Below are 112777 nucleotides of genomic sequence, written 5' to 3' on the forward strand. Positions count from 1 at the left end.
CCATGCCATCTCTGCATCAAACCAGATCGACAGCGAACCGCGCTGTTTTAGGGCTAGGTTGTAGTCTGACCAGTTCCTGGTCTTGTAAGTCGTCGGTATCCACCTGCTCATGAACCCCAACTATCACGCTGGATTCATACAGTGAATCCCATCAACCGATTTGTGCAACAAAGCCGTTTCACTATATTAACTCATAAAAATACCGTTTGACGAAATGTAGCCCAGAACTCCTAATAAGCCCACAAGAGCACCAATCGAGCTTCTGCTGCGCAAAGCACCAAGCTCGGCATTGGGCCGCTCTGGCGACTTTGCATAGCAAACTTTCATTGCTCCAAAGGATTGGGGAGGTGCCAACTGTCCCTCCTTACTCGCAGATCTTCGTCGGTCTGCGGGTGATTGAATGGTGATTTGATTGCGGCTGATGGGGCTGTGATCACATCGCACCCAATATCGAAACTGTGATCTGACCTCAAAACCCCAAATCCGGGAACAGAAATAACCCATCGCAACACTATCATTCCCCGCGGTATAGCGTATGGGACGTGGGGCCTTTAGGAGAATGAATGATGAGTGCCTCACAGAGTATACTTGAATTGGTTGCGGCGGCGCAGGCCACGGCAAAGACGTCTGAAGATTGCATTTCAGAAATCACGAAGCTAATGGGTGGGCAGGCTGGCTCTGACGCTCAAGTTGAAGAGCTTCGCGCTGCGACGGTGGCACTGGAACTGGCCGCAATTGATATCTTCTCCCTTTTCGAAGCCCGGATGCAGCACCATTTCAGGCGCGGCCCGTTCTCGCGCAAATTAAAGGCATTGCTGGTAGAGGCCGGCCAGGCTGATCTCGCCGATCGGGTCCACCAATCATATCTTGCGATCAATGTGTTGAAGCATGGAACCGGCGCGAGTTATCGGGAGATGCTCCAGCTTCCAAAGCCGCTTTTTGTTGTGAAACCATCCAAAGTTATCGCCGACGATGACACGCAGGCACCATCAGCACTGGTTGATGTTACTGCGCCGGGCTTTTTTGATGGGCTGACGACGACGATTCTTGACGCGTATCACTTCCTTGAAAACAGACAGATTTCTTAGCTTTTAACCAGCGCACAATAGCCCTGTTTTCCAATAAAAAAGGGAGGCGCTGTTTAGCACCTCCCTGCATCGTAATTCACGCTAAAGCTTACAGAATCTTGATGTCAGCCGCCTTGATATCAGCCAAAAACTGCGCCAAGCCTTTGTCGGTCAGCGGGTGGTTGATCAGCGATTTGATCACGCCGGGAGGGGCCGTGATCACGTCAGCACCCAGACGGGCAGAATCCAGCACGTGGTTCACAGTTCGGATCGAGGCGGCCAGGATTTCTGTCTCAAACCCAAAGTTGTCATAGATGGTGCGGATGTCTTCGATCAGCTCCATGCCGTCCAGGTTGATGTCATCCAGACGACCGATGAACGGCGAGATGAAGGTGGCGCCAGCTTTGGCTGCCAGCAGCGCCTGGTTGGCCGAGAAGCACAGGGTGACGTTGACCATGTGACCGTCGTCGGTCAGGGTTTTACAGGCTTTCAGGCCATCCCATGTCAGTGGCACCTTCACAGCGATGTTTTCAGCGATCTCTACCAGTTTGCGGCCTTCGGCGATCATGGTCTCGGCGTCTACGGCAGTCACCTCAGCCGATACAGGACCGTCGACCAGATCACAGATTTCCTTGGTGACTTCGATGATGTCACGGCCGGATTTCTTGATCAGCGAGGGGTTGGTGGTCACACCGTCAACCATGCCCAGATCGTTCAGCTCGGCAATGGCATCGATTTCGGCGGTATCTACGAAAAACTTCATTTGAAGGATCCTTTGGATGGGTTGGCCTTTGTTTGCGCTAGCCTTTAACGCAATAGCGAGGCATTAAAAACCCCTGAGGATGAAAGGCAGTGGCGTGAGTGAACAGGAGTTTTTCCACGAAGGCGAGCGGGTCGGGGTTTTGACCGCGCAACCGCTTGATCGGGTTCTGGATTACCGCGCCCCCGAGGGTGGTTGTTTTCTTGGTGCCTATGTCGAGGTGCCGCTGGGCCCGCGCAAGGTTCTGGGCGTTGTCTGGGGGCCGGGGCAGGGTGACTTTGATTCGGCCAAGCTGCGCGCGGTGAACCGGGTATTGGATGTCGCGCCGATGCGGCAAGAGATGCGCCAGTTCCTAAGCCGGGCGGCGGATTACACCCTGACACCGATGTCGATGATGCTACGTCTGGCCACCCGCGCGCCGGGATTGTCTGATCCGGTGTCGATGCGCAAGGTGCTGCGACGTGGCACTGGCGAACCAGACCGCATGACCGATGCCCGCACCCGCGTTCTGTCTGCGATCGAGGAATACGGCGGGCTGGCCTTTACGCCCAAAGAATTGTCGGACCTTGCCGGGGTGACGCCCTCGGTTGTCAAGGGGCTAGTGAAACAGGGCGCCCTGCGCGAGGAAGAAGCGCCGCGTGATCTGCCCTATCCGCATCTGGACCCGGAACTGCCGGGTAAGACCCTGACGGATGATCAGGCTGCTGCGGCGACTGCCTTGGACGAGGCTGTGCAAAGCGGAGCCTATGGAACTACCCTGCTAAAAGGGGTTACCGGGTCGGGCAAGACAGAGGTTTACCTAGAGGCGGTAGCCGCCTGCCTGCGCGCCGGGCGGCAGGCGCTGGTACTACTGCCTGAAATTGCGCTGACGGCGGAGTTCTTGAAACGGGTTGAGGTACGATTTGGCGCCACTCCAGCCGAATGGCATTCGGGTGTGACCATGACCGAACGTCGCCGGGTTTGGCGGATGGTGGGGCAGGGCAATGCGCAACTGGTGATCGGCGCGCGCTCATCCTTGTTTCTGCCGTTTCAGAACCTTGGCCTGATCATCGTCGATGAAGAACACGATACCTCGTACAAACAGGAAGAGGGCGTGCTGTACAATGCCCGCGACATGACAGTGCTGCGCGCCGCTATGTGTTCGGCGCAGGTGGTGCTGGCCTCGGCCACGCCAAGTTTGGAAAGCTGGACCAATGCTGAGGCAGGCAAATACAAACGTCTGGACCTGACGGCGCGCTTTGGTGCTGCTGTGCTGCCTGAGATGAAGGCGATTGACATGCGGGTCGAGAAACTGCCTGCCTCGACCTGGATATCACCCACTCTGCGCCGCGCCATGGAAAAACGGATCGAGAATGGCGAGCAATCACTGTTGTTCCTAAACCGACGCGGCTTTGCTCCGGTGACGATCTGCCGGGCCTGCGGTGAGCAGGTGGCCTGTGATCACTGTGATGCGCGCATGGTAGAACACCGCTTCCAGAACCGGCTAATGTGCCACCAGTGTGGCGAAACCAAACCACTGCCGACGGTTTGTCCGTCCTGTGAGGTTGAGGGCAAGATGGCGCCGGTTGGCCCCGGTATTGAACGTCTGGGAGAGGAAGCCGCGACTCTGTTCCCCGATGCGCGCATTGCGGTGCTCAGTTCGGATCTGTTCGGATCCGCCCGCGCTCTGAAAGAGCGGATTGAGCAGATCGCGGCGGGCGAGGCCGACATCATTCTGGGCACCCAACTGGTGGCCAAGGGGCACAACTTTCCACTGTTGACTCTGGTCGGCGTGATCGATGCCGATCTGGGCCTGCAAGGGTCTGACCTACGTGCGGCAGAACGCACGTTCCAGCTGATGCGACAGGTAGCCGGTCGCGCTGGGCGGGCCGAGAAGCCGGGCGAGGCGCTGTTGCAGAGTTTCCAGCCGGAACACCCGGTTATTCGCGCCATTCTGTCAGGGGACGAGGAAGGGTTCTGGAAGGCCGAAGCGGCTGAACGGCAAGCTGCCGGTGTGCCGCCCTATGGACGTATGGCGGGGATAATCTTGTCCGGGCCAGACCTGCCGGCGGTGTTTGATTTGGGCAACGCCTTGGCCCGCAATGATGGTCCGCTCCGTGCGATTGGGGCGCAGGTCTATGGCCCAGCCCCAGCGCCGATTGCGCGGATCCGCGGCCGCCACCGTGTGCGCCTGCTGGTCAAGGCAGCCAAGGGTGTTCCCTTGCAAGATGCCATCGCCCGTTGGATCGCGCCCTGTCGATTGAAGGGTGATCTAAGATTGAATGTGGATATCGACCCGCAGAACTTTTTCTAACGAGTTTTCTTGTGACCGTTGGAATTTGAGTATTTCTAGCAAAAAGAAGCAAAGGTGGATGAGATGCTGCCAATGTTTCTTTTTGCCGAAAATACTCATATGTGCGGCCTAACAAGGTCGACCAACGTATCAATCAGAGCGTTGCGCAGGCAGCGCGCGGTCAGTTTATTTGAGGTTTCCACTTTCGTGTAAGAATGCCGGTCAATCGCGATTACTGCTGGGACTGACACCCCCGGCACTTGGAACAGGGTCCCGATACGATAGGGGCGCGCAGAGACAACGTTTAGCACGCGGGGTTTGATCCCCGTCCGCATCCGCTTTGGCGGTACCGCCTCTCATTACTCATATTGGTTCTTGTAACCGACAGACATCACCAACTGCACGATCACAACCCAGCAAGGCAGCGTCTTGGTGGTGCATCTGTAAGCGCGGCGACTCTGCGTAGATGCAGGGCTGATGTGCATGGGCGTCTTTGCTCTACCCACCTGAGTGTTTCAGGCGTATGAGCGGGGTATGTTCAAACAATTCCCTCTCTCCGCCTCATCTGATCTGCCGCTTTGGCGCCGTCCGGTGACCTTGTTGTTCCTGATGTCAGCTGCCATGCCGATCGCGTTTTTCTCGTGGTACGCCTTGCTGAATAACTTTGTCATCGAGGTGGCCGGGTTTGATGGCTCGGACATCGGGTTGCTGCATACCGTGCGTGAAATCCCCGGATTTATGGCGATTGGCGTGATCGCCATCATCCTGTTTGTCCGTGAACAAGTGCTGGGTATGGTGTCACTGGTGCTGCTGGGTGTTGCGACAGCCTTTACGGCCTGGTTTCCCAGCCTGAATGGCATTTTGATGCTGACCTTTCTCAGTTCACTTGGGTTTCACTACTACGAGACGGTGAACCAGTCGCTGCAGTTGCAATGGCTGCCGAAAGACAAGGCACCGCAGGTGCTGGGTTGGTTGTTGGGCATGGGATCGGCTACTACGTTGCTGGTCTTTGTGTTGATCATGTTGATGTGGGAGACCCTGAATCTCAGCTACAATATTGTGTTCATGGTGGGCGGGTTCACCACTGTCGGATTGGCGTTGTTTGCTCTGCTTGCCTATCCGCAGTTTGAATCCCCGCATCCGCAAAACAAGACCATGGTGCTGCGCAAACGGTATTGGCTGTACTATGCGCTGCAGTTCATGGCTGGCGCGCGGCGGCAGATTTTCATGGTCTTTGCGGGTTTCATGATGGTCGAACGGTTTGGCTTTGACGTGCACGAGCTGACAGGGCTGTATCTGGTCAACCTGGTGGTCAAAATGCTGGTCGCGCCATTCCTGGGCAAAGCAGTGGGCCACTTTGGTGAACGTCGCACCCTGATCTGGGAATATGTCGGCCTGACACTGGTGTTTATGGCTTATGGTGGCATCTACTGGTTTGGGTGGGGGGTGCTGTTTGCCTCGGTTCTATACGTGGTGGATAATATTCTGTTTGGTCTGGCTCTGGCGTTGAAAACCTATTTCCAAAAGATCGCGGACCCGGCTGATATCGCGCCAACAGCGGCGGTTGCCTTTACCATCAACCACATCGCAGCGGTATTCCTGCCAGTGTTGCTGGGGCTGTTGTGGCTGGTGTCGCCTGCTGCGGTGTTTGGTCTGGCCTCGCTGATGGCGCTGACTTCCCTGGGCTTGTCACTGCTGATCCCGCGCCATCCTGAGCCGGGGAATGAGACAGTGTTCAGCAAATACCGGATGCCTGCTCCGGCGGAGTAAGGAAATCAGAGAGGGCTGCGTATGCGGCCCTTTCTCTTGACCTATCGGCCCAGCCAGCCTAGGCGCATCTGATCAGTTTCAGGAGATCGTGATGCCCACCTTTACCGCCCTTACCACCCTATCCGGAAAAGCTGCCGCCGAGGCGCTGGGCGAAGCCATGGAAAACCTGGTGCCGGAACCCACTGGTGTTGGCATTCTGGACCTCGAGGACGACTCGGGTCTGTGGGAGGTTGGTGGCTATTTCACCGAGGCCCCGGACGAGGCTGGATTGGCGCTACTGGCAGCGATGCATGGGTCAAAACCATTTGCCGTGTCTGAACTGCCTGATACCGATTGGGTGGCGCATGTCCGGCGCGAATTGGCCCCGGTCGAGGCGGGACGGTTCTTTGTCTACGGCAGTCACGACGCTGACAAACTCCCTGCGGATAAAATCCCGTTGCTGATCGAGGCGGCAATGGCCTTTGGCACTGGCCACCACGGCACCACTTTGGGCTGCCTGAAGGCGCTTGATCATCTGATCGGTGAAGGCTTCGAAGCAGGCAAAGTCGCTGACATCGGTTGTGGTACGGCCGTACTGGCCATGGCGGCTGCACGCGTCTGGGATGGTACCATTCTGGCCAGTGACATCGACCAGGTGGCGGTGGACGTGGCCGAGGCCAATCTGGCCGCCAATGGTATGGCTGGCCGGGTTGGTTGTGTCGAAGCTGCAGGCTTTGATCATGACGATCTGCAAGCCACGGCGCCTTATGATCTGATTTTCGCCAATATCCTGAAAGGCCCACTGGTGGCGCTGGCGCCTGAGATGGCCGAGAATCTGCGTCCTGGTGGTTATGCTATTTTGTCGGGCATTCTAAACGAACAAGCCGAAAATGTGGCAGAAGTTTATGCACGAAATGGCATCAATCAAGTGCGTCGGGATGAGATTGGTGACTGGACCACTCTGTTGCTCCAGAAATAGGGTGGAATATGGCGGGCTTTTGACACAATTTGAGGGTCCGCCTTAGATTTGCCACATTTCTGACGCAAGCTGCCTTATCCGCTGGTGGGGGCCAGTTCGGGGTCTGTCATGAGTGAAGAACACCAACAGTTTTTGTCACGTGTAAGTCGGCTTGAGAACAAGCACGAGGCTATGCACAATGGGTATTCGGCCCGGATACGGTCCGATGGTTTGATTGTTGTCGGACCTAAGCGAAAGATTGAATCGCGTATTTCTCCGCGATCGGTTGTTCTGTTCCTTGCAGCGTTCATTCTATTCAAGGGGTTCCTGATCGCTTCAATTGGGTTGGACGGCTATCAGGGCAGGCTGTCAAAGCTACAGGCTGGATCTGTTTTTGAGCAGGGTGGAGCGTGGATCATGTTTGTTGATCCGTTGTCACTGTGGACAGCTACTCAAATCGGTCCCATTCTTCGTTGACCAGCGCTACCCCGTCTGTGTGCTTGAGGGTACTACAGGTGGGGCCGTTAGCGCCCGAAGGTCCAGGTGGGCCTTAACATAGGCAATGTCGGATTTATAAAAGACATCATCTGATACCACAAAACCCAGCTTTTCATAAAACCCGCAGGCGCTTTGCCGGGCGTCGCACCACAGCTGGTGCAGCCCGTCACGTTTCATGGCCTGCGCGCCATGCAGTACCAATTTTGATCCGATCCCTGCTGTTCTGTAGTCCGGGGCGACAGCCAGTTTGCGCAGCCGGACCTTGGGCGCGGCTGGATAGAACGACCCGACACCAATCAGTGTTTCTTTGACGAAGGCCCCGACATGCAAGGCTGCATCGTCACCCGGCACCATGACGTGTTCTATCGGTTTGTCAGGCCACAGCATGGCTTGGCGAAAGCCGAGTGTTTCATGGGCAGGCAATAAGCTGAAAGTGACGGACATGCAGGACTTCCCAGAAAGATCTCTGCGGCAGCTATCATACACCTGACAGACCTGACAGTGCGACGGCTGGCCATGTTGGGGAAGACATGATCCGAAAACAAAAAACGCCGCAGCGCTGGTGGCGTGCGGCGTTTTGATGTCTGCCCCGAGGGAGGAGGCGAAGCAGATGGGTTTTATCGTAGTGTTCTGCCAGTGGCGATGACTTCGATGTCACCGCGGCACAGGCCGATATCTGTCAGCTCGCGGTCGCTGAGCGCAGACAGGGAGTTGCGTGTCACGCGTGCGTTGTTCCAGCGGGAAAACGAGGTCGCAATTGTAGAAGCAGTTGCGCCGATACGGCCGGTCAGGCCAGTTGCGCCATAGGTGGTGCTGGTGGTGTCGAAAGCAGCCATATCTTTTCCTTTGATTGGAGTTGCTGAAGGTCGTTTGATCAGATGAACGGCATTTAGGGATGCGAACTGCTCTGAGCAAGGTGGGAAAACGCAACTGTCATATGCGCGGATTGCATAGCTAATCGCTATATAAACAAGGGTGATGAGTGGCCTGCGACAGGTTGTCCAAAAATGTCGTTTTCACCCCCGAGGAGGGTCGTTTCTGGCCCTTGGTTTCACCGTTTTGGTAACGTTGCATTAACGGAAAGGGTTTGGACATGTTCGCGGTTTGTGCTAATTGGACGAAAGAAATTTCAATTGATGGGCAAGGGCCGGGCGAAACATGCGGATTTTGGGAATTGATCCGGGGTTGCGGAACCTTGGATGGGGCGTGATCGAATCACATGGTTCAAAGCTGAGCCACGTTGCCAATGGGGTTTGCCATTCGGACGGAGACGATCTGGGCGAGCGTCTGCTGTCGCTGCACAATCAAGTGACCGAGGTGATCGAGGCCCATGCACCGGATCAAGCGGCGATTGAACAGACCTTTGTCAACAAAGATGGTGCCGGGACACTAAAGCTGGGACAGGCGCGCGGGGTTGCCCTGTTGACGCTGGCCAAGGCTGGATTGCCGGTGGGGGAGTATGCGCCAAACCGAGTGAAAAAGACGGTTGTAGGTGTGGGGCACGCGGACAAGACACAGGTGATGCACATGGTGAAACTACAGTTGCCCGGCTGTAACCCCGAAAACGCCGATGCGGCAGATGCGCTGGCTATTGCGATCTGTCATGCGTTCTATCGCGGCACTGCCGACCGGCAACTGCGCGAGGTGCGGGCATGATTGGAAAACTGACCGGGCGGCTGGACTACCGCGCCGAGGATCATGTGCTGATTGATGTGCGCGGCGTTGGCTATATCGTCTATTGTTCCAGCCGCACCATGATGGCGCTGCCCGGCGTGGGCGAGGCTATCTCACTCTATACCTCGATGCTGGTGCGTGAAGACCTGTTGCAACTGTTTGGTTTTACCACGCTGGTTGAAAAGGAATGGCACCACCTGCTGACCTCAGTTCAGGGGGTTGGGGCCAAGGCATCGCTGGCGATCCTGGGCACTTTGGGTCCTGATGCGGTTGGCCGTGCAATTGCTTTGGGTGACTGGGCGAGTGTTAAAGCGGCAAAGGGTGTTGGTCCCAAGATCGCACAGCGTATTGTGCTGGACCTGAAGGACAAGGCACCAGGGGTGATGGCGATGGGCGGCACTATTTCCGAGGCCATGGACGGGCCTGATTTGGAAGTGGTTGAGAGTGTGGAAGCCGCACCCAAGCCCAAGTCTAAAAAGAAATCTTCTAAACCCAATACGGATGCCGCAGCGCAGGCAGGGGCTTTGTCGGCGTTGTCCAATCTCGGCTACAGCCCCAGTGATGCGGCCGCTGCCGTAGCTGAGGCCGCCGGGAAAGAGGCTGGTCTGGGTGAGGCGGGTTTGATCAGAGCGGCGCTGAAGCTGTTGGCGCCAAAGGGGTAGCGGATATGGCTTATCGTGACTGTTCTTGTCTAGCCCGGTGGAACACCGGGCAGCGCCCAACCGCCCCCATGGGCGGGCGCTTTGCTTCCGCCCGCGGTCTGGCTCTGCCCTCAGCGACTTGTAGCAGCCTCCATCGAAAAACTGTGCGAATGCCGCCAAAAGCTGGACACCAAAATGATTGACGCCGACCCAAACCTGCGCCCCGAGCCGCAGCCCGAGGATAACGACCGCGCCTTGCGGCCACAGGGTTTGGGCGAATTTATCGGTCAGGCCGAGGCCCGCGCCAACCTGCGGGTGTTTATCCAGTCGGCCCGCCAACGGGACGAGGCGATGGATCACACGCTGTTCCATGGGCCTCCGGGATTGGGGAAAACCACCTTGGCGCAGATCATCGCACGTGAGTTAGGGGTGAATTTCCGCATGACCAGTGGGCCGGTGCTGGCCAAGGCCGGTGATCTGGCGGCGATCCTGACCAACCTTGAAGCACGCGATGTGTTGTTCATCGACGAAATCCACCGACTAAACCCAGTGGTCGAGGAAATCCTTTATCCGGCGATGGAGGATTTTGAGCTGGACTTGGTGATCGGTGAGGGGCCAGCTGCGCGCACCGTGCGGATTGAATTGCAGCCTTTTACTCTGGTGGGGGCGACCACCCGAATGGGGCTGTTGACTACCCCACTGCGGGACCGGTTTGGCATCCCCACACGATTGCAGTTTTATACCGTGGACGAGCTGCACGAGATCGTCAGCTGCAACGCGCGTAAATTGGGGGTGCCCGCCGACGAACAGGGCGCGCGGGAAATTGCTCGTCGTGCGCGGGGTACGCCGCGGATTGCCGGGCGTCTGCTGCGCCGCGTGGTGGACTTTGCTGTGGTCGAAGGCGACGGAAAAATCACCCGCGAATTGGCCGATAATTCGCTTACCCGGCTGGGAGTGGACCACCTAGGTTTGGACGGGGCTGACCGGCGGTATCTAAAGCTGATTGCCGAGAATTATGGTGGTGGGCCAGTTGGGATTGAAACCATGTCGGCGGCCTTGTCAGAAAGCCGTGATTCACTGGAAGATGTGATCGAACCTTATTTATTGCAGCAGGGGCTGATCCAACGGACGCCGCGCGGAAGGATGCTGGCGCAAAAGGCCTGGACCCATTTGGGGCTGGATGCCCCCAGAACTGCGGATGATTTGTTTGGTTGAAGCTGCGGGAGCCTCCGGTGGGAGTATTTTAGGCAACGAGAAACTACGGGTCTTGTTTGTGTCGGTATCGCGCGGCATAGAGCGCAAAGCTTGGAATGAGGATGCTTAGATGACTCCGGAACAGATTGAACAGCTTTTCACGCGCAATGACGGGTCATATGCCTTTGCCCGCTGGGGGCGGCCAATTGTGCCGATTGTTTTTGGGGTCGAAGATGAAACGCTGAAGGTAGTCAAAGGCGCGGTTGAGGCGGTGGCGACACTGGCAGGTGCCCAGATGGATGAGCTGGATGGTGAATTGGGCGCCAACCTGATGTTCTTTTTCTTCCGCGACTGGGATGAGCTGTTGGCGGTTCCCGATCTGGGGCGGTTGATCCCGGACCTAGAGCCATTGGTGGCGCGGCTGAAGGCGGCAGACGCCAGTCAGTATCGCGCGTTCCGCTTTGATGATCAGGCGGCCATTCAGGCGGCATTTGTATTTTTGCGGATGACTGGTGAAATGGCAGAGGTTCCGGCTGAGACATTGGCGCTAGCGCAATCGGTGCAGGTGATATTGATGTGGGGCGATCGGGCCTTTGCTGAAACGTCTCCGTTGGCTGTGTTGCCTGAAACTGGTGCGACCATTCTGCGGCCTGAAATTGCAGGGGTGATCGCTGCGGCCTATGATCGGATGATGCCGCCGTCAGCGGAGGATAAATCCCATGCCTTGCGCTTGTTTGCGCGGTTGCAGGGGTAGGGGCTGGACAAAATGCGCCCGAGGACTTTTCTTGGGCCGGTCAGCCAGCTGGAGTCACGCATGCATAAATTTCCGATCCGGGTCTATTATGAAGACACTGACATGGGCGGGGTTGTCTATTACGCCAATTACCTGCGGTTCATCGAACGGGCGCGCAGTGACTGGGTGCGCAAGCTGGGCAATGACCAGAATGCCATGCGCGATGATGGCTTGATCTGGGTGGTACAGCGGGTCGAGGCGGATTACCGAACCCCGGCGCGGTTTGATGATGAGTTGATGGTTGAGACTGAGGTAGCCAAGGTCAGCCCGGCGCGGCTGGTTATGGAGCAGCGGGTGATGCGCGGAGAAGTTGAGATTTTCCAGGCGAAAGTTACCGTTGCCTGTGTCACGGCCGAAGGTAAACCGCAGCGGCTTCCGGCAGAGATCCGCGCATTATCGTAAGAATTTGGCCTCTAACGCCTGTTTGATTGGATTTTCTCACAGGTCTAGGCTAAATTCCGTCCGGATAAGGTCAGAAAACTGGCCACAAATATAGCGAGCAGGCTAATGGAAGCAGAAACTCTGGCGATGGCGCAGGAGATTGATTTCTCCATGTGGGGACTTTTCGCGCGGGCAACTCTCACTGTAAAACTGGTGATGTTGATGCTTGTGGGGGCCTCGATATGGTCGTGGGCGATCATCATTCAAAAACATATCACCTATAAACTGGCGCGCGGTGGCGCGGATGAGTTTGATCAGGCGTTCTGGTCGGGTGAGCCATTGGATGGTCTGTTTGAACAGATTGGTCCACAACCCGAGGGTGCGTCGCAGAAGATATTTGCTGCCGGTATGACCGAATGGCGTCGCAGTCATCGCACCGATGGTGGCTTGATTGCTGGCGCGCAGGCGCGGATTGACCGGTCGATGGATGTGGCGATCGCCAAGGAAACCGAGAGCCTGCAAAAGGGCTTGCCAGTACTGGCGACAGTCGGCTCAACTGCCCCGTTTATTGGCCTGTTCGGGACTGTCTGGGGCATTATGACGGCCTTTATCGAAATTGCAGAACAGCAGAACAGTAACTTGGCTGTGGTTGCTCCGGGCATTGCCGAGGCGCTGATGGCGACGGGTCTAGGCCTGTTAGCTGCGATTCCGGCGGTGGTGTTTTATAACAAATTAAGTGCCGACAGCGATCGCATTATCGGTGGCTATGAGGCTTTTGCTGACGAGTTCGCCACGATCCTTAGCCGCCAGCTGGACTCCTGAGCGATGGGCGCCGCGGTACAGCAATCCTCGGACGGTGGACGCCGCCGGGGCCGTCGTCGGGGCCGTTCGCGCCCTATGGCCGAAATCAACGTGACGCCGTTTGTCGATGTAATGCTGGTGCTGTTGATCATCTTTATGGTGGCGGCACCACTGATGACGGTTGGGGTTCCGGTGGAACTACCCAAGACCGCGGCCAGCGCCTTGCCCGGTGATCAGGAAGAGCCGCTGTCGGTGACGCTGACACTTGATGGCGAGGTGCAGATCATGACCACCTCAGTTCCCCGCGAAGAACTGGTGCCCAAATTGCGGGCGATTGCAGCTGAACGGACATCTGACCGAGTATTTCTGCGCGCAGATGGCGGGCTCCCTTATGAGCAGGTGATGAAGGTCATGGGCGCGCTGAATGCTGGTGGGTTCTCGAACGTTGGGCTCGTCACTGACATTGGTGGGCCCGAACTGGACGATCCGGCCTCGGCCGGGCAATAGCGGAGCGGCAGGTTGCAGGTCGGAACCAAAATATCTCTGGCGGCCCATGCCGGGCTGATGGGATGGGTGGTGTTTGGTGCCTGGTTCCCGTCAGAGCCGTTGCCGTTTCAGGTGCAAGAGGTCACGATGATCAGCTCGGCTGAGTTCGCATTGCTTAGTCAGCAGCACCAAGCGCCTGAGATCGCAGAAGAACCAGCTGCTTTGCCTGTTCCGGAGGAGGAGCCACCAGCGCCAGCGGTGGAGCCGCAAGTGGATCCAGAACCCGAAATCGTAGAGCCGGAGCCGATTGAGCCCCCTGCGCCTGATCCTGAAGTTACAGAGCGGCCAGAGCCGGAGCCTGCGCCGCTGCCGGTTCCGCCTGCGCCCGAAGCGCCGACACTTCCCGACCTAACACCCGACTTACCGCAGGTGGTTGAACCACAGGTAGCGCAGCCTGCTGACAGGGTTGCCCCGACGCCGATCGCGCCGCCTGCGCCGGACACAACTATCGACGAAGTTGTCCAGCCTGAAATCGCGCCGGATGAAGGCGCTGAGACAGAGCAGGAAGTGCAAGAAGCAACGGCGCCGGAAGCCGCCAGTGACCGCATCGTGACCGAGGCCGAAGAGCAGGATGATCCTGTCACTGCGGCGCCAACCCAATCGTTGCGGCCCAAAACACGACCCAGACGGCCGACGCCTCCGGTGGAGACCGCAACACCTATTGAGCCAGTTGAACAACCCGTCGAGGAAACCAATGATGCAGTTGCGGATGCGGTGGCCGAGGCGATTGCTGGTGGCGCGGATGTAATCGCGCCGGAACCTTCGGGGCCGCCACTCACCTCTGGCGAAAAGGACGCTCTGCGCGTCTCGGTGTCGAACTGCTGGAATGTCGGCTCACTGTCGACCGAGGCTTTGGGCACTACAGTTGTCGTGGGGGTTTCGCTAAGCCAAGACGGTAAACCGGATGCCGGGACAATCAGAATGCTGTCCAGTACTGGTGGATCGAGCACAGCGGCGAAACAAGCATTTGAGGCTGCGCGGCGGGCTATCATTCGCTGCGGGGCAAAGGGGTTCCAACTTCCCCCTGAAAAATATGGCCAATGGCGTGATATTGAAATGACATTCAATCCAGAAAGGATGCGGATCAAATGAGGACTTTTTTGACAGGCGTTCTGTTGGCGGCAGCTTTGTTGGCCCCGGCGACTGCTGTGGTGGCACAAAACGGTCCGCTGCGGATTGAAATTACCGACGGTGTAATCGAACCGCTTCCCTATGCAGTGCCCAGTTTCATTGCCGATACAGCGTCCGCCAGCGAGTTGTCGACGCAGATCGCGCGGGTGATTGCTTCGGATCTGAGTGGCACAGGGTTGTTCCGCGAGATCCCTGCCTCGGCGCATATCTCTAAGGTCACTGATTTTGATGCGCAGGTGCAGTATGCGGATTGGAAAGCCGTCAACGCACAGGCGCTGATTACCGGGGCTGTCAGCGTTAATGGCAACCGGTTGACGGTGCGGTTCCGTGGCTATGATGTGTTTGCTGATAAAGAGCTGGATGGCGGCGGGTTGCAGTTTACCGGCACCACCGACGGTTGGCGGCGCATGGCCCATAAAGTGGCGGATACCATCTACAGCCGGATCACCGGCGAAGGCGGGTATTTCGATAGCCGGGTGGTTTATGTCTCTGAAAATGGTCCCAAGAATGACCGCCGCAAGCGATTGGCGATTATGGATTACGACGGCGCCAATGTGCAGTTTCTGACCAATAGTGCGTCGATTGTTCTGGCGCCACGGTTCTCGCCCACTGGCGATCGTGTGCTCTACACCAGTTACGAGAGCGGCTTTCCGCAGATCCATGTGATGGACATTGGCAAGGTCCAGCGCCGGGTGTTGTCTACTGATGATGGCATCATGAGCTTTGCACCTAGGTTCTCGCCAGATGGGCGCACGGTTGTGTTTTCCCAGTCGCAGGGTGGTAACACCGATCTTTTCACCATGGATATCAACAGCGGCAAGCTGACCCGGCTGACCAGTGCGCCGTCGATTGAAACTGCGCCGTCGTTTTCACCGGATGGCAGCCAGATTGTGTTTGAAAGCGATCGTTCAGGCAGTCAGCAGTTATATGTGATGGCTGTAACCGGTGGCGAAGCACGACGGATCAGTCATGGCAAAGGGCGTTATGGAACGCCAGTTTGGTCACCGCGTGGGGATCTGCTGGCGTTCACCAAGCAAAACAAGGGTCGGTTCCACATTGGTGTGATGCGCACCGATGGCAGCGAAGAACGGCTGCTGACGGCTTCGTTCCTGGATGAGGGGCCGACCTGGTCGCCAAATGGCCGGGTCATCATGTTCACCCGTGAAACCCAAGGTGCCAATGGTCGGTCCTTACTGTACTCGGTGGACATCTCTGGCCGTAACCTAAAACCGGTGCGGACCCCGGATGGTGGGTCGGATCCGGCCTGGTCGCCATTGCAGAATTAAGAAGAAAATCATCCCCATAGCGCGGCCAAATGGCCTGTGATAGGGTTAACGAAACATAAGACAATTGCATGAGGTTGATATCATGAGCGGTTTGACAAAAGTAATCTTGATCACTTCGGCGCTAGGCCTCGCGGCTTGCGATAATGTGACCGGCGGAAACTCTGGCGGGACCTCGTTGAACGGTGGTGGCGCGGGCAGTGTGGCTGACGAAACCAGCCCGGCCTATTTCAATCAAGAAATCGGTGACCGGGTGTTATTTGTGGTCGATCAGTCCAGCCTGACCACCCAAGCGCAGGGCATTTTGCTGGCTCAATCGAATTGGCTGCTGGCCAACACCGATTACACGGTCACCATCGAAGGCCACGCGGACGAGCAGGGCACGCGAGAGTATAACCTTGCCCTTGGCGCACGCCGGGCCAACTCCGCACAGGAGTATTTGGTGTCACGTGGCATAGCCAGCAACCGTATCAAAGTGGTGAGCTATGGCAAAGAACGCCCGCTTGAGATCTGTTCGGACGAGAGCTGCTATTCGCAAAACCGCCGCGCTGTGACCATTCTGACTGGCGGGTTGACGGGGTAAATGATGCGTCTTTATGCTCTTGCCGTGATCGCGGCTGTTACTTTTGTTCCTGCGGGTCTACGGGCGCAGGATCAGCAAACACTGGCTGACATCCGTCAGGAACTAACGGTTCTGCATGTAGAAATACAGCGGTTGAAGCGCGAGCTGTCGACCACTGGCGCGCCGGGTACAAGTCTGGGCGGTAATTCCGTCTTGGACCGGGTCGGTGCAATTGAGAACGCCTTGCAGGGGCTGACGGCCAAAACCGAGGGGCTGGAGCACCGGATCGACCGGATCGTTGCCGATGGCACCAATCGGATCGGTGATCTGGAATTCCGTCTGGTCGAACTCGAAGGTGGCGATATCAGCGCTCTGGGTGAGACCACGACGCTGGGCGGCGAGACTGAAACTGCGCTGCCGGTTGGCCTGCCTCCGGTAGATACCTCTGATGAGCTGGCTGTTGGCGAGTTGGCTGATTTTGACGCTGCCAAGCAGGCCCTGGGCGAGGGTAACTATCAAGACGCGGCAGCCAAATTTGCCAGTTTTGATGTGGCTTATCCCGGTAGTCCTCTGGCTGCCGAGGCGCACTATAATCGCGGTAAAGCATTGAATGGCATGGGCGACACCCGCGAGGCGGCACGTGCCTATCTGGCGTCTTTCACCGGTAACTCGACTGGGACAATCGCACCCGAAGCCTTGTTTGAACTGGGCGCTGCTTTGGGCCGTCTGGGGCAATCCAGTCAGGCCTGTGTGACACTGGCCGAAGTCAAAGCACGCTTTCCCGGGACAGCGGCGGTTCTAGCGGCGGAACAGGAAATGGCATCACTTAGCTGTTCCTGATCGGTACACAATGAATATTCTGTCAGAGGTTCAAGGCCATTTCCGCGGGGCGTTGCCGTCCCGTGTTGGGGTGGCCCTGTCTGGTGGTGGCGATTCGGTTGCATTGCTGCATGTGCTGGCAACGTGGTTTCAGAGTCGCGGTGTAGATGTTCTGGCCGCAACGGTAGATCACGGTTTGCGCGATGGTTCAGCGCAAGAGGCGCAGCAGATTGCTGAAATGGCGGCTGGGCTAGGCGTCGATCACGAAATTTTGCGCTGGGATGATTGGGACGGCAAGGGCAACCTGCAGGATCAGGCCCGCAGGGCAAGATACCAGCTGCTAGGCGAGTGGGCTAAGCGGCGACAGATACCGATTGTGGCGCTGGGGCACACGGCGGATGATCAGGCAGAAACTGTGTTGATGCGACTGGCGCGGTCTGCCGGAGTTGATGGGCTGGCGGCGATGCCGGTGCGTCGTGATCTGAATGGCATCACATTGCTGCGACCGCTGTTAAAAGTGACCCGAGCGCAGTTGCGCAGCTACCTGACCGAAAACAACCTGACTTGGGTCGAGGATCCGTCCAATCAGGACCGGCGCTTTGAACGGGTGCGTCTGCGTCAGGCGATGCAGGATCTGGAACCGCTGGGTTTGACCATCGAAACCCTGTCCACGGTAGCCGAGAATATGGCGCGGGCGAAGGAAGCCCTTGATCATTCAGTGTTATCATCGGCTCGTGAGCTGGCAACGACGGTCCATGGTGCGGTAGTTTTTGATGAGGCTATGCTCCGGGTGCAGCCAGATGAGGTTATTCATCGCCTGATTTTGGGCGCTCTGCGCTGGGTTTCAGGGGCAGGGTACCCGCTGCGGCGACAAATTATGCGAGAAGCTTTGGACACTGTACGCACCGGTGGCGGATTGACGCTGGGTGGCTGTCGGATTCTGTCGCGTCGGGGGCAGGTTTGGATTTGCCGCGAATATAACGCGGTTCGCGATGACGTGGCGCAGCCGGATGGTCTGTGGGACAATCGCTGGCGGCTAGAGGGCGGGGCTGATCAAGACCTTGAAGTTCGTCCCTTAGGCAAGAATGGCCTGTCGTTTTGCCCGGATTGGCGCGATTCTGGTTGCCCGAGGGAAGTGCTAGAGGCTACACCCTCATTGTGGCGCGGGCAGGACCTGATTGCCGCTCCGATGGCTGAAATGGCCAATGGATGGACCATAAAAGCGGTTATTTCGGACGAAGAGTTCTATGCTGGGCTTTTATCGCATTGAACCTGACCGAATGATCCTTATTTTAGGGTCAAAGCAGGTGTGCCGACTGGCACGCTTCGATAACTAGGAGAGCTGCCTTGGGCAACGCACGTAATATCGCCTTCTGGGTCATTCTGTTTCTGCTGGTCTTGGCGCTGTTCAATATGTTCAGTGGCTCAGGCAGTTCGATGCAGAGCCAGGAAAGAACCTTTTCTGATTTTGTGACCGCAGTTGAGGGCGGCGGGGTGACCAATGCCACCCTTGATGGCGAACAAATTCGGTTTACCGCGTCTGATGGCAACACTTACGTGACCATCAAGCCCTCGGATGCTGAAGTTACAAAGCTTCTGATCGAGAACAACATTCCTGTGCGGGCTGAAAAGCAGGCCCAGTCCGGGTTCCAGGCGTTTCTTCTGACGCTGCTGCCGTTCCTGTTGCTGATCGGTGTCTGGGTTTATTTCATGAACCGGATGCAGGGTGGCGGCAAAGGTGGCGCGATGGGCTTTGGTAAGTCCAAGGCCAAGATGCTGACCGAAAAGCACGGTCGGGTAACGTTTGACGACGTTGCTGGTATCGACGAAGCTAAGGAAGAGCTGGAAGAGATCGTAGAATTCCTGCGTAACCCTCAGAAATTCAGCCGTCTGGGCGGCAAGATCCCCAAGGGTGCGCTGCTGGTGGGCCCTCCGGGTACTGGTAAAACACTGCTGGCGCGGGCGATTGCTGGCGAAGCGGGCGTTCCGTTCTTTACCATTTCGGGTTCCGATTTTGTTGAGATGTTCGTTGGTGTGGGCGCATCCCGTGTGCGCGACATGTTCGAACAGGCGAAAAAGAATGCGCCTTGTATTGTGTTCATCGATGAAATCGACGCTGTAGGCCGCCACCGTGGTGCCGGTTATGGCGGTGGTAACGACGAACGCGAGCAGACGTTGAACCAGCTGCTGGTTGAAATGGACGGTTTTGAAGCCAATGAAGGTGTGATCATCTTGGCGGCGACCAACCGTAAAGACGTGCTGGACCCAGCCCTGCTGCGTCCGGGCCGTTTTGACCGGAACGTGACTGTTGGTAACCCTGACATCAAAGGCCGTGAGAAAATCTTGGGCGTGCATGCGCGCAAGACTCCGCTGGGCCCCGACGTGGATCTGCGCATCATTGCGCGGGGTACACCGGGTTTCTCTGGTGCGGATCTGGCTAACCTTGTGAACGAAGCTGCCCTGATGGCTGCCCGTATTGGCCGTCGTTTTGTGACTATGGATGACTTTGAAAGTGCCAAAGACAAGGTCATGATGGGTGCCGAGCGTCGTTCCATGGTGATGACCCAGGAACAAAAGGAAATGACCGCCTACCACGAGGCTGGCCACGCGGTTGTGGGGATTTCCCTGCCGAAATGTGACCCGGTTTATAAGGCGACAATCATTCCGCGCGGTGGTGCACTGGGCATGGTGATGAGCCTGCCAGAGTTCGACCGGTTGAACATGTTCAAGGAAGAATGCCACCAGCGACTGGCGATGGCGATGGCCGGTAAGGCTGCTGAAATCATCAAGTATGGTGAGAGCGAAGTGTCCAATGGTCCGGCTGGTGATATCCAGCAGGCATCCGGACTGGCACGGGCTATGGTGATGCAATGGGGCATGTCCGATCTGGTCGGCAACATTGACTACCAAGAGGCTGCGGCCGGGTATCAGAACAATGGCGGTGCCGGCGGGTTCTCTGTTTCGGCGGCGACCAAAGAGCTGATCGAAGGTGAGGTCAAACGCCTGATCGACGAGGGTTATGAGCGCGCGCGCAAGATCCTGACTGACAACGCTGAAGGTTTTGAACGTCTGGCGCAAGGCTTGCTAGAGTATGAGACCCTCACCGGTGATGAGATCAAGCGGGTGATGAACGGTGATGCGCCGCATGAGGATGACGACGAGGATGATGCCGATCAGGGCAATGCCTCGGTCACTGCTATTCCCAAGGCCAAGCCTAAGAAGTCTCCACCCGAAGGGGACATGGAACCAGAACCGTCGGCCTGATAGGTTGCAGAGATTGGCCCGGAACCTTGATAGGTTCCGGGCCTTTTTCTTGGGCGGTGGTCGTGGTGGCGTGGGATATGGCTATTTTGGGCAAAAAGAAGCGGTGGGTTTGTGTTCGTTGCCATGAGCGGAAGAATGTGATGGGGGCTAGTGATGACATGTATCACTAAAATGAATGCGGCTAATCCCATGGCTTTGTGCAAGAGTGGCGCTTCTTGAGGAGCGAGCCCAATTTGGGCGGTGACGACATAGCGGTTAGACGGAGTAAAGCATTCAATGCCGACCATGATTGAAACACAGTATACTGGTGAAATTACTTGGCTTGGGCATGTGCCTGCGGGTGAGGGGCTGCGGGCCAATGCTGTAGAGCAGCTGGAGCTTGGGTTTGATGGCGACTCAGGTGCGCGGCATGCGGGGGCAAATCGTGCGTCCTGTGTGCGGGTGAAGAATCTGTATCCGCAGGGCACTGAAATTCGCAATGTTCGGCAGTTGACGATCCTGTCTGAAGAAGAGCTGGCACTGATTGCCGCTGACATGGGGATGGAGTGGGTCTACCCAGAGCATCTGGGGGTTTCGATTGTGGTGCGTGGCATTCCGGATTTCACATTTGTACCGCCGTCGTCGCGTTTGCAGGGGCCTGATGGCACTACCGTGGTTGTTGATACAGAGAACCGTCCCTGCATTTTCCCGGCCAAGGAAATTGAAAAAGATCACGCCGGATTTGGGCCGAAGTTCAAACCTGCGGCCAAGAACCGGCGGGGAATCACTGCCTGGGTGGAGCGGCCGGGCGGTTTGGCTGTTGGCGATGCCTTGCGACTTTTTATTCCAGATCAGCGTCCCTGGGCGCCATAAAAATACTGTCAGTCTGGATGCATCTTTGAATCCGCAGCCCAGAGTTGCTGGTACGCCGTTTCGCGTCCTGAAAATGTCGGAAATCATGCGATACAAGGACGCAGGGAGGGCTATGGCTTGACGCATGCCGGCAATTGTATGCCGCAAAAAGTTCAACATCTAAGATCAGGGACCAGGGCTATGAGCTATAAAAGCGATATTGAGATTGCACGGGAAGCGCAGAAGCGTTCGATCCAAGAGATTGGTGAGAAGCTGGGCATTCCGCGTGATGATCTACTGCCCTACGGCCACGACAAGGCAAAGGTCAGCCAGTCGTTCATCAACTCGGTTCAGGATCGTGAAGACGGCAAGCTGATTCTTGTGACCGCGATTAACCCAACGCCAGCTGGTGAAGGCAAGACCACCACGACCGTTGGTCTGGGTGATGGTCTGAACCGCATTGGCAAGAACGCCATGGTTTGTATCCGCGAAGCGTCGCTGGGTCCGAACTTTGGCATGAAGGGTGGCGCTGCTGGGGGTGGCTATGCGCAGGTTGTTCCAATGGAGGACATGAACCTGCACTTTACCGGTGACTTCCACGCCATCACATCTGCCCACTCGCTGCTGTCGGCGATGATCGACAACCATATCTATTGGGGCAACGATCTGGAAATCGACACCCGTCGTGTTGTCTGGCGTCGTGTGGTTGACATGAACGACCGTGCGCTGCGTCAGATCACAGCAAGCTTGGGTGGCGTTGCAAACGGCTTCCCACGTGAAACCGGGTTTGACATTACTGTTGCCTCCGAAGTGATGGCGATCCTGTGTCTGGCCAAAGATCTGAAGGATCTGGAAAAGCGTCTGGGTGACATCATTGTTGCCTATCGTCGTGACCGGTCTCCGGTGTTCTGCCGTGATATCGAAGCAGATGGCGCGATGACCGTTCTGCTGAAAGATGCGATGCAGCCGAACCTGGTGCAGACGCTGGAAAACAACCCGGCATTCGTCCACGGTGGCCCATTCGCCAACATCGCACACGGTTGTAACTCGGTTATCGCAACCACAACCGCGCTGAAGATGACAGACTATGTTGTCACCGAGGCTGGGTTTGGTGCTGATCTGGGTGCCGAGAAGTTCATGAACATCAAGTGCCGTAAGGCCGATCTGGCGCCATCGGTGGTGGTTTTGGTTGCGACAGTGCGCGCGATGAAGATGAACGGTGGTGTGGCCAAGGCGGATCTGGGAACAGAGAATGTCGAGGCCGTGCAGTCGGGCTGTGCCAACCTGGGTCGTCACATCGAGAACCTTAAGGGCTTTGGTGTGCCGGTTGTTGTTGCTATCAACCACTTTGTAACTGACACCGATGCCGAAGTGCAGGCGATCAAGGACTTTGTGGTCGAGCAGGGATCAGAAGCAATCCTGTCGCGTCACTGGGAGCTGGGCTCCGAAGGATCTGCTGATCTGGCAACCCGTGTGGCCGAGATTGCAGATGCGGATGTGGCCAACTTTGCGCCGATCTATCCTGATGACATGCCATTGTTTGAGAAGATGGAAACCGTCGCCAAGCGTATCTACCGCGCGGATGAGGTTTTGGCTGATGCCAAGATCCGCAAGCAACTGCACGAGTGGGAAGCGCAGGGCTATGGCAATCTGCCGATCTGTATGGCCAAAACGCAGTATTCGTTCTCGACCGATCCAACTCTGCGCGGTGCGCCGGTAGGTCACTCGGTTCCGGTTCGTGAAGTACGCCTGTCGGCAGGGGCTGGTTTCATCGTTGTAGTCTGCGGCGATATCATGACCATGCCGGGTCTACCACGCAATCCGGCAGCCAAGAGCATCTGCCTGAATGACGCAGGTGAGATTGAAGGCTTGTTCTAAGCTGAAAAATACGCTTTCTGCGGCCCGGGGACCCCCCGGGCCGCAGGAGTATTGAGATGACTGAATTGAGACCTCCGTCTGATTGCGAAGACATGCCGATGCTTCGGCAACAAATTGACGCATTGGATGCGGATCTTGTGCAGCTACTGGCCACCCGAGCGGGATATATCGATCGGGCTATTGCGCTAAAACAAGGTAACAATTGGCCGGCGCGGATACCTGAGAGGGTGGAAGAGGTTGTCACTAAGGTGTGCGAGAAAGCCAAAGCAGAGGGGCTGGACCCCGAGCTGGCCGAGACACTGTGGCGGCAGCTGATTGACTGGTCTATCGCGCGGGAAGCGCAGGTCATACGGGAAACTTGAGCGGGCTTGGTATTAAGCTCGGGGGAAAGGAATAGAATTATGGCAGCAAGTATAATCGACGGTAAGGCCTTTGCCGCAACAGTGCGTGACAAGGTGGCCAGCCACGTTGCCCGTTTGAAAGAAGAACACAATATCACGCCAGGTTTGGCTGTAGTGCTGGTGGGTGAAGATCCCGCGTCCGAGGTTTACGTGGCCGCCAAGCACAAGAACACTGTGGCAGCTGGTATGGCCTCTTTTGAGCACAAGCTGCCTGCTGATGTGTCCGAAGAGGAGCTGTTCGCGCTGATCGACCAGCTGAATGCGGATCCCAAGGTGCATGGCATCCTTTGCCAGTTCCCAGTGCCGGACCATTTGAACGAACGCCGCGTGGTAGCCCGCATTGACCCATCCAAGGACGTGGACGGGTTGAGCGTAGTGAACGCAGGCCTTCTGGCTAGCGGAGAGAAAGGCCTTGTGTCTTGCACTCCGTTGGGGTGCCTGATGCTGCTGCGCAATCAGTTGGGCAACATGTCGGGCAAGAATGCTGTGGTGATTGGGCGTTCGAACCTGTTTGGTAAGCCGATGGCCCAACTGTTGCTGCAGGAAAGCTGCACCGTGACCATCGCCCATTCGCGTACGCAGGACTTGGAGGCGGTCTGCCGCCGTGCCGATATTCTGGTTGCGGCTGTTGGTCGCGCCGAAATGGTCAAAGGCGACTGGGTAAAGCCTGGCGCAACGGTCATCGATGTAGGCATCACGCGCATTCCGCATCCAGAAAAGCCCGGTAAGTCTAAGCTGCTGGGGGACGTTGACTTTGCCGAAGCTGCCGAGGTTGCGAGCGCCATTACGCCTGTACCGGGTGGCGTTGGCCCAATGACTATTGCCTGCCTGCTGGCCAATACTGTCACAGCCTGTTGCCGTGCCAATGGTCTGGCTGAGCCGGAAGGGCTGACCGCCTGATCTGTTGCCCGTTGCGGCGTTGGATTTGAGTATTTAGAGCAAAAAGAAGCAGGGGCGGCTCGCAAGAGCCGCCTTTGTTGCGTTTGGGATCAGATTTGGACCGGGGCCATGGTGCCCTGTAGTATAGCTATCAGTTTTTCCTGACCGTCGGTGATGGCGTGGACCTCGGCGGTGACAACAACCAGACGGCGGCCGGGTTTGATGACTTTGCCGGTGGCGCGTAGGTAATCGCCCTGACCTGGTGACAGCAGGTTGATCTTGATCTCGGCTGTCATCACCTCTTGGTCACTGGGCAGTTTGGTGAGCGCAGCATAACCAGCTGCGGTATCGCCTATGGCAAAAGTCAGGGCCGCATGGGCAACGCCGTGTTGCTGGCGGCTGCTTAGCAGGATGGGGGCAGTGATGATGACCTCACCATCGCCGATGTGGGTGAGCTCGGCACCCATAGTGTGCATCATGTTCTGGCGGGCAAAGCTGGCGCGGATGCGGCTGTCGATATCTGTCATTTGTGGTTCCCTGTCGTGTTGCCAGGACCATAGAGAACGCGTTTGGTATTGGGGGAATGACGTTGCGGCTAGCGTGGCATTGGAATGGCCAGGGGGCGGGGGCCTGTCAGGATGGCGATGGCCTTGGGGGCCATCAGGGTGGATAGGGCCGGGTCGCTGCTGCGCAACCCGCCGGTGTAGGTGCCATAGGCGGGTAGGATCAGGCGGTGTTGGTCTAGCAGAAAGGCAGGGCGGGTGGCGCCGCGCAGTTTTGCCTTGGGGTGATAGTGGCCAGAAACTTCGCCGGATGTGTCGGGTTCGGCAATATGGCGGAAGGTCAGCGGGGCGAGGGGGAAGCTGTCGTGCAGTTCACCGGGTAGGTTTGCGGGGGCCGGATCGTGGTTGCCGGTGATCCAGATCCAACGGCACCTGCTGGCGAGGTCGGCTATTTTGTCTTTCTCGGCCTCAGGCAAAGCGCGCGCGGCGCTGTCATCGTCGAAACTGTCGCCCAGACAGATCACGGTGTTGGCTTGGGTTTGGTTCAGGTCAGCCTCAAGTCGGGCCAGCGTTTCCTGGGTCTCATAGGGGGGCAGGGTAGTGCCGCCGCGACGGGCGTGACGTTCGGACTTGCCCAGATGCAGGTCCGAGACACAGAGCAGGTTCTGGTCAGGCCAGTAGAGCGCGCCGGAACCTAGAGCCGTGAGCTGGGCGCCGGAGAGGGGGAAGTCATATCCAGTCATTCGCAAGACGTTGCTGATCTGAAGCGGACTAGCAAGGGCTATTGCGGCAGATTGGCGAGACCGGATTTCTGCATCAGTTCCGCAGCCTCTTTTTCTAATAGTTTTTCCAGCCCCGCGCCCTTGATCGGGACCTTGCCCATTTCGAGCAGTAGCGGTGCGGCTAAGGGAGTTATGCGGGGAAGGTGCAGCAGGTCGATGTTGCCTTGGATGCGGGTGATCATGTCCTCGATCCGGCCAAAGTCGACCAGTCCTCGCAGGGCCTCGGTTCGGGTGATTTGCAGCATCAGGTGGTCGGGGTCGTATTTGCGCAGGGTGTCATACAGGATGTCGGAGGAAAACGTCGCCTGCCGCCCATTTTTGCGGGCTGAGGGCGTGTTGCGTTCGATGAGCCCGGCGATGGTGGCGCAGCCGCGAAAGCTGCGCTTCATCACGGCGTTTTCGCCTAGCCAGCCGTCTAGCCCATCGCGCAGGGCGGCGATGTCGAACAGCGGCTCGGGGTCGGTTAGGGTTTCCAGGCCCCAGATCATGGTAGCGTAGTCGGTGGCGACAAAGCCGAGAGGATCCAGTCCCATTTCCTCCATCCGTTTGGTCAGCAGCAGGCCAAGCGTTTGTTGTGCGTTGCGCCCGGCAAAGCCGTAGATACACAGGTGCGGGTGATCCTGATGGGGAAAGCTTTCGATCAGCAGGCGGTTGGGCTGCGGCAGTTTTGAGACTTCGCGTTGTAGCATCAGCCAGTCGGCGGTGTGGTTTGGCAGGTTGGGCCAGCTGTCCTGTTGTAGCAGGGTTAGAATGCGGCTGCTGAGCTGGGTAGAGGTGGCGAATTTGGTACCGCTGAAGGTGGCGATCTTGGGCATTTTGCCGCTGCGGCGCTTCACCTCGACCGTCATGTCACGCAGGCCCTCGTATCGGACGGTCTGGCCGCCAATCAAGAACGTGTCGCCGGGGGTGAGCGTGGCGGCAAAGGCTTCCTCGATCTCGCCCAAAGGTTTGCCGCCGCGGCTGCGTTTTAGGCGAACCTTGAGCGTATCGGTGTCCTGAATAGTGCCAAGATTCATACGGATACGTTGGGTGGCACGCGGGTCGCGCAACTGCCAGCGCCCGTCAGGACGTTGTAGCAGGCGTTGCCATTTGTCGTATGCTTTCAGCGCATAGCCACCTGTGGCGCAGAACTCGAGACAGGCGTCAAACTCAGCGCGGGGCAGGGTGGCAAAGGCTCCGGCTGATGTCATTTCGGCGAACAGATCATCGGCGTGAAACGGGCCTGCGCAGGCGGCAATCAGGATATGCTGGCACAAGACATCGCGCGGGCCTGATCCGCGGGCTTCGCCGTCTAGATCGCCCTCGCGCACAGCCTCTAGCGCGGCGCGGCATTCGACCACTTCGAACCGGTTGGCTGGGACTAGTAATGCCTTGGATGGGGTGTTGTAGCTGTGGTTGGCGCGGCCGATGCGTTGCACCAGACGTTTGACATTCTTGGGCGCGCCGATCTGGATCACCAGATCCACGTCGCCCCAATCAAGCCCCAGATCCAATGACCCTGTGCAGACAATCGCCCGTAGATCACCACGGACCATTGCTGCCTCAACCCGGTCGCGTTGTTCGCGGCCCAATGATCCGTGGTGGATGCCGATGGGTAGGGCATCTTCATTGGCAAGCCACAGATTGTGAAAGAAAATCTCGGCCTGGGCTCGGGTGTTGTGAAAGATCAGCGTGGTGTTGTGGGCTTTGATCTGCTGCATCACAGCGGGGATGGAATAGGCGGCTCCACCGCCAGCCCAGGGTGGGGCCTCGGTTGTTTCCAGCATCTGGATGTCGGGCGTCGGGCCGGGGTCGGCCTGCAGGATTTCGCAAGAGTCGGGATGGCGGGCAAGAAACTGCGCGATGGCCTGTGGGTCATCCACTGTGGCTGACAATCCAACACGACGCAGATTGGGGCAAAGCGTTTGTAGGCGGGCCAATGCCAGCATCAGCTGATCACCGCGTTTGCTTTCGGCTAGGGCGTGGATTTCATCCACCACCACTCGCTGCAACCCGGCAAAGGTGCGGGCGGCGTCGTCATAGCTGGTCAGCAGCGCGAGGCTTTCGGGGGTGGTCAGCAGGATATGGGGCGGGTCGGCGCGCTGGCGTTTCTTGCGCGATTGCGGCGTGTCGCCGGTGCGATCATCAATGCGCATCGGCAGGTCCATTTCATCCACCGGGGTGCGCAGGTTCCGTTTGATATCAGCGGCTAGGGCCTTGAGGGGGGAGATATAGAGGGTGTGGAGGCCTTGGTGCTGGCCATCCGCCAGTTCAGCCAATGTGGGCAGGAACCCAGCCATAGTCTTGCCGCCACCCGTTGGGGCGATGAGCAGGGTTGCAGGATCATCCGCGCGGTCCAGCATCATTTTCTGGTGCGGGTGGATTGTCCAGTTTCGGCTGGTGAACCAATTCGTGATAGCCACGTTGAGAACAGTCATGTTCCCTGTTTAGTCCAATCTGCTAACCGTGCCAATTAGCAAATCCTATGCTCTCCATTTCCCGCAACTGCGCTGCCGACGGCAGCGCCACGCCCAACAGGAGGAGACTTGTTCGCAGAACAAATTGACGACGGGCGGGAGAACTCCGCCTATTTCACGATCACTTCGTCCTTGACGAACATGTTGGCCCAGGCGCGGTCGATCAGGTCGGGGGACATCTGGTAAGGGATGCCTTCGAATTCGCAGATGGCGATCATCTGGTCGATCAGGAATACCGGCTGATAGTTGGCGTAGATGTTGTCGATGGTCGGGTATTTGTGCTTCAGCAGGTGCACCAGAGTGGCCTCGTCCAGTGCCATGCCTTTTTTGCGCGCTACCAGCGCGAAGATCTTCAGGAAGTTTTCCTGGCTTGGGCCGTCGATCTTGATCTTAAAGAAGATCCGGCGCAGGGCGGCGGTATCGAAGATCTCGTTCGGGTGGAAGTTGGTAGAGAAGATCACGAGGGTGTCAAAAGGCACCTCGAATTTTTCACCTGATTGCAGGGCGAGGATATCTTTGCTTTCCTCTAGCGGTACAATCCAGCGGTTGATCAGGGACTGCGGTGATTCAGCCTGACGACCAAGGTCATCGACGATGAAAATGCCGCCGGTGGATTTCAGCTGTAGCGGTGCCTGATAGGTGCGCGCGGTGGGGTTATAGACCAAGTCCAGCATGTCCAGCGACAGCTCACCGCCGGTGACAACGGTTGGGCGTTGGCAGCAGACATAGCGGCTGTCAAAGCGACGGGCGCGGCGCAGAGAGTTGGGATCGTCGCCTGTTTGTTCGATCGCAGTGTGCACAATCGGGTCATAGACGGTGATCACCTGACCGGCATATTCGATCGCGAAGGGCACATAGACCTGATCGCCAAGGGCATCGCGAATACCGTTTGAGATTGAGGACTTACCATTGCCCGGAGGGCCGTACATCAGGATAGAGCGACCGGCGCTGACCGCTGGCCCAAGGTGGTCGAGCAGACTGGGCGGCAACACCAGATGGCCCATTGCATTGGTCAACTGGTCACGGGTGACCTGAATATTCCGGATCGACTGGCGTTTCACCTGTTCACGGTAAACATCCAGCGGGACAGGCATGGCGCCGAAGTATTCGGATTGTGCTAGCGCATCCAGTGCGCGGGCCTTGCCGGCGTCGGTCAGCTGATACCCCATCTCATTGCCGCTGTTGGCGTTCAGGGTGCCGGTGGCTTCTAGCAGTTTTTGTTCGCGGGCGATGTCGACCAGTTCCTGCGTGACAGACATCGGCAGGCAGATAGCCTCTGCGATGTCGCTGACCATGTCGACGTTCTTGCGAAAGATAGTCTTGAGCAGGATATCCCGCATCATCACCGGTGGTAGCAGCATCTGTTCCAGCCCCTTGGGGGCAGGGGGGGCCATCACGTTCGAGGTTTGCATATTCATGGGTAAAGGGCCTGTTGCTGGACGCTGCATCGGTGCACACCCATCCAAGATAGACGGGCGCGGTTTCAGAACAGTTTATTCAGCAGTGTGGCAATAGCGGGGCAAAGCTGTAGCAATTCGGCGGTTGTTGCGCCTGTACAGGTCGGATGCCCCGAAAAAGGTTGGTTAGCTACTGGGTCCAAGGGTGGCGCCAAGGATCAGGTAGATTGCCAGTGTTCCGCCTAAGCACAGGCCCATAGGGAATTTTTTTCCTACATTCCAACTTTGCCATTCCGGAGCCAGCTTGCGAAGAGGGGTGTGTTTGGCAATACGGTGGGTGGCAAAACCAGCCAAAAGGTTCGCGGCAAAAATCAGCATAATTAGCCGTAAATCGCCAAAGGCAACCAGCGGCGCAGCGGCCCCGGCAAACTTGGCATCGCCGGCGCCGACCAATCCGCCGCTATAGAACAGGAAGCCCAGGCCGATGCCGATAGGCAGGTGTAGCAATTGCCAGCCGTAGTCTGTCCAAGACATCAGGAACGGGCCGACAACAATGAATATCACCGCTGTCAGATCCACGGCCCAGTTGGGAATTCGCATTCCGCGCAGGTCGGTCAGCATGATCGCATAGCAAATAGGCAGCACAAATGGCAGAAACCAAAATGCTACATGAGCCGGAATGACCGGAAGTGCCAACATGAGTTAGGCGCCTTCTAATGCGCGCAGGCTGCGTACCGCTTCTTCGAAGTGTTGCGGATGAGTGCTGATGGCTTCGCGTAGCAGACCTTCGCCTGTGGCAACGTCGCCTTGCTTGATCGCTGCCAAAGCCATGGTGTGTAGCAGTTGAGAGCGTTCGACCTGACCCATCGGGATCACTGGCAGGCTGTAGTTGCGCTGAGCGCCACGGGCCAGAACCAAGTTGTTCTTGGCTGTGAACAGTGCCTGATCCTGACGGATGGCTTCGCCAAAGAGGCGTTCGGCCTCGGCGTAGTCACCGCGGGTCAGTTTTGAGTAGCCCCAGTTGTTCATCACGCCAGCAGGGCGGGTGGTCAGCGATACAGCGATTTCGTAAAAGCTGTCCGCCCGTTTCCAATCCTTGTTGGCATCCGCGACCATGGCTTCTAGCCGGTAGCGTTTGAATGTCTCGTGGGTTGGGGGAACCTTGTCCAAGGCTGTCCGGGCTGCTTCCCAATCGCCATTGCGGATCAGGGCATCGGCCAGGTCGACCATGTCGTCATTGGTCGCGCCCTCCATTGAGGTCACTTTCTTCCAAGTCGTGGCGGCCTCGACATTGCGTTTGGCGCGAACCAGAGATTTCGCCATTCCCCGTTGCAGGTCAATGCGATCAGCGTTGCCCTGTAATGTGCGAGCGAAATAGTCCACTGCCTCGTTCGGGTCGGCGGCGGTTAGCATCACATCGTTGAGGTCTGTTTCATCCACCACATTGACGTCCTGAAAGGCGCGTTCAACGGTGGAGGCGTCTTTATCTTCACAGGCTGACAGGAACATTCCCCCGGCCAGACATGCGGATACAAGAAATATTTGGCGCATTTTTGCGTCCTTTACTGCTCTGCCCTAATCATGGTGTCTGGCGGATCAGGATGTTCCCACGGCCACGCTGCACCAATTCGTATTCTTGGTTTTGTCCAGTAGTAATAGCAGAATTCTCCAAATTTGCGAGTGCCAAGCGCAAATTCTCACGGATTGGGGCACTTTCGCCATTATCCAGGGCATATGCACGCCGTAAAACCTGCTCTGCCTCGGCATATTTGCCCTGTTCCATCAGTAAAACGCCAAGATTGTTCATACCTTCGGGCCAGTCCGGCTCTTTTTCTATGGCGCGACGTAACAGGGGTTCGGCCTGACCCAGACGCCCGAGACTAAGATTTGCTGTGCCTAGGCTGGATAGAACCTCGCCGGTCATGCCGTGTTCCAATGCCGCGCGGGTAAAAGCCTCAAGCGCCAGCTCATATTCCTGGGCTTCCATCAACCGGTGTCCAACCTCTAGCCCGTCTTCGGCTTCGGCGCGGTGATCTATACCGGGAGCCCAGGGATTGGTGGGATCAAGTGGTTCCTCAGACGCGCAAGACGCCACCACTGCGCAAACAGTGATGGCGATCAAGGTCTTGTGAAACAGTGCGGGCATGGCCCCACCCGTTGGTTTCATATTTAATTGCCTGAGTTGCCCAAAGTTGAGATGTTCTTCATCGACGGGCCGACCAGAATGATCAGCAGCGGCGGAAGCGTCAGGCCCATTGTGGCAAGGGTCATTTTGGTTGGCAACTTGTTTGCGGCCTCTTCGGCGCGCATTACGCGTTTATCTCGCATTTCGGCCGCATAAACCCGCAGCGCATCGGCGATAGAGGTACCAAAAGTGGCCGATTGGATCATCACAGTCACAAACGAGGACAGATCCTGGACGTCACAACGTGTGGCCATGTCTTTTAGTACTTTTTCCTTATCCTTACCGGCCTTCATTTCATAGGCAACGATATCGAATTCATCGGCCAGTTCAGGATAAGAGGCGTGCAGTTCTTTGGCGACGCGGACGATGGCCTGATCGAGCGACTGTCCGGCCTCGACGCAGACCAGCATAAGGTCAAGCGCGTCAGGGAAACCGGCGGTGATGGCATCTTTGCGCTCGGCAATGCGGCGGGTGATCCAGTACTTGGGAACCATATAGCCAGCCGCGCCGGGACCGATGATGCGGATCATCTGCTGTTGGCCGTCATAGTCCGCATCTGCCTTTAGGATGTAGACAAAGACTAGCCCCAAGATGAGACCAACGATGCCGAGGGCAAACTGGGAAAAGTGGAAGAACCGAACCGAGTCCTTGGACTGATAGCCAGCTTGGCGCAGTTTCAGTTCCATCGCCGAGAGTTCATCGGCGTTCTGTGGCTCTAGGAAACTGGCGAACTTCTTGAGCTGTTCGTTCCGGCTGCCCTGACGTAAACGTTCTTTTTGCGGTTTTTCCTTGGTTTCAGGATTGTCGTTTTTCTTTAGCTTAGCCAACGGATCTTCGCGTTGGTTCAACAAAAGAGGGATCGTCAGCAGGATCATAAATATACCCAGCAGACCAATCACCAGCAGAGGACCAAAGTCGCCTAGGTGTTCAGTAATAAAGGCATTGATGTTCGTCAGGAATTCCATGTCGAGTTGCCTTTATACTTTGATATTAGTCAGCGCGCGCATGACGAATAGGTTTGCGGTCAACAATACTCCGACAATGAAACAGCACGGAATAAAGTATGGGTGGTCCAGAACCTCGTCATAGAAGTGCGGATCTTTTGCCAGCGTTCCCATCAAGGCCAGCAGCGGGAAGGCAGATAGAAACTTGCCGGACCATTGTGCCTCGGCGGTGATTGCCTTGACCCGACGAAACAGGCGGAAGCGAGCCCGGATCACCTTGGCCAAGCCGGCCAGAACTTCGGCAAGGTTACCACCTGACTGCGCCTGAATGGTAACTGCAACAGCCAGGAACCGCATATCCTGCATGTCCAGCCGTTCGGCCATTTCCTTAAGCGATTCACCGATGTCACGGCCATATGCGCTTTCGTCTGCGATCATGCCGAATTCAGTGCCCAAGGGATCACTTACTTCTTTGGCAACCATCTGAACTGCTGCCATAAACGGGTGGCCGACCCGCAGACTGCGCACGATCAATTCAACAGCATCGGGTAGCTGTTCCTCGATCAATGTCATGCGTTTCTTGGCCTTGTTGTTGACCCACAGGAATACCGCAGAGACGCCAATAATGACGGATGCCAAGATGCGCAGTGGCAGTTGGGTATCCGTACCTATGGTCAGGCCGACAAAGGCAAGGGCCGCAAGGCCACCCATGATCATGACCAATTGCCGAGGTGAAAAGGCGATAGCTGCTTTTTGTGCTTTGTCGGCGAGCAATGAATACAGTGGAATGGACTGCGTCTTCATATGCTGCTGCATTTCCTTGCGCAGCTGTTCCAGCACCTGCTCTCGGTTTCCGCCTTTGTCCAGCATTTCCAGGCGACGGTTGACGCGGCTGTTCAGGCTGATGGACTTGCCAAAGGCCACCAGATACAGGCCTTCGACCAGCACCAAGACGCCAACAAAAATCAGGCCATAGATAATTGGTTCTGCGCTAAGTTCCATTAGTGCGACTCCATCGTAGTGGGTTCATAAACCGAGGCGGGCAGGTCGTAGCCCCACATGCGGAAGCGTTCCGAATAGTGGCTGCGGACGCCTGTGGCGGTAAAATGGCCGATGATCTTGTTTTCAGGTGTTAGGCCAACGCGTTGGTAGCGGAAAATTTCCTGCATCGAGATTACATCGCCTTCCATACCGGTGATTTCGGTGATCGAGGTCATGCGGCGAGAACCATCCTGAAGGCGCGAGGCCTGAACGATTAGGTTCACCGCAGAAGAAATCTGGCTGCGCACCGCCTTGAGCGGCATTTCGATACCAGCCATGGCGATCATGTTTTCTAGACGGCTGACCCCATCACGGGCCGAGTTGGCGTGGATCGTGGTCATGGAACCGTCGTGGCCAGTGTTCATGGCCTGCAACATGTCGATAACTTCTTCGCCGCGCGTTTCGCCGACGATGATACGGTCGGGGCGCATACGCAGGGCGTTTTTCAGACAGTCGCGGGGGGAGACTTCACCTTTGCCTTCGACGTTTGGCGGACGGCTTTCCATCCGGCCAACATGGGTCTGTTGCAGCTGAAGTTCGGCGGTATCCTCGATGGTCAGGATTCGTTCGGCGTTGTCGATGAAACTGGACAGTGCGTTCAGCGTCGTCGTTTTACCGGAACCGGTACCGCCGGATACGATTACATTCAGTCGGGTCGCAACAGCCGCTTGCAGATATGCAGCCATTTCTTCGTTGAAAGCCCCGAAATTTACCAGGTCATCGATGCCCAGTTTGTCTTTTTTAAACTTTCGGATCGAAACAAGTGAACCGTCTACCGCAATTGGGGGAACCATGGCGTTGAAACGAGAGCCATCAGCCAGTCGCGCATCGACATAGGGGTTGGATTCATCAACACGGCGACCAACAGCCGAGACGATTTTATCGATGATCCTGAGGAGGTGTTTTTCATCCTTAAACGTCACATCGCTGAGCTGCAGCTTACCTGCGCGTTCAACAAAGACCTGCTGTGGACCGTTGACCAGAATGTCGTTGACGGTTTCATCCTGAAGCAGGGTTTCCAGTGGGCCCAGACCGGTGACTTCGTCGTACAGTTCTTTGGTTAGCGTCTGGCGGTCTTCGCGGTTAAGAACGATGCCTTTTTCTTCCAAAATCTCACTAGAGATCGTGTTGATTTCTGAGCGAAGTTCTTTTTCGTTGGCGTTTTCCAATGCCGCGAGGTTCAGCTGTTCCAGCAATTCACGGTGCAGCTGGATCTTGATCTCGCCAAGCCGTTCCTTGCGCTTGCGTTCTTTGTCCTGGGGGGCTGCCTTGGCAGGCGCATTAGGCATGGGGCGACGCAGGGATGCATTTTGATTATCGGCTGGCGTAGGGGCAGCTACCTGAGCTGGCTTTGCCTCTTTTACTTTGGCAACCTGGGCAACCGGTTTTGCACCCGCCGTCTTTTTATATTTGGAAAACATCTAATACCCCCAAGGTACGATTTAATCAGGCTGCGGCAACGTCTTGCTGGCCCAGTTCGTGAAGTGACAGTGCCAGCTTGGCAATTTCTTTGCGGAGCGGGTTTTTGGCGGAAGAGATTGCCAGCGGAAGGCCGTGATCACAGCATTGGGTCACAGGTTTGCCACCGTCAGGCAGTTGCAGGTCAATTGAGATGCCGAGTGATTCAGCCATCCGCTTAACGCGGCTTTTTCCGCTTAGATCGGTGAATTTCGGTGCCCGGTTCAGAGTGAAACGCAGTTTCTCGAATGGCAGGTCTTCGGATTGCAACGCGCGCTTCATACGCAGGGCGTTTTGGGCCGAGCGCATGTCGAGCTCGATCAGTGCAAAGTAGACATGGGCCATGTTGAGTACGGTTTCTGACCACTGTACCAGAGTTCGTGGCAGGTCGATGACCACAAAGTCAAAGTGACTGCGCGCCATAGCGATAATTTTCTCGATATCTTCGGCTGAGAAGAATTCTAGCGGGACCATTTCGGACGGGGCCGTCAGAACCTGCAGCTTGTCCTGAAAGGACAAAAGCGCCTGACCGAACATCTCTGCATCCAATTCGTCAATTTGGCCCAGCATCTCCATGACGATTTCGCGGCGCGGCAGATCCAGATAGGTGGCGACCGCCCCATGCTGCACATCGAAGTCTAGCAGGCAGACGGTAGGTTTTTCATGTTCGCTCAGTTCGGCAAGTTCCCATGCCAGATTGACGGCAAGCGTTGTCGAGCCTGATCCGCCGGCAAGACCCTGGCACACGATCACGGCACCTTCGCGGGCACTGTCGGTTTGCAGCTGATGCGGATTTGTTCTTGCAGGTGCTGGCTCGGGATCGGGCGTGGTGACACGTTCGATTGCGGCTTTTAATTCCTGTTCCGGAAGCGGGTAGGGGACAAACTCGTCAGCACCTTGGCGTAGAAGTTGGTGTAGTGACGCTGGTGTCACGTCCTCGGCAATCAGAATCACTTTGATATCGCGGGACTTGGCCTGGGTAATGATTTCACCCATCAGGACCAGATTGTCCTCATCGGCGCCATCAATGGCCAGAGCGACGAACTCCAGTGCTTCTGCTTCGGGTTGGTTGAAAAACGCTAACGCCTCGGCAAAACCAAGGTCACCCCAGCTTTCGCCCATTGTGGCTTCCATGTCTTCGATCAATAGATCGAAGTTCTGCACGTCGCGACTGACGGTACAGGCGACAATTGCATTTGTTTCTGGTTGCGGCGTTACACTGCTCATTGCCATTATCCTCATTGCGGGTAACGGCAGGTTTCACCTGTCCGCTCCTACGTGCGACTCACTTGGCACACGTCACCTCTTGAGGATAAAGATCGTTCGTAAATTTGGCGATAATTGGGCCAAAAAGCCCCATTAGTTGGGAAAAACTAAACAGTAGATCTTATGCCAGCTATTCTGCCGTAGCCAGAGACTGTGCTTCTGTCAGTGTCGAGCCCGGAACCGCACTGGCGACATAGCCACGATAGACAACCTGCGCGTATTTTCCGTCTAGGAGGGACGGGTGGTTTTTTAGAAAGCCCGAGACTTCAGTTACTGTACGACGGTTTTGACGTTCACGTCCTTGTGTAACGATCAGAGGCTGGGTTTCCCCAAATGATACGACGGCTTCCAAACGTGAACGGCTGATGCCACGTGTGGACAGATAACGCACTGCAGACCGCGCCCGGCGCAGGCCTAGCGACTTGTTATAGCTGGCAGATCCTACAGAATCCGTGTGCCCGTAGACACGAAAGCGAACCTCGGGAAACTGCTTGATCCAGTTCGCCTGTTGATCCAAAATTGCACGCGCTTCGGCGTCCAGGCTGGCGCTGTCGAAGGCGAAGTTGATTGTGGGTGTGACGTCCTTTGCAAAACGGTTCGCCAGCTGAACAGTGTAGGAACGGTCACCGCTCATCACGCCTGTGTTGTTTTGCGTGGCCTCGCCAAAGTTTCCGCGGTTCAGCTCATGGCCCGCCTCGTATTCGCAAGCCGCTGCCGTTAGGCACAGTCCAATAATCGCTACATTCTTAATCATCTGTGCCATCCTTCACTTAGTCCAACACATAGCCATATGAGCCGCTGAAATCTTGTCTTGCAATTTCACCTGCAGGACCTCTTTGGTCTGTTGTCACGCGTCCAAACAGGAAGAGGTCATTTTCGCTAGGCGGTCGGACACGATCCGTTGGCAGGCTCAGCGCCTCGCCGCGGGTTGGCGTAACAAGATGCGCGCTGATAATGATCACCAGTTCTGTCTGGCTACGCTGATAGTCAGCACTGCGAAAGAGGGCGCCCAAGACTGGGATATCGCCAATCCATGGAACTTGACCGGCGTTGTCCAGGAAGTCGTCCTGGATCAGGCCTGCGATGGCAAAGCTTTCACCGTCGCGCATTTCAACTGTGGTCGATGCCTCGCGGCGGGTGAATGCAGCAACCGAAAGGCCGTTCACATCAATGGAATTGGTGGTGTCGATTGCCGAGACTGCGGTCTTTAGCTCGAGATTGATCAGGTCACCGTCGACAACGCGAGGAATAAAGATCATCTCGATGCCGAAGGGTTTGAATTCAATCGAGTTTACGCCGTCTTCTTGGGCCACAGGAACAGGATATTCACCTCCGGCCAGAAACTTGGCTTCTTGGCCTGAAAGGGCAGCAAGGTTGGGTTCAGCCAGAGTACGGACCATACCTTTTTGTTCCAAAGCCTCGATTAGCAGGCCAACCTGGGTCGATCCGATATCAAAGCCGAACAGAACCGCACCCAGAGTTCCGGCTTGCGCCGTAATAGGGCTGCCGAGACCGTTACCGTCTTGCAGCCAAGTGCCTGTTTCGGCGCTGAAACTATTGCCGCCCAAGGCGACGGACGAGCTTAGCTTTTTGGACACAGAACGCTGCATTTCAGCAAAGCGTACTTTTAGCATGACTTGCTGTACGCCACCAACGGTCATCAGATTTGAAACGCGCTCTGGTGCGTAACGTTCAGCAAGGTCCATTGCCCGTTGCAGGCGTTGGGCGCTGGAAACGGTGCCAGACAGAACGATGCCATCGTTGGCAGTGCGGACTTCGATCTTTTCATTAGGGAGGATCTGACGCAGTCGCTCTTTGAACTCGCTGACATCAGCGGCAACGCGCACATCGACGTTGGTGATCAGGCGGCCGGTTCCGTCCAACAGTGTCAGAGTGGTCAAGCCTGGCGATTTGCCTAGCACATAGATTGTGCGGTCTGACAGAGATGAGATATCCGCAATGCCGGGGTTGGCGATGCTGAGTTCCGAGAAGGGAACGTCGCTCTCCACCACCACCGCTCGGTTCATTGGAACGCTAAGCTGTGATGCGGTGCCCTTTTTGACAATGCGCAGACCTTCGGCCCACGCGGTATTGGCTACCGGTGTACTGATCAAAGCAACCCCGGTTAGGGCTGCTGCTATAATAGTTCTAAATGTCATGTGACCTGCCTCTCGGATCACGCCTCGTTGTCGGGTCTTGTGCCCGTCTTTCACGTACTGTGGATCAGTTCGTATTTTATTGCAAGAATCATTGGATATTATGCGGAACCCTTGTGTGGCATGAGCAACAGGGACTGTGGGGTATGATTAACAGGGACACAAGAAAGCCGCCCAGAAAAGGCGGCTTTCGATAGGTCGGTTTTTAGGTATTTTTCTGCCCAAGAGTCACCTGATGATCCGGTTCTTTGGTCAGTTTAGTTGGTGCAGGGGATCGGAATTTCCACCACATCGGCGCCTCGGCGAGTACGGATGGTGCAGACCCTTTCAACTTCTCGTTCGGGTGCCGCGACGCGTTCACCTAAACCTAGCAGAGCACGTTGATCTACCTCAACAAATGAGGCGACTGTGTCGTCTCCAGCACCGACCAGTGACAGCGATAGACGCCCGGTGGATTGGGCTTGTGCCAATGCGGCGACTTGTGTGGGCGAGACCGAGACGGTCACTGTGCGTGCGATGGTGGCACCATTGATTTCGCCGCCAGCGATCTGATCGATGGCAATCAATTCGATATTGGTTTGGATCAGACGGGTTATTTCACCGCGCCGACGTTCATCGGCATCGCCAAGATTACCCGACCAATACACGTCAACTTGATCACCAGGGCGCAAGAAACCGGAAACACCGGACGAAACATCTACTTTAATCGCAAAAGCACGCATGCCGCGTTTCAGGCGTGAGGTAATGCCTGCATCCTCGCCCGGTTTGGTCACTTTCACTGCGAGTAGGGCCTCGTTTGCCTCAACAGGTCTTAGCACGATCCGAGGGTCACCTTTAAATTCCGGCGGAAACACCGCCTCCAACGAGGAGTAGGTTCCCTCGGGGACGCTAGCCTGCGGCCATTGCACCACTCGTACTGCGTCTTGGGTTAGCCGTTCGCCGTATTTCAAGGCGCGGCTGGCAACAATAACATCAACGGTTTCGATGTTCACAACCTTGTGCGCATTTGCCTGGGCCAAGGCATATTGGTACTTAGAGATATAGTTCTTGGCCATCATCACCGCACCGCCAGCCAGGGCGAGACCGACAACCAAAACCAGTCCGAAAACTAAGCGCATTGTGTTACCTTTCTTTGGTTTCGCCATTACGCGATGGCGATCTCGATTACTGTATCACTCAATTATGAGCAACGGGTGTGCATGCTAGGCAGCCATCTGCGACAAGCTGAGCCAATTAGAAACGTTTTTAGCTAAAGGACCAGTTTGACATGTAGGTGGCCAATCCGTCTGCAAGACCAAGCGCGCCGTCTTCCATTGCCGAAGCTATCAGAATGACCAAGCCAACTATTGCGGCGGTTAGAACCACCCAATCAACTGTAACAGCACCATCTTCGTTTTTATGAAATGCTTTAAATTTATCCATTGTGAACCTCGTTTGTGAGGGTTCCTGGGGAAAGGGCCGCGCCTTTGGATCAAAGACGCGGCCCCAAAACTTACACCACTAAGACTAGCTTATTAGGTAGTCGGAGTAGTTGGCGCCTGGTTAGACAGGAATGTGCCTGTCGAAGTTGTCAGGTCGGAAGCGCCATCTTCGATGGATGTGTAAACAACGCCGGCCAGAGCGGCTACAGCAGCTGTCAGAACAACCCAGTCAACAGTCACGGCGCCAGCTTCGTCTTTGCGGAAGTTTTTGAAGAATTTGATCATTGTGTGTCCCTCCAAAGGATCTGATATGTGTTTCGACCTTGTCGTCCTGTGTGAGCCTGCTCTCTCCTGCAAAGCTCTGTCCGACTTGGTATGAACACTTATACCCCTCGGAGCGTGGCAGCATTTGGGCCAAAATCCGGAAAATGGCGCCTTAGTTTAACTTTCTGGCAGGGTTTATCTTAAGTCTTTGAAAATAAAGATATTCATCATTCATTAATTCTAAATTATTGAGACCAACCGAAGGCGTCTGGTGGTAATTGTGGCGAAACCGTCAGATTTCCGTCCCAAGTGCTGGTTTTTTGGCCGTAAACCCTGATAATTAGTTAAAAATTTTAATCAAGGAGGGCTCATGTTGCGCTGGTTTTCGGCTCTGGCAGTTTTTGTTGCTTCACTTCCTTTAGGGGGCGCGGCTGAGACTCCGACGCCCTTTCCCAATTTTGAGGCAAAACGGGTTCGGCCACCGCAGCCTGGGACGCGAGAGAGAATAACAATACAGATAGAAGAACCGCAGGCGCAGACCGTCATAGGGGACGGGGAGACAGACGCTGGGGAGAACGGCGCGGCTGGGCAGATGGTCGGGCGGTACAGTTGGTTCTGGGAGAATGTCTCGCCTGAGCTGTCGGCGTCTGGGCCGGGGCGGTTGGATGAAGCTTTGATGGTTTTGGCCGGAGGTGAGACCGTAACGGCACCACGGTTGCAGTTGATGCAGGACATCGCCAGCGCGCAGGGAGTTTCGATTCTGACTTCCAGTATCGGCACCAAAGTGTCACCTGCGTTGGTCTTGGCAGTGATTGCTGTGGAATCGGCAGGGCAGGTGGATGCTGTCAGTTCTGCTGGCGCGCAGGGATTGATGCAGTTGATGCCGGACACAGCTGTGCGGTTTGATGTCGAAGATGTGTTAGCGGCACAGCAGAATATTCAGGGCGGCGTCAAATATCTGGATTGGTTGATGGAGAAGTTCGGCGGTGATCCGGTGTTGGTACTGGCAGGATACAACGCAGGCGAGGGCAGTATTCGGGACCATCAGGGCGTACCACCTTTCCCGGAAACCAGAGATTATGTGCCGCTGGTGTTGGCGGCGTTTCAGGTGGCCAAAGGGCTGTGCCTTACTCCACCGCAGCTGATTTCGGATGGCTGTGTGTTTAGAACGATGCAGTGAATTCTGCCCTATTGGGCGCAGTACAAGAGAATTGAAAGTGGAAAAAAAAGAGGCCGATTAATCGCCTCCGTCTCCGCCGTCATCTGCTTCGCTGTCCCAAAGGCCGCCTGGCACTGAGGGATCTGTGGCGGAACACCGCTCGCCCCCGTACCATTCCACCCAAACATAGAGGCCGTCGTCTCGTTTGTGTAAGGATTTACGCCGGACCTGGTTTCGGTAAACTGAAAAGGCGATGATCGCGATGACAAGGCCGCATTGTAAAGGGTCGAATACCCAACCGGTATCCGAGCTGTAACTCAGCATAAGTTGTATCCATGTTTTGTGGAAAATCAGACAAGAGTACGGGGGTGTGCATTTGCAGGGTTAGAGCTGTCCAACCCCTCTGCATCACATCAACCTGTTAAATCGGATCTGTCTCATGTCTGCCTGAGATATAGCACGCGCGATGTAACAGTTTTGTGACGCAGCAAGTGGCCGATTGGGGGGCAGCGCGTATCAACCGTGGAGTGGTTTTGCGTGCCCCGAATGCGTGCCCCGGTGAAACAGGTATCGTGTTTTTCATTTCTTCACGCTGTACGGACGGGCTACGCCTGACTGCCCCATGGGCGAGCGCCCCCCTTGAAACGCAAAAAGCCCCGCCATTTCCGGCGGGGCCTTGCAATTTGAACTGTGTCAAGCTTAGTCGACAATTGTCGCTTCAGTTGCGGCGCGCAAGTCGGCCTCGGTCACGCCTTCGGCGGTTTCGACAATCTTCAGACCGCCTTCGACGACATCCAGAACACCAAGGTTGGTGATGATGCGATCTACAACGCCTTTACCAGTCAGTGGCAGAGTGCATTCCTTGAGCACCTTAGATACACCGTGTTTGTTGGCGTGGTCCATGACCACAACAACACGGCCTACGCCAGCGACCAGATCCATCGCGCCGCCCATGCCTTTGACCAGCTTGCCGGGAATCATCCAGTTTGCCAGGTCGCCGTTCTCGGCCACTTCCATCGCGCCCAGGATCGCCATGGCGATTTTGCCGCCACGGATCATCGCAAAGCTTTGTGCGCTGTCGAAATAGGCAGTCTGTGGCAGTTCGGTGATGGTTTGCTTGCCTGCGTTGATCAGGTCGGCGTCTTCATCGCCTTCAACAGGGAAGGGGCCCATGCCTAGCATGCCGTTTTCCGACTGCAGGGTGACCTCTACACCTTCAGGGATATAGTTGGACACCAGCGTCGGGATACCGATGCCGAGATTTACATACCAACCATCTTGGAGCTCTTGAGCGGCCCGCGCCGCCATTTGGTTACGATCCCACATGTTCGCTCTCCTTATGCCGCTGGCCGGGTGGTGCGCTGTTCGATGCGCTTTTCGTGGGTGCCCTGAATGATGCGATTCACATAGATGCCGGGCAGGTGGATGGTGTCGGGGTCTAGCGAGCCAGTTGGCACGATCTCTTCCACTTCGACCACGCAGACCTTGCCGCAGGTCGCAGCAGGCGCGTTGAAGTTGCGTGCGGTCTTGCGGAACACCAGATTGCCGGTCTCGTCGGCTTTCCAGGCTTTGATGATGGCGAGATCGGCAAACATGCCTTCTTCCATGATGTAGTCTTCCATGGCGCCATCTGGGCCGGTGGGGAACTGCTTTTCCAGTTTACCTTCGGCGATCACGGTGCCGACGCCGGTTTTGGTGAAGAAGCCGGGGATGCCAGCGCCACCAGCACGCATGCGCTCAGCCAGGGTGCCCTGCGGGTTGAACTCCAGTTCAAGTTCGCCGGAGAGATACTGACGCATGAATTCGGCGTTTTCGCCCACGTAGGACGAGATCATCTTTTTGACCTGCTTGGTCTGCAACAGGATGCCGATGCCAAAGTCATCAACGCCCGCGTTGTTGGAGGCAAAGGTCAGATCCTTGGTGCCTGCGTCCTTGATTGCATCCAGTAGCAATTCCGGAATGCCGCAGAGGCCAAAGCCACCCGCCGCAATGAACATGCCGTCATGAAGCAGCCCGTCGAGCGCTTCAGCGGCGTTTGCGTATACTTTCTTCATGGAAAACTCCCAGCAACATACCTTTGAATGAGGTTCTGACGCTGGGAAGGGGGCAAGTCAATAATACTGAGAGCTTTGAGTATTAGTACGGATGCTGCCCTGAGGAGAAGAGCGAGGGGCCAGCCCCTCGCGCTCCCCGGGATATTTGGGGCCAGATGAATGGGATCTGGAGTTACTCTTCTGACTTGGCCTTTTTAGCTGGAGCCTTTTTCTTGGCCGGAGCCTTCTTGGCGGCGGGTTTCTTTTTGGCAGCCGCCTTTTTCTTGGGGGCGGCTTTCTTTTTGGCGGGCTTTTTGCCTGCCTTTTCCGTGAGCAGTTGAACGGCCATTTCCATGGTCACGTCCTTGGCTTCGACGTCCTTGGGCAGGGTCGCGTTGACCTTTTCCCATTTGACGTAGGGGCCGTAGCGACCATCCATGATATTGACGGCGCCGCCGCCATCGGGATGCTCGCCTAGTTCCATGAGCGCTTTGGCTGCGGCACGGCGGCCACGGCCCGGGTTGGCGCGTTTTTCGGCCAGCATTTCCATCGCGTGGTTCATGCCGATTTCAAACACGTCCAGCGTATTCTTGAGGTTCACGTAGACCGGTTTTTCCTCATCTGCCAGTTGGTGCATGATGTAGGGGCCAAAGCGACCTAGGTTAGAGGCAACCACGCCGCCTTCGGGGTGTTGGCCGATTTCGCGTGGCAGGGTCAGCAGGGTGACAGCCTGTTCCAGTGTTACCTCATTCGGGCCCCAGCCGGGGAGGAATTCTCTGCCCTGTTTGGGCAGCGAGGAGCGTGGCGGTTTCTTGTTTTCAGGGGTAGCTTCGCCGCGCTGAACGTAGGGGCCAAAGCGGCCTGACTTCAGGTGGATCTCGTCGCCCGCGTCTTCGCCCAAAATCTTTTCATAGCCTTCTGCGCCCTCACCGGAGATGGGGCGGGTATAGTTACACTCGGGGTAGTTGCCGCAGCCGACAAAGCCGCCGGTGCGCGAGGATTTCAGGTGCAATTGGCCCAGACCACATTTGGGACAGGCGCGTGGGTCGGTGCCGTCTTCGCGTGGCGGATACAGCTGTGGGGCCAGAGCGTCGTCGAGAACGTCCAGCACCTCAGAGATACGCAGGTCCGAAGTTTCAGAAATGGCAGCCGAGAAATCGCGCCAGAAGCTGGCCAGCAAGTCCTTGTAGTCGCCGTTGCCTGCGCTGACCTCATCCAGCTGGTTTTCCAGATCGGCGGTAAAGTTGTAGCCGACGTAGTTCCGGAAGAAGTTGAGGAGGAAGATGGTAACGATGCGGCCCTTGTCTTCGGGGTGCAGGCGGTTTTGTTCCTTGCGGACGTATTCGCGATCTTGAATCGTGGTGATGACGCTGGCGTAGGTCGAGGGGCGGCCGATGCCCAGCTCTTCCATCTTTTTGACCAGTGTCGCCTCGGTATAACGGGGCGGTGGTGCAGTGTGGTGTTGCAGCGCCAGCACCGATTCATTCTGGGACAGCAGGGCCGAGCCGTTGCTGCGCAGATCACCCCTCTTAGATGGTTGAGACCCGTCTTTGGCGGCCTTGTCGAACTGAGGTGTCAGCGATGCATCGGAAAACTTGGTTGGCTCACCCTGCATGACCTGTGGCAGGCGCTTGTCGTCGTCATCTTGGACTACGTCATCACGGCCTTCCTCGTAGACGCGCATAAAGCCGTCGAACAAGACGACCTGACCGGTGGCGCGCAGCATCACCTGTTTGTCGTCTGAGCCGATATCGACTGTGGTGCGTTCCATCTTGGCGCTGGCCATCTGGCAGGCCAGGGTACGCTTCCAGATCAGATCATAAAGCTTGCGCTGGTCTTCTTCGGTTGCTTTGAGGTTGGCGACATCGCGGCTCATATCCGTTGGGCGGATACATTCGTGGGCTTCCTGCGCGTTCTTGGCCTTGTTCTTGTAGACCCGTGGGCTGCTGGGGACATAGTTGCCGCCGTAGCGTTTGTCGATTTCGGCGCGCGCCTCGGTCACGGCTTCGGGGGCCATGTCGATGCCATCGGTACGCATATAAGTAATGTAGCCGGCCTCATACAGTCGTTGGGCGGTGCTCATGCATTGCTTGGCGCCCATGCCGAATTTACGGCTGGCTTCCTGCTGCAGGGTAGAGGTCATGAAGGGCGCAGAAGGGTTTCGCGCCGCGGGTTTAGCCTCGACCGACTGGACCGAGAGTGCGCGGCTGGCGACGGCCTGTACGGCCATTTCGGCAGCGGTGGAATTGGCGAGGCTGAACTTGTCCAGCTTGTCGCCGCCTAGAACTGTCAGGCGGGCCTCTAGGTCTTGGCCGCGCGGGGTGGTCAGCAGGGCGCGGACGGACCAGTATTCTTGCGGATTAAACGCCTCGATCTCCAGCTCGCGCTCCACAATCAGGCGCAGGCAGACAGATTGCACGCGTCCAGCGGACCGAGCGCCGGGCAGTTTGCGCCACAGAACCGGCGACAGGTTAAAGCCCACCAGATAGTCCAGCGCGCGGCGGGCCAGATAGGCCTCGACCAGCGGCATGTCGACCTGACGTGGGTTGGCCATTGCCTCGAGCACGGCCTCTTTGGTGATGGCGTTAAAGGTGACGCGGCTGACTGGCGTGTCCTTTTTAATGGAGCGACGTTTGGTCAGGGCCTCTTGCAGGTGCCAGCTAATCGCTTCTCCCTCGCGGTCGGGGTCGGTCGCGAGGATCAGTGCGTTGTCTTCTTTCAGAGCGTCGGCGATGGCTTTGACATGTTTGCGGCTGTCGTTTCCGACTTCCCATTTCATGTCGAATTCATTGTCCGTATCGACTGACCCATTCTTAGGCGGAAGGTCGCGCACGTGGCCGTAAGACGCCAAAACTGTGTAGTCCGAGCCAAGATACTTATTGATCGTTTTGGCTTTGGCTGGCGATTCTACAACAACTACGGGCATTTAGGTCTAACCTCATGGGACGGATACGGCACGTTCTATGGCCGGGCAAGATGTGGGGCGCAAGAGGGGATTGTCAATCATTCAGTTTTGGGGCCAAGTTTGCCACAAAAATTTACGATAGAAATTGGGGACTGAGATGAAGCTGGGATTGGTATTGGCAGCTGTATTGGTGGCTGTGCCACTAGCTGCGCAGGAAATGAGCAAATCCAAAAAAGGTGGGGCTAAAGTACTTGAGAAGCATCAGGCTGTGCCTGCGTGGTATGAGCCTGAGCGCGGAACACCAGAGCGAAAAGCATTGATGAACGCGCTACGGCCGCTGGCTGAAGCCGATTTGGGTGATCCGGTAGAATTCGTTGTTCATGATTTAAGAGTGTCGGGTGATCGGGCGTTTGCGTCGGTGCAGCCGCAGCGCCCCGGTGGCAGGGAAATCGATCTTGAAAAGACGCCGGGATACATTCGCGGCGATTTTTCCTACGACATGATGGATGGCACACATATGCAGGCATTGTACGTGCGGTCGGGTGATACTTGGGTGGTGATGGAGCATTCCATTGGTGCCATGGATGTCTGGTATGCCGGGGAGCCGTTCTGTAGCAGTTGGGGCCCGGTGATCGCCGAGTTCTGTTACTGACGGCGCCCGCGTGACAGCATGCCGCCGGGCTGACGGATGATTTCGTCTTCCAGCTCCAATTCGGTCAAAGCAGAAGAGACCTGTTGCGCTGGAGCGGCCAAGTCACGGATCAGTAGATCCTCGGCTGTGGGAGAGGGGCCGAGGCGCGACAGGATTTCCTGGTGAAGCGCGGCCGTCTCACGCAGGCTGCGCCGTTGTGGCTGAGTTGGCAGGTCGTCCAGTTGTAGTTGCTGCTGCACGCGACGTGGGCGTGCGGGGAGGGCGGCGATGACGTCTTCGGCATTGCGGACCAATTGTGCACCGTCGCGGATCAGCATGTTGCAGCCACTGGCGCGGGCGTCAAAGGGGTGACCGGGAACAGCCAGAACCTCTCGCCCTTGATCCAATGCATCGCGGGCGGTTATCAGACTGCCGGATTTTGCGGCTGCCTCGACCACGACAACTGCGCTGGCCAGACCTGAGATGATCCGGTTTCGAGAGGGGAAATGTCGGGCTTGTGGTTTCAGGCCCATGGGTTGTTCAGAAAGCAGAAGGCCCTGCTGCGCAATGTCTTTGCCCAAGTTGGTGTTTTCCGTCGGGTAGATCACATCTACTCCACCTGCCATGACAGCGATGGTACCACTGTTTAAAGACGCTAGATGGGCGGCGGTATCGATGCCACGGGCCAGCCCAGAAACAACTGTATATCCTTGGTCCCCAAGTTCGTGTGCCAAGGCGCGTGCCATTCGAATGCCCAGCGATGACGCGTTGCGGGCGCCAACCAAAGCGACAATGGGTGTTTGCAGTATCTTTGGGTCGCCCAAGGCCCACAGAAGGGGCGGCGCGTCTTTTAAGCTGGAAAGCTGGGACGGGTAATCGACGTCGCCAAGGCACAAAAGTCGCGCTTTGACGACTTTTGCGGCCTTGATTTCGGCGTCTATCACAGGTGCTGGGCATATTTTATACCCGTCTACTCCTGCGTCGCGTGCCATTTTGGGCAACGCATCCAGCGCGTTCTGCGCTGAACCATACTCGGCGATCAGGCGGTGAAAGGTCACCGAACCAACCCTGCGAGAACGCAGCAGACGAAGCCAGGAAAACTGATTATCTTCCGTGGTGGGTGGGAGTGGGGGGTGAGTGGAAGAAGTGTATTCTTCGGTCATCCTCTGCTCCGCCTGCTTGCAAGAATATGTTTAACGCGAAGCCGGTTAACAGATAGTGAACGTGGGGCTATTTTCAGAAGATTTCCCAAAAACTATTCAAAGCCCGAAAATCCAAAGAGAAATTGGCTGTCGCAGGGCAAATGGCGGCGCTGCGACAGTATTTTTTGCGTAGGTTTTCCGCTTTTCGTTGAGGGACTTGCCTTATGCGGCGGCTCCGCCAACGGTCAGCCCATCCATTAGCACGGTTGGTTGGCCAACACCGACAGGCACCCATTGTCCAGCCTTGCCACAGTTGCCCATTCCGGGGTCCAGTGACATGTCGTTACCTAATGCGCGAATTTGGTGGAGGGCCGTAGCGCCGTCACCTATTAATGTCGCGCCTTTTACCGGAGCGCCTACTTTGCCGTTCACGACGCGGTAGGCCTCGGTGCAGGAGAACACGAACTTGCCATTTGTAATGTCGACCTGACCGCCGCCAAAGCCAACTGCCCAAATGCCGTCCTTTATGTCTGCAACCAGATCCGCGGGATCTGCGTTGCCGCCTGTCATATATGTATTGGTCATCCGTGGCATTGGCGCATGGGCATAGCTTTGGCGGCGTCCATTGCCGGTCGGGTTGACGCCCATCAGACGGGCATTTTGGCGATCCTGCATATAGCCAACAAGAATGCCGTCTTCGATCAGCGTTGTGGCTTGGGACGGGGTGCCTTCGTCGTCGATGGTGATAGAGCCACGGCGGTCAGGTATCGTTCCGTCATCTAGTACTGTGACACCTTTGGCGGCGATGCGCTGGCCCATCAGGCCTGCAAAGGCGGAGCTGCCCTTGCGGTTGAAATCACCTTCAAGGCCGTGCCCGATGGCTTCGTGCAGCAGAATGCCGGGCCAACCCGGCCCAAGCGCCACTTCCATGACACCGGCTGGTGTGGGCACCGCATCTAGGTTGACCAAGGCAATTCGCAGGGCTTCGCGGGCTTTGGCTTGCCAGTCAGCCGGATTCACAAGGCCATCCAGACCAACGCGACCTCCGCCACCGGCCGATCCGCTTTCGCGGCGGCCGTCTTGTTCGACAATCACTGAAACGTTCAGCCGGGTCATGGGGCGGACATCGCGCACCAACACTCCGTCGGCGCGCAGGATTTCCACCTCTTGCAAGGAAGCTGCCAGAACTGCCGAAACCTGCACCACTCTTTGATCCAGATCACGCGCAAAGGCGTCGATCTCGCGCAGGGTCTCGATTTTGACTGCAAACGGCATAGCGCCGATGGGGTCTTCGTCTGTGTATAGCTTGCGGTTGGTGGCACTGGGTGCATCCGCCAGTGTGCCGCCGCCATCGCCGACAGCCAGACGCGCAGTCTCAGAGGCGCGTTTCAACGCGGCCATGGAAACGTCGGTTGAGTGTGCATAACCGGCGACTTCGCCGTTGATGGCGCGCAGGCCAAAGCCTTCGGAGGCATCGTAGCTGGCACTGCGGAGGCGGCCATCGTCAAAAACCAGTGCTTCAGACTTGCGGCGCTCGGCGAATATCTCGCCATCGTCGGCGCCAGAGAGGGCAGATCGCAACACATTTAACGCGTCATCTGCGGGTAGGGCGGTCTCAAAAGGTCGAAAGGCAGCGTTTTCCATGGTGATGACCTCATTTTTTTTGATCTAAATCAAGAAAGCGCCCATTTGACGCAAGCATAACTCTTTATCTGTTGCTTGGAATATGATTTCTACCGTCAACAAAGACAACGGGGCCGATGCGTTTTTTGGAATCAATAGATTCTTTGTTGAATGTGGCGGCGCGACGAACAACGCGATCAAATGATCAGGACATACATATGAAGAACGCTTTTAAGCTTGCGGGCCTTTTTGCAGGCCTAACCAGTCTGCCAGCTATGGCTCAGGACGGTCTGGAATCCATTGGTAAACCCGTACCGGGGGGGCTGAACTTCCAACCCGCAGCGACTGAGCTCGCACGGGGCATGCAATCACTGGATCTGCTGATCCTGATCATCATTACCGTGGTCTGTGTGTTTGTTGGCGGCCTTCTGCTGTATGTGATTCTTCGCTTTAACCGGCGTGCAAACCCCACTCCGGCTACCTTTACACATCACACATCTATCGAGATTGCCTGGACCTTGGTGCCGATTTTGATTCTGGTGCTGATTGGTTCGTTCTCGCTGCCGCAGCTGTTCAATCAGCAAGAAATTCCAAAGGCAGACATCACTATCAAAGTGACCGGATACCAGTGGTACTGGGGTTACGAATATGTTGACCACGAGTTCGGCTTTGAAAGCTTCATGCTGCCCAAGGAAGAGCTGGAAGAAAACGGCTATGCTGCTGATGAATACCTGCTGGCGACCGACACAGCTGTGGTCGTGCCTGTTGGCAAGACTATTGTAATGCAGGTGACCGGTGCTGACGTGATCCATTCGTGGGCGATGCCTGCCTTTGCGGTTAAGCAAGATGGCGTTCCAGGTCGTCTGGCTGAGCTATGGTTCAACGCAGACAAAGAAGGCGTGTACTTTGGTCAGTGTTCTGAGCTGTGTGGTAAGGACCACGCCTATATGCCGATCACTGTGAAAGTGGTTAGCCAAGAGGTTTATGACGAGTGGCTGAAAGGCGCGATCGAAGAATATGCCGGCCTGCCGCAGAGCTTTCAGGTTGCATCGAACTGATCACCTGTGACGGGCGAGGACGCCCAGAACTCAAAAAAACCAGTCAGGGCGCGCTATGATCCGCGCCTTGACTTACTTCTAAACGGTTCTGGTTTGCGTGTCTGTTGCGCGACCAGAAAGCAAATGGACCAAACATGACCGACGCAAGCATTCAGGCCAGCACACTCCGCGAGGATGAAGCCAGCTTTGGTGACTATTTTGCCCTGCTAAAGCCACGGGTGATGTCACTTGTGGTTTTCACTGCGCTGGTCGGCCTGCTGGCTGCGCCGGTGACAGTGCACCCTGTTATTGGCTTTTGCGCAATTCTGTTTATTGCCATTGGCGGCGGTGCCTCAGGTGCGCTGAATATGTGGTGGGATGCCGATATCGATATGGTGATGAAACGCACCAAGGGTCGTCCGATTCCTGCTGGAAAGGTTGAGCCAGGCGAAGCGATGAGCCTGGGACTGGCTTTGTCGGGCATGTCTGTGATCATGCTGGCGCTGGCGACCAATGTAATGGCTGGGGCATTCCTTGCCTTCACAATCTTCTTTTACGTCGTTGTCTACACCATGTGGCTAAAACGGGCGACGCCTCAGAACATCGTGATCGGTGGTGCTGCAGGTGCGTTCCCGCCAGTGATTGGCTGGATTGCTGCGACCGGGACCATGTCTGTCGAGCCTTGGCTGATGTTTGCCCTGACGTTCATGTGGACACCGCCGCACTTCTGGGCCTTGGCCCTGTTTATGCGCAACGACTACGACGATGCGGGCGTGCCGATGTTGACCGTGACCCACGGTCGCCGCGCCACCCGTGTGCATATCCTTGTTTACACTATCCTGCTGGCACTGCTGGCAGTTGGAACTGCGTTCTCGGGCATTGGCGGGCCGATCTATCTGGCCGTGGCAGTAGTGATGAACGCATTGTTCCTGCTGGGCGCCTTGAAGATCTGGCGCCGTGATGAGGAAGATTCCGAGCAGGATAACTTTAAGGCAGAACGCAGCTTCTTTAAGCTGTCGCTGCTGTACCTGTTCCTGCATTTCGGGGCCATTCTGACCGAGGCCCTGTTGAAACCTTTTGGACTGGGAGGCTGGTAAGATGAGCTTCAAGCCGCAACATGAACTGCATCAACGTCGGTTTGGCCGCAATATGGGCGTCGGCCTGTCATTGGCTGCCTTTGTAGTGCTGGTACTGGCGATGACCATCGTCAAGGTCACGTCCGGTGACTTCAAATTCCCGCAGGCCCAGGCGGCAGAGCAAAACTGATGGCGATGGATGCCCCACAGAAAACGGCAGCCAAACTGGTTGGTGTTGTTGTTGTCATGGGCGCGTTGGCCTGGGCATCAGTGCCGTTTTACGACTGGTTCTGCCGCGTTACCGGGTTTGGTGGCGTCACCGGCGTTGCCCTGACTGATTCAGACACGGTGTTGGAGGAGACCATCACCGTGCGCTTTGACGGCTCCAAAGAACGCGACATGCCGTGGGAGTTTAAACCTGTAGTGCGTGAGATGGAAATTAAGATCGGCGAGACCGGCCTTGCGTTCTATGAAGCCTACAACCCAACGGACAGACCGATCGCAGGACAGGCGTCCTATAACGTGACGCCATATTCTGCCGGTGCCTTCTTTGAGAAAATTGCTTGCTTCTGTTTTGAGGAGCAGGTTTTGGAACCAGGTGAGCGGGTTCAGATGCCCGTTACCTTCTTTGTCGACCCGGAAATCGTTGACGACCGGGACGGAAAATTTGTGCATACGATCACGCTGTCGTACACATTCTATGAAATCGATCTGCCCGAGGGTTATGCCGCCCTCGAATCCGGTGAAAACACCGGGGCAGTAACAAACATGAACTAGGCCGGCAGGTGAGGGACACTTAAATGGCGCACGCTAAAAATCACGACTATCATATTCTTCCACCGTCAATCCTCCCGTTTTTGGGCGCGTTGTTCGGTTTTCTGATGCTGTTCGGCGCCGTGCTGTGGATGCACGGTATTACAGCATGGATGTTCTGGGGCGGCCTGCTGGGTGTGCTTTACACCATGTTCGCCTGGTGGTCCGAAGTGACCGTTGAGAGCAACATCGGCGACCACACCGCGGTTGTGCGGATTGGCCTGCGCTACGGCTTTATCCTGTTCGTCATGTCCGAAATCATGTTCTTCTTTGCTTGGTTCTGGTCGTTCTTCAAGCACGCGATCTATCCGATGCAGGACTATACCTACACAGTGTATTCTCAGCCGGATATCCACATCGTTGACCCACTGCACCTGCCGCTGATCAACACACTGATCCTGTTGCTGTCGGGCTGTGCTGTAACTTGGGCGCACCATGCGCTGGTTCACGGAAATGACCGCAAGGCACTGGTTCAGGGGCTGGCTATCGGTATCGCCTTCGGCGTTGCGTTTACTGCGCTGCAGGGCTTTGAATACTACGAAGTTCTGGCCCACGAAGGCTGGGAGTTTGGTGGCGATATCTTCTACTCGAACTTCTTCATGGCGACCGGCTTCCACGGTTTCCACGTGCTGCTGGGTACTGTCTTCCTGATCGTGTGTCTGATCCGCGCTATGAAGGGTGCTTTTACTCCTGAGCAGCACGTCGGTTTTGAAACTGCTGCCTGGTACTGGCACTTTGTTGATGTTGTTTGGCTGTTCCTGTTCTTCGCTGTGTACCTCTGGGGCACTGCCGGAATGTAATGGGTACATGTTTGCAGTTGAAAAACTGCAGGCACAGAGTATCAAGCACAGCGCGCGGGGGATGCTCCGCGCGCTTTTCTGTTGGCAAGGGGCTGTGATGCGGCGTCTGATCTTTCTGATTGTAGTTGGTGTGGCGGGGCTTGCCGTCTTGCTGAGCCTCGGCATGTGGCAGGTCCAACGTATGGCCTGGAAGCAGCAGATTCTGGACATCATCGATTCTCGCGTGGACGGCGAGCCTGTGTCGTTGCCAGAGAACCCTGATCCCGTAGCGGATAAGTACATGCCGGTGCGTTTGGTTGGGGAACTGGTTGAAGGCGGACTGCATGTACTGGTTTCGACGCGCAGTCTGGGGCCGGGCTATCGGGTCATTGTTCCATTTGTCACCGATGATGGCCGCCGGATACTTGTTGACCGTGGCTTTATTCGAACCGCGGCAAAGAACACTGTGCTGAACACTGGCAAGGTCGAGCTGATTGGCAATCTGCACTGGCCTGACGAAACTGACAGCTACACTCCGCCAGCCGAAATCGCGGCGAACATCTGGTATGCGCGTGATGTCGATGCAATGTCGGCTGCGCTGAATACCCTGCCGATCATGGTGGTGCTGAATGATCACCCCGTGAATGGCAGCTTTGTCATACCAATGCCGGTCAACACGGCGTCAATCCCCAATGACCACTTGCAATATGCGATCACCTGGTTTTCGCTGGCCTTTATCTGGGCCGCGATGACTGCTTACTTCCTGTGGCGTTCGCGCCAAAATCGAGAGCTAACGTGATGAAATACATCTCTACCCGTGGCCAAGCGCCTGAGCTGAGTTTTGAAGATGCCATGCTAAGTGGCCTGGCGCGCGATGGCGGGCTGTATGTCCCGGATGAGATCCCGCAGATGAGCCACGATGACATCGCGGCGCTGTCCGGCCTGAGCTACGAGGAAACCACATTTCGAGTGATGCGGCCGTTCTTAGGTGATAGTTTCACCGACGACGAATTCCGCGACATTATCGCCAAGGCCTATGCCAGCTTTGACCACGCAGCCCAAGCCCCGCTAAAGCAGCTGGCTCCGAACCATTTCCTGCTGGAACTGTTTCACGGCCCGACGCTGGCGTTCAAAGACTTTGCCATGCAGCTGATTGGTCAGTTGTTCCAGGCTGCGCTTGCTAAGCGGGATGAGCGGGTGACGATTGTTGGTGCGACCTCGGGCGATACCGGGTCTGCCGCGATCGAGGCCTTTAAGGGGCTGAGCAATGTGGATGTGTTCATACTGTACCCACATGGCCGGGTGTCCGAGGTGCAGCGTCGGCAGATGAGCACTCCGGCGGATGCCAATGTGCATGCGCTGGCACTGGATGGGGATTTTGACGACTGTCAGGCCCGTGTCAAAGACATGTTCAACGATTTTGACTTCCGCGACGGCGTGAAGCTGGCCGGGGTCAATTCAATCAACATCGCGCGCGTGTTGGCGCAGGTAGTCTATTACTTCTCGTCCGCCGTGTCGCTGGGTGCGCCGCACCGCAAGGTGAGCTTTACCGTGCCGACAGGCAACTTTGGGGACATCTTTGCGGGTTACATCGCCAAGCAGATGGGCCTACCGGTTGAGGATCTGGTTGTAGCCACAAACCAGAACGACATTCTGCATCGCTGTCTGGACGGGCAGGGGTATTTCAAGGGTGAAACGATCCCGTCGATCTCGCCTTCGATGGACATTCAGGTGTCGTCGAACTTTGAACGGGCGTTGTATTTTGCCTATGATCGGGATGCAGGTGCTGTGTCACAATTGATGGACGAGCTGAAGAACGGTGGCTTTGACGTGTCGCAGGGGGCGATGCAGGCACTGGCCGAAACTTACAAGTCAGGCCGGTGTTCCGAAGACGAAACCTTGGCCACGATCAAGAGCCAATTGGCCGCCAGTGGCGATCTGCTGTGCCCACACGGCGCTGTTGGGGTTAAGGTTGCTGAAGAACATCGCGTATCAGAGGTGCCGATGATTACCTTGGCGACAGCACACCCGGCCAAGTTCCCGGCTGCAGTGAAAGATGCCTGTGGCATTCATCCGCCTCTTCCCACACACATGGCGGATCTGTATGACAGATCAGAACGGGTGACCCGGATCGCCAATGACCTAACGACTCTCGAAGAGCACATCAGAAAGAACATATCGAATTGACTGTTCAACAAGACCAGCTGGCTAACGGCTTTCGTATCGTTTCTGAAAACATGCCGGGGCTGCAATCTGCGTCCATTGGTATCTGGGTAACCGCAGGCGGTCGTCATGAGCGGCTTGAGCAGAATGGCATTGCCCATTTTCTTGAGCATATGGCGTTCAAGGGCACCGCAAGCCGGTCGGCTTTGCAAATCGCCGAGGCGATAGAAGACGTTGGTGGTTATATCAACGCCTATACCAGCCGTGAGGTGACAGCTTATTACGCGCGGGTATTGCAGGATGACGTGCCGCTGGCGTTGGATGTGATCAGCGATATCGTGCTGAACCCGGTGTTCGATCCCAAAGAGATCGAGATCGAGCGCGGGGTGATTCTGCAGGAAATCGGTCAGTCGCTGGATACGCCGGATGATGTGATCTTTGATTGGTTGCAGGAAGAGAGCTATCACAACCAGCCGCTGGGCCGCACCATTCTGGGCCCAACGGAACGGGTTAGCGCCTTTAGCCGCGATGATCTGGCTGGTTTTGTCAGCGAGCACTACGGCCCCGGACAGATGATCCTGTCGGCGGCTGGTGCAGTGGATCATGATGCCTTGGTCAAAGCTGCAGAGAAGCTGTTTGGCCATCTGGAGCCGCGTGACAGCAAGCTGGTGGATCTGGCCCGGTTCACAGGTGGTGAGGCGCGGCAGGAGAAATCGCTGGAGCAGGCGCATTTTGCGCTGGCGCTTGAAAGCCCCGGCTATCGTGATGATGCGATCTACACGGCGCAGATCTATTCGAGCGCCTTGGGCGGCGGCATGTCCAGTCGGTTGTTCCAGGAAATCCGCGAGAAGCGCGGGTTGTGTTATTCGATCTTTGCCCAAACGGGTGCCTACGCCGATACTGGCACGACGACCATCTATGCTGGCACCTCGGCTGGTCAGTTGGGTGAGTTGGCGGAGATCACCATCGACGAGATGAAACGGGCCGCCGAGGATATGGGGCCTGAAGAAGTGGCCCGGGCGCGGGCACAGATGAAAGCTGGGATGCTGATGGGGTTGGAAAGCCCTTCGACCCGGGCAGAGCGTCTGGCACGATTGGTGCAAATCTGGGACAAAGTGCCACCGCTGAGTGACACCGTGGCGCGTATTGATGCGGTGACAACCGGCGATGTGCGTGAATTTGCCGAGACAATGGCAACACAGGCCCCAGCCGCGCTAGCCCTGTACGGGCCGGTGTCGCAGGCGCCCAGCCTGTCTCAGCTGCAGGAGAGGCGCTCGGCTTGATGCTGCTGTCGAAACGAAAAGTCCGAATTGAAACCGAGCGGCTGACACTTCGGCCGCCGGTGCATTCTGACTTTCACGCTTGGGCGCGATTGCGGCAGGACAGTCAGGCCTATCTGACCCCGTGGGAGCCAAGTTGGGCAGCGGATCATCTGACGCGCAAAGCCTTTACCAACCGGGTGTACTGGGCTCAGCGCTCAGTAAGTGGCGGTACTGCGCTGCCGTTGTTCCTGTGTCGCCGTGAAGATCAGGTGCTGATTGGCGCGATTACGCTGGACAATATCCGCCGCGGCCCGGCGCAAGATGGGACTTTGGGCTATTGGACCGGGATGCCCTTTGCCAGAAATGGCTATATGCGCGAAGCCATTGGCGCGGTGGTTCATTATGCTTTCACCAAGCTGGACCTGAGCCGCATTCAGGCGGCCTGTTTGCCAGAGAACAAGCCGTCGCGCGGGTTGCTGGAAAGCGCTGGGTTTAAATACGAAGGCGTCGCGCAGTCGTATCTGCAGATCAATGGCCGCTGGCGCACGCATGTGCTATATGCGTCTCTGCGCAGTGATCGCCGGGGGCGGACTGAGGCGGGGTGATCGTCTTGCGGTCGTGCTGGGGCTCTGCCCCAGACCCCGGGATATTTTTGGCCAGATGAAGAGCGGATTCTTTGGCTTTGACCTTTGCCAATCATCATAGGGTGACGGACTGGGCAGATGAGCTAACTCTGCTGTATGCGCTGGTATGTTGTTTGTTTTCTTCTGTCGTTGTTGGTGTCGTCCGCTTTTGGGCAGGAGCGACGCCCTACCCATTGTATTGCCCTGGCGGATGCAACGCCGGGCATCGCTTATGTGCAAAAAGCGAGTTGGCGTGATGCTGTTCCGGAAGACCAAGTGCGTATCCGCTATATCGCCCATGCCAGTTTTTTGCTGCAAACTGCGGGCGGGCTGAATGTCGTTACGGATTTTACCGGGTTCATAGGCACCGCGCCGGTGATTCCGGATGTGGTCACCATGAACCACGCACATGACACGCATTATACCGAGTTTCCCGATCCAGCCATTCCGCATGTGTTGCGCGGTTGGGGCAGTTTTGGTCTGGGTATTGATCACCATCTGGATCTGGGAGAGATGCTGGTTCGGAATGTGTCGACCGACATCCGTTCGCCCTATGGCGGGGCTGAGGCCGAGGGAAATTCGATCTTTGTGTTTGAGGTAGCTGGGCTGTGCATTGGCCATCTGGGTCATTTGCACCACATCCCGACACCTGCTCAATACGCGGCATTGGGGCGGATGGATGTGGTGATGGCCCCTGTGGATGGCGGGCGGACCTTGCCGCTGTCAGAGATGATTACGGTTCTACACCGGTTACGGTCCTCGGTCGTTCTGCCAATGCATTGGTTTTCGGATGCTTCGCTGGAGCGGTTTCTGACTGGGATTGGACCAGTGTTCGATGTGAAGGATACGGGCGAGTCGTCGCTTACGGTATCGCTCAGAGAGCTACCGGCACGTCCAACTGTATGGGTTCTGCGCCCAGAGTATCTAAGCGCCGAAGAGTGACAGGGCTTGCACGTTGGGCCGGGATTGGACATGGATGTGGCATGACATTGACCCCTGCCGATCCCGCCTTTGTTTCCCGTTTGAACCGCGTATTGCCCGAGGGCGTATTGTGCGAGGTCGAACCGAGGTATCTTGAGGAGCCTCGGGGGCGCTATCATGGGCAGGCCGGGGTGCTGGCGCTGCCGCAGAACACCGAGCAGGTTGCAGTGCTGGTGCGTGAAGCAAATGCAGCCCGTGTGCCGGTTGTTCCCTATGGTGGCGGGACTGGGCTGGTTGGCGGTCAGGTGAATGTAGAGGGACCGTCGCCACTGTTGATTTCAATGGAGCGCATGAACGCGGTGCGTGCGGTTTATCCTCAGGAGAATGTGTTGGTCGCCGAAGCCGGTGCGATTCTGGCTGATGTACAGGCAGCGGCTGAAGAGGCTGGGCGGTTGTTTCCTTTGTCGCTGGCCTCGGAAGGATCGGCGCAGATTGGTGGTAACCTGTCGACCAATGCGGGCGGGGTGAATGTGCTGCGCTATGGCAATACCCGCGAGCTGTGTCTGGGGCTGGAGGCAGTTCTGCCCAATGGGGAGATCTGGAATGGGCTAAGCCGGTTGCGCAAGGACAATACTGGCTATGACCTGCGCGGGCTGTTGATCGGTGCTGAGGGAACATTGGGTGTAATCACCGCTGCAGCGCTGAAGCTGTCACCGAATCCGGCTGAAAGGGGGACGGCCATGTTGGTGGTGCAGTCGCCTGAGGCGGCGCTGGCTCTTCTTTCACTGGCGCGGGATCAGTTGGGGGAAGGTGTCAGTGCCTTTGAGCTGATCCATCGTCAGGGGCTGGAGTTCTTGAATGAGAAGTTGCCGCAATTGCGACAGCCGTTTGCAGAGCGGCCGGAGTGGTGTGTGCTGGTTGAGTTGGGGCTAAGCCGGGGTTCCGATCCCGAGATGGCCTTGGCCGAGCTGTTTGAAGCGGCGATGGAGGCCGGGTATGTGCTGGATGGGGTGATTGCCCAGTCCGAGGGGCAGCGGCAAGAGCTGTGGAACGTACGTGAGCAGATCCCCGAGGCGAACCGGTTGATTGGGTCGGTGTCCAGTCATGACATTTCGGTGCCATTGTCGGCGATCCCGGACTTCATTGTGCGCGGCGGTGAGGTGCTTGCAGCGTTGGGGGATTATCGCGTCAACTGCTTTGGTCATCTTGGGGATGGCAACCTGCATTACAACGTGTTCCCGGCGCATGGAAAATCACGTGAAGCTTATGAGGATCAACGCGCAGCGGTAAAGCGCGCGGTTCATGATCTGGTGCATGAGATGGGCGGTTCGATCAGTGCCGAACACGGCGTTGGACGGATGAAGGTCGAGGATGTCGCGCGTTATGGCGATCCTGTTCGGCTGGCAGCGATGCGGGCGATCAAGCAGGCGCTGGACCCCAACGGTATCATGAACCCCGGAGCGGTTCTGGCGGTATAGGGGCGGTGCTGATCTGAACTTGTCGTTATGACAGGGCTGGTTCCGCTGCTGCGCGGCTGCGGTGAAGGACCAGCAACAGGATTGCAATGTTCAGCCCGTTCCACAAAATGCCGTTGATAAAGGCCAGTTGGTAGCTGCCGGATACCTCGTAGATCCAGCCCGACATCCAGCCGCCCAAGGCCATGCCTAGGATGGTCATCATCATCACAAAGCCAACCCGTGCGCCGGCCTCTCGCGGGGGCATGTATTCGCGGACCACCAATGCGTAGCTGGGGACGATACCGCCCTGGGCTAGGCCAAACACCAGGCTGACAAGGTACAGCGGCACCATGCCATCGAAGGGGAGGTAGAAAAACAGCGCGATACATTGCAGCACAGAGCCCGCCAACAGGATCACAAGCCCGCCTAGGCGGTCGGCCAGCAGGCCTGATAGGATCCGGCTGGCAACGCCGCCCAGCAGCATTAGCGACAGCATCTCGGCGCCCACGGTGGGACCGTAGCCCAAGCCAACACAATAGGCGACGATGTGAACCTGAGGCATCGACATCGCGACGCAGCAGGCAATTCCGGCGACGCCCAGCAGCCATTGCAATTGTCGCGGTGTCAGGCCAGTGGAGTGGGTAATTCTCCCCGATGCCCTTGCTGACTGCTCGTGCGCCTCGGTTGGGACCCGGCGGCGCAACAACAGCGACAGCGGTATTAGCACCGCCAGTGTGACCATCGCCAAGGTCATGTAGACACTGCGCCAGCCGCTATTGGCCAGGATATCCGCCAGAGCTGTTGGCCAGATGGCGCCGGACAGGTAGTTGCCGCTGGCCACCAAGGCCACCGCGATACCGCGCCGTTTGAGAAACCAATGAGAGATATCGGCAATCAAGGGGCCAAACCCAACGGCAGTTCCCAGCCCCAGCAACAGGTGGGTTAGTGATAGCATGTTGATTGAGGGAGCGAGTGTCGACAGGGCAAACCCGGCTGCAATCATCAGGGCGGCGCCATTCAATGCCAAGGTGACCCCAAACCGGTCCACCAGCCGTCCGAGGACAAGATTACCCAAAGCAAAGCCGATCATGGTCAGGGTATAGGGCAGCGAGGCCTCGGCCCGGCCTGCGCCGAATTCGGTCTCGACTGCAGGCATGATCACAATCACGGCCCACATGCCCACATTGGCCACGGTGGCAATTGCCAATGTGACAAACAGGCGGAGCCAAGAGTAGCGACTGTCGTGGATTTGGGGCGTGGTCATACCGGCACGCTAGGTCAGACGCGAAACCGCTTGCAAGCCGTTTCGCGTCAATGCCGTGGCGTTATTCGCCTTCGAACTCACACAAGACATGCACATCCATGCCCATGTCTTGCAGGACTTTGCCGCCACCCAGTTCTGGCAGGTCGATGATGAACGAGCACGAGACGATCTCGCCGCCCAACCGTTCGATCAGTTTGATACCCGCAGCGGCAGTACCGCCGGTGGCTAGCAGGTCGTCGACCAGAAGGATCTTTTCACCCGGTTGGATTGCATCGTCATGGATCTCGACTGTAGCTTCGCCGTATTCCAGTTTGTAATCTTGGCTTAGGGTTGCGCCGGGCAGTTTGCCTGCTTTGCGGATTGGTACAAAACCGGTGCCTAATTGGTGCGCAATGGCGCCGCCAAGGATAAAGCCGCGCGCCTCTAGGCCCACAACCTTGTCGATGCGCATGCCGGCATAGGGGTGCAGCATCTGGTCGATGGCCATGCGAAAGCCGCGCGGATCAGCAAACAGAGTGGTGACATCGCGGAACATGATCCCCTCGTGGGGGAAATCCGGGATGGTGCGAATGTAGTCTTTGACGGCGGTATGCTTTGGCATGGCGGGGCCTCTTCAATGGTCGGCTCAAATGGCACAGGGATGGCCCGCGCGGCCAAACCAAAGATGGTTTGGCCGAACTCTGCCCGTCATGCAAGCCGGAACCTAGGCCGGGCGTCGTAGAAATGCAGTGGTTAGGCCCATGCCAATCAGGGCAACGCCGCCACCTTTGGTCAGGTTGGTCACCACGGCAGGGCGCGCGATCCAGCCGCGCAGGCGATCCGCCAGCAGCGCATAGGCCAGCGCATTCAGTCCGGCGAGGATCACGAAGGTCGCAATCAAAATGGCAAACTGCGGTGCCAGGCTACCCTCGGGGCGGATGAACTGCGGTACAAAGGCAATGAAAAAGCCGATGGACTTAGGATTTAGCGCAGTCACCATCGCGGTATGTCCAAAAATGCCTTTGGCCTGAACATCGCGGGTGTTTGCGAGTTCGGTTACGCCTTCACTAGACGCGCTGCGCCACAGTTTGATGCCCAGCCAAACCAGATAGACTGCACCAGCCCATTTCAGAACCATAAACAGTGTAGCAGAGGCCATCACCAATGCGCCCAGTCCGACCAGCGATGCGGTCATGGCGACGAGGTCCCCCAGCGCAACACCCAGCGCCGCTGACACAGCCACTTGTCGGCCCTTTGACAGCGCATAACTCAGCACCAGTAGTACGGTTGGTCCGGGGATCAGCAGCAGTGCCAATGAGGCGGCCACAAAGGCCAGCCAGAGGTTCATGTCCATAAAAGTTGTCCTGTCTAAGAGATTCTGGAACAGCAAAGACAGCGCTTTGAAGCTAGGTCAACGGCAAATCCTTGTATTTCGCGATTAGCCCAATACGCGCCCAGCCACAGCATCCAGTTTTGCCAGCAGCGCCGGGTCGCGTTTCTCAGGCGCAGTGATGATGGCATACTCTAGCGCGGTGTCACAGCCGTGTGGACAGGTCGAACGTTCTGGCCCCAGTATCGCAGGCAGGCGGCGTACGAGTTCGGCACCATTGCTCGAATTTCCCTGCAACGTCGCAATGATAGCCGTGATATCGACCGCACCGTGGTCGGGATGCCAGCTGTCAAAATCGGTGACCATGGCGACAGAGGCATAACAAAGCTCGGCTTCGCGGGCCAGCTTGGCCTCGGGCATATTGGTCATGCCAATGACATCAGCGCCCCATTGCTCGCGGTACATTTTGGATTCTGCCACTGTTGAGAACTGTGGTCCTTCCATCGCCAAATAGGTGCCACCACGATGCACAGTGATACCTGCATCGCGCGCGGCCGTTTCGCAGGCATCGCCCAAACGTGGGCAGGTTGGATGTGCGACGCTGACATGGGCAACACAGCCAGAGCCAAAGAAGCTTTTATCGCGGGCAACGGTTCGGTCGATGAACTGATCGACAATCACAAAATCACCCGGCGCCATCTCTTCGCGGAATGACCCACAGGCCGAAACAGAAATAACATCTGTTGCCCCCAGCCGTTTCAGCGCGTCGATATTGGCGCGGTAGGGCACATCTGACGGCGCGTGAACATGGCCGCGGCCGTGGCGTGGTAGAAAAGCCATTTTCACCCCGTCCAGCTCCCCCGTCAAAATCTGGTCAGACGGGACGCCCCACGGGGTTTCAACAGTGACCCATGCTGCATCCTGTAGGCCGTCGATTTCATAGAGGCCTGAGCCTCCGACCACGCCGATCAATGTTTCTGTCACCGGGCTGACTCCGCGTTAGATATGTTGTGTGATTTTTTGCAGTGCTTTCAGGATGTTTGCAAGGGCTGGCAAGGGAGTGTGAATTACAGAGGTCAGCTTTTCTTGTGTAGAGGTTCCAACTGAGGGGCCTCGTGCATCATTTTGCGAAATGAAGGACATTCAGCGTGACTGGGGGCTGAGCATTCGGCCACATGTCGCAGGGCGCGCACCAGGATCCTAAGCCGACGGATGTGTTGTTCGACCTCATCTGCTTTTGCGTGCAGGGCCGGACGATCAATTTCAAACTGCCCGCTGTCTTGAAACATTGCCCCTATTTCATCCAGAGAAAAACCGGCAGATTGCCCCATAGAAATAAGGGCCAGACGGTCCAGTACCGTGTCGTCATACTGGCGGCGTAGTCCCTTACGGCTGTCGGGTTGGATCAGGCCCAGTTTCTCGTAATAGCGTAACGCCGAAGCTTTGAAGCCCGAGAGTTTCGCGACTTCACCGATGTCCAGAGAATTCATATTGACCTCAAGCTGGCTTCAAGTTGCAGACATGCCTTTGTTTGGAACTCAGGTCAATGAAAGGTGAGGAAATGAGCTGGAGTTTGGAGATCATGCTGAAGGTTGTTGTGATTGGGATCGGCGCGACGGTGATACTGGATATGTTTGCATTGCTGCGGGCCAAGTTGACAGGTCAGCCAATGATGAACTGGGCAATGGTCGGGCGCTGGGTGGGCCATTTTACAATGGGTACCCCTGTTCTGCGCTACCCTGCCGAAGCCGCTGCGATACCCGGAGAAAAGGCACTGGGGTGGGGATTTCACTATGTTATTGGCATTGGCTTGGCGGCCACTTTGACGCAGTTGGTCGGCCCGACTTGGATAGAACAGCCGCGGTTGGACTGGGCCGTTGGATTTGGGGCTGTCACGGTGATCTTACCTTGGTTTTTCATGCAGCCCGGATTGGGGTTGGGCATCGCTGCCCGGTTGGCTCCCGCGCCTTGGAAGGTTCGTCGGCAGAGCCTGACCACACATGTAGTGTTTGGTGTCGGTCTATACCTGAGTGCTGTGACATTGCAGAGTGTGTTTTAGGAAAGCAATACCAGCGTTGGGTGAAAGTCTTGTATGGTAGCCACTTTTCCGCTAACGGCAGGCAGCGAACACCAATCCCCGATGACAGGTATTTTTCATGAGACGCGCCGCTATGGCCCTGCTGGCCAATCACATTTCCCCGCCCAACCTTAGTATCATGCAGGATGAGGGCTGGTCTGTGGCCCGTGTTCGGACTGAGATCCTGTCGGGTTTGACCGTTGCGCTTGCGCTGGTGCCCGAGGCGGTGGCCTTTGCTTTTGTGGCGGGGGTGAACCCGTTGGTTGGCCTATACGCGGCTTTTATGGTGGGGTTGATCACGGCGCTGTTTGGCGGCCGACCGGGGATGATTTCCGGCGCCACTGGTGCGCTGGCGGTTGTGATGGTGGCGCTGGTGGCCCAGCATGGCGTGGAGTATCTGTTTGCCACTGTGGTGCTGATGGGGATCCTGCAGGTTATTGCGGGTGTTATGCACTGGGGTAAGTTCATCCGTTTGGTGCCGCATCCGGTGATGCTGGGGTTTGTGAACGGTCTGGCGATTGTGATCTTCCTTGCGCAGATGACCCAGTTCAAGGTGCCCGGATCGGGTGGCGAGGAATGGTTGTCCGGCCTGTCGCTGTATCTGATGCTTGGGTTGGTCGGCCTGACCATGGTGATTATCTGGGGCACGCCCAAAATCACGTCTCTAATCCCTGCGCCACTGGCTGGTATCGGAATTGTGGCTGCTGTGGTAATCATTTTTGGTCTGGATGTACCCCGTGTTGGTGACATGGCGTCAATCCAGGGTGGCTTCCCTGCGTTCCACAACCCCTTTGGTGAGGGCGTAGGCCTGTACGGCACGGCGCTGGCTCCGTTTAACCTAGAGACCCTGCAGATCATCCTGCCCTATGCCTTGATCCTAGCGGCGATTGGTCTGATCGAGAGCCTGCTGACCTTGAACTTGGTAGGCGAAATCATCGGCAAACGTGGTGGAACAAGCCAGGAGTGTATTGCCCAGGGAGCGTCTAATGTTGTCACCGGCTTCTTTGGTGGCATGGGCGGTTGTGCGATGATTGGTCAATCGATGATCAACGTGAACTCGGGAGGTCGTACCCGGATTGCCGGTATCGCTGCTGCGCTGTTTCTGTTGTTGTTCATCGTGTGGGCGTCGAACCTGATTGAGCAGATCCCGCTGGCAGCGCTGGTTGGGGTGATGTTCATGGTGGTGATCGGGACCTTTGCCTGGAACTCGCTAAAGATCATGCGCAAAGTGCCACCCACCGATGCCTTTGTAATTGTGCTGGTGACCGTTGTTACCGTGATGACCGACTTGGCGATTGCGGTTGTTGTTGGGGTGATTGTGTCGGCGCTGGCCTATGCCTGGAACAACGCGCGCCGTATTCACGCCAATGTGCGGGAGTCTGAGAGCGACAAGGGTGCGCTCGTGTATGAGATCGAAGGGCCGCTGTTCTTTGGTTCGACCGATGGCTTTGCCGAGTTGTTTGATGTTGAGAACGATGCAGATCGTGTGATCGTCGATTTTGCCCGCAGCCGTGTTGTTGACCAGTCCGCATTGCAGGCGATTGAAGCGCTGGCTGGTAAGTATGAAGCCGCTGGCAAGACGTTGACCCTGCGCCACTTGAGCCGGGATTGCCATCAGTTGCTGACCAAAGCCGGACACCTGATGGTCGATAGTGACGATGACCCGGAATATGCGGTTGCGGTGGATTACTCTGTTAAGACAGGCATCTTGGGCGGGCACTGACCCTTAACCCAGCGGAGTGCGCCTGAAGGCGCACACTGGTTTGTTTGATTAGAATATGTGGAGGGGCCGGTCTGTTTGTTCAGACCGGCCCTTTGCTTGAAGAGACGAGGGGGCTTGGGCTCACCAAAACAGCGATGCGCTGTGTCAGATCCGCCAGAACTCAGGCGACGGCGGCTCCGAAACAGCGATCTTCAGGTGAGGGCCTTGAGGGTGTCGAGATCACCGCTGAGCAGGGCGGGGCGAGCCTTGGCAACCTTGTCTGCGGGCCAGTGCCACCATTGCAGCTCCAGAAGCTGCGCGATCTGATTCTGTTCAAAGCGGTATCGGGCGACGGTGCCGGGATTGCCGGTGACCACGGCATAGGGCGGGATGGTTCCACGTACCACTGCACCGGCACCGATGATGGCTCCGGAACCTATTTGGGCACCGGGCAGGATCATCGCACCGTAGCCGATCCAGACATCGTTGCCGATCACCGTGTCGCGGGTGTCCGGTTGAAAGCCGGTCATTTGTTCGGGGTCGAACACGGGAAAGGGGTAGCAGGTTAACCCGTCCATTGCATGATTGGCACTGGCGGTGATGAAGCGCACACCATGGGCGATCTGGCAGTAGCGTCCGATTTCCAGTGTCTCTTGGGACATTGGGAACAAGTAGGGTGCCAAATGGTTGGCCCAGCCGTCCGCAGGTGGGGGGGTAAAGTCTGAGGCGTAGGTAAAATCGCCAACCTTAAATTTTGGATGATCCACGACATTGGTCAAAAAAACGGTGCCAAGGTGGGGTTGGCCATCAGGCAAGGTGATGGGGTGGACGCAGGTTGCGGCGGGCAGGGCGTAAGGCATGAGGCCTCCTGTACTGGAAAATGTGGGGGTTTTCATGTGTTACAGGTTCTGGTCCATCATGCCCTCCTTTATTTGGATTAACCTATCTGGCGATCATAACTGCAATTCCTATAGCTCAAGACCACCACCTTGAAACAAACTTCAGCCATTTCTCATTCCACCACTCATGCTCCGTGAGTTTGTCCATATGCTCCCCGAGTTTGCGCATGGAATAAAAAATTCCCACAAGACACACCACCACCAAAAATATTGGATCTATGAAGCTGGCAAACAATTTTGGAAGGGTGAAAAGTAGAAAAATAAATACGATGACCATAATAAAGCAAGAAAAATGCGTTGAAAAAAGCTTCTTCATTTTAGGAATGTCCTATCCTCGTACTTTTCCAAGTCTTGTGGGTATTGCCGATGCGCAGACATACGGTGCTGAGATGAGTGTGCCCAACAGGCAGGTTGATGGGGTGGACGAAGATCGCGTCGGGCAGAGCGTAAGGCATGAGGCCTCCTGTACTGAAAAAATGTGAGAATTTTCGTGTGTTACAGGTTCTTGTCCATCATACCCTCCATTGTTGGACTGAGAAAACTAAGCCAATTCACGCAAGGCTTGAGCTTCGGATACTTGTGAAAATGTTGGTCGCCCGGCATATAGGCCCATTTTAACATCACCACGGACGTAGCTGGTCTGCCCGGCAGCTAAGGTCAGCGTAATTGTATCTTGTGAAATGGCTTGAGCCCAGAAAGTATGGGTTCCTGCGTCAATGATCTTGTAGAGAACCGAGCCGCTAGTCAGTTGCCCCACTACACCTTCGGAGTGGTTTACAGTGAACCGAATGGCTCCTCCTGCAAATGCAGAGGGCCTATAGAACACGACTAGCGCCTTGCCTAGCGGAATTGTTGGTAGGCTGGGTTTGCTGTTAATTGAACCCGCAGGGGCACATGCGGTTAGTGACACACCTGCTAAAAGCCCAAACGAAAAATGCCTTCTGTTCATCTTCTTGCCTTTGTTGATCATGATTGTTCGAATGCTATTCAGGCCCCGGTTTTGATACAAGCAGAGCTGCCCACATTGTTGGACTTATCCTCACTTAGAATTTTCACTAACGTCCTAGATTATCAGTACAATGGACCAATGGGCGGATGTCCACTAAGAGTTTCCAGAATACTTAAGAACAGTGGACCGGAGAGATGAATTCATGACTGTATACTTCGATTACCTGTCATCTCTCGACGTGATACTTACGGTGTACGACGGTTGCAGCACCAATCAGCAACAACTTACGTTATTTCGGAAAATTTCTGAGGAGTTTGGGGTGGGACCATTCACAAACTCCGTATCAGATTTGTCCAAGCTGATCTCAACTGAAATGACAGCTACTGACATGTTCTCTCAAAGCTCGATGGTCAAAGCAACGCTGGAAACGGCGTCTGTGCCGATTAAGCAAGCGTTGTTTGCGCCTACTGAAATGTCATATGGAATCTCGAGAATGTACATGGGCTTTGCCGACTTATCGCCGAAGCTGAAAATCCGTATATTTGACGACCTGCAGGCCGCAGTCGAATGGATTGGGATCCCTGGGCAAGCTGAAACTATATTTGGCGACCGCGATTGGCATGTTGTTCACGACTGATGGGAGTCGTAGGGCCGCTATAACTCGGTTCTCCTTAATTGGGCAGCGGCTGCACTGAAACAGTGCAATCTAGCCGCTATCCTCATTGGCGAAATTATGACACCCTTTTTGCATTGATCTGATCAGGAGTTTCCCATGAATGCATTTCGTTTCGCCGCTGTTCTGTCCCTGTTATCGGCACCGGTATTGGCTGACGAGGTTTGGACGAGCGACATGGGGCAAATCGTCTATCAGGCGGAAGAGGGCGGTGCCGCCATTTTTTCCTTTACCAATGTTGATGCCTATTCTGCTAAGTTGATCATTCCGGGGTTGGCTGGCAACTACTCTGATCGCAGCAGTCACGCGGCATATTGGATCGGTCAGGGCGCCGGCGCGTGCACCGCGTTCATGTCACACGGCGACGAGCCCGCAAGCAGCCAGTGGGGGCGGGCTCAGGTGGTATTTGACGACCCCGCATTTCCGACATCTCTGACGGTCATTCTTGGGTTCTGTCTGGATGAACCGAATATCGTGATCCGTGGGGAATAGGTTTTTCGCCTAGGTTTCGCCTGGGCGGGTCAGGCTGAACACCTCACGTACGGCTGAGTAATCGCGGTAGCCCATGCGGGCCAGTGGCACATAGCGGGTGACGTCAAAGGTGCCATCGACCAGACAGTCATCACGCATGTGCACGCCGACTACCTCGCCAAACACTACCCGGTTGGCTTCGCCGGGGAGGGTAGTGATCTGGGTCAGTTTGCATTCTAGCGCGGCGGGGGCTGCGGCGACACGGGCGCAGGGGATGGTGCTGCACTCCGCAGTCTCTAGGCCTGCGTGGGCGAATTCATCCGTTTCGCGGGGCAGGGCGGCGGATGATGCATTCATCGCGTCGCGCATCGCGTATTCGACAATATTTACACAGAACACGCCTGTTTCCAGAATATTGGCGACGCTGTCTTTGGTGCCTTCCTGATCCGGCTTGGCGCTGGTGGAGGCGAACATCACCTGTGGTGGGTCATAGGCAACAGCGTTGAAAAACGAATAGGGGGCCAGATTGTTGACGCCATCACCCGAGCGGGTGGATATCCAGCCAATGGGGCGGGGGGTGACGATGGCGTTGAATGGGTTGTGTGGCAGGCCGTGGCCTTGCTCGGGGCGATAGAACATGCGTGTCTCCAAGTGTTTGCCCAAGGCTTAGACCCGTGTTAGGGCGATTGCCAGTCTGAGTTGGGATGCGGGAGGCAGTGCGCCGTGATCGAGCTGATAGCGGAACAGCCGCAGGACCGCTGGGAGGTCGAGGCGCTGTATGACCTGTGCTTTGCGCCCGGGCGTGAGGCGCTGTCGTCCTATCGTTTGCGCGATGATGTGCCGCCGGTGTTGGGGCTTAGCCAGGTGGCGCGGGATGAGCTGGGCATTGTGGCGGGCGCGATCCGGTTCTGGCCTGTGCATATCGATGACCAAGATGCGCTGTTGTTGGGGCCGGTTGCGGTTCACCCCACACACCAAGGCGAGGGGCTGGGCGGCTCGCTGATCCGTGATTCATTGGCCAAGGCGGAAAGCAGCGGATGGGCGCGGGTGCTGCTGGTCGGCGATGCGCCCTATTACCAACGGTTCGGCTTTGAGCGTCTGACTGGGGTGGAAATGCCACCACCGACAAACCCGGACAGGGTGCTGGGGTTTGCGCTGAAACCGGGTGCTTGGGATGGTGTTTCTGGTGTCGTGCGGCGCTGGCAGGGTTGAAATTCGCCGCCGCGACTCCAATGTTTGACGGACAGAGGAGGCTGATTTGACCGAAATTCTATCCCCCACACGTGTTCTTACCCCGCAAGAAACTGACGCCGAACTGGATGCCTTGGCCGAGCGATATCGCAATGCGGCGGGTGTTGGTGTGCAGCTGTTGAACATGGTCGGTGGCAAGGCCGAAAACCTGTTAGACCAGCTGCCCGAACCGGTAAAGGCCGGGCTTGGGAGCGCGACGGAACAGGCGCTTAAGCTGGCGATGGGGGCTGCGGTGCGGTCGCGCCGCGTGGTGCCGGACCAAAAGCCGGGGGTGAATCGTGCGATGAGTGCCGCAATGGGCGCCGCTGGTGGTGTGGCCGGGTTGCCGGGTGCGCTGGTTGAGCTGCCGGCCACGACCGCCTTTTTGCTGCGTACCATACAGGGGGTCGCGGCCGAGAACGGGTTTGACCCTGAGGCCGAGAATGTCACCTTTGATTGTATCCGGGTATTTGCTGCGGCAGGTCCGCTGGCGCATGACGATGGCGCTGATCTGGGCTTTCTCACCCTTCGCCTGAGCCTATCCGGTGGGGCGTTGCAGAAACTGATAGCGCAGGTCGCGCCGAAGTTGGGCGTGGTTATGGGGCAGAAGCTGGCGGCCCAAGCGGTGCCTGTATTAGGTGCGGTGGCCGGTGCGACCACCAATTACGTTTTCTCTGGCTATTACCAGCAAATGGCTCAGGTTCACTTTGGCCTTCGGCGGTTGGCGATTGATGCGGATGTTGCGCATGACGATCTGGTGCATGCCTTGCAGACGCGGTTGCAACCAGAGGTGTCCAAGGGGTGAACAGCGCGTGAATTAGCGGGCAACACTGGAAATAGGGGCCATCATGTTTTACATGAGAGAGGAGTCACGCCTGAGTGTTCTGTGACTTTTCCTAAAGGCCGGACCAATGATTACCCAATTGCCGATCTCTACACATTCATCGCAAAAAAGGGACGTTCGCACGCAGTTTGCCGCATTGTGTTACCGGGTCAATAAAAAGGGCAAACACAAAATCCTGCTGGTTACCTCACGTGGGACGGGGCGTTGGATTGTACCAAAGGGCTGGCCGATGGATGGGCGCACCCCTGCCGCTGCCGCCGCACAAGAGGCCTGGGAAGAGGCCGGAGTGCGCGGAACAACGCAAGGGCAGTGTCAGGGGTTGTACTCGTATCAAAAATGGCTTGGTCGTGCAGAGCCGCTGTCCATTGTTGTGTTGGTTTACCCACTTGCGGTTACTGAAATGACAGATGATTTCCCGGAGCAAGGCCAGCGCCAGCGACGATGGTTTTCACCCGCGAAGGCGGCCAAAAATGTGCATGAACCCGAGTTGGCGCGGATTTTGCACGAGTTTCGCCCTGATGCGGAGTAGCAATTGGCGCATGGCACTTGATATTGTGCTGGTCAGGGCTTTAATCAAACTCCGCAACGGCGAGAGCAGTACATGATTCAATATTCCCTGAAATGTGACGATGGTCATAGATTTGACAGCTGGTTTCAATCCGCTGCGGCGTTTGACAAATTGTCGGCCAGTGGTCTGGTCTCGTGCGCGATTTGTGGGACAGGATCTGTCGAAAAGGCGATCATGACACCGCGGGTTCGCCCCGGTCGCAAGGCGGTTTCCGGGCGAGGCGAACCGGATGTGGCGACACCTGAGAAAGCTGATGCCGCGCAAGCTTCTGGACCAACGGAGGGGGCTGACCCTGTTGCCGACAAGCCGTCCACTGTGGGTGCGCTAAGCCAACCTGCCACTGAGACGGAAAAGGCGATTGCCGAGTTGCGCCGTAAAGTTGAAGATAACTCCGACTACGTGGGCAAGGATTTCGTGACACAGGCGCGCGCCATGTATGAGGGTGACGCACCCGGTCGTGCTATTCACGGCGAAGCGAAGCTGGATGAGGCAAAGGCCTTGATCGAAGAGGGCATCCCGGTTCTACCGCTGCCGTTTCGACCAAATCGAAAGACCAACTGACAGACTGAACAACTTAGGAGTTTGGTAAATGCATGTTGTCGTGACAGGATCCAGCCGTGGTATCGGCCGTGAGATCGTAACACGTTTGCGGGTTGTAGGGCATGAAGTGACCGGCACGGCGCGGGATCATTCCACCGACACTCGGCTGAATGTTTCGGACCCGGGGCAGCAAGCGCGGTTGGCGGCGCAGATGAAGGGCAAGCCGGTGGATCTTCTGGTCTGCAATGCCGGGGTCTATTTAGATAAGAATATGGCGCTAGAAAATTACAGCGCCGAGGTCTGGGCTACTTCGCTGGCAACCAATGTCACTGGGGTTTTCCTGACAGTTCAGGCGTTGCTGCCCAATCTGCGGTTGGCAAAAGAACCTAAGATTGCAATCATTTCATCGCAGCTGGCCAGTCATGAGCTGGCAAAGGGCGGTAGCTATGCCTATCGCGCGTCCAAGGCCGCAGCACTAAGCATTGGGCTTAACTTGGCTGCGGATCTGAAGCCTGAGGGCATTTCCGTTGGCATCTATCATCCGGGATGGGTACGTACTGATATGGGCGGCGATCAGGGCGAGATCTCGGTGCAGGAATCGGCTAATGGATTGTTGAATGAGTTCGAGGCTCTGAACCTTGAAACTTCGGGATGTTTCCACACCTGGGATGGTCGCGACCACGTATTTTGATGATGGGCGGCTTGGGCCGAGTTGCAGCAATAGTTCGTTGAGCAATTAAAAACGCCGATACCTAGGGTATCGGCGTTTTCTTTATGTTGTTGGATTCGAGTGGATCAGTTCCAGCAGCTGACCAATACGGTCATGCCACTAGTCAGACGGTCCATTGCTGACTTTGTCAGTGTTGACGCATCAGCGCTGCGGTCGCTGGCGGTTAGGCCTGCATCGGTCAGAGCCACACGAATTGCCTCGGCATTGGCAGCAAAGTTGACACCCTTTGGCAGTTGCTGCGAGCCAATTTTATGAGGCAGCAACATACCCAAAACTGCACCGCTTCCGTCTAGAACGGGACCACCGGCATCACCTGTTTGTGCCGCCAGGTCCAAACGCGCTACGCCGGAATTTCCGTTCAGGCTTTTGATATCAGCCAGGGTGCCCCAGGTCAGGCTTGGTGCGCCAAGGATGCCCTCGTAAGAGAACCCTGAAACGACGACTTCGGACTGTAGACGCGGCGACGAAGCGCTGAGTTCGGCCACGGCCATTGGAGCCAAAGGTGTTGTTGGGCGCAGCACGGCCAGACCATTGGCTGTGTCGTTGCTGACCAGTTCGGCGGTGTAGTCATGGTCCAGCGTGATCCGGGTGCATTCAGCCACCACATCCGATGTGGTCAGAACTGCACCTTTGTCGTCAACATAGAACCCTGAACGGGACATGCGGGGCTGGCGGATTTGCAGGCCAGCCAGCAGGTCGATGCTTTGCTGCGCATCGCCACCGGCGGCAGGGTCCAAAACACCATCGATACGAGTAAAGCTGGACTGCATTTCAGTTAGCACACGGGCGCGCCGGTCTTCGTCACCAGCAGGCCAGATCAGGGTAAAGCCTTTGATCTCGCCATTCTTCAGGCTGGCCTGGGTGAAGGACACGATGCCATTACCACGACCTTCGATGGTGAAGCTGTCGGATCCGCGTTCCCGAGGTCCAACCAGCGGTACAATTTCCAGCGTCTGCAGTATGTCATACAGGCCAAACAGGGTGCGTTTGTCGCCGGGTTGTGAAATCAACAGGACGCGGGCGCCTACATCACCTTTGCTGTCATAATGCGCAAACGGTGGCTCATAACGTGCAAATGCCACTTCCTTGGTTGGGATCTGCATCGAGATGCCAGCGTCAGCGTTGGTCATCTCGGCCATGCCAACCGAAATAAGCGGCGCATTGTATTCATCCAACAGGGCCTGACGCTGAAGCGTCGTCAGAATGCCGGTCAAGTCATAGCCGTTGGCCGCCTGCCAGTCGTTCATCGACGCACGGGTGCCGCGGCCAAATGAGCCATCGATTGCAGAGTTGTAAAAACCAGCGGCCCGCAGGGCGATCTGAAGGGCTTTGCGCTCGTCTGCGGACAATTGGCGTTCGCTGCGGCGCGCCTCGGCCGGGGTCTCATCGGCAGGGACCGGTGTTGGGACGACCTCAGCTGTCTGAGCCGGGGCTTCAGCTGGCTCAAGTGTTGCGGGTAGGGTGGTTACTGCTTCACGGGCCGGGGTGACGCCATCGGGCCAGAACTGCTGACGCAGGTTGCGGCCAAAGGCAATGAAACTGTCACGCGGGATTTGACCCTGACTGCGATAGACCTGAATGGCGCGTTCAGCATCGGCACGGCTGTAAGGGCCCAGAACAACGCCGTACCATCCGCCACCTAGGGTGAAGCCGCTGACATCGGGCAATTGTGCCGACAGAGTTGCCGCGCGTTTCTTGGCATCTGCAAGAGAGGGGTGAGCTGCGACCTGGATCCAGACCGAATCCGGTGAGACCTGCTGTGCCTGCGCCGCCACCGGCAGAGTTACGGCGAGTGCCATTAATGATAGCACAAGTGAAGCAAAGAAAGTCTTCATTGCAGTTCCTTTTTCCCTGAGGAGTCAAATTTTCGCGCAATTAAGCATTTTAGAGGCATAAAGGGAATGCCCAATGCTGGGGGGAATTCGTGTCTTAACGCTTCAATATGGAGTGATTTGGTTGCAGGTGAAGTATTCTGGCATTTTTGCGCTTCAGAAGGGGTTCATGTGACATGTGGCGTTGACCCTGACCGGGGGCTTGCATAGGAAAGACGCGCATTTGCAGCCCCAATAGGGAAAGAGACATGACCCAGACCAATGGCGCCCCGCGCTCGTTCCAAGAGATCATCCTGCGGCTTCAGAGCTATTGGGCCAGCAAGGGCTGCGCCATGCTGCAGCCCTATGACATGGAGGTTGGGGCAGGGACATTCCACCCGGCGACCACGCTACGCTCGCTTGGGTCAAAGCCATGGGCGGCCGCATATGTGCAGCCTTCGCGTCGTCCGACCGATGGTCGCTATGGCGAAAACCCCAACCGGTTGCAGCACTTTTATCAGTATCAGGTGTTGATCAAACCAAGCCCACCGGACCTGCAGGAACTTTACCTTGGCTCGCTTGCTGCCATTGGCATCAATATGGATATGCATGACATCCGTTTTGTCGAGGATGACTGGGAAAGCCCAACCTTGGGTGCGTGGGGGTTAGGCTGGGAAGTCTGGTGTGACGGGATGGAAGTCAGCCAGTTTACATATTTCCAACAGGTCGGCGGTCATGATTGTACTCCGGTTTCGGGGGAACTGACCTACGGGTTAGAGCGTCTGGCGATGTATGTGCTGGGAATCGACCATGTAATGGACATGCCGTTTAACGACCCCGATGCGCCCATCGCGCTAAAATATGGCGATATCTACAAACAGGCCGAGGAAGACTACGCGCGCTGGAACTTTGATGTGGCCAATACAGATGTGTTGCTGAAGCAGTTCGAAGAAGCTGAGGCCGAATGTCAGGCGATCCTTGATCTGCCGCACGAGGACCCAAAGACGGGCAAGCGTATCCTTATGGTGCACCCGGCCTATGATCAGTGCATCAAGGCCAGCCATCTGTTCAACCTTCTGGATGCACGCGGTGTGATCTCGGTCACCGAACGTCAGGCCTATATCGGCCGGGTTCGGGCACTGGCCAAGCGATGCTCAGACGCTTTTGTGCAGACTGAGGCTGGTGGCTGGGCTGTTTGAGAAGAGGCGCATTGCCCTCCACCGGGGCAAGCGCGCGCTCAAGATGCTAGAGACTGGTAAGGGCGAGTGAATGCTTCTGCCCAAACAACAGTAGGGGCACGGCTCCTCAAATGCTGTTTAAAGGACTGTAAATATGGGTAAGTTTCTTGCCGCTTTGATCATCGTCTGCGCTGTGGGTGCGGGCGCTGGTATCTATTACCTGAATGAATATGCCTACTATGAGGAGGTCGAACTGCACCCCGGTCTGGATGTGGCTCTGCTGCCTTTAGACAGCGAAGAACCTGTGGCCATTGCCTATGATGAATTTCAGGCGATTGATGCCAGCAGTTCTCCGATCCGATATCGCGCCTGTTTCACCACGCCGCTGAAACGCTACGAAATGGCCCATACCTATACTTTGTCTGATCAGAAAACACCGCGCATCGCGCCACGTTGGTTCGACTGTTTTGATGCCGAGGCAATTGGTGCCGCGCTAGAGGCCGACACAGCCACAGCGTTCCTGTCGGCCAAGAATATCTCGTATGGGGTCGACCGCATCGTTGTTGTGACTGATGACGGGCAGGGCTTTGTCTGGCATGAACTCAACAATTGCGGCAAAAAGGCATATGACGGGACAGTGGTCGGTGAAAGCTGCCCGGATTTGCCCGAGGCAAGTCAGTAGTTAAGGTATTTTGACACGGCGGAGATTTACATGAGCACGGCAATTGTCATTCCGGAATTTATCACTGTGACCCTTGGATTTGCAGTATTCCTGATCGGGGCACGCATGAATGCTCGCATCGAAGTTCTGCGCCGTTTCAATATTCCAGAACCGGTATCGGGCGGGCTGCTAGCTTCGCTGGTGGTTTTGGCGATCTATTTGGCATTGGGGCGCGTCGTCGAGTTTGAGATGGCCAGCCGGGACTTCTTTCTGGTGCTATTCTTCGCGGGTATCGGCCTCAACGCGCGCCTGAGCGATCTGATCGCTGGTGGTAAGCCTCTGGCGATCCTTCTGGTGCTAACCCTGATGACCATCATTGCGCAGAACTTTATCGGGGCAGCAGGTGCCGTCTTGTTTGGCTACCCTGCGCAGGCAGGGGTGTTGTTTGGGTCCGCGTCGTTGATCGGCGGGCATGGCACCGCTATTGCCTGGGCACCAGACGTGGCCGAGGCAACAGGACTGTCTGGTGCAACTGAACTGGGGGTCGCCGTTGCGACCCTTGGCTTGGTACTTGCAGCGCTTGTTGGCGGCCCAGTGGCGCGGATTCTGATCACACGCAACGACTTGGCTCCAGCGCACCCGGAAGCAGGCGCGACCATCGGCCTGCCAGACGAAGACATCGCGCCACCTGCGCAGATTGATCATCTCAGCCTGATGCGGGTGTTTCTGTTTCTGAACTTTGCAATCATATTGGGCTATATCGGCTCGGAGTTCATCGAAGCCGCCGGGTTGAAGCTGCCCCTGTTTGTGCCTTGCCTGATCGCGGGTATCCTGATTGCCAACCTGCGCTCTTGGCTGCGCCCCAATGCAGCACCGGTGGCACGTACACCGGCGCTGGCACTGGTGTCTGAATTTTCGCTGGGTGCCTTTCTGGCCATGTCGCTGATGGCGCTGCAGCTGTGGACCATTGCTGAGCTTGGCTTGGCCATTGCCGTGATTATGACCGCACAGACCGCCTTTGCCGTGGTCTTTGTGCTTTATGTGCTGTTCCCTCTGTTGGGCAGAGGCTATCGCGCCGCTGTTCTGGCCGCTGGGTTTGGTGGTTTTGCCTTGGGCGCAACCCCCACGGCCATCGCCAATATGACCGCTGTCACCAAACGCTACGGGCCATCGCCTATTGCCTTTGTGGTGCTGCCCCTTGTATCCGCCTTCTTTGTAGACATCGCCAACGCTATCGTCATCCAGATGATTGTGAATTTCTGAGGACCCCCAGATGCCCGACCTGCTGATTGAACTGTTTTCCGAGGAAATTCCCGCCCGCATGCAACGCCGCGCGGGTGAGGATCTGAAAAAGCGGATGACCGACGGCTTGGTCGAGGCGGGACTGACCTATGCAGGCGCCCACGCGCTGACCACACCACGTCGCCTGACACTGGCCATCGACGGTCTGTTGGCCGCATCTCCTACAGTGCGTGAAGAACGCAAAGGGCCGAAGGTCGGCGCCCCTGATAAAGCTATCGAAGGCTTCCTGCGCGGTGCAGGCCTAACCCGCGATCAGCTAGAGGAACGCGACACGCCGAAAGGCGCGGTCTATTTTGCCAGTATTGAAAAGCCCGGTCGCCCGGCGGCGGACATCATCGCCGAAGTGCTGGAAGCCACCATTCGCAACTTCCCTTGGCCGAAGTCCATGCGCTGGGGGGCTGGTAGTTTGAAATGGGTGCGCCCGCTGCATTCAATTCTGTGCATTCTGTCGGATGAGGCCGGTGCCGAAGTGGTGCCGCTGGACATCGACGGTATCAAGTCGGGCAACACCACACAGGGCCACCGTTTCATGGCTCCGGGTGAAATCACCGTCAGTGGCTTTGACGATTACGCCACCAAGCTGAAGCGCGCCAATGTTGTGCTGGACCCAGCCGAGCGCGCTGATGCGATTTGGCAGGACGCCACCAATCAGGCCTTTGCCAATGGGCTGGAAGTGGTCGAAGACAAGGGCCTGCTGGCCGAGGTTGCTGGGCTGGTGGAATGGCCGGTTGTTCTGCTGGGCGCAATTGATGATGAATTCCTGAGCCTGCCTGCCGAAGTGCTGCAGACCTCGATGAAAGAGCACCAGAAGTTCTTCTCGGTCCGTAATCCGAAAACCGGACGGATTGAAAAATTCATTACCGTCGCCAACCGCGAAACCTCCGACAATGGCGCAACCATTCTGGCCGGTAATCAAAAAGTGCTTAGCGCCCGTCTTGCGGATGCGAAATTCTTTTGGGAGAACGATTTGCGGGTTGCCAAGGAGGGCATGGAAGTCTGGACCGAGGCACTGTCCAATGTCACCTTCCACAACAAGCTGGGCTCTCAGGCCGAACGGATTGACCGCATCGCTTCTCTGGCGCGTGAGATTGCGCCGGTGGTTGGTGCTGATGCTGATCTGGCTGAGCAGGCCGCACGGGTTGCCAAGGCTGACCTGTCGTCAGAAATGGTTTATGAATTCCCTGAGCTGCAGGGCCTGATGGGTCGCTACTACGCCGAGGCCGCTGGCCTGCCGCAAGAGGTGGCCAATGCTTGTGAAGAACATTACTCGCCATTGGGACCGTCGGACGACGTACCAACCGAAGCCGTTTCCGTTGCGGTGTCGCTGGCCGACAAGCTAGACACGCTGACTGGGTTCTGGGCGATTGATGAAAAGCCAACTGGCTCTAAGGATCCGTTCGCACTGCGTCGCGCGGCGCTGGGTGTTATTCGGCTGGTTCTGGGAAATGATGCTCGGGCGCATTTGGACCGTTTCTTTGATGGGCAGCTTTTGCGCCACGAGATTGCGCAGAGTGGTGACGATTCCCAGTCCCAGAAACTTATGGGCGATATGCTGAAGGAAATCGGTGAACATGGTGTTTTCGGTTCCGCAGTCCGTACCGTTTTGGATACCTTTGATGGGGATCTTCCGAAGCATATGGAAGAGCTGAAAAGCAGTTTGCCCGATGTTTCTACTGATTTGCTGGGCTTCTTCCACGACCGGCTCAAAGTCTTCCTGCGCGATCAGGGCATCCGCCACGATGTGATCGACGCCTGCATCGCTATGGACGGCAATGACGATCTGACCCTGCTGGTTAAACGCGCCCGCGCGCTTGAGGATTTCATGAAATCCGATGATGGTGAAAACCTGCTGCAAGGTTTCAAACGTGCCAACAACATCCTGACTCAGGCCGAGGAAAAGGACGGGGTTGAGTACTCCTACGGTGGAGATGTGAAATTCGCCAAGGATGCATCCGAGATTGCTCTGTTCGAGGCGCTTGCCGCGAGCGAGGGAGCGATCTCCTCGGCCATCGAGGCCGAAGATTTCGCGGCTGCCATGGGCAGCATGGCGGCGCTGCGGGCGCCCATCGATGCGTTCTTTGAGGCGGTGCAGGTGAATGACGACAACGACGTGGTGCGCCGCAACCGGTTGAACCTGCTGCATCAGATCCGTCAAGTCTGTGGCCAGGTGGCAGACTTGACCAAAGTAGAAGGCTAACTAGCCACTTCTTTTTGCTAAAAATACTCCCACCGGAGGCAGAGGCTTTCCTTTTGGAAAGCCTCTTTTTTGTGAAGTGCTGCAGTCTGGTCCTTGTCGGCCGCGACAAGACGCTTGCGCCATGGCGGCTTGGCCTTATGCTGCGGGGCAAATGAGAGGTGCTGCAGTGCAGAAACAATTGCCAGAAATCCCGTTTGCGGCGCTGATCACGTCGGATGCCCCAATTGCAGCCCGTAGTCACGGTGGTCGAGCCAAATGTCTTCAGCGGTTGGTGAGGCTGGATTTGCCAGTGCCCTGCACAGTGGCGCTGTCGTTTGATGCGGTGCGCGCCATCGCCGAAGGGCAGATGCCGGATTTGGATGCGATCTTGGGTGAGTTCCCGGACGATGCGTTGGTCTGTGTTCGGCCTTCGTCCGAAGATCCAGATTGGGGTGGTCCTGGCGCGGTCTTGAACGTTGGTATGAATGATGCCCGCTATGTGGATCTGTGTGACAGCTTGGGCGCACAGGCCGCGGCGGCACTGTATTTGCGGTTTGTGCAGTCCTATGCGGTGCATGTGGCGCGTCTGGATCCGGATGTGTTTGATGCGGTGGCCGAAGAAGGGCCTGAGGCGCTGAGTCTTATTCTGCAGGCCTATGAGGCCGAAACCGATGAGGCGTTTCCGCAGGATCGCGGGGAACAGCTGGCGGCGGTGTTGCGGTCGATGGCGCGGGCCTGGGATGGCACGACGGCGCGGCTGCTGCGCCAGGCCAAAGGTGCGCCTGCGGATGCGGGATTGGGACTTGTGGTGCAGGAAATGGTGCCGGGGCTGGGGCAGGGTGAATGTGGGTCAGGTGTATTGCAGCTGATCAATTCGCAGACTGGGAAACCGCAAATTACTGGCCGGTACCTGAGCCAATCGCAGGGGCGCGATGCACTGGGCGCTGGGGCCGCAGCCCTGTATCTTGAGCACGACCCGCGTGGTCAGGCGTTGGAAGATGTGGCGCCGTCGGCATTTGCGGATTTGAAAACTCATGCGGCGCTGATGCGACAACGCCTGCGCGAGGCGATGCAGGTCGAGTTTGTTATTGAGAATGGCCATGTGCATATTCTGGACGGCGTGCGGGTCAGTCGTTCAGCGCGGGCGGCGGTACGGATTGCCGTTGCGCTGGCCGAAGACGGTATCATAACGCCGCAAGAGGCGGTGATGCGGATTGATGCGCATTCGCTGAATGAACTGCTGCACCGTCAGGTAGACCCAACTGCTGAACGCGATGTGATTGGCACAGGTATTGCCGCCAGTCCCGGTGCTGCGAGCGGACGGCTTGTCTTTACCGCGGCTGAGGCACAGGCCAGTGCGTCACGGCGTGAGCCTTGCATCTTGGTGCGACGCGAGACCTCGCCTGAGGATATCCGTGGCATGCATGCTGCTGTGGCGGTTCTGACGGAAAAGGGTGGCATAACCAGCCACGCGGCGGTGATTGGGCGTGGTTTGGGGCTGCCCTGTATCGTTGGCGCCTCATCCCTGAAATTCCTGAGCAAGGAAAAACAGCTGATCACCACCGAGGGACGGGTGTTCAAGGCTGGGGACATTGTCACGATTGATGGCAGCTCGGGGCAGGTGTTGGCCGGAGAGCCTGCGATGCTAGAGGCTGCATTGGACGATGCGTTTCAAACCCTGATGGGATGGGCGGATGCCGAGCGTGACATTGGAATCCGTGCCAATGCGGATACCCCAGCAGACGCGCAGCTGGCCCGCAATTTTGATGCCCAGGGCATTGGGCTGTGCCGGACTGAGCATATGTTCTTTGAGCCTGGCCGCTTGACGGTGATGCGCGAAATGATTTTTGCCGAGACCTCTTCCGGACGGGCGGCAGTCTTGGCGCGTCTGCTGCCGATGCAGCGCAGCGATTTCTATGAGCTGTTCCGTATCATGGCTGGGATGCCTGTGTGTATCCGACTGTTTGATCCGCCGTTGCATGAATTCCTGCCGACCACGCGGACTGGTCAACGCGAGCTGTCCGAGGCATTGGGCATTCCGGTGCGTGATGTAACCCGCCGGGTCGAGGAAATGGGCGAGTACAACCCGATGCTGGGCCTGCGCGGGGTTCGGCTGGGTGTCACTGTGCCCGAAATCTATGACATGCAGGCGCGGGCTATTTTTGAAGCGGCCCTGGATGCCTCGCAAGAGGGTGCGCCGGTGGTGCCTGAAATCATGATCCCGCTGGTTTCCGCCAAGCGAGAGGTGGAACTGGTCAAGGCCCGTATCGACGCGGTGGCGGCCGCGGTCAAATCTGAACGTGGTGCGGATTTCGAATTCCGTCTTGGCGTTATGGTTGAAACTCCGCGTGCTGCGTTACGTGCGGCTGATATTGCGCCGCATACGGCCTTTCTCAGCTTTGGGACCAACGACCTTACCCAGATGACATACGGTCTGTCGCGCGATGATGCGGGCCGCTTCATGTCGGACTATGTGCGCCAAGAGGTATTCCTGGAAGATCCGTTCCATGTGCTGGATGTCGAGGGTGTGGGGGAATTGCTGAAGCTTGGGGTGCAAAGAGGCCGCGAGAGCAATCCAGATGTGACCTTATCGATCTGTGGTGAGCATGGTGGCAACCCCGAATCAATTGCCTTTTGCCGTGAAGCTGGGTTCGATTATGTGTCCTGTTCGCCCTTCCGTGTGCCAGTGGCGCGATTGGCCGCAGCTCAATTGGCGATTGCACATATGTTAGCGGCTGAGCGCCCTGCTTCCTCCTAGATCTGGTGTCAGCTTCAGTGAATTTGGGAAAAGTCCTTAAGATTAAGGACTTGTTAGTCCTCTGTTCTAAGTTGCAAATTTTAGGAAAACTGGACCTTTTCAGGACTTTAAGGTAGATAACTAGCGCGCATTTTTGCACGGTGGGCGCGACCATTTGGTACCTGGGGGTATCTTGAATGAAATCTCTTGTTTTGGCCGCACTTGTTGCGGCGACCATGGCCGCGCCTAGCGCAGTCGTTGCTGAAATTGCGTTGGGTCGTCTGTTCCAACGGGATCAGGCAGCCCAAAGTGAAGCTCCGAAGCGGGGGCTGCGCAAGTTTTTTCTATTCGGGCGCAAACCCCGCAAGCTTGAGCCTATGAGCTATTCCGAGGCTTGGTTGGACAGTCAGCCTGCGGCGACTGGGAATGCTGACTTTGAGTGTCTTGCGCAGGCGCTTTACTTTGAGGCGCGGGGCGAAACCGTGAAAGGCCAGTTTGCAGTGGCCGAAGTGATCATGAATCGGGTCAAAAGTGCCCAGTTTCCTAATTCTGTCTGTGCTGTTGTCAAACAGGGCACGGGGCGTCTGCATCAGTGTCAGTTCAGTTATACATGCGACGGTCACGCCGAAACGATCAGCGAACATCAGGCCCATGTGCGGGTTTCCAAAGTCGCTCGTGCCGTTCTGGATGGCATCAGCGAAGAGCTGACGGACGGAGCAACCTATTATCATACTACGGCTGTTCGACCGCGATGGAGCCGCACATTCAAAAAGACAGCCCAAATTGGGGTGCATCTGTTTTATAGCGATGAGCGGTATCGCACAGCGTCTAACGATTAAGCCTGTACGGGGTCCGCGCTGGTTCACCGTCGTTTCTGCTCGTGACGCTTTTTCCCCTTCGCATGGCGCAAGTGGGGCTGCTATCCGGCTGTGTATCGCGTAGTATGTATTACCATCTTCGGCAATTGTTATCCAAAGGCACGACCCTATGACTTCAGAAATACGTCTTGCGTTTGAGCACCCATCGGAACGGGCGGCCGCTATGGCTTCGGGCCGGGTGTTAGATCGTATTTCATTGCGCAATCACATCGTTGACGTCGAAATCGGTGCCTTTCAGGCCGAACGCGGCAACACCCAACGGATCTGCTTTAACGTGGTGGTCGAAGTGGAGCCGCTGCCCGATGATATTGATGACGACGTGGACCGCATCCTGTCCTATGACCGTGTGACCGAAGCCATTGCACATGAACTGGCCGACGAGCGGCTGAACCTGCTTGAAACACTGGCTGAACGGGTTGCCGAACGCATCTTGCTGGAACCGCAGGCTGTGCGGGCTTTTGTCCGGATTGAAAAACTGGATCGCGGCCCCGGCGCGCTTGGCGTTGAAATCGTCCGCTCGCGTGATCAGCTGCATCAAGAAACAGAGGCAGAGGAACGGCCTCATCCGCGGCTACTGTATCTTAGCAACGGGGCGATCGACAGCGATAACATCACCGGCTGGATCGACCAGATGCAATGCCGCCAGCGGCCACTTATTCTGTGTGTAGGGGCGCATGAACTAGCGGTGCCGCGCACTGGGCACAAAATGACCGAGCGCCGGATTGATCTGCTCGCGATTGAGCAAAACGCATGGCGTTTGGCCGCGCGTGACGGACGTTGTGTTGTGGTCTCGACCCGGACAGAGCTGGACTGGGCCATGAAGAACGGCCAGATCAGTGTCTGGGCTCCGTCCAAGATTGTGTTGGATGCTGTAGATGGCCCATCGGCCGCGCCATCACAACCAGTGGAACTGGCCGCTTGGTTTGCTGCAACATTCGAAGCGGGTGAGTTGATCGTCATTGGCGCCGACCTGCCAGAAACAGCCGATGTGCCGCTGCGTGCGGTGTCCAAGGATCAAGCTCAGCTATGACCTATTACCGCCCCTTAGTGCAGCACGGCGAGGCCCGTCCTGGGGGCGCGGTTGAGCTGGCTGGCGGAGCCTTGTGGTTCACCCATGTTGAAGCGTTGAGCCGCAATGCGCCTTCTCATATCATTCCAGCCGGGTTGGTTCCTGATGAGGTCTTGCGGCGACTGTCCGGGCATAGACCAACAATAGCGGGATTAGACCTTGGTCAGCCGCATTTGATGGGCATTCTGAATGTAACGCCGGATAGTTTTTCTGACGGCGGTGAACATGATGATCTGGACAGGGCGGTGAGTGCAGCTGGGAAGATGATCGCGGATGGGGCTAGCCTAGTTGACGTCGGTGGTGAATCGACACGTCCCGGTGCCGCGTTTGTTTCCGAAGAAGAAGAAGTCGCACGCACCCAGCCGGTGATCGAGGCGCTACGCGCAGTCAGCAACGCCGCAATCTCAATCGATACCCGCAAGGCTGGTGTTGCGGCAACGGCGATGGACGCGGGGGCCAGTCTGGTCAATGACGTGTCAGGCTTTACACATGACCCTGCGTTGGCTCCGCTAGTCGCGCAGGCGGGCGCGCCTGTTTGCATCATGCATGCGCAGGGTGATCCGGCCACAATGCAGGACGAACCGAAGTATCATGATGTTTTGCTGGACGTTTATGACTTCTTGGCGGCTCAGGTTGACCGGCTAGAAGCCATCGGTGTGCCGCGCGATCAGATTGTTGTCGATCCTGGGATCGGCTTTGGTAAGACGCAGGAGCATAATCTGACGCTTCTGCGGGGCATTGCCTTGTTTCATGCGTTGGGGTGCCCAATTTTGCTGGGCGTGTCGCGCAAGAGGTTCATTGGTGATATCGGCAAAGAACCGCAGGCCTCGGCGCGGGCTCCCGGCTCAATTGCGGTAGGGCTTGCAGCGCTGGCCCAAGGCGTGCAATTTCTAAGGGTACACGACGTGGCGGCAACCGCGCAGGCGGTTCGCCTGTGGCACGCGGCGCGTTAAGGCCCTATAAGAAAGAGAAATATGCGTAAATTATTCGGTACTGACGGCGTGCGTGGCACGGCTAATATTCATCCCATGACCGCCGAAATGGCCCTGCGTATTGGGGCTGCTGTAGGGCGGTATTTCCGACGTGACGCAACGGGCGTGCATCGGGTGGTGATTGGCAAAGATACTCGTCTGTCCGGATATATGTTTGAAAACGCGTTGACCGCTGGGTTGACCTCGACCGGTATGAACGTGCTGCTAATGGGGCCGGTGCCGACCCCCGCGGTGGGCCTGATGACCCGGTCCATGCGTGCGGATCTTGGTGTGATGATCTCAGCCAGCCACAACCCAGCCGAAGACAACGGTATCAAGTTTTTCGGCCCTGATGGGTTCAAGCTGTCCGATACGGCAGAGCTGGAGCTAGAGGCCCTGATCGAGTCCGGTGTTGAACTTGCCCAGACAGCCAATATCGGACGGGCCAAACGGATTGATGACGCGAGGTTCCGCTATGGGGAACGGGTCAAAAGCTCGTTACCGCGGGATATCCGGTTTGACGGACTGAAGGTAGTCATCGATTGCGCCAATGGTGCGGCGTACCGTGCCGCGCCGGAAATTCTGTGGGAGTTGGGCGCCGAGGTGGTGCCCATCGGTGTGTCGCCGGATGGTGTGAACATCAACGGCGGGTGTGGGTCAACCTATCCCCAGGCCGCCGCTGAGGCCGTCAAGGCCAACGGCGCCCATGTGGGGATTTGTTTAGATGGCGACGCGGATCGGGTAATCCTAATTGACGAGACAGGGGCCGTTGCAGACGGCGATCAGTTGATGGGGCTGCTGGCCTCGCGTTGGGCCGAAAACGACCAGCTGGCCGGCGGGGCACTGGTGTCTACTGTGATGTCGAACCTTGGACTAGAGCGGTTTCTGAATGATCGCGACATCGGATTGGAACGCACTGCCGTTGGTGACCGCTATGTGGTCGAACGAATGCGCAGCGGTGGCTTTAATCTGGGCGGGGAACAGTCCGGTCACATCGTTATGTCCGATCACGCCACCACCGGAGATGGTCTGATGGCGGGGCTACATTTTCTGGCAGAAATGGTGCGGACAGAACAACCGGCCTCGCTGTTGGCGCGACAATTCCAGCCTGTGCCGCAGCTGTTGAAGAATGTACGCTTCAAGGCAGGCCAGACACCACTAGAGCTGGACGCCGTCCAGCAGGCGATTCATTCGGCCGAGCAGGCGTTGGACGGGCAGGGACGGTTGCTTATCCGCAAGTCTGGCACAGAACCACTGATACGGGTGATGGCCGAATGTGAGGACGAAGCGCTGCTGAACGTCACCGTCGACTCGGTCGTCGATGCCGTCACTGATGCGGTGAGCGTTTAGGCCTGCATTGGCTAGGTCTGAGGGCTACCTTGTTGGGCCGCGTTTGACCGCCGCCCAAACAACCGCATCAGCGGGCCGTATTGGCTAAGCCCCATACCGCACAGGATTAACCCCAGCGCCCAGAGCAGCGTGCTGGGAAGCGGTTCAGCCAGAAACAGGGTTCCCAGCAGAACTGACCACAGCGGCACCTGATAGCTGACTAGGGTCGCGAACACTGGCCCGGCACTGCGTACCACTGCAACACGTAGCATATTGGCGCCTGCCGTTGGAATCAGCGCCAGAACAAGTGTTGCTATCAGGGTTTCACCGTCCAAAGCGGGCGGTGGGCCTTCGACAATCAGGGCCACTGGAATGGCGACCAGAGATCCAATCAGCAGCAAAACTGCGGCCAACCCGATAGCGTTAACTGCAGGCAGTCGACGCATAAGGATTACACTGCAGGCATAACAGCAGGCTGCCGCCATGCAGGCGATCCGGCCTGCCAGTTCCATTTCGGCACCACTGGAACTTAAGGCCTGACCGCCAATCAGGATGCTGACCCCGACAAAGCCGATCAGAAATCCCAAGGTGCGCCGCCATGTCAGGTGTTCTCCGGGAACAAAGAAATGCGCCAGCGGCAGCACGAATAGCGCGACCGAGGCCATGGATACGCCGGCAAACCCAGAAGTGACGTATTGTTGCCCCCAGTTCAGCAGCATAAATGGCATTGCCGAGCTGAATACCCCGATTACAGCCAGAGTTCTAATGTGAGAGCCCGTAGGCCTTTGTGCAAAAAGTTTGCCACCCCGCAGCTGCCAAATAGTTGACGTGACCAAAGCGCCAAGGCCGATCCGGGCCGCCGCCAGCCAAAATGGGGTGATGCCGCGAAGGGCGATTTCAACAACCATAAAGGTGCCGCCCCAGGTTAGCCCCAAAACCGCGATCATCAGCCAATGGCGTCCGGTGATTTCCGTCATTCTTGCCTCACTCTATCCTTCGGGCACTTGATGTCAGGTAGGGCACCGGGTCAATCGCTAACGCTTCGTTCGGCATCGAAGGGTTGATGTCCCTTAGGCGGCCCCAACGGCCTGTCGACGTTTCCGGCTTAGCAGCAGTCCGCCAAGGATCAGCCCGAGCGAAATGAACAGCTGCGGAGGCAGGATTTCGTTCAGCAGGACAACACCAAACAGAACCGACCAAATCGGAACCTGATAGTTGACCAGCGACATAAAGCTGGGGCCAGCGTCCCGGATCACCTGTACCAGCAGAACCTGCGCCAATGCGGTGGGGAACAGTCCCAGATAGACAATCGCTGCCAGCGACAAAGCCGATGGTATCTGCGGAACGCCCTCGATCACCAATGCAAAAGGCAGGATCATCACGGTTGCAGACACAAGTGCGGCGGTAGACAGCGAGAGCATGTTGGTCTTGGGGCAAAGGCGGGTAACAATCGCGCCGATAGCATAACACAGCGATGCGCCAAGGCAGGCAATACGGGCTAAGGCCTCAAAATCGCTACCGACGGATCGGAAAGCGTCCAGCCCGATCAGAACAACCACCCCGGTAAACCCAATCAAGAAGCTGATACCCCGGCGCAGGGTCAACCGTTCGCCCGGTACAAGGAAATGCGCCAGTGGCAGCACAAACAGTGGCACCACCGCCATGCAGACCCCAGCAAATCCGCTGGCGACATATTTCTGCCCCCAGCTGAGCAGGGCAAAGGGCAAGGCGCTGGTAAAGAACCCCATCGCGATTGCCGAAGCCCAGACAAGCTTGCCATTTTCACTGTTCCATTTGGGCAGGCCGATGCCACGAACCTGAACAATGGCAAACAGCAACAGAGCACCCAGGCCAATGCGGCCCGCAGCAACCGTCAGTGGGCCAATATCGCGCAGCGCCACGCTGACAAACATGAACGACGCGCCCCAGATCAGACCAAGGAGCAGCAGTTTGACCAGTGAGGCCAGCGAGGGATTTGTATCTGTCATGGCTACATCCGTGGAGGATTGGCGCGAGAAGGTAAATGCCTGTTTGTAGAGAGGGTGAAAAATTCTTGCTTTGTGCACTACTTTGCGCCTATCGTAAGTCATGACTTACCAAGATTCGCTCACCGCCCTGGCTGACTCAACACGACGGCAGATATTTGAGCACATTGCCCGTGCGCCCTCGGCGGTGGGACCATTGGCTGACCAACTTCCTGTCAGTCGGCCTGCGGTGTCACAGCATCTAAAGGTCCTGTCAGATGCGGGTTTGCTGGTGGTGGAACAGCAGGGCAATCGGCGCATTTATGCGGTTGATACAAACGGGCTGAAAGAGCTGCGCCAGTATCTCGATACCCTGTGGGATGACGTGCTTGGCGCCTTTGCGGATAGCTTTGAGAAAGATGATTGAATGACCCAACCGATAGTCAAAACCGTGATGGTGCCAGTCTCTCCTGAGAAGGCTTTTGAGCGTTTTACTTCGGAGCTCAAATCTTGGTGGCCATCACACCGACACTCGGTTTCGGCTGGTTCCGGCAGTGAGCCAAAGGATATTGTGCTGGAGCCACGAGTAGATGGTGCGATTTACGAAATCCTGCCTGATGGTAGCCGTTCCGACTGGGGGCAGATCACCGCGTGGTCGCCGTCGACCGGCTTTTCTATGACATGGCATCCGGGCAAAGAGGCGAGGGCAGCAACGCTGGTTGAGCTGAGGTTCGATGCTGTCGATAAGGGTACATTGGTCACGCTGACCCACAGTGGCTGGCAGGTTCTGGCTGAACAGGCAGACAGCACCCGCAAAGGCTATGACGACGGCTGGGATTATGTGCTGGGTGAATGCTTTGGCGGTGTGTTCCAATAAAAAAGGGCGCCCCGAGGGACGCCCTTTCGAATAGCTGAACTAAGATCTAACCTTAGTTCTTTTCTTTGTCGACCATCTTGCCAGCCGAGATCCATGGCATCATGCCACGCAGCTTGGCGCCGGTTTCTTCGATCATGTGCTCGTCGTTGGCACGACGGGATGCTTTGATGGTTGGCTGACCAACAGCGTTTTCCAGCATGAAGTCACGAACGAATTTGCCGGACTGGATGTCAGACAGAACGTCTTTCATGCGGGCTTTGGTTTCGTCGTAGTTCAGGATGCGTGGGCCGGTGACGTACTGACCGTACTCAGCAGTGTTCGAGATCGAGTAATCCATGTTAGCGATGCCGCCTTCATAGATCAGGTCAACGATCAGCTTCACTTCGTGCAGACACTCAAAGTAAGCCATTTCTGGTGCGTAACCAGCTTCAACCAGAGTTTCGAAGCCACAACGGATCAGTTCTACCAGACCGCCACACAGAACAGCTTGCTCGCCGAACAGGTCGGTTTCACACTCTTCGCGGAAGTTGGTTTCGATGATGCCGGAACGACCGCCACCGATTGCGGAACAGTAGGACAGACCGATTTCCAGCGCTTTGCCGGTTGCATCGTTGTCTACAGCTACCAGGCAAGGCACGCCGCCGCCTTTGGTGTATTCGCCGCGTACGGTGTGACCTGGGCCTTTTGGCGCCATCATGATCACGTCAACGCCTTCTTTTGGCTCAATCAGGCCAAAGTGAACGTTCAGGCCGTGGGCGAACGCAATCGCGGAACCCGGCTTGATGTTGTCGTGGACGTATTTCTTGTAGGTTTCAGCCTGCAGTTCGTCGGGCATGGTGAACATGATCACGTCACACCAGGCAGCAGCTTCTGCAATGCCCATAACCTTCAGGCCTTCGCCTTCGGCTTTCTTGGCCGATGCGGAACCTTCGCGCAGAGCAACAACAAGGTTCTTGGCGCCTGAGTCACGCAGGTTCAGCGCGTGCGCGTGGCCTTGCGAACCGTAGCCCAGGATGGCTACTTTTTTGTCTTTGATCAGGTTGATGTCGCAATCGCGATCGTAATAAACGCGCATGTCCACGTCCTCTTTGTTTGATGTCTGCGGCGATCATAGCGACGCTGTCAAAAGGTGCGAGAGGATACCTGGTTATTTCGGATGAAAATTCGGACTATTCATTCGCCAAAATTTGATTTACCGGTTGAATCATGCTTGATGATCTGGACAGACGCATACTGCGCAACTTGCAAAGTGACCCAACCCAATCGATTCCTGATTTGGGTGATCGTTTGGGTGTTTCAACGTCGCGCTTGACGCGGCGGCTGGACAAGCTGCGCGACAACGGTGTGCTGCGGGGCCAGCAGGCGGTGGTCAACTGGCGTGCCCTTGGCTATGAGGTCGAGGTCAGCCTGAGGGTCACACTGGACAAAACCCAAACCCGCGCCTTTGATGACTTTATTGAGGCCGCCCGCGGTATCCCTGAAGTGATCGAGATCCAGACTTTTCTGGGGCAGGTTGACGTGCGCCTGTCCGTGATCGCGCGGGATATGGGGCACTATCAGCAGATCTATCGCGCGGGCATTCTGACCCTGCCGCATATCGCCGACATCGAGGCGCTGATGCATGTGGCCCGGATCAAGAATGAACAGGGGCTGCCGCTGTGATGGATCTAGATGAAATCGACCGGCAACTTCTGCTGTCCCTTAGTGAGGACGCCACCTTGTCGGCAGGGGCGTTAGGGCGTCAGCTAGGACTTAGCCAGCCGGCCACCTGGCGGCGGATCAAGCGGTTGCACGACAGCGGTATCATCGCAGGCAGGCGGCTTGATCTGGATCGTGAGAAGTTGGGGTTTGGTGTCACAGTATTTCTAGGCATCAAGCTAGCGACCAAAGGGCGGGTCAGCCTGGATGATTTTGAACGCGCCGTGAGTGCAATTCCCGAAGTTCAAACAGTTGAGCACGTGTTGGGAATGTATGACTACCGGCTGCGTGTCACCGCGCGGGATATCTCTGATTTCGAACGCGTGCTGCGCCGTCGTGTGATGACTCTGCCGGGGGTTGGCAATGTAGAGGCCAACGTATTGTTGAGTGAAGAACGTCGACCAGGGCCGCTTGCTGAATAGGGCCCTCTCCCATTTTTCGCCCGTTTCACGCTATAACCTCATCTTAATCAACCACCTTTAGTTGTATAACTGTACAAGTTTTTTGCGTGTTTTGTGTAGTTAAAAGGTGGCCGTGTTATGGCAACGCTTACGATTTATGGCGATCAAGTTGCGTCTGATTTCAGCTTGGGCGACACAACCGACACCACCACCGAGTGGCATGTTGGCGAAACCCCATTTCTAAGCACCGACATTGTACGGATTACCTTTCGAGCCAATTCCGTTGACGAAAATGGTGAATTTGATCCGAGTACAGTTGTTTATGAGAGTTTCACCGTCGAAAGAGATGGTGTTACTTATGAATTTGGTTTGGGCGCAGGCGCAAGTTCTAGTGCGAGTGCGGACGGAAGTGAATCCGAAATGGGTGATACCTTCTTCACAACAAACAACTCTGTTGCGCCACCGCCTACTGGGCCTTTTGCCGAGCTGAGCACTCAACCTTACCTAATTTCTGTTGACGGGTCCTTTTCCTCCGGTCCAGGCACCTATCAGCTAGACCGGTTCACGGACATGGATCTGAACAACGATGGTGATGTGTCAGATGCCGCTGAGGTGGGGGATGGAAACTTTAACATCGGTGGTGGGCTGCTGTGTTTTGTTGCCGGTACGATGATCTCTACCCCGGAAGGTGAACGCCCCGTTGAAGAGCTACGGGTAGGTCAGGAGGTTCTGACCCTAGATAACGGGGTGCAGAAAATTCTGTGGGTTCACAGCAGAGCCATGACTTGGGGGGCTGGTGCGTCCAAGGATATGCCGATCCGTTTTGAACCGGGGGCGCTGGGCGCTGGGTTTCCTAAACGTGCTTTGGATGTATCACCACAGCATCGGATCCTAGCCAAGGGTCATCCGGAGTTTGGTGAGGTTTTGACCCCGGCAAAGGCGCTAACCGGATTGAAAGGGGTCAGGCAGCAGCGATCAGTACGAACAACTACCTATGTCCATATTCTGTGTGAAAACCATGAGATCTTATTCGCCGAGGGGGCCTGTGCCGAAAGCCTGCTGCTCCGCGGTCCATTTTTGGAAACATTGACAGACCCGCAGAAGGCAGCAATCGGCGCCAGTCTGGATCTGTCGTATGATCAAGGCGACCCTCTGCCGTCTCAACCTGCGGCGCGGCCGCTTTTGACGGTCCAGCAATCCAAGCAGGCGGCAGCGCATTCACTGCAATTCTAAGACGGTGTTTCGTGTTCTCCATGTATAATGCCGCACCGTTAACAGGCTTATGCTCAAGTATATTTTGCTAAGTTCGGCAACGCAGGTTAGCACGACTTAGAATGATAATGCAGGGAGGCCTCAATGGCGCTTTTGGATACCGTAGACCCGCAAGGGCTAGATGAATTCTCGGTGGTTTTCACAGACCGCTCGCTTAACCACATGTCCAAGACGTTTCAGCAGGTGATGTTAGATCTCAACGCCATGCTCAAAGAGGTCTACAAGGCGGATGCTGTTGCGGTGATCCCTGGTGGCGGCACCTACGCGATGGAAGCGGTGGCGCGGCAGTTTGCGCGCGGCGAAGACGTTCTGGTGGTGCGCAATGGTTGGTTTTCCTACCGGTGGAGCCAGATTTTTGAAACCGGCGGGCTGACGTCCTCGGCCACCGTGATGAAGGCACGTCAAACCGGCAACACCAGTCCTTCGCCTTTTGCGCCAGCCCCCATAGGCGAGGTTATTAAGGCTATCCACAAGACTAAACCGAGCATCGTTTTTGCTCCACACGTGGAAACAGCCGCAGGGGTCATCCTGACGGATACCTATGTCAAAGCCATTGCCAAGGCTGCGCATAGCGTTGGCGCATTGATGGTGTTGGACTGCATCGCATCAGGTTGTTCCTGGGTCGACATGAAGGGCACCGGCGTCGATGTGCTGATCTCGGCTCCGCAAAAAGGCTGGAGCGCATCGCCCTGTGCTGGCTTGGTGATGATGTCTGAACGTGCTGTGGCGCGGCTAGAGGAGACCCAGTCCGATAGCTTTGCTATCGACCTTAAGAAATGGCGCGACATCATGGTGGCCTATGAAAACGGTGGTCACGCCTATCACGCCACCATGCCAACCGATGCGCTAAAGGATTTCCGCGATACGATGGCGGAAACCAAGGAATACGGTTTTGACAAGCTGCGCGATGCGCAGTGGGAGTTGGGAAATGGCGTACGCGCCATGCTGAAGAACAAAGGCGTGACTTCGGTTGCCGCTGATGGCTTTGGTGCGCCGGGCGTGGTGGTCAGCTACACCACAGATGCGGAAATCAGCACCGGCAAGAAGTTTGCAGCCCTTGGCATGCAGATCGCTGCCGGGGTGCCGCTTCAGTGTGACGAGCCTGAGGATTTTCAGACCTTCCGTCTGGGATTGTTTGGTTTGGACAAGCTGTATGATGTGCCCGGCACAATAGCGCGGCTAGAGGCGGCGCTGGATCAGGTTCTCTGATTTTTTGATGGGCTACGACGCAATGCGATGTTGCTGTCGTGGCCCAACCCATGCCGCAGGCATAGGCCAATGACGACCAGTGAAATCAGCAGCCAGATCCCTCCCCAAAACAAGGTGGGGCCGCCGAATTCTTCGGCCAACATCCGGGCGTCAGACCGCAGGTGTGACCGTGCGATAGTGTCGCTGAAAATGTCATAGGGCACATAGATCATGCTGCTCAGCCCAATGACCCGCAACACCAGATCGTTCAGGCTATGTGGCAGGTACTTGGCCGCGCCAATCATCAGCCCACCCGCGACAATGCCAAAGGCAAAAGCAAACAGATCGCGCACATACAACGAGGTTGCAGCCAGTATCACCACAGCCAGCAGCCCCATGACATATCTGTCCCAATCGGTGCGTATGGCAATCACGAACAGCATCACCCCAATCAGCAGCGACCCGCAATAGCCCGCGCTAAGTGTCAGGAACCGACTACCGCCGCGTGACAGTACCTCGCCACCTTGCTGGGCGTTGATGCTCAGGCTTTCTACTGAGCCGCCGGTTAGCAATGTCATCCCCGCGTGTGACAGCTCATGCAGCAGCACGATCAGGATTTTCAGTGGGACCACTACTGGCGTTGACCACAGCGCAAAGATCAACCCGGTCAGCAGCAGCAACTGCCAATGCCCGGAGCAAAACCGTTTTGTGCGCTGCAGGATCAATGCGTACCCAACCCAGTGCGCATCAATGTCTTGCGAATTGGCTCGATTGAGTAAAACGCATTCAGTGCCGCAGCCCGCATATCCCGCAATGGTCGCGCCTCTAGCATTGAGGCACGGTTTAGCAGGTCGATGCCCTTGACCCGCAGTTTGATCTCGTTGAACCGGGCCTTGTGATAGGCCTCTAGCATCTGAGTATCCCCCAGACCTTCGCGGCGGGCATTGGCCAGTTCCAGCAGGCTGGCTAGATCTCCCAGCGACATGTTCAACCCTTGGGCACCGATGGGCGGCACCACATGGGCCGCCTCGGCCATCAGAGCCAAACGTTCGCCGTTCAATCGCTCGGCGCATTGGCTGATGATCGGCCAGATGGTGCGTCTTGAGGCCAGTTTCAGATCACCCAGCACCCCGCAGGAACGGCGGGTCATGGCTGCTTCAAACTCTTCGACTGGCAGGGCTTGCAGTTCTTGCGCCTTGGGGCCGCGCTCCATCCAGACAATTGCAGAACTGGGGCTGCCGTTATGATCGGGCAGGGGGACCATGGTGAATGGCCCGCCAGAGCGGTGAACCTCGGTCGAGACATTTTCGTGTGGGGTGGAATGCGTGACTGCAAAGGCCAGCGCTTTCTGCCCATAGCGCGTGGTGGTGGCAGAAATCCCAGCTGCTTCGCGCATGGGCGAACTGCGACCGTCGGCGGCTATGACCAGTTTGGCGGTAATCCGGCTGCCATCGCTAAGCCCAACACGGGCCTGTGCGGTACGGGTGAACAGGCTGGTTGTGGCGACGCCGGGACGGAAATCTACATTGGGCAGCTCACCCAGCCGGGCCAGTATTTCACGCCGCAGCAACCAGTTGGGCAGGTTCCAACCAAACGGTTTGTCAGACAGGTCGGCGGCATCAAAATCTTTGACCACGCGCGGTTCAGAGACCTCGCCACCGGCATCGACAATACGCATGATTTGCAACGCAGCGGCGTGATCGGCCAGCCGATCCCAAAGACCGCATTGTTGCAATAGCTGCTGGGCTGGCTGCAGGAACGCAGTGGTGCGCAGGTCTGATCCCTCGGCATCACGTTCTGTTATCGGGGCGGTCGGGTCAACGCAGATCACGTCAAATCCGGCAGAGGCAAAGGCGCAGGCCGCAGTCAGGCCGGCAATGCCGCCGCCGGAAATCAGGATATCGCAGGTGTCAGCCATGTCTCAGCACTCCATTCTTGGGCTGATCTAGGCCCGAGAGCAGGGGAATGGCAAGCACCAAGCCGTCGCAGGAGGGGTGGTTAGCCCCGTGTGATTAGCATTAGCAGTCCGAAAATCACCGGAACCAGTGCAACGGCCGGCATGTACAAACCGGGAATGCCCCAGATAACAACTGACAGTGCCCAAAGCGCTAGGAAGACGGCGATGGCCAGAAACATCTTTGCGTCTGTGCTCATCTCGGATTTTGCGGTTTGGTTGGTTGGAGAATGAGCGGAGGATGCAGTGGCGTCAGTCATCGTGTCGTCCTGAGTGAAGGAAAAGATGACTGTGATATATGCGTTTTGGAAGCCGTGAAAAGATCAGGATGCTGCAAAGCAGCACCGCTAGTCAAATTGCCGCAGGAACGCTGTCAGGTTGTCTGTGTGGTATTCGATGTGGTCGGCGTCATGTGGATCAGGAGCGACATGCACGGTGCGCATTCCCATTTGATGTGGTGCGGCCAGATTGCGCGGATCATCTTCGAACATCGCTGCTTTCTCGGTGATAACTCCGGCCTGGGTAAACACCTGTTCAAACGCAGCCTGTTCAGGCTTGGGCAAATAGTCAGCATGTTCAACGCCATAAATACCATCAAACAAACCGCTTAGCCCGCGCGCCGCCAGAACCCGCTCGGCATAGGGGGCACTGCCATTAGTGTAGACGATTTTTTGCCCCGGCAAGACGCTGATCTGTGCTGCCAGATCTGGGTCTTTCTGCATATGGTCCATCGAGATGTCGTGCACGTCGATCATATAGGGCACCGGGTCCAGATCATGTTCGCGCATCAATCCGGCCAGGGTGGTGCCGTGCTGGCGCCAGTACAGGTCGCGCAGCCGGTTGGCTTCGGCCTGATCGACGTTCAGCGCGTCCATCACATAGCGCGTCATCTTGACCTCGATCTGATCAAACAGCCGGGCCGAGGGGTGATACAGGGTGTTGTCCAGATCGAACACCCAGTGCGTAACGTGAGAAAAGTTATCTTTGACCATGGCTCTGCTTTAGGCAGCGGGTGTTGTATTTGCAAACAAAAGCGGGCTTTGTTTCTTACAATTCTTCGGAGCGCTACGCCTAGGCTTGATTGCTGCGAGATCAGCCATATAAATTGTGCAACTTAAATTGAGAGTGATCATGAGCCAGAGCCGACCAAACCAGAAAGACGCCTATAGCCTGATCCTCGAAGCGATCGACGTTGGCATCTACCGGCCAAGTGACCGTTTGGTCGAAAGCGACTTGGCAGAACGGTTTGGGGTTTCGCGTACGCCGATCCGTGAGGCGCTGCAACGATTGGAAACACAATCCCTGTTGGAAAGGGACGGCCGCTCGTTGATCGTGGCCTCGCTTGACCACAATCAGATGGCCGAACTGTATATTGTTCGGCGCGAGCTAGAGGGGTTAGCTGCCAAGCTGGCCGCCCGTCATGCCACCGAAGAAGAGATTGCTGTGTTGCGCGACATGGTCACTGCGGACGATGCTCTGGTGGATGACCCGGTTGCACTGTCCAAGGCAAACCGACGATTTCACGAACAAATTCATCTGGCCTCGCACAATCGCTATCTGGTTCAGCAGTTGAACTTGGTGCACCGCACAATGGCACTGATGGCGACCACCTCATTGGCGGCACAGGGGCGCGGTGAAATTGCCCAGAGCGAACACAAGAACATCGTCGCTGCCATTGAACGCCGTGATGAAGAGGCGGCAGGACAGGCGTTGAATGATCATATCTCGACGGCGTTCATGACCCGGCTAAAGCAGGATGCTGGTCAGCGCGGCGGCAGCTGATCACTGATGCGACGAATGTAAAGCCGGTTGGGTGCTTGGCTCAGCACCGCTGTGGCCGTGGGTTGTTTTGTCCCAGAAAAATGGTTGCCAGATCAGCTCTCGCAGGGCCTTGTAGGCAGCAATTGCACCAAGCGGAAAATAGAAGATCAGCGTGGGCGCCCACAGCGCCAGACTGCGCCGGTTCGAGGCAAACGCCGCAGTTATGGCGATCCCGATCCCAAGAAGCTCAAACGTGACCAGCAGCAGCGCCGCGCCAAAGAGAACGCCTGCGGGCAACAGCGCAGCGCTGGGATGTGGCAGACCTAGAAGGATCAGCCAGAATGACCACAAAAACGGCGCGAGTAGGAATTGCCCTACGCTGCCAAGGAAAAAGGCCTGAAATCCCAAGAACCGTTTCACCCCCAGTTGGGCAAGCAGCATTTTTGGCCGCCGCATATGGACCAGATAGGTCACCATGAACCCCTTTAGCCACCGTGATCTTTGCCGAATCCAAGGCCATGGTTGGCAATTGGCCTCTTCATGGGTGGCGGTTTCGATCATTTCGGTACGGTATCCCGCGCGATACAATCGGACGCCCAGGTCTGCGTCTTCAGTCACATTATGGGCGTCCCATCCCCCAAGCTGGTCCAGCGCGTCGCGTTTTACGAATAATGTTGTACCCCCTAATGGGATCACTAATCCCAAACGCGCGATCCCGGGCAGCACAATGCGGAACCAGCTGGCGTATTCCAGCGTGAAACAACGCGACAGCCAATTGGTGCGCGGGTTGTAGTAGTCCAATACACCTTGCAAGCAGGCCACATCGGCACCGGCACTTTCAAACCTGCGGGCAACTTGTTCCAGTTGTCCGCGCGCCGGGGCATCTTCGGCGTCCCACACGCCGATGATATCGCCATGGCAAAAGTCGAGCGCATAGTTCATGGCGCGGGGCTTGGTGGTCAGGGTGCCGCACTGCGGCACCTCAATGATCTTAACCCACTGGGGTAAAGTGGCTTTGGTCAGAGCAGTGCGGGTGATTTTGTCGTGTTCTTCGAGCACCAGAATCACTTCGAGCAAGGATCGCGGATAGGTCAGCCGTTTTAATCGCCGCAGTAGCGCCTTGCTGATTTCGGATTCGTGGTACAATGGGACCAGCATGGATATGCGGGGCAGACGTCTGATTCCGCGCGGTGTGATATTAGGCGTCAAGATGCTGTCAGAGCGTTTTCTCTGGGCAAGGTGCGTCACAAATCCGAATGTTTTCAACCCGACAAACAGGCTTAGCGCCAACAATGACAGAGCGCACATTGCCGTAAACATCACCCGCGGGGCAAAGACCGTCGCCCCGATGAGAACGGGAAGCATAACAATAACGGCCAGAGAGCTGTTTGTTTGGTGTAAATGTCGGCTGCTGTCTTGCATCGGGATACGGGTATTTGCCCTTAGTGCCAAATCCTTGCGGAGATGTGCAGTCAGGAACGTGACGATCTGTTCTTCTGATGCCAGCACCGGTCGAATGCTGTCAAAGCTGCCGTGCAGGGCATTCTTTAGAGTGTCCAAATGTTCAGGGTGGGCAATGGCAATGATGAGTTGAGAGCCAGAGCACTTCCAAGGAATGGCGCGGTGTCTTAGCCAGAATTGAGCAGGCTTACGGTTCAGCAACCGGATATTTGGGGTGAGGTCTGACAGATCAACGCGCTGCAGGCCGTGCTGCTGTGATAGGGCATCAAGCACCTGATCCTGATTAGCCAAGCCTTGGCTAATCAGAATATGCCCAAGAGGCGCGTTCTGGTGGCGCTGTAATACCAGGGCCCGCAGTAAGTCAGTACCCTGGATCGCATGGTTATCGATAAGGTGTCGACCAAGACGCCGATGTGAACGCGACGGTATATGATGGGGCCGCGTATCATGAGAAGAAATTGACTGATCAGGCATTCCCCACCGCCGTCCCTTGAAGCTGCCAAACAGCTTGGGCGGCGGTGGTTAATGGTCAGTTAACCAGCTTATCCCCGTGAGCGGGTTTTACTCTTGGCTTACGCCTCGACCGATTTGCTGGCCGCCATGGCGTCGGCAAAGCGTTCAAACAGGTAGAAACTGTCCTGCGGGCCGGGGCTTGCCTCGGGGTGTTGCTGAACAGAGAACACCGGACGTCCGTCGATTTTGATGCCACAGTTGGATCCGTCGAACAGCGACACATGGGTTTCAACCACACCTTTTGGCAGGGTCTGGGCATCAACCGCAAAACCGTGGTTCATCGAAGTGATTTCGACTTTGCCAGTCTCGTTTTCTTTCACCGGGTGGTTGGCACCGTGGTGGCCGTGGTTCATTTTGATGGTCTTGGCACCCAGCGCCAGCGCCAGCATCTGGTGGCCTAGGCAGATCCCAAACACCGGAAGTTCAGTCGTATCAAGGATGGTCTTGATCATAGGAACGGCATATTCGCCAGTTGCGGCAGGGTCGCCGGGACCGTTGGACAGGAAAACACCGTCTGGGTTATGCGCCAGAACTTCTTCGGCGGTGGCGGTTGCCGGCAGTACGGTGACATCACACCCTGCCGAAGCAAGGCAACGCAGGATGTTGCGCTTGGCGCCATAGTCGATCGCGACCACTTTGTGGGCTGGGGCCGTCTGCTTGGGGTAGCCATCGGGCCAAGCCCACCGCATTTCGTCCCAGCGGTAGCTTTGGGCGCAGGTGACTTCCTTGGCCAAGTCCATGCCTTCCAGCCCAGACCACGCGCGGGCAGATGCCACCAAGGCCTCGACATCGAAATTGCCGTCCGGGTCATGAGCCAGTGCCACATGTGGCGCGCCTTGCTGGCGAATCGCACGGGTCAGGCGGCGGGTGTCGATGCCGCCAATGGCAATGCGACCGGTCCGGGTCAGCCATTCTTTCAATTCTTCGGTGCTGCGCCAGTTGCTGGCCAGCGTTGGATCCCACTTGACCACCATGCCCGCAGCAACAGGATTACCGGTTTCATCGTCTTCCGGGGTCACACCTGTGTTACCGATATGAGGGAAGGTGAAGGTGACGATCTGACCGGCATAGGACGGATCTGTCATGATTTCCTGATAGCCAGTCATAGCAGTGTTAAAGCAGAGCTCGGCCACGGTTTGTCCGGTGGCACCAAAACCTGCGCCATAAAACACTGTACCATCAGCCATTGCCAGGCATGCGGTGGGCTTGGACGGGGCGGTATCGGCCATTGCGCGAGTCTCCATGTGGGATAAATTCATGGGTTCTTAAGGGCAGGGTCCTGTAGGGTCAAGCCCAGCCTAGGGCGTCAACGCGAAACGCTGCCGACGCCCGGCTGACAGGGCGGACTTGTCTACAGACTGCTGATTGGTTAAGGCTAAGAGTTCCAATGCCATGGGGATGGAAAACACAATGGATATGCGCACTCGGGTCAATACGGCCCTGAAGCAGGCAATGAAGGATCGGGCGGCAAGCCGTCTGGCCACATTGCGTCTGATCAACGCTGCGATCAAGGATATGGAAATTTCCGCGCGTGGAGATGGCGAAGAAATCATCATCGCCGATGCCGACATTCTGGCGATTCTCAGTAAGATGACCAAGCAGCGCAACGAAAGCGCGCGCGCCTACGAAGAAGGCGGGCGTTTGGATCTGGCAGAGCGAGAGCTTGAAGAAATCGCGATTATCGAAGAATTCCTGCCCAAGCAATTGGCCGAGGACGAAGTTGTTGATGCTATTCGCGCAGCTGTTGCCGCAACGGGTGCCGGTTCTATCCGGGACATGGGCAAGGTGATGGGCGCGCTAAAGTCGAAATACACCGGTCAGATGGATTTTGGAAAAGTTGGGCCACTGGTTAAGGATCAGCTCTGTTCCGGTGGTGATTGCTGAACAGCGCCTGTTCTAAGTTTATTCAGATAAGTGATAGCCAGTGAGTGTCCGCTGTTGATGCGGGCATATCGCTAGGGGGCATTTTCCTGATTTCTGACGGGCAAGATAGATTGCCCTTCAACACATATCTGTTTTGCATCCCAGTCCATGGTCGCACAGTTGCGCGCGTGGCTAAGGTCGGTACGGTTTAATATCAATGGGGCGCTTATGATGGCGCCCCTTGATAGGTAGGCGGATATTACATCCAGCGTCCAAAGACGTGCATTACGATGTCGTCACGCTTCAGGCCTTTTGCTGCCAGCTGCTCATCGGTCATCGCCTGCAGTTTTTGAACTTCCAGGTAACGTGGGTTGGCTTCTGCGACATTGACCAGCCCGGTAAAGATAGCCGCTACGCTGCGCTTAAGAGCGGCGAGAGGGGACAGGGCGGGAACTGTCTGTGTTGTTGCTGCGATAGCCATTGGAGCTTACTCCTGAGTTTTTTAGTTAGTGGTCTTCTGGATGTAGGTTTATGCTGCGGGTGCAAAACCCACCAGTGTTGAATCAGAAGTTCCGCCATGCGTTTCTGACATACCAAAAATATTAACTATTTAGATGAACGCCTTATGGTGGGTCGTTGCGCTAGGGTGCCGTCGTCGTTTGGGCGGCTGAGCTGAAACTCTGGGCGGCCGAAAACTGATAGAACGTGCTTCTTCTTTGGCCGAGGGTATGCAAATAATTGCCATATGACCGCATCATTCAAAACCCCCGCTGGCGACCCTGTCTCACGCTTTTGCTTTGGCACCATGCAATTTGGTGGCAAGGCTGACACTGCGAACAGTCAGGCTTTGTATGACGCCTGCCGCGATGCGGGCATCAACTTTTTTGACACGGCCGACGTTTATACCGGCGGCACCTCTGAAACGCTTTTGGGTGGCTTTGCCAAGTCTGAGCGGGACAAGCTGGTGATTGCCACCAAGGTAGGTGCCGAGGGCGGCGCAAGTCGCGACAAGATCCTGCAACGGTTCGATGGCTGTCGTCGTCGGTTGGACATGGATTTCGTTGAAATCCTGTACCTACACCGCTGGGATGCGAACACCCCGTTGGAAGAGAGCTTTGAAACCTTGGCTGAATTGCAGCAAGCAGGCAAGGTTGGGGCGATTGGCGTGTCGAACTATGCTGCTTGGCAGGTCATGAAGGCACAGGCTGTTGCCGAGTCCTTGGGAACGAAAATCAGTATTCTTCAACCCATGTACAACCTGGTCAAACGTCAGGCCGAGGTGGAAATGCTGCCGATGGCGCAAAGCGAAGGCTTTGCCGTCGCGTCATATTCGCCACTGGGCGGCGGGTTGTTGACCGGAAAATACTCCGCTGGTGAAGAAGGCCGACTTGTGACGGATGCGATGTACAAGGCTCGATATGGTGTCGACTGGATGCATCAGGCAGCCAAGGATCTGTCGGCTCTGGCCAAGGAACACGCTGTAGATCCAGCCACATTGGCGGTGGCTTGGGTTGCGGCAAATTCGGCGATCACTTGCCCTATCATCAGTGCCCGATCGGTTGCCCAGTTGGAGCCCTCGCTGGCAGCGTTGGACTATGACCTAACTGACGAACTTATGGCCCAGCTGACGACGCTGACACCAACCCCGGCACCCGCAACGGATAGGTTGGAAGAGGCATAGAGGGTAAGGGCTGACTTAGGTTAGCCCATCCCAGATCAGTTTGGCGCCGGTGCAGGACAGCAAAACATAGGTCAGTGCAAAGAACGCCTTTTCAGGCATCTTATGGTGCAGGTTGACGCCAATCCATGCGCCGATCAGGGCGAATGGGGCCAGTATCAGGTCCAGTTTCAAAGTGTCCAAGGTGAACATGCCAAGAAACGCATAGGGAATGAACTTGGCGAGGTTCAGCGCCCAGAACACCAGCACGGTCGAAGCCTGATACTCGGTCTTGCTCATCCGGCGTCCCAGTAAATACACCGCTGCCGGTGGGCCGCCTGCATGGCTGACAAAACTGGTAAAACCCGCCATGACACCGGCCAAGACCCCAGCCCATTCCGGCATTGGCGGGCGGGTGGCCAAGTTTTTGCGTAGGCCGGCCGACATCTGCCAGACCACAAACCCAACAGAGATCACTCCGATCATCACCCGCATCGCATCGGCGTCTACCGCCCGGTACAGCAGGGTGCCCAGTACAACGCCGGGCAGGCCACCCGCCAGCAACAACAGTGAATCCCGCAAGTTCCAGCGGCCCCAATAGGGTTTCAACGACGCCAGATCGACCACCATCAGCAATGGCAGCATCAGCGCCAGCGCAAACCCCGGTTCAAGAATGATTGCCAGAAACGACGACGAGGCAAAGGCCGCACCGGAGCCAAACCCACCTTTGCTGATGCCTGCGAATATCACGGCGGGAATCGCAAAGACGAAGAAATACCCTGTCAGTTCTATCAATGATCAGCCCGCCCATGCCCCTGTTCCTTGGGATCTAGCGCTAACGGACGTCGGCTTGCAAGCGAACACCTAGGCCAAGAACCAAACGCGACAGAGGTCAAACCCCCAGATACTGATGGATTTTCTCTGGATCATCGCGCAGCTCTGACGCATTCAGCGTCTCCCGGGTTTGACCGTGTTCGATAAAGGCAACCGTGTCGGCAATCGACAAAACGGCATCGACCCGCTGTTCCACCAGAATAACGGCGACCCCTTCGTCGCGCATGCGTACCACAACCTGCCGGATCTGTTCGATCATCGACGGCTGCAATCCTTCGGTTGGTTCATCCAGCAGCAGCACTTTGGGACGCAGACAAAGCGCGCGGGCGGTGGCCAACATCTGCTGCTCGCCACCTGACAGGGTATTGGCCTGCTGTTGCAACCGTTCGCGCAGGCGAGGGAATATTTCCAGCACCCACTCACGCGTATCCTCGCCCGATTTGCAAGTCATCATGCCCATCTCGATGTTTTCAGCGACGGTCAGTTCGGAAAACAATCGTCGCCCCTGCGGCACATAGCCAACCCGGCGGGTGGGGATCTTGTGCGCGGGCAGGGCGCTGATGTCCTCTTCGTCCAGATGGATCGAACCGGATTTGAGCGGTAATAGCCCCATGATCGACTTCATGATTGTTGTTTTACCCGCGCCATTGCGGCCCAGAATGCACAGGATCTCTCCCGGTTTGGCGGTCAGCGAAACCCCGAATAGCGCCTGCACCCGGCCATAGGCCACCTGGATGTCATTAATCTCAAGCATCACTTGTCCCCAGATAGGCAGCCTGCACGGCGGCATTGGCGCGGATTTCTTCGGGGGTGCCAGCAGCCAGAACTTCGCCCGCATCCAACACAGTGATATGGGTGGCGGTCTTCATCACCACATCCATGTTGTGTTCAATCAACAAGATGGTGGTTTCCCCGGCCAGCGTGTTGATCAGAGCGATGAACTCCTCCACCTCTGAATCCGCTAGCCCTTGGGTGGGTTCGTCCAATATGAACAGTCGCGGGTCCTGTGCCAACCCCATGGCGATTTCCAACAGGCGCTGGTGGCCATAGCTCAGATCACCTGCAATTTGATCCGTGCGTTCCGCCAGCCCAACCCGTGCCAGCACATCCGCGACCTTGGCGTTCACCGCAGCCACATCCGCGCCCAACCGTCGCCGCGCTGCCAGCGCTACGTTTTCATGTAGCGACAGCCCGGCAAAGACCGAGGTGATCTGAAACGTATAGGCGATCCCAAGAGAGATCCGCTGATGCGCGGGCAGGGCGTTGATATTTGCTCCCTCAAAAAACACATCCCCCCGCGTGGCAGGGATCCGTCCACACAGCATGCCAACAAAGGTCGATTTGCCCGCCCCATTGGGACCGATCAGCGCCATGGTTTTGCCGCGCGGCAGGGCAAAGTCGATGTCGGTATTGGCTTTGATGCCGCCATAGGCCTTGGTCAGCCCCTTGGTGGTCAGAATATTCACGGCATCCATTTGAATACTCGCTTTCTTAGCTCACCCGCCAATCCCTGTGGTGCAAACAGTGTCAGCAGCACCAAAACCACGCCGGCAATCAGCATATAGGCGGAGGTGATATCGCTGCTCAGGTCGATCAGGTAGAACATAAAGATGACGCCGATCAGCGGCCCGATGGTGGTGCCTGCGCCGCCCAATAGCACCCAGAGCAGTGGAAAGATCGAATATTGCACGGTGGCAAAGGTTGCCCCGGCATAACCAAACAGCAAGGCATAGGCAGCACCCGCCACTCCAGCAATTGTGCCCGAAATCACCACGGCCTTTAGCTTGTGCGCCACGGTATTGTACCCTAACATCCGTGCGCGTTCCTCGTTTTCACGTATCGCAACCAAAGTGCGGCCAAAGGGCGATTGCACCAGACGTGCCACGGCCAGAAAACACACCGAAAACAGGACTAGTGCAGCGAAATACCGCGCAGTGTCATTGCTCAGGTCCAGCCCAAACAGCACCCGGTCGGCCTGTTGAATAACAAAGCCTTCGTCGCCGCGGGTGTAGCTGCCGAAATAGAGGATGGTCAGATAACCCGCCTGCGCGAACATCAGTGTTACGATCATAAAGGACACGCCGCTGGTGCGTAGGGCCAGAAACCCGATCACAGCCGAGACAATCAGCGCCGAGGCCAGCCCGACCATCAGGGCCGGGGCTGTGGTCAGGTCAAACAGTTCCATCGACAAGCCCAGCCCGTACATGCCAGCAGCGAAAAACAGCGCGTGGCCTAGGCTTAGCAACCCGGTGTAGCCAAACAGAAAGTTGTAACCGATGGCATAAACCGCCAGCACCATGATGCGGGACAGGTTGCCGACGTGGTAGGTCGGCAGAACAAAGAACGCTACAAACAGCAGGGCAATCACCCCCAGATGCAGCAGCTGCGAACGCTGGCTATCGGTCAATGTGCCGTTCTCCCCAACAGGCCTTGGGGACGAAACGCCAGCACCATGGCCACCACCAGTGTGGCGATGATCTTTGCCAGTGTGGGCGAGAAGAAGACCGATATAATCCCGTCGCTCATTCCGATCAGGATAGCGGCGATCACGGTGCCGGGCAGACTGCCAAGGCCGCCGATGATCACGGTGATAAAGGCCAGCAGCAGCGGATCATGCCCCATCAGGTAATGCGCTTGCTGAATTGGTACCACCAGCACCGCGCCGACAGCGGCCAGTCCGGCGCCCAGACCAAACACCCACATGTAAACGCGGTCTACCGGCACGCCAAAGGCCAGTGCGGTTTCGCTGTCCAACTGGGTGGCGCGCATGATCAGCCCAATTTTGCTGCGGGTAATCACCAGCCACAGGGCGGTCAGAATACCGATTGCGGCCATGATCACAAATAGCTTGTAGCTGGTGATGCTCAGCCCCCAGGGCCAATACATCGCAAATCCAGCGTCACCAAATTCAAACCAGGGTAGGGCGATGCGGGTGTTAAACGGAGGCTGCACCGGGCGGGCGTCGGGGCCAAATGTCATCAGCGTTGTTTGCTGAATGATATAGAGCAAGCCGATTGTGGCCACGATGGTGCGGTCCGGGTCATAGTTGATTTTTTGCAGGATAACCTTGTCCGCTGCGGCGGCAAGGAAACCCACCAACAGTGGCGCGATCCCCAGCGCCAGAACAAAACCAATAGCAGGGTGGCCACCAATCAAGGAAGTCACCCACCAAGCGATCACCGCGCCCAGCATATAGAATTCACCATGCGCCACGTTCACAACGCGCATTACGCCAAAGACGATGCTCAGCCCCATGGCCGTTAGCGCCAGGATCGCGGCGGTAACGGCGCCCTCAAGTGAGGCAAGTAACAAGTGCGGCCCAAAATCCATAATCGTTCTTTCAAAAAGCTGTTTGGTTCGGCTGTAAGCCGGGCCGCGCCTGACCTTCCCCCCGGGAAGGCGCTTTGCACCTCCCCAAGGTCAGACGCGACCCTTAGTGTTTGGTAATCAGAACGATTGCGTGGTGTAATCCACCTCGTCCTCATACAGACCATCCTCGATCGAGGTCGTATGCTCGACCACCAGTTTGCCGTCTGACACCTTGGAAATGTACTGATGCCCAAACGTTTGGTGCGTCTTGCCGTTGAACCGCTTGGCGCCCTGAGGGTGATCATCCGACAGCGGCATATCCGACATGGCCTCAACCGCCTCGATCAGCTTGGCGCGATCCGCAGGTCCCTGATATCCGGCAGTTTCCATACCGCGTTTGATGATGTTCAGGGTCTCCCAACAGCCAAACATGTGCGAATAGGTCGACACATCCTGCGCATCCTCGACCGAGGCACCATTGTCATCCACGCCCACGGCGGCACGGTAGGCCTTGTCGTGGCTGGTCTGGTCGGCCTGCGCGTTACGCGGGTTGCCCTCCCAGAAATAGGTGCCTTCCAGGAACTCCAGTCCGGGGCTCTTGATATCCACGGCCTCAAGACTGTCGATAAAGCCAAAGATTTCAGGGCTGCTTGGGCCAAAGAACTCACCCAGTTCCTTGACGAATGTCAGAACCGCTGGGCCAACCATCACGTGATAGATCACTTCGGTTTCACGCGGGATGCGTGGGAAGTACTTGCTGAACGATGTCTCGGTCGGAGGAATGGCAATGTGCTCGACAACCTCGCCACCTTGTGCCTCAATCGCGGCTGTAAAGAAGTCACGATGATCGTGGCCAAAGGCAAAATCAGGGAAGATCATGGTGACCTTCTTGCCCAGATTGTTAGCTACAAACGGTGCCATCGCCTGAACCTGGCTTTTTACATCGGTAATGCCGGGCTGCAGCGTGTAACGGTTCAGTTTTCCACTGGCGACGTGGTGGCCTTCGGAAACCACAAAATACGGCAGCTTCAGCTCACCCGCACGCGGCGATGAGCCATAAACAACATGGCTGAACAGGGTGCCAAAGGCGATGTCGCATTCATGTTGGGTTGCAAATTTCTCAACCACTTCGGCGCCGCGCTTGGGGTCGGTGCCGTCGTCTTCGGCAACCAATTCTACCGGGCGGCCATTGATGCCCCCCATGTCATTGATGCGTTTTACGGCTGCTTCGGTGGTGCGGTTGTACCAGCGGCCATAGGCTGCGCCGATGCCTGTGCGGTGCACCTGAAAACCGATTTTGATCGGCGCCGAGCTTTGCGCCTGGGCAAAACCGGACAGGCCGGGCAGGGCGCTAGTCGCCGCAATAGCGCCAGTTCCAGCTGCCATAGTTTTTAGCATTCCGCGGCGTGTAAATTTGGATTCGGGTTTAGTTACCATTACTTTTCACCTCCCATAGACGCACCATTCAGCTAGGTGCATTGTCGTTATATTGTGTGTATACAAACGACTTGTCCAGAAGTTTTTCAAATGAATTTTGCCCTTGGCGTTACATCCCGCGCGGAGTGGCCAAAAGCCACAGGCCAAAGATGGTGTACAGGATCATGAAAATCGCCAGTGGGATTTGGCTGATCAGGGTCTGCTTTTTGGTCTGATACAGCCGCGCAGCCATACCATGGGCAATCAGAACTGACACCACATGTGATGCCACAACAGCCCCGGCCTGAATGAAAAACACCACTTGAACGCTGTCTTTCGTCTTTAGAAAACCTGTTGTTACCTGCGTTTTCGCCAGCCCTAGATAATTTGCGCCGGTGATCAAGGGGTCCGTCAGTGCCAGCAGAGCATATTGGCTGTTGACCAGAAAATAGATGAAAAAATGGGCAAAGTGATAGCCAAGTGCAATTGGAATGATCGATAAAGAAAACCAGCAGAACGCGGTGGTAAAGGCCACGCGGTCCTGGGATGCAAGGCTGGCATTTGCGGCGCGGATACCGACAAAGACCACAGCCGCAAAGACCATGACCAGTGCGACATTCACCGCTAGAATCCCAAAGATGGACTGCCAGAAGATGGCAGATTTCCCAGGGAACATCAGCGGGTTCACCCCAATTTTCGCCAACCACCAAAAGCTCTCTTTTAAACCGTCAAAACTGCCGACACCCAACAGGGTCAGGCTGAATATCGCGAGGCTGACGGATGGAATGCTGAGCGAGAAAAGAGACCAGCCCGGCAGGCCAATGGAAAGACGTGGTACCCAGCGAACCGGAGATATTGCCGCAACGAGACCAAACAGAATGGTAAAAGGCTCGCAGCGCTGCAGCCAGACCTTGCCGCCAAACAGGATCATGCCGACAAAGGTGAACAGCCAGTAGCCCAGCACAAACTTGGTCAGCCGGGCCGGGTCCTCTGGGGCGGGGTCTGCAATTTCGAACATGCCAAACGCCAGAAAGATCAGCACTGCAATCCAGTGGCCGCAGAACTTTGGCAGCTTCAGATAGGGCTGTGGTGACTGATAGCCGATCAGAATTTGGTACAGCCCCGTCCATGGGTTCAGCGCCTGCCAAAGATTGCCCAAAACACCATGCACCAGTACCAGGCCGACCCACCAAATGGCCCAGATTGTCAGCGAAAACAGGTTGTTCAGTGGATCATGGGTGCCAAATGCGCCGATTGCGCTGATGGCAAACAGAAACGTCATTGAGCCAAAACTGGTCACATGTGTCACGTTATCGGACAGTTTGATGCTGAATAGGGGTAGCGGCTTGAACGCAGCCATCAACCGCGCCTCGGACAAGAACGCCACACCCAGAATCGACGCAACAACCGCTGCGCATCCGGCAATAATGTAAAGGTCGGTTGGCAGTAGTAGGACCAGCGCCTGTTCAGAGGCATGCGCCTGCGCGGGCAGAGACTGCAGCAGCCAGATCAGGCTTGCAGCGAATAGACGTCCGATTAGCGAGGGTGAGATGGGACTGTACCTTGGTCTGAAACGGGTGACGTGCGCCGTGCTTATACGCGGGCAATTGGAAATCTGTACAGTGTCTAGCGGTTTGCCTGTCATTTCTTCAGCCAAACAGACTTGACCCACTTAATCAATACATTAGCATACTAACAAATTAGCCGCGCCGAGGAGCCTGCACCATGACCGAGAAACTCGTCATCAAAAATATTGGTTTGTTGCTGTCAGGCAAAATGGAGCAACCGATACTCGACGGTGATTGCATGATCGCCATTGACGGAAAAATCCACGAGTGGGGCTATGAGAAAGATCTGGATGCCGAGGATGCCACAAGTGTTGTCGATGCCCATGGCGTGGCGCTGGCACCGGGGTTGATCGACAGTCACATCCACCCGGTCGTGGGCGATTATACGCCGCGACAACAACAGGTTAACTGGATCGACTCGACACTGCACGGTGGTGTCACGACGCTGATTTCGGCTGGTGAAGTCCACATGCCGGGCCGCCCCAAGGATATTGTCGGGCTCAAGGCGATGGCGATTGCTGCGCAGCGCTGGTACGAGAATTTCCGTCCCTCAGGGATGAAGGTCATGGCCGGCGCACCGGTAATTGAACACGGCATGGTTGAGCAGGACTTCAAGGATTTGGCCGACGCCGGTGTCACCCTGCTGGGCGAGGTTGGTCTGGGCACCGTCAAGGATGGCAAGACCGCCAAACAGATGGTGGATTGGGCGCGCAAATACGGCATCCAGTCGACCATTCACACCGGAGGCCCCTCGATTCCCGGCTCCGGCCTGATTGATGCCGACATGGTGCTGGAAACTGGCACCGATGTCATTGGCCACATCAATGGTGGCCACACAGCGCTGCCAGATGATCAGATCATGTGCCTTTGCGAAAGCTGCACAGCGGGGCTGGAGATTGTACACAACGGCAATGAACGCGCCGCCTTGCTGACATTGAACACCGCGCGCGAGCTGAAGCAGATGGATCGCATTATCCTCGGCACTGATGGACCTGCTGGGTCAGGGGTTCAGCCGCTAGGTATTCTGCGCATGGTGGCGATGCTGTCGTCGCTGGGCAATGTGCCAGCTGAAATCGCGTTTTGCTTTGCCAATGGCAACACCTCGCGCCAACGCGAATTGGATACCGGCTTGATCGAAAAGGGCTATTGCGCTGACTTTGTGTTGATGGATCAGGCCCAGCACGCGCCGGGCAAAAACTTGCTTGAATCGGTGGAGCAGGGCAATCTGCCTGGTGTTGGGATGACCATCATCGACGGTGTTGTGCGCAGCACCCGCAGCCGAAATACGCCACCTGCAACGCGGTTGCCCGAGGTTTTGGAAGGGTAGCGCCCTCCCGTGGGGAGGGGCGGGCGCTGCCCGGCCTGTCAGCCGGGCGGAAGTTTGAAGTTGGTATTCAGGTTAGCTTGCGCAGCAATTTCACGAACTTTTTCTGTTCCGCCGGGGTTAGCGGCTCCAGCGTTTTGGCTGTGATATCATGGGCAACCGGGAACATGGCTTCAACCAATTCCAACCCCTGTTCTGTCAGCGAAATCAAACTGCGTCGCTTGTCGTTTGGGTCGGCCTCAACAATGGCGTAGCCCTTTTTACGCAACCGATCCACCACGCCTTTGATAGTGGCGACATCCATCGATGCCAGCCGCCCCAACTGGTTTTGAGAGCATTTTCCCTGCTCATGCAGCCGCGCCAGTGTGGCAAATTGGGTTGCAGTAAGTCCTTGTAAAGCAAGGGACTGATAGATCGTCGCGTGTTTTTGACTGGCCTGACGCATCAGGTAGCCCACCTGATCATCCAGA

The 112777-nt window shown here is 56.6% G+C and carries 116 protein-coding genes and 2 pseudogenes (1 of these 118 cut by a window edge); 64 read left to right on the plus strand and 54 right to left on the minus strand.

What is annotated here, in order from left to right; all coding sequences use genetic code 11:
- Positions 1-111 (minus strand): annotated as a pseudogene (locus tag DL239_RS10465) (IS5/IS1182 family transposase); the annotation flags it as partial.
- A 455-nt stretch (positions 112-566) separates the two neighbouring features.
- Here DL239_RS10465 and DL239_RS10470 point away from each other — a divergent pair.
- On the plus strand, positions 567-1088 hold the full coding sequence (locus tag DL239_RS10470) for a hypothetical protein (RefSeq protein ID WP_167684194.1): 522 nt from the start codon (positions 567-569) through the stop codon (positions 1086-1088).
- Positions 1089-1176: 88 nt separating this feature from the next.
- Here the strand turns inward: DL239_RS10470 and fsa are convergent, their stop codons facing one another.
- Positions 1177-1830: a fructose-6-phosphate aldolase gene (gene fsa, locus DL239_RS10475; RefSeq protein WP_167684007.1), complete on the minus strand. Its 654-nt coding sequence runs from the start codon at positions 1828-1830 to the stop codon at positions 1177-1179.
- Between the two features lie 94 nt (positions 1831-1924).
- On the opposite strand from fsa, the gene DL239_RS10480 reads away from it, so the two are divergent.
- From DL239_RS10480 to DL239_RS10495, 4 genes are all read left to right on the plus strand, one after another.
- Complete coding sequence (locus tag DL239_RS10480) at positions 1925-4120, plus strand: primosomal protein N' (RefSeq protein ID WP_167684009.1); 2196 nt, start codon at positions 1925-1927, stop codon at positions 4118-4120.
- A gap of 513 nt (positions 4121-4633) precedes the next feature.
- Positions 4634-5869 (plus strand): MFS transporter, encoded by a 1236-nt coding sequence (locus DL239_RS10485; protein ID WP_167684012.1) that lies wholly within the window; start codon positions 4634-4636, stop codon positions 5867-5869.
- Between the two features lie 91 nt (positions 5870-5960).
- Positions 5961-6827 carry a 50S ribosomal protein L11 methyltransferase gene (locus DL239_RS10490; protein WP_167684014.1) on the plus strand — a complete coding sequence of 289 codons (867 nt, stop codon included), beginning with the start codon at positions 5961-5963 and terminating at the stop codon, positions 6825-6827.
- Positions 6828-6935: 108 nt separating this feature from the next.
- Positions 6936-7283 (plus strand): hypothetical protein, encoded by a 348-nt coding sequence (locus DL239_RS10495; protein WP_167684016.1) that lies wholly within the window; start codon positions 6936-6938, stop codon positions 7281-7283.
- 6 nt (positions 7284-7289) lie between these two features.
- On the opposite strand, the gene DL239_RS10500 is transcribed toward DL239_RS10495, so the two are convergent.
- Entirely contained in the window at positions 7290-7748 is a 459-nt protein-coding gene (locus DL239_RS10500) for a GNAT family N-acetyltransferase (protein ID WP_167684018.1), read from the minus strand.
- Positions 7749-7921: 173 nt separating this feature from the next.
- Positions 7922-8140 (minus strand): DUF1127 domain-containing protein, encoded by a 219-nt coding sequence (locus tag DL239_RS10505; RefSeq protein WP_167684020.1) that lies wholly within the window; start codon positions 8138-8140, stop codon positions 7922-7924.
- A 322-nt stretch (positions 8141-8462) separates the two neighbouring features.
- Between DL239_RS10505 and ruvC the strand changes: the two genes are divergently transcribed.
- The 17 genes from ruvC to folD all read left to right on the plus strand — a co-directional run bounded on the left by ruvC (position 8463) and on the right by folD (position 24403).
- A complete protein-coding gene (ruvC, locus tag DL239_RS10510; RefSeq protein WP_167684022.1) occupies positions 8463-8960 on the plus strand; it encodes a crossover junction endodeoxyribonuclease RuvC in 498 nt (165 codons plus the stop codon).
- Positions 8957-9640 (plus strand): Holliday junction branch migration protein RuvA, encoded by a 684-nt coding sequence (ruvA, locus tag DL239_RS10515; RefSeq protein WP_167684024.1) that lies wholly within the window; start codon positions 8957-8959, stop codon positions 9638-9640. The genes ruvC and ruvA overlap by 4 nt, the downstream gene beginning before the upstream one ends.
- A gap of 174 nt (positions 9641-9814) precedes the next feature.
- Positions 9815-10834 (plus strand): Holliday junction branch migration DNA helicase RuvB, encoded by a 1020-nt coding sequence (ruvB, locus tag DL239_RS10520; RefSeq protein WP_167684026.1) that lies wholly within the window; start codon positions 9815-9817, stop codon positions 10832-10834.
- Between the two features lie 109 nt (positions 10835-10943).
- Positions 10944-11567: a hypothetical protein gene (locus tag DL239_RS10525; RefSeq protein ID WP_167684028.1), complete on the plus strand. Its 624-nt coding sequence runs from the start codon at positions 10944-10946 to the stop codon at positions 11565-11567.
- Positions 11568-11627: 60 nt separating this feature from the next.
- A complete protein-coding gene (ybgC, locus tag DL239_RS10530) occupies positions 11628-12008 on the plus strand; it encodes a tol-pal system-associated acyl-CoA thioesterase (RefSeq protein ID WP_167684030.1) in 381 nt (126 codons plus the stop codon).
- A gap of 105 nt (positions 12009-12113) precedes the next feature.
- On the plus strand, positions 12114-12809 hold the full coding sequence (tolQ, locus tag DL239_RS10535) for a protein TolQ (protein WP_167684032.1): 696 nt from the start codon (positions 12114-12116) through the stop codon (positions 12807-12809).
- Positions 12810-12812: 3 nt separating this feature from the next.
- Positions 12813-13295: a protein TolR gene (gene tolR / locus DL239_RS10540; RefSeq protein WP_167684034.1), complete on the plus strand. Its 483-nt coding sequence runs from the start codon at positions 12813-12815 to the stop codon at positions 13293-13295.
- 12 nt (positions 13296-13307) lie between these two features.
- A complete protein-coding gene (gene tolA / locus DL239_RS10545; RefSeq protein WP_167684035.1) occupies positions 13308-14426 on the plus strand; it encodes a cell envelope integrity protein TolA in 1119 nt (372 codons plus the stop codon).
- A complete protein-coding gene (gene tolB, locus DL239_RS10550; RefSeq protein ID WP_167684037.1) occupies positions 14423-15751 on the plus strand; it encodes a Tol-Pal system beta propeller repeat protein TolB in 1329 nt (442 codons plus the stop codon). The genes tolA and tolB overlap by 4 nt, the downstream gene beginning before the upstream one ends.
- Positions 15752-15833: 82 nt before the next feature.
- On the plus strand, positions 15834-16331 hold the full coding sequence (gene pal / locus DL239_RS10555) for a peptidoglycan-associated lipoprotein Pal (RefSeq protein ID WP_167684039.1): 498 nt from the start codon (positions 15834-15836) through the stop codon (positions 16329-16331).
- A gap of 3 nt (positions 16332-16334) precedes the next feature.
- Positions 16335-17150: a tol-pal system protein YbgF gene (gene ybgF, locus DL239_RS10560; RefSeq protein ID WP_167684195.1), complete on the plus strand. Its 816-nt coding sequence runs from the start codon at positions 16335-16337 to the stop codon at positions 17148-17150.
- A gap of 10 nt (positions 17151-17160) precedes the next feature.
- The gene (gene tilS, locus DL239_RS10565; RefSeq protein ID WP_167684041.1) at positions 17161-18399 is read left to right on the plus strand and encodes a tRNA lysidine(34) synthetase TilS; all 1239 of its coding nucleotides are present in this window, start codon (positions 17161-17163) and stop codon (positions 18397-18399) included.
- A gap of 77 nt (positions 18400-18476) precedes the next feature.
- Positions 18477-20393 carry an ATP-dependent zinc metalloprotease FtsH gene (gene ftsH, locus DL239_RS10570; RefSeq protein ID WP_167684043.1) on the plus strand — a complete coding sequence of 639 codons (1917 nt, stop codon included), beginning with the start codon at positions 18477-18479 and terminating at the stop codon, positions 20391-20393.
- Positions 20394-20669: 276 nt separating this feature from the next.
- Positions 20670-21245, plus strand: coding sequence for an MOSC domain-containing protein (locus tag DL239_RS10575; protein ID WP_167684045.1), 576 nt, complete (start codon positions 20670-20672; stop codon positions 21243-21245).
- 180 nt (positions 21246-21425) lie between these two features.
- A complete protein-coding gene (locus tag DL239_RS10580; RefSeq protein WP_167684047.1) occupies positions 21426-23102 on the plus strand; it encodes a formate--tetrahydrofolate ligase in 1677 nt (558 codons plus the stop codon).
- A 56-nt stretch (positions 23103-23158) separates the two neighbouring features.
- The gene (locus DL239_RS10585) at positions 23159-23464 is read left to right on the plus strand and encodes a chorismate mutase (protein ID WP_167684049.1); all 306 of its coding nucleotides are present in this window, start codon (positions 23159-23161) and stop codon (positions 23462-23464) included.
- 39 nt (positions 23465-23503) lie between these two features.
- A complete protein-coding gene (gene folD / locus DL239_RS10590; RefSeq protein ID WP_167684051.1) occupies positions 23504-24403 on the plus strand; it encodes a bifunctional methylenetetrahydrofolate dehydrogenase/methenyltetrahydrofolate cyclohydrolase FolD in 900 nt (299 codons plus the stop codon).
- 89 nt (positions 24404-24492) lie between these two features.
- Here folD and DL239_RS10595 read toward each other — a convergent pair whose 3' ends face one another.
- The 17 genes and pseudogenes from DL239_RS10595 to DL239_RS10675 all read right to left on the minus strand — a co-directional run bounded on the left by DL239_RS10595 (position 24493) and on the right by DL239_RS10675 (position 40276).
- Positions 24493-24909 (minus strand): PaaI family thioesterase, encoded by a 417-nt coding sequence (locus DL239_RS10595; protein WP_167684053.1) that lies wholly within the window; start codon positions 24907-24909, stop codon positions 24493-24495.
- Positions 24910-24977: 68 nt separating this feature from the next.
- A complete protein-coding gene (gene pdeM / locus DL239_RS10600) occupies positions 24978-25628 on the minus strand; it encodes a ligase-associated DNA damage response endonuclease PdeM (protein WP_167684055.1) in 651 nt (216 codons plus the stop codon).
- A 38-nt stretch (positions 25629-25666) separates the two neighbouring features.
- Positions 25667-28084 (minus strand): ligase-associated DNA damage response DEXH box helicase, encoded by a 2418-nt coding sequence (locus tag DL239_RS10605; protein WP_167684064.1) that lies wholly within the window; start codon positions 28082-28084, stop codon positions 25667-25669.
- 22 nt (positions 28085-28106) lie between these two features.
- Positions 28107-28217, minus strand: a pseudogene (locus DL239_RS21900) (hypothetical protein); the annotation flags it as partial.
- Between the two features lie 16 nt (positions 28218-28233).
- Positions 28234-29541, minus strand: a complete 1308-nt coding sequence (locus DL239_RS10615) for a DUF8689 domain-containing protein (RefSeq protein WP_167684066.1) — start codon at positions 29539-29541, stop codon at positions 28234-28236.
- Between the two features lie 165 nt (positions 29542-29706).
- Positions 29707-30219, minus strand: a complete 513-nt coding sequence (locus tag DL239_RS10620) for a prepilin peptidase (protein WP_167684068.1) — start codon at positions 30217-30219, stop codon at positions 29707-29709.
- Positions 30220-30222: 3 nt separating this feature from the next.
- Positions 30223-31071: a tetratricopeptide repeat protein gene (locus DL239_RS10625; RefSeq protein WP_167684070.1), complete on the minus strand. Its 849-nt coding sequence runs from the start codon at positions 31069-31071 to the stop codon at positions 30223-30225.
- Positions 31072-31099: 28 nt separating this feature from the next.
- Positions 31100-31687: a tetratricopeptide repeat protein gene (locus DL239_RS10630; protein ID WP_167684073.1), complete on the minus strand. Its 588-nt coding sequence runs from the start codon at positions 31685-31687 to the stop codon at positions 31100-31102.
- A 2-nt stretch (positions 31688-31689) separates the two neighbouring features.
- Positions 31690-32670, minus strand: coding sequence for a type II secretion system F family protein (locus tag DL239_RS10635; RefSeq protein WP_167684075.1), 981 nt, complete (start codon positions 32668-32670; stop codon positions 31690-31692).
- Between the two features lie 12 nt (positions 32671-32682).
- Positions 32683-33651, minus strand: a complete 969-nt coding sequence (locus DL239_RS10640; RefSeq protein ID WP_167684077.1) for a type II secretion system F family protein — start codon at positions 33649-33651, stop codon at positions 32683-32685.
- Positions 33651-35111, minus strand: a complete 1461-nt coding sequence (locus DL239_RS10645; protein WP_167684078.1) for a TadA family conjugal transfer-associated ATPase — start codon at positions 35109-35111, stop codon at positions 33651-33653. The genes DL239_RS10640 and DL239_RS10645 overlap by 1 nt, the downstream gene beginning before the upstream one ends.
- A gap of 25 nt (positions 35112-35136) precedes the next feature.
- A complete protein-coding gene (locus DL239_RS10650) occupies positions 35137-36375 on the minus strand; it encodes a CpaE/TadZ family protein (RefSeq protein ID WP_167684079.1) in 1239 nt (412 codons plus the stop codon).
- Positions 36376-36544: 169 nt separating this feature from the next.
- Positions 36545-37168, minus strand: a complete 624-nt coding sequence (locus DL239_RS10655) for an OmpA family protein (RefSeq protein ID WP_167684080.1) — start codon at positions 37166-37168, stop codon at positions 36545-36547.
- A gap of 16 nt (positions 37169-37184) precedes the next feature.
- Positions 37185-38573, minus strand: coding sequence for a type II and III secretion system protein family protein (locus tag DL239_RS10660; protein WP_167684081.1), 1389 nt, complete (start codon positions 38571-38573; stop codon positions 37185-37187).
- 254 nt (positions 38574-38827) lie between these two features.
- Positions 38828-39688, minus strand: a complete 861-nt coding sequence (cpaB, locus tag DL239_RS10665) for a Flp pilus assembly protein CpaB (RefSeq protein ID WP_167684082.1) — start codon at positions 39686-39688, stop codon at positions 38828-38830.
- Between the two features lie 127 nt (positions 39689-39815).
- Positions 39816-39992 carry a Flp family type IVb pilin gene (locus tag DL239_RS10670; protein ID WP_167684083.1) on the minus strand — a complete coding sequence of 59 codons (177 nt, stop codon included), beginning with the start codon at positions 39990-39992 and terminating at the stop codon, positions 39816-39818.
- A gap of 92 nt (positions 39993-40084) precedes the next feature.
- Positions 40085-40276 carry a hypothetical protein gene (locus tag DL239_RS10675; protein WP_167684084.1) on the minus strand — a complete coding sequence of 64 codons (192 nt, stop codon included), beginning with the start codon at positions 40274-40276 and terminating at the stop codon, positions 40085-40087.
- Between the two features lie 349 nt (positions 40277-40625).
- Here DL239_RS10675 and DL239_RS10680 point away from each other — a divergent pair, with 349 nt between their 5' ends.
- The gene (locus DL239_RS10680; RefSeq protein WP_167684085.1) at positions 40626-41435 is read left to right on the plus strand and encodes a lytic transglycosylase domain-containing protein; all 810 of its coding nucleotides are present in this window, start codon (positions 40626-40628) and stop codon (positions 41433-41435) included.
- Between the two features lie 57 nt (positions 41436-41492).
- Here DL239_RS10680 and DL239_RS21445 read toward each other — a convergent pair whose 3' ends face one another.
- From DL239_RS21445 to topA, 4 genes are all read right to left on the minus strand, one after another.
- On the minus strand, positions 41493-41738 hold the full coding sequence (locus tag DL239_RS21445; protein ID WP_206188424.1) for a hypothetical protein: 246 nt from the start codon (positions 41736-41738) through the stop codon (positions 41493-41495).
- Between the two features lie 375 nt (positions 41739-42113).
- Positions 42114-42740 carry a 3-oxoacid CoA-transferase subunit B gene (locus tag DL239_RS10685; protein ID WP_167684086.1) on the minus strand — a complete coding sequence of 209 codons (627 nt, stop codon included), beginning with the start codon at positions 42738-42740 and terminating at the stop codon, positions 42114-42116.
- Positions 42741-42751: 11 nt separating this feature from the next.
- Positions 42752-43468, minus strand: coding sequence for a CoA transferase subunit A (locus DL239_RS10690; RefSeq protein WP_167684087.1), 717 nt, complete (start codon positions 43466-43468; stop codon positions 42752-42754).
- 172 nt (positions 43469-43640) lie between these two features.
- Positions 43641-46373 (minus strand): type I DNA topoisomerase, encoded by a 2733-nt coding sequence (gene topA, locus DL239_RS10695; protein ID WP_167684088.1) that lies wholly within the window; start codon positions 46371-46373, stop codon positions 43641-43643.
- 136 nt (positions 46374-46509) lie between these two features.
- On the opposite strand from topA, the gene DL239_RS10700 reads away from it, so the two are divergent.
- Positions 46510-47004 (plus strand): hypothetical protein, encoded by a 495-nt coding sequence (locus DL239_RS10700; protein WP_167684089.1) that lies wholly within the window; start codon positions 46510-46512, stop codon positions 47002-47004.
- Here DL239_RS10700 and dprA read toward each other — a convergent pair.
- Positions 46998-48146, minus strand: coding sequence for a DNA-processing protein DprA (gene dprA, locus DL239_RS10705; protein ID WP_167684090.1), 1149 nt, complete (start codon positions 48144-48146; stop codon positions 46998-47000). The two genes, DL239_RS10700 and dprA, sit on opposite strands and share 7 nt — an antisense overlap.
- Positions 48147-48347: 201 nt before the next feature.
- Complete coding sequence (gene tldD / locus DL239_RS10710) at positions 48348-49769, minus strand: metalloprotease TldD (protein ID WP_167684091.1); 1422 nt, start codon at positions 49767-49769, stop codon at positions 48348-48350.
- 197 nt (positions 49770-49966) lie between these two features.
- On the opposite strand from tldD, the gene coxB reads away from it, so the two are divergent.
- The 11 genes from coxB to DL239_RS10765 all read left to right on the plus strand — a co-directional run bounded on the left by coxB (position 49967) and on the right by DL239_RS10765 (position 59900).
- On the plus strand, positions 49967-50806 hold the full coding sequence (gene coxB / locus DL239_RS10715) for a cytochrome c oxidase subunit II (protein ID WP_167684092.1): 840 nt from the start codon (positions 49967-49969) through the stop codon (positions 50804-50806).
- A gap of 134 nt (positions 50807-50940) precedes the next feature.
- Positions 50941-51882, plus strand: a complete 942-nt coding sequence (cyoE, locus tag DL239_RS10720) for a heme o synthase (RefSeq protein ID WP_167684093.1) — start codon at positions 50941-50943, stop codon at positions 51880-51882.
- A gap of 1 nt (position 51883) precedes the next feature.
- The gene (locus DL239_RS10725) at positions 51884-52051 is read left to right on the plus strand and encodes a cytochrome c oxidase system small membrane protein (RefSeq protein ID WP_167684094.1); all 168 of its coding nucleotides are present in this window, start codon (positions 51884-51886) and stop codon (positions 52049-52051) included.
- Positions 52051-52638: a cytochrome c oxidase assembly protein gene (locus DL239_RS10730; RefSeq protein WP_167684095.1), complete on the plus strand. Its 588-nt coding sequence runs from the start codon at positions 52051-52053 to the stop codon at positions 52636-52638. The genes DL239_RS10725 and DL239_RS10730 overlap by 1 nt, the downstream gene beginning before the upstream one ends.
- 23 nt (positions 52639-52661) lie before the next feature.
- On the plus strand, positions 52662-53474 hold the full coding sequence (locus tag DL239_RS10735; RefSeq protein WP_167684096.1) for a cytochrome c oxidase subunit 3: 813 nt from the start codon (positions 52662-52664) through the stop codon (positions 53472-53474).
- Between the two features lie 97 nt (positions 53475-53571).
- Positions 53572-54252: an SURF1 family protein gene (locus DL239_RS10740; RefSeq protein ID WP_167684097.1), complete on the plus strand. Its 681-nt coding sequence runs from the start codon at positions 53572-53574 to the stop codon at positions 54250-54252.
- On the plus strand, positions 54252-55640 hold the full coding sequence (gene thrC / locus DL239_RS10745) for a threonine synthase (RefSeq protein ID WP_167684098.1): 1389 nt from the start codon (positions 54252-54254) through the stop codon (positions 55638-55640). The genes DL239_RS10740 and thrC overlap by 1 nt, the downstream gene beginning before the upstream one ends.
- A complete protein-coding gene (locus DL239_RS10750; RefSeq protein WP_167684099.1) occupies positions 55637-56899 on the plus strand; it encodes a M16 family metallopeptidase in 1263 nt (420 codons plus the stop codon). Before thrC ends, DL239_RS10750 begins: the two co-directional genes overlap by 4 nt.
- Entirely contained in the window at positions 56899-57483 is a 585-nt protein-coding gene (locus DL239_RS10755) for a GNAT family N-acetyltransferase (protein WP_167684100.1), read from the plus strand. Before DL239_RS10750 ends, DL239_RS10755 begins: the two co-directional genes overlap by 1 nt.
- Positions 57484-57618: 135 nt before the next feature.
- Positions 57619-58443, plus strand: a complete 825-nt coding sequence (locus DL239_RS10760; protein ID WP_167684101.1) for an MBL fold metallo-hydrolase — start codon at positions 57619-57621, stop codon at positions 58441-58443.
- 41 nt (positions 58444-58484) lie between these two features.
- Positions 58485-59900, plus strand: coding sequence for an FAD-binding oxidoreductase (locus DL239_RS10765; protein WP_167684102.1), 1416 nt, complete (start codon positions 58485-58487; stop codon positions 59898-59900).
- 25 nt (positions 59901-59925) lie between these two features.
- Here the strand turns inward: DL239_RS10765 and DL239_RS10770 are convergent, their stop codons facing one another.
- The 5 genes from DL239_RS10770 to DL239_RS10790 form a co-directional block, all read right to left on the minus strand.
- A complete protein-coding gene (locus DL239_RS10770; RefSeq protein ID WP_167684103.1) occupies positions 59926-61143 on the minus strand; it encodes an MFS transporter in 1218 nt (405 codons plus the stop codon).
- 61 nt (positions 61144-61204) lie between these two features.
- Positions 61205-61744, minus strand: a complete 540-nt coding sequence (locus tag DL239_RS10775; protein ID WP_167684104.1) for an adenine phosphoribosyltransferase — start codon at positions 61742-61744, stop codon at positions 61205-61207.
- A 102-nt stretch (positions 61745-61846) separates the two neighbouring features.
- On the minus strand, positions 61847-62476 hold the full coding sequence (locus DL239_RS10780; protein ID WP_167684105.1) for a LysE family translocator: 630 nt from the start codon (positions 62474-62476) through the stop codon (positions 61847-61849).
- Between the two features lie 84 nt (positions 62477-62560).
- Positions 62561-63436, minus strand: a complete 876-nt coding sequence (locus tag DL239_RS10785) for an S-methyl-5'-thioadenosine phosphorylase (protein ID WP_167684106.1) — start codon at positions 63434-63436, stop codon at positions 62561-62563.
- Positions 63437-63528: 92 nt separating this feature from the next.
- Positions 63529-63942, minus strand: coding sequence for a helix-turn-helix domain-containing protein (locus DL239_RS10790; RefSeq protein WP_167684107.1), 414 nt, complete (start codon positions 63940-63942; stop codon positions 63529-63531).
- A gap of 71 nt (positions 63943-64013) precedes the next feature.
- On the opposite strand from DL239_RS10790, the gene DL239_RS10795 reads away from it, so the two are divergent.
- Positions 64014-64511 (plus strand): DUF2938 family protein, encoded by a 498-nt coding sequence (locus DL239_RS10795; protein WP_167684108.1) that lies wholly within the window; start codon positions 64014-64016, stop codon positions 64509-64511.
- A gap of 97 nt (positions 64512-64608) precedes the next feature.
- Positions 64609-66252 carry a SulP family inorganic anion transporter gene (locus tag DL239_RS10800; protein ID WP_167684109.1) on the plus strand — a complete coding sequence of 548 codons (1644 nt, stop codon included), beginning with the start codon at positions 64609-64611 and terminating at the stop codon, positions 66250-66252.
- Between the two features lie 191 nt (positions 66253-66443).
- Here the strand turns inward: DL239_RS10800 and DL239_RS10805 are convergent, their stop codons facing one another.
- Entirely contained in the window at positions 66444-67091 is a 648-nt protein-coding gene (locus tag DL239_RS10805) for a CatB-related O-acetyltransferase (RefSeq protein ID WP_167684110.1), read from the minus strand.
- 257 nt (positions 67092-67348) lie between these two features.
- Between DL239_RS10805 and DL239_RS10810 the strand changes: the two genes are divergently transcribed.
- Positions 67349-67612, plus strand: coding sequence for a hypothetical protein (locus DL239_RS10810; protein WP_167684111.1), 264 nt, complete (start codon positions 67349-67351; stop codon positions 67610-67612).
- 59 nt (positions 67613-67671) lie between these two features.
- Here DL239_RS10810 and DL239_RS10815 read toward each other — a convergent pair whose 3' ends face one another.
- Positions 67672-68100, minus strand: coding sequence for a hypothetical protein (locus tag DL239_RS10815; RefSeq protein ID WP_167684112.1), 429 nt, complete (start codon positions 68098-68100; stop codon positions 67672-67674).
- A gap of 181 nt (positions 68101-68281) precedes the next feature.
- Here DL239_RS10815 and DL239_RS10820 point away from each other — a divergent pair, with 181 nt between their 5' ends.
- On the plus strand, positions 68282-68716 hold the full coding sequence (locus tag DL239_RS10820) for a hypothetical protein (RefSeq protein WP_167684113.1): 435 nt from the start codon (positions 68282-68284) through the stop codon (positions 68714-68716).
- A gap of 135 nt (positions 68717-68851) precedes the next feature.
- Positions 68852-69244 carry a hypothetical protein gene (locus tag DL239_RS10825; protein ID WP_167684114.1) on the plus strand — a complete coding sequence of 131 codons (393 nt, stop codon included), beginning with the start codon at positions 68852-68854 and terminating at the stop codon, positions 69242-69244.
- Positions 69245-69253: 9 nt separating this feature from the next.
- On the opposite strand, the gene DL239_RS10830 is transcribed toward DL239_RS10825, so the two are convergent.
- Complete coding sequence (locus DL239_RS10830) at positions 69254-69862, minus strand: flavin reductase family protein (RefSeq protein ID WP_167684115.1); 609 nt, start codon at positions 69860-69862, stop codon at positions 69254-69256.
- Positions 69863-69946: 84 nt separating this feature from the next.
- On the opposite strand from DL239_RS10830, the gene DL239_RS10835 reads away from it, so the two are divergent.
- From DL239_RS10835 to DL239_RS10855, 5 genes are all read left to right on the plus strand, one after another.
- On the plus strand, positions 69947-70435 hold the full coding sequence (locus tag DL239_RS10835) for a GNAT family N-acetyltransferase (RefSeq protein WP_167684116.1): 489 nt from the start codon (positions 69947-69949) through the stop codon (positions 70433-70435).
- Between the two features lie 46 nt (positions 70436-70481).
- Positions 70482-71258, plus strand: a complete 777-nt coding sequence (locus DL239_RS10840) for an EcsC family protein (RefSeq protein WP_167684117.1) — start codon at positions 70482-70484, stop codon at positions 71256-71258.
- A 106-nt stretch (positions 71259-71364) separates the two neighbouring features.
- Positions 71365-71826 (plus strand): NUDIX hydrolase, encoded by a 462-nt coding sequence (locus tag DL239_RS10845; RefSeq protein ID WP_167684118.1) that lies wholly within the window; start codon positions 71365-71367, stop codon positions 71824-71826.
- 72 nt (positions 71827-71898) lie between these two features.
- Positions 71899-72426, plus strand: a complete 528-nt coding sequence (locus tag DL239_RS10850; protein WP_167684119.1) for a DUF1178 family protein — start codon at positions 71899-71901, stop codon at positions 72424-72426.
- A 28-nt stretch (positions 72427-72454) separates the two neighbouring features.
- Positions 72455-73096, plus strand: coding sequence for an SDR family NAD(P)-dependent oxidoreductase (locus DL239_RS10855; RefSeq protein WP_167684120.1), 642 nt, complete (start codon positions 72455-72457; stop codon positions 73094-73096).
- 104 nt (positions 73097-73200) lie between these two features.
- Here DL239_RS10855 and DL239_RS10860 read toward each other — a convergent pair whose 3' ends face one another.
- The gene (locus DL239_RS10860; protein WP_167684121.1) at positions 73201-74970 is read right to left on the minus strand and encodes a trypsin-like peptidase domain-containing protein; all 1770 of its coding nucleotides are present in this window, start codon (positions 74968-74970) and stop codon (positions 73201-73203) included.
- A gap of 245 nt (positions 74971-75215) precedes the next feature.
- On the opposite strand from DL239_RS10860, the gene DL239_RS10865 reads away from it, so the two are divergent.
- The 9 genes from DL239_RS10865 (at position 75216) to glmM (ending at position 87268) form a co-directional block, all read left to right on the plus strand.
- A complete protein-coding gene (locus DL239_RS10865; RefSeq protein WP_167684122.1) occupies positions 75216-76145 on the plus strand; it encodes a glycine--tRNA ligase subunit alpha in 930 nt (309 codons plus the stop codon).
- Between the two features lie 133 nt (positions 76146-76278).
- Entirely contained in the window at positions 76279-76806 is a 528-nt protein-coding gene (locus tag DL239_RS10870; RefSeq protein WP_167684123.1) for a DUF6446 family protein, read from the plus strand.
- 30 nt (positions 76807-76836) lie between these two features.
- The gene (gltS, locus tag DL239_RS10875) at positions 76837-78048 is read left to right on the plus strand and encodes a sodium/glutamate symporter (RefSeq protein WP_167684124.1); all 1212 of its coding nucleotides are present in this window, start codon (positions 76837-76839) and stop codon (positions 78046-78048) included.
- A 10-nt stretch (positions 78049-78058) separates the two neighbouring features.
- A complete protein-coding gene (glyS, locus tag DL239_RS10880; RefSeq protein ID WP_167684125.1) occupies positions 78059-80284 on the plus strand; it encodes a glycine--tRNA ligase subunit beta in 2226 nt (741 codons plus the stop codon).
- A 151-nt stretch (positions 80285-80435) separates the two neighbouring features.
- Positions 80436-83021, plus strand: a complete 2586-nt coding sequence (locus DL239_RS10885) for a putative PEP-binding protein (RefSeq protein WP_167684126.1) — start codon at positions 80436-80438, stop codon at positions 83019-83021.
- 176 nt (positions 83022-83197) lie between these two features.
- Positions 83198-83839 (plus strand): cell wall hydrolase, encoded by a 642-nt coding sequence (locus DL239_RS10890; protein WP_167684127.1) that lies wholly within the window; start codon positions 83198-83200, stop codon positions 83837-83839.
- A 148-nt stretch (positions 83840-83987) separates the two neighbouring features.
- On the plus strand, positions 83988-84908 hold the full coding sequence (locus DL239_RS10895) for a dihydroneopterin aldolase (protein ID WP_167684128.1): 921 nt from the start codon (positions 83988-83990) through the stop codon (positions 84906-84908).
- Positions 84905-85900: a dihydropteroate synthase gene (folP, locus tag DL239_RS10900; protein ID WP_167684129.1), complete on the plus strand. Its 996-nt coding sequence runs from the start codon at positions 84905-84907 to the stop codon at positions 85898-85900. The genes DL239_RS10895 and folP overlap by 4 nt, the downstream gene beginning before the upstream one ends.
- Before the next feature lie 21 nt (positions 85901-85921).
- Positions 85922-87268, plus strand: a complete 1347-nt coding sequence (gene glmM / locus DL239_RS10905; RefSeq protein WP_167684130.1) for a phosphoglucosamine mutase — start codon at positions 85922-85924, stop codon at positions 87266-87268.
- 11 nt (positions 87269-87279) lie between these two features.
- Here the strand turns inward: glmM and DL239_RS10910 are convergent, their stop codons facing one another.
- A complete protein-coding gene (locus tag DL239_RS10910) occupies positions 87280-88224 on the minus strand; it encodes a DMT family transporter (RefSeq protein WP_167684131.1) in 945 nt (314 codons plus the stop codon).
- Between the two features lie 93 nt (positions 88225-88317).
- Positions 88318-89235: a DMT family transporter gene (locus DL239_RS10915; RefSeq protein WP_167684132.1), complete on the minus strand. Its 918-nt coding sequence runs from the start codon at positions 89233-89235 to the stop codon at positions 88318-88320.
- Between the two features lie 100 nt (positions 89236-89335).
- Here DL239_RS10915 and DL239_RS10920 point away from each other — a divergent pair, with 100 nt between their 5' ends.
- Entirely contained in the window at positions 89336-89638 is a 303-nt protein-coding gene (locus DL239_RS10920; protein ID WP_167684133.1) for an ArsR/SmtB family transcription factor, read from the plus strand.
- Positions 89639-90088 (plus strand): SRPBCC domain-containing protein, encoded by a 450-nt coding sequence (locus tag DL239_RS10925; RefSeq protein ID WP_167684134.1) that lies wholly within the window; start codon positions 89639-89641, stop codon positions 90086-90088.
- Between the two features lie 52 nt (positions 90089-90140).
- Here DL239_RS10925 and ilvC read toward each other — a convergent pair whose 3' ends face one another.
- Complete coding sequence (gene ilvC, locus DL239_RS10930) at positions 90141-91163, minus strand: ketol-acid reductoisomerase (protein WP_167684135.1); 1023 nt, start codon at positions 91161-91163, stop codon at positions 90141-90143.
- 131 nt (positions 91164-91294) lie between these two features.
- On the opposite strand from ilvC, the gene DL239_RS10935 reads away from it, so the two are divergent.
- The 4 genes from DL239_RS10935 to DL239_RS10950 all read left to right on the plus strand — a co-directional run bounded on the left by DL239_RS10935 (position 91295) and on the right by DL239_RS10950 (position 94668).
- Positions 91295-91750, plus strand: coding sequence for an Lrp/AsnC family transcriptional regulator (locus DL239_RS10935; protein ID WP_167684136.1), 456 nt, complete (start codon positions 91295-91297; stop codon positions 91748-91750).
- Positions 91747-92208 (plus strand): Lrp/AsnC family transcriptional regulator, encoded by a 462-nt coding sequence (locus tag DL239_RS10940; protein ID WP_167684137.1) that lies wholly within the window; start codon positions 91747-91749, stop codon positions 92206-92208. Before DL239_RS10935 ends, DL239_RS10940 begins: the two co-directional genes overlap by 4 nt.
- Positions 92209-92325: 117 nt before the next feature.
- Positions 92326-93420, plus strand: a complete 1095-nt coding sequence (locus DL239_RS10945; protein WP_167684138.1) for a Hint domain-containing protein — start codon at positions 92326-92328, stop codon at positions 93418-93420.
- A gap of 123 nt (positions 93421-93543) precedes the next feature.
- Positions 93544-94668 (plus strand): aminotransferase class V-fold PLP-dependent enzyme, encoded by a 1125-nt coding sequence (locus DL239_RS10950; protein WP_167684139.1) that lies wholly within the window; start codon positions 93544-93546, stop codon positions 94666-94668.
- Here the strand turns inward: DL239_RS10950 and DL239_RS10955 are convergent.
- The 4 genes from DL239_RS10955 to DL239_RS10970 form a co-directional block, all read right to left on the minus strand.
- Complete coding sequence (locus tag DL239_RS10955; protein WP_240931836.1) at positions 94656-95327, minus strand: M50 family metallopeptidase; 672 nt, start codon at positions 95325-95327, stop codon at positions 94656-94658. The genes DL239_RS10950 and DL239_RS10955 overlap by 13 nt on opposite strands.
- A gap of 41 nt (positions 95328-95368) precedes the next feature.
- Positions 95369-96565, minus strand: coding sequence for a UbiH/UbiF family hydroxylase (locus DL239_RS10960; RefSeq protein ID WP_167684140.1), 1197 nt, complete (start codon positions 96563-96565; stop codon positions 95369-95371).
- An 80-nt stretch (positions 96566-96645) separates the two neighbouring features.
- The gene (locus DL239_RS10965; RefSeq protein ID WP_167684141.1) at positions 96646-96861 is read right to left on the minus strand and encodes a hypothetical protein; all 216 of its coding nucleotides are present in this window, start codon (positions 96859-96861) and stop codon (positions 96646-96648) included.
- Positions 96862-96948: 87 nt separating this feature from the next.
- Positions 96949-97593, minus strand: a complete 645-nt coding sequence (locus DL239_RS10970) for a pyrimidine 5'-nucleotidase (RefSeq protein ID WP_167684142.1) — start codon at positions 97591-97593, stop codon at positions 96949-96951.
- A 139-nt stretch (positions 97594-97732) separates the two neighbouring features.
- On the opposite strand from DL239_RS10970, the gene DL239_RS10975 reads away from it, so the two are divergent.
- Positions 97733-98383 carry a GntR family transcriptional regulator gene (locus DL239_RS10975; protein WP_167684143.1) on the plus strand — a complete coding sequence of 217 codons (651 nt, stop codon included), beginning with the start codon at positions 97733-97735 and terminating at the stop codon, positions 98381-98383.
- Here DL239_RS10975 and DL239_RS10980 read toward each other — a convergent pair whose 3' ends face one another.
- Both DL239_RS10980 and carA read right to left on the minus strand, forming a co-directional pair.
- Positions 98384-100297: a glycosyltransferase gene (locus tag DL239_RS10980; RefSeq protein WP_167684144.1), complete on the minus strand. Its 1914-nt coding sequence runs from the start codon at positions 100295-100297 to the stop codon at positions 98384-98386.
- Positions 100298-100395: 98 nt separating this feature from the next.
- On the minus strand, positions 100396-101565 hold the full coding sequence (gene carA, locus DL239_RS10985; protein ID WP_167684145.1) for a glutamine-hydrolyzing carbamoyl-phosphate synthase small subunit: 1170 nt from the start codon (positions 101563-101565) through the stop codon (positions 100396-100398).
- 181 nt (positions 101566-101746) lie between these two features.
- Here carA and DL239_RS10990 point away from each other — a divergent pair, with 181 nt between their 5' ends.
- Positions 101747-102220, plus strand: coding sequence for a GatB/YqeY domain-containing protein (locus tag DL239_RS10990; RefSeq protein WP_167684146.1), 474 nt, complete (start codon positions 101747-101749; stop codon positions 102218-102220).
- A 238-nt stretch (positions 102221-102458) separates the two neighbouring features.
- Here the strand turns inward: DL239_RS10990 and DL239_RS10995 are convergent, their stop codons facing one another.
- Positions 102459-102680 carry a DUF1127 domain-containing protein gene (locus DL239_RS10995; RefSeq protein ID WP_240931838.1) on the minus strand — a complete coding sequence of 74 codons (222 nt, stop codon included), beginning with the start codon at positions 102678-102680 and terminating at the stop codon, positions 102459-102461.
- Positions 102681-102944: 264 nt separating this feature from the next.
- On the opposite strand from DL239_RS10995, the gene DL239_RS11000 reads away from it, so the two are divergent.
- Positions 102945-103880 (plus strand): aldo/keto reductase, encoded by a 936-nt coding sequence (locus tag DL239_RS11000; RefSeq protein WP_167684147.1) that lies wholly within the window; start codon positions 102945-102947, stop codon positions 103878-103880.
- A gap of 15 nt (positions 103881-103895) precedes the next feature.
- On the opposite strand, the gene DL239_RS11005 is transcribed toward DL239_RS11000, so the two are convergent.
- The 7 genes from DL239_RS11005 to DL239_RS11035 form a co-directional block, all read right to left on the minus strand.
- Positions 103896-104651, minus strand: coding sequence for a sulfite exporter TauE/SafE family protein (locus DL239_RS11005; RefSeq protein ID WP_167684148.1), 756 nt, complete (start codon positions 104649-104651; stop codon positions 103896-103898).
- A 97-nt stretch (positions 104652-104748) separates the two neighbouring features.
- Positions 104749-105444 carry an ABC transporter ATP-binding protein gene (locus DL239_RS11010; protein ID WP_167684149.1) on the minus strand — a complete coding sequence of 232 codons (696 nt, stop codon included), beginning with the start codon at positions 105442-105444 and terminating at the stop codon, positions 104749-104751.
- Positions 105437-106156: an ABC transporter ATP-binding protein gene (locus tag DL239_RS11015; protein WP_369410560.1), complete on the minus strand. Its 720-nt coding sequence runs from the start codon at positions 106154-106156 to the stop codon at positions 105437-105439. The genes DL239_RS11010 and DL239_RS11015 overlap by 8 nt, the downstream gene beginning before the upstream one ends.
- Complete coding sequence (locus DL239_RS11020) at positions 106153-107097, minus strand: ABC transporter permease subunit (RefSeq protein ID WP_240931839.1); 945 nt, start codon at positions 107095-107097, stop codon at positions 106153-106155. The genes DL239_RS11015 and DL239_RS11020 overlap by 4 nt, the downstream gene beginning before the upstream one ends.
- Complete coding sequence (locus tag DL239_RS11025; protein ID WP_167684151.1) at positions 107094-108020, minus strand: branched-chain amino acid ABC transporter permease; 927 nt, start codon at positions 108018-108020, stop codon at positions 107094-107096. Before DL239_RS11025 ends, DL239_RS11020 begins: the two co-directional genes overlap by 4 nt.
- A gap of 117 nt (positions 108021-108137) precedes the next feature.
- Positions 108138-109436 (minus strand): ABC transporter substrate-binding protein, encoded by a 1299-nt coding sequence (locus DL239_RS11030; protein WP_167684152.1) that lies wholly within the window; start codon positions 109434-109436, stop codon positions 108138-108140.
- Positions 109437-109545: 109 nt separating this feature from the next.
- Positions 109546-111060, minus strand: coding sequence for a hypothetical protein (locus DL239_RS11035; RefSeq protein WP_167684153.1), 1515 nt, complete (start codon positions 111058-111060; stop codon positions 109546-109548).
- 80 nt (positions 111061-111140) lie between these two features.
- Here DL239_RS11035 and DL239_RS11040 point away from each other — a divergent pair, with 80 nt between their 5' ends.
- Positions 111141-112310 (plus strand): amidohydrolase family protein, encoded by a 1170-nt coding sequence (locus DL239_RS11040; protein ID WP_167684154.1) that lies wholly within the window; start codon positions 111141-111143, stop codon positions 112308-112310.
- Between the two features lie 67 nt (positions 112311-112377).
- On the opposite strand, the gene DL239_RS11045 is transcribed toward DL239_RS11040, so the two are convergent.
- On the minus strand, positions 112378-112777 hold the 3' portion of the coding sequence (locus DL239_RS11045) for a MarR family winged helix-turn-helix transcriptional regulator (RefSeq protein WP_167684155.1). 38 nt of this gene lie beyond the right edge of the window; the window shows 400 of its 438 coding nt (coding positions 39-438); its start codon lies beyond the right edge, outside the window — the gene reads right to left on this strand; it ends in the stop codon at positions 112378-112380.

It is taken from the genome of Parasedimentitalea denitrificans, from assembly GCF_011813015.1.
In the GTDB taxonomy this organism is placed as follows: Bacteria; Pseudomonadota; Alphaproteobacteria; order Rhodobacterales; family Rhodobacteraceae; genus Parasedimentitalea; species Parasedimentitalea denitrificans.

Coding starts and splice junctions, on each gene's coding strand:
- DL239_RS10470 (WP_167684194.1), top strand. CDS start 567: ATGAGTGCCTCACAGAGTATACTTGAATTGGTTGCGGCGGCGCAGGCC.
- fsa (WP_167684007.1), bottom strand. CDS start 1,830: ATGAAGTTTTTCGTAGATACCGCCGAAATCGATGCCATTGCCGAGCTG.
- DL239_RS10485 (WP_167684012.1), top strand. CDS start 4,634: ATGTTCAAACAATTCCCTCTCTCCGCCTCATCTGATCTGCCGCTTTGG.
- DL239_RS10490 (WP_167684014.1), top strand. CDS start 5,961: ATGCCCACCTTTACCGCCCTTACCACCCTATCCGGAAAAGCTGCCGCC.
- DL239_RS10495 (WP_167684016.1), top strand. CDS start 6,936: ATGAGTGAAGAACACCAACAGTTTTTGTCACGTGTAAGTCGGCTTGAG.
- DL239_RS10500 (WP_167684018.1), bottom strand. CDS start 7,748: ATGTCCGTCACTTTCAGCTTATTGCCTGCCCATGAAACACTCGGCTTT.
- DL239_RS10505 (WP_167684020.1), bottom strand. CDS start 8,140: ATGGCTGCTTTCGACACCACCAGCACCACCTATGGCGCAACTGGCCTG.
- ruvC (WP_167684022.1), top strand. CDS start 8,463: ATGCGGATTTTGGGAATTGATCCGGGGTTGCGGAACCTTGGATGGGGC.
- ruvA (WP_167684024.1), top strand. CDS start 8,957: ATGATTGGAAAACTGACCGGGCGGCTGGACTACCGCGCCGAGGATCAT.
- ruvB (WP_167684026.1), top strand. CDS start 9,815: ATGATTGACGCCGACCCAAACCTGCGCCCCGAGCCGCAGCCCGAGGAT.
- DL239_RS10525 (WP_167684028.1), top strand. CDS start 10,944: ATGACTCCGGAACAGATTGAACAGCTTTTCACGCGCAATGACGGGTCA.
- ybgC (WP_167684030.1), top strand. CDS start 11,628: ATGCATAAATTTCCGATCCGGGTCTATTATGAAGACACTGACATGGGC.
- tolQ (WP_167684032.1), top strand. CDS start 12,114: ATGGAAGCAGAAACTCTGGCGATGGCGCAGGAGATTGATTTCTCCATG.
- tolR (WP_167684034.1), top strand. CDS start 12,813: ATGGGCGCCGCGGTACAGCAATCCTCGGACGGTGGACGCCGCCGGGGC.
- tolB (WP_167684037.1), top strand. CDS start 14,423: ATGAGGACTTTTTTGACAGGCGTTCTGTTGGCGGCAGCTTTGTTGGCC.
- pal (WP_167684039.1), top strand. CDS start 15,834: ATGAGCGGTTTGACAAAAGTAATCTTGATCACTTCGGCGCTAGGCCTC.
- ybgF (WP_167684195.1), top strand. CDS start 16,335: ATGCGTCTTTATGCTCTTGCCGTGATCGCGGCTGTTACTTTTGTTCCT.
- tilS (WP_167684041.1), top strand. CDS start 17,161: ATGAATATTCTGTCAGAGGTTCAAGGCCATTTCCGCGGGGCGTTGCCG.
- DL239_RS10575 (WP_167684045.1), top strand. CDS start 20,670: ATGCCGACCATGATTGAAACACAGTATACTGGTGAAATTACTTGGCTT.
- DL239_RS10580 (WP_167684047.1), top strand. CDS start 21,426: ATGAGCTATAAAAGCGATATTGAGATTGCACGGGAAGCGCAGAAGCGT.
- DL239_RS10585 (WP_167684049.1), top strand. CDS start 23,159: ATGACTGAATTGAGACCTCCGTCTGATTGCGAAGACATGCCGATGCTT.
- folD (WP_167684051.1), top strand. CDS start 23,504: ATGGCAGCAAGTATAATCGACGGTAAGGCCTTTGCCGCAACAGTGCGT.
- DL239_RS10595 (WP_167684053.1), bottom strand. CDS start 24,909: ATGACAGATATCGACAGCCGCATCCGCGCCAGCTTTGCCCGCCAGAAC.
- pdeM (WP_167684055.1), bottom strand. CDS start 25,628: ATGACTGGATATGACTTCCCCCTCTCCGGCGCCCAGCTCACGGCTCTA.
- DL239_RS10605 (WP_167684064.1), bottom strand. CDS start 28,084: ATGACTGTTCTCAACGTGGCTATCACGAATTGGTTCACCAGCCGAAAC.
- DL239_RS10615 (WP_167684066.1), bottom strand. CDS start 29,541: ATGAATATGCAAACCTCGAACGTGATGGCCCCCCCTGCCCCCAAGGGG.
- DL239_RS10620 (WP_167684068.1), bottom strand. CDS start 30,219: ATGTTGGCACTTCCGGTCATTCCGGCTCATGTAGCATTTTGGTTTCTG.
- DL239_RS10625 (WP_167684070.1), bottom strand. CDS start 31,071: ATGCGCCAAATATTTCTTGTATCCGCATGTCTGGCCGGGGGAATGTTC.
- DL239_RS10630 (WP_167684073.1), bottom strand. CDS start 31,687: ATGAAACCAACGGGTGGGGCCATGCCCGCACTGTTTCACAAGACCTTG.
- DL239_RS10635 (WP_167684075.1), bottom strand. CDS start 32,670: ATGGAATTCCTGACGAACATCAATGCCTTTATTACTGAACACCTAGGC.
- DL239_RS10640 (WP_167684077.1), bottom strand. CDS start 33,651: ATGGAACTTAGCGCAGAACCAATTATCTATGGCCTGATTTTTGTTGGC.
- DL239_RS10645 (WP_167684078.1), bottom strand. CDS start 35,111: ATGTTTTCCAAATATAAAAAGACGGCGGGTGCAAAACCGGTTGCCCAG.
- DL239_RS10650 (WP_167684079.1), bottom strand. CDS start 36,375: ATGAGCAGTGTAACGCCGCAACCAGAAACAAATGCAATTGTCGCCTGT.
- DL239_RS10655 (WP_167684080.1), bottom strand. CDS start 37,168: ATGATTAAGAATGTAGCGATTATTGGACTGTGCCTAACGGCAGCGGCT.
- DL239_RS10660 (WP_167684081.1), bottom strand. CDS start 38,573: ATGACATTTAGAACTATTATAGCAGCAGCCCTAACCGGGGTTGCTTTG.
- cpaB (WP_167684082.1), bottom strand. CDS start 39,688: ATGCGCTTAGTTTTCGGACTGGTTTTGGTTGTCGGTCTCGCCCTGGCT.
- DL239_RS10670 (WP_167684083.1), bottom strand. CDS start 39,992: ATGGATAAATTTAAAGCATTTCATAAAAACGAAGATGGTGCTGTTACA.
- DL239_RS10675 (WP_167684084.1), bottom strand. CDS start 40,276: ATGATCAAATTCTTCAAAAACTTCCGCAAAGACGAAGCTGGCGCCGTG.
- DL239_RS10680 (WP_167684085.1), top strand. CDS start 40,626: ATGTTGCGCTGGTTTTCGGCTCTGGCAGTTTTTGTTGCTTCACTTCCT.
- DL239_RS21445 (WP_206188424.1), bottom strand. CDS start 41,738: ATGCTGAGTTACAGCTCGGATACCGGTTGGGTATTCGACCCTTTACAA.
- DL239_RS10685 (WP_167684086.1), bottom strand. CDS start 42,740: ATGTGGGATCGTAACCAAATGGCGGCGCGGGCCGCTCAAGAGCTCCAA.
- DL239_RS10690 (WP_167684087.1), bottom strand. CDS start 43,468: ATGAAGAAAGTATACGCAAACGCCGCTGAAGCGCTCGACGGGCTGCTT.
- topA (WP_167684088.1), bottom strand. CDS start 46,373: ATGCCCGTAGTTGTTGTAGAATCGCCAGCCAAAGCCAAAACGATCAAT.
- DL239_RS10700 (WP_167684089.1), top strand. CDS start 46,510: ATGAAGCTGGGATTGGTATTGGCAGCTGTATTGGTGGCTGTGCCACTA.
- dprA (WP_167684090.1), bottom strand. CDS start 48,146: ATGACCGAAGAATACACTTCTTCCACTCACCCCCCACTCCCACCCACC.
- tldD (WP_167684091.1), bottom strand. CDS start 49,769: ATGGAAAACGCTGCCTTTCGACCTTTTGAGACCGCCCTACCCGCAGAT.
- coxB (WP_167684092.1), top strand. CDS start 49,967: ATGAAGAACGCTTTTAAGCTTGCGGGCCTTTTTGCAGGCCTAACCAGT.
- cyoE (WP_167684093.1), top strand. CDS start 50,941: ATGACCGACGCAAGCATTCAGGCCAGCACACTCCGCGAGGATGAAGCC.
- DL239_RS10725 (WP_167684094.1), top strand. CDS start 51,884: ATGAGCTTCAAGCCGCAACATGAACTGCATCAACGTCGGTTTGGCCGC.
- DL239_RS10730 (WP_167684095.1), top strand. CDS start 52,051: ATGGCGATGGATGCCCCACAGAAAACGGCAGCCAAACTGGTTGGTGTT.
- DL239_RS10735 (WP_167684096.1), top strand. CDS start 52,662: ATGGCGCACGCTAAAAATCACGACTATCATATTCTTCCACCGTCAATC.
- DL239_RS10740 (WP_167684097.1), top strand. CDS start 53,572: ATGCGGCGTCTGATCTTTCTGATTGTAGTTGGTGTGGCGGGGCTTGCC.
- thrC (WP_167684098.1), top strand. CDS start 54,252: ATGAAATACATCTCTACCCGTGGCCAAGCGCCTGAGCTGAGTTTTGAA.
- DL239_RS10755 (WP_167684100.1), top strand. CDS start 56,899: ATGCTGCTGTCGAAACGAAAAGTCCGAATTGAAACCGAGCGGCTGACA.
- DL239_RS10760 (WP_167684101.1), top strand. CDS start 57,619: ATGCGCTGGTATGTTGTTTGTTTTCTTCTGTCGTTGTTGGTGTCGTCC.
- DL239_RS10765 (WP_167684102.1), top strand. CDS start 58,485: ATGACATTGACCCCTGCCGATCCCGCCTTTGTTTCCCGTTTGAACCGC.
- DL239_RS10770 (WP_167684103.1), bottom strand. CDS start 61,143: ATGACCACGCCCCAAATCCACGACAGTCGCTACTCTTGGCTCCGCCTG.
- DL239_RS10775 (WP_167684104.1), bottom strand. CDS start 61,744: ATGCCAAAGCATACCGCCGTCAAAGACTACATTCGCACCATCCCGGAT.
- DL239_RS10780 (WP_167684105.1), bottom strand. CDS start 62,476: ATGGACATGAACCTCTGGCTGGCCTTTGTGGCCGCCTCATTGGCACTG.
- DL239_RS10790 (WP_167684107.1), bottom strand. CDS start 63,942: ATGAATTCTCTGGACATCGGTGAAGTCGCGAAACTCTCGGGCTTCAAA.
- DL239_RS10795 (WP_167684108.1), top strand. CDS start 64,014: ATGAGCTGGAGTTTGGAGATCATGCTGAAGGTTGTTGTGATTGGGATC.
- DL239_RS10800 (WP_167684109.1), top strand. CDS start 64,609: ATGAGACGCGCCGCTATGGCCCTGCTGGCCAATCACATTTCCCCGCCC.
- DL239_RS10805 (WP_167684110.1), bottom strand. CDS start 67,091: ATGCCTTACGCCCTGCCCGCCGCAACCTGCGTCCACCCCATCACCTTG.
- DL239_RS10810 (WP_167684111.1), top strand. CDS start 67,349: ATGAAGCTGGCAAACAATTTTGGAAGGGTGAAAAGTAGAAAAATAAAT.
- DL239_RS10815 (WP_167684112.1), bottom strand. CDS start 68,100: ATGATCAACAAAGGCAAGAAGATGAACAGAAGGCATTTTTCGTTTGGG.
- DL239_RS10820 (WP_167684113.1), top strand. CDS start 68,282: ATGACTGTATACTTCGATTACCTGTCATCTCTCGACGTGATACTTACG.
- DL239_RS10825 (WP_167684114.1), top strand. CDS start 68,852: ATGAATGCATTTCGTTTCGCCGCTGTTCTGTCCCTGTTATCGGCACCG.
- DL239_RS10830 (WP_167684115.1), bottom strand. CDS start 69,862: ATGTTCTATCGCCCCGAGCAAGGCCACGGCCTGCCACACAACCCATTC.
- DL239_RS10845 (WP_167684118.1), top strand. CDS start 71,365: ATGATTACCCAATTGCCGATCTCTACACATTCATCGCAAAAAAGGGAC.
- DL239_RS10850 (WP_167684119.1), top strand. CDS start 71,899: ATGATTCAATATTCCCTGAAATGTGACGATGGTCATAGATTTGACAGC.
- DL239_RS10855 (WP_167684120.1), top strand. CDS start 72,455: ATGCATGTTGTCGTGACAGGATCCAGCCGTGGTATCGGCCGTGAGATC.
- DL239_RS10860 (WP_167684121.1), bottom strand. CDS start 74,970: ATGAAGACTTTCTTTGCTTCACTTGTGCTATCATTAATGGCACTCGCC.
- DL239_RS10865 (WP_167684122.1), top strand. CDS start 75,216: ATGACCCAGACCAATGGCGCCCCGCGCTCGTTCCAAGAGATCATCCTG.
- DL239_RS10870 (WP_167684123.1), top strand. CDS start 76,279: ATGGGTAAGTTTCTTGCCGCTTTGATCATCGTCTGCGCTGTGGGTGCG.
- gltS (WP_167684124.1), top strand. CDS start 76,837: ATGAGCACGGCAATTGTCATTCCGGAATTTATCACTGTGACCCTTGGA.
- glyS (WP_167684125.1), top strand. CDS start 78,059: ATGCCCGACCTGCTGATTGAACTGTTTTCCGAGGAAATTCCCGCCCGC.
- DL239_RS10885 (WP_167684126.1), top strand. CDS start 80,436: ATGAGAGGTGCTGCAGTGCAGAAACAATTGCCAGAAATCCCGTTTGCG.
- DL239_RS10890 (WP_167684127.1), top strand. CDS start 83,198: ATGAAATCTCTTGTTTTGGCCGCACTTGTTGCGGCGACCATGGCCGCG.
- DL239_RS10895 (WP_167684128.1), top strand. CDS start 83,988: ATGACTTCAGAAATACGTCTTGCGTTTGAGCACCCATCGGAACGGGCG.
- folP (WP_167684129.1), top strand. CDS start 84,905: ATGACCTATTACCGCCCCTTAGTGCAGCACGGCGAGGCCCGTCCTGGG.
- glmM (WP_167684130.1), top strand. CDS start 85,922: ATGCGTAAATTATTCGGTACTGACGGCGTGCGTGGCACGGCTAATATT.
- DL239_RS10910 (WP_167684131.1), bottom strand. CDS start 88,224: ATGACGGAAATCACCGGACGCCATTGGCTGATGATCGCGGTTTTGGGG.
- DL239_RS10915 (WP_167684132.1), bottom strand. CDS start 89,235: ATGACAGATACAAATCCCTCGCTGGCCTCACTGGTCAAACTGCTGCTC.
- DL239_RS10920 (WP_167684133.1), top strand. CDS start 89,336: ATGACTTACCAAGATTCGCTCACCGCCCTGGCTGACTCAACACGACGG.
- DL239_RS10925 (WP_167684134.1), top strand. CDS start 89,639: ATGACCCAACCGATAGTCAAAACCGTGATGGTGCCAGTCTCTCCTGAG.
- ilvC (WP_167684135.1), bottom strand. CDS start 91,163: ATGCGCGTTTATTACGATCGCGATTGCGACATCAACCTGATCAAAGAC.
- DL239_RS10935 (WP_167684136.1), top strand. CDS start 91,295: ATGCTTGATGATCTGGACAGACGCATACTGCGCAACTTGCAAAGTGAC.
- DL239_RS10945 (WP_167684138.1), top strand. CDS start 92,326: ATGGCAACGCTTACGATTTATGGCGATCAAGTTGCGTCTGATTTCAGC.
- DL239_RS10950 (WP_167684139.1), top strand. CDS start 93,544: ATGGCGCTTTTGGATACCGTAGACCCGCAAGGGCTAGATGAATTCTCG.
- DL239_RS10960 (WP_167684140.1), bottom strand. CDS start 96,565: ATGGCTGACACCTGCGATATCCTGATTTCCGGCGGCGGCATTGCCGGC.
- DL239_RS10965 (WP_167684141.1), bottom strand. CDS start 96,861: ATGACTGACGCCACTGCATCCTCCGCTCATTCTCCAACCAACCAAACC.
- DL239_RS10970 (WP_167684142.1), bottom strand. CDS start 97,593: ATGGTCAAAGATAACTTTTCTCACGTTACGCACTGGGTGTTCGATCTG.
- DL239_RS10975 (WP_167684143.1), top strand. CDS start 97,733: ATGAGCCAGAGCCGACCAAACCAGAAAGACGCCTATAGCCTGATCCTC.
- DL239_RS10980 (WP_167684144.1), bottom strand. CDS start 100,297: ATGCCTGATCAGTCAATTTCTTCTCATGATACGCGGCCCCATCATATA.
- carA (WP_167684145.1), bottom strand. CDS start 101,565: ATGGCCGATACCGCCCCGTCCAAGCCCACCGCATGCCTGGCAATGGCT.
- DL239_RS10990 (WP_167684146.1), top strand. CDS start 101,747: ATGGATATGCGCACTCGGGTCAATACGGCCCTGAAGCAGGCAATGAAG.
- DL239_RS10995 (WP_240931838.1), bottom strand. CDS start 102,680: ATGGCTATCGCAGCAACAACACAGACAGTTCCCGCCCTGTCCCCTCTC.
- DL239_RS11000 (WP_167684147.1), top strand. CDS start 102,945: ATGACCGCATCATTCAAAACCCCCGCTGGCGACCCTGTCTCACGCTTT.
- DL239_RS11010 (WP_167684149.1), bottom strand. CDS start 105,444: ATGCTTGAGATTAATGACATCCAGGTGGCCTATGGCCGGGTGCAGGCG.
- DL239_RS11025 (WP_167684151.1), bottom strand. CDS start 108,020: ATGGATTTTGGGCCGCACTTGTTACTTGCCTCACTTGAGGGCGCCGTT.
- DL239_RS11030 (WP_167684152.1), bottom strand. CDS start 109,436: ATGGTAACTAAACCCGAATCCAAATTTACACGCCGCGGAATGCTAAAA.
- DL239_RS11035 (WP_167684153.1), bottom strand. CDS start 111,060: ATGACAGGCAAACCGCTAGACACTGTACAGATTTCCAATTGCCCGCGT.
- DL239_RS11040 (WP_167684154.1), top strand. CDS start 111,141: ATGACCGAGAAACTCGTCATCAAAAATATTGGTTTGTTGCTGTCAGGC.